Annotated in this window: 104 protein-coding genes (2 of these 104 only partly in view); 24 read left to right on the plus strand and 80 right to left on the minus strand. The window is 73.6% G+C overall.

The window, feature by feature from the left end; genetic code table 11:
* The 5 genes in view from carB to pyrR are tightly spaced (each overlapping or abutting the next) and all read right to left on the minus strand, a layout consistent with a single transcriptional unit that may run on beyond the window.
* Positions 1-2779: the 5' portion of a carbamoyl-phosphate synthase large subunit gene (gene carB / locus ACLQ20_RS22475; RefSeq protein WP_425857610.1), read on the minus strand. It extends 623 nt beyond the left edge of the window; 2779 of the gene's 3402 nt are visible here — the first part of the coding sequence; it begins with the start codon at positions 2777-2779; its stop codon lies beyond the left edge, outside the window.
* Positions 2772-3935: a glutamine-hydrolyzing carbamoyl-phosphate synthase small subunit gene (carA, locus tag ACLQ20_RS22480; protein WP_327027752.1), complete on the minus strand. Its 1164-nt coding sequence runs from the start codon at positions 3933-3935 to the stop codon at positions 2772-2774. Before carA ends, carB begins: the two co-directional genes overlap by 8 nt.
* Positions 3932-5209 carry a dihydroorotase gene (locus tag ACLQ20_RS22485; protein ID WP_151456800.1) on the minus strand — a complete coding sequence of 426 codons (1278 nt, stop codon included), beginning with the start codon at positions 5207-5209 and terminating at the stop codon, positions 3932-3934. Before ACLQ20_RS22485 ends, carA begins: the two co-directional genes overlap by 4 nt.
* Positions 5206-6132 carry an aspartate carbamoyltransferase catalytic subunit gene (locus tag ACLQ20_RS22490; protein WP_121395245.1) on the minus strand — a complete coding sequence of 309 codons (927 nt, stop codon included), beginning with the start codon at positions 6130-6132 and terminating at the stop codon, positions 5206-5208. Before ACLQ20_RS22490 ends, ACLQ20_RS22485 begins: the two co-directional genes overlap by 4 nt.
* Positions 6129-6713, minus strand: coding sequence for a bifunctional pyr operon transcriptional regulator/uracil phosphoribosyltransferase PyrR (gene pyrR, locus ACLQ20_RS22495; RefSeq protein WP_151456799.1), 585 nt, complete (start codon positions 6711-6713; stop codon positions 6129-6131). The genes ACLQ20_RS22490 and pyrR overlap by 4 nt, the downstream gene beginning before the upstream one ends.
* A gap of 284 nt (positions 6714-6997) precedes the next feature.
* Between pyrR and ACLQ20_RS22500 the strand changes: the two genes are divergently transcribed.
* Complete coding sequence (locus tag ACLQ20_RS22500) at positions 6998-7486, plus strand: transcriptional regulator BldD (RefSeq protein ID WP_013285505.1); 489 nt, start codon at positions 6998-7000, stop codon at positions 7484-7486.
* 121 nt (positions 7487-7607) lie between these two features.
* Here ACLQ20_RS22500 and nusB read toward each other — a convergent pair whose 3' ends face one another.
* From nusB to ACLQ20_RS22525, 5 genes are all read right to left on the minus strand, one after another.
* Positions 7608-8018, minus strand: a complete 411-nt coding sequence (gene nusB, locus ACLQ20_RS22505; protein WP_172896683.1) for a transcription antitermination factor NusB — start codon at positions 8016-8018, stop codon at positions 7608-7610.
* A gap of 23 nt (positions 8019-8041) precedes the next feature.
* On the minus strand, positions 8042-8599 hold the full coding sequence (gene efp / locus ACLQ20_RS22510; protein WP_132240163.1) for an elongation factor P: 558 nt from the start codon (positions 8597-8599) through the stop codon (positions 8042-8044).
* Positions 8600-9201: 602 nt separating this feature from the next.
* Complete coding sequence (aroQ, locus tag ACLQ20_RS22515) at positions 9202-9633, minus strand: type II 3-dehydroquinate dehydratase (RefSeq protein WP_358120830.1); 432 nt, start codon at positions 9631-9633, stop codon at positions 9202-9204.
* The gene (aroB, locus tag ACLQ20_RS22520; protein WP_358120827.1) at positions 9630-10706 is read right to left on the minus strand and encodes a 3-dehydroquinate synthase; all 1077 of its coding nucleotides are present in this window, start codon (positions 10704-10706) and stop codon (positions 9630-9632) included. The genes aroQ and aroB overlap by 4 nt, the downstream gene beginning before the upstream one ends.
* A gap of 106 nt (positions 10707-10812) precedes the next feature.
* The gene (locus tag ACLQ20_RS22525; protein ID WP_425857613.1) at positions 10813-11778 is read right to left on the minus strand and encodes a helix-turn-helix transcriptional regulator; all 966 of its coding nucleotides are present in this window, start codon (positions 11776-11778) and stop codon (positions 10813-10815) included.
* 80 nt (positions 11779-11858) lie between these two features.
* Here ACLQ20_RS22525 and ACLQ20_RS22530 point away from each other — a divergent pair, with 80 nt between their 5' ends.
* Positions 11859-12587: an alpha/beta fold hydrolase gene (locus ACLQ20_RS22530; protein ID WP_425857615.1), complete on the plus strand. Its 729-nt coding sequence runs from the start codon at positions 11859-11861 to the stop codon at positions 12585-12587.
* Positions 12588-12627: 40 nt separating this feature from the next.
* On the opposite strand, the gene ACLQ20_RS22535 is transcribed toward ACLQ20_RS22530, so the two are convergent.
* The 22 genes from ACLQ20_RS22535 to ACLQ20_RS22640 form a co-directional block, all read right to left on the minus strand.
* Entirely contained in the window at positions 12628-13131 is a 504-nt protein-coding gene (locus tag ACLQ20_RS22535) for a shikimate kinase (RefSeq protein WP_151457205.1), read from the minus strand.
* Positions 13132-13177: 46 nt separating this feature from the next.
* Positions 13178-14356, minus strand: a complete 1179-nt coding sequence (aroC, locus tag ACLQ20_RS22540) for a chorismate synthase (protein WP_151457203.1) — start codon at positions 14354-14356, stop codon at positions 13178-13180.
* Positions 14357-14554: 198 nt separating this feature from the next.
* Positions 14555-15475: a glycosyltransferase family 2 protein gene (locus ACLQ20_RS22545; protein ID WP_151457204.1), complete on the minus strand. Its 921-nt coding sequence runs from the start codon at positions 15473-15475 to the stop codon at positions 14555-14557.
* Positions 15472-16086: a glycosyltransferase gene (locus tag ACLQ20_RS22550; RefSeq protein WP_151457206.1), complete on the minus strand. Its 615-nt coding sequence runs from the start codon at positions 16084-16086 to the stop codon at positions 15472-15474. Before ACLQ20_RS22550 ends, ACLQ20_RS22545 begins: the two co-directional genes overlap by 4 nt.
* Positions 16087-16160: 74 nt before the next feature.
* A complete protein-coding gene (locus tag ACLQ20_RS22555; RefSeq protein ID WP_121395268.1) occupies positions 16161-16643 on the minus strand; it encodes a UDP-N-acetylglucosamine--LPS N-acetylglucosamine transferase in 483 nt (160 codons plus the stop codon).
* Between the two features lie 226 nt (positions 16644-16869).
* Positions 16870-18129, minus strand: coding sequence for a hypothetical protein (locus tag ACLQ20_RS22560; RefSeq protein WP_425857618.1), 1260 nt, complete (start codon positions 18127-18129; stop codon positions 16870-16872).
* The gene (locus ACLQ20_RS22565; protein ID WP_151457568.1) at positions 18126-19028 is read right to left on the minus strand and encodes a sulfotransferase domain-containing protein; all 903 of its coding nucleotides are present in this window, start codon (positions 19026-19028) and stop codon (positions 18126-18128) included. The genes ACLQ20_RS22560 and ACLQ20_RS22565 overlap by 4 nt, the downstream gene beginning before the upstream one ends.
* A gap of 7 nt (positions 19029-19035) precedes the next feature.
* Entirely contained in the window at positions 19036-20661 is a 1626-nt protein-coding gene (locus tag ACLQ20_RS22570; protein WP_425857620.1) for a lipopolysaccharide biosynthesis protein, read from the minus strand.
* Entirely contained in the window at positions 20658-21896 is a 1239-nt protein-coding gene (locus ACLQ20_RS22575; RefSeq protein WP_425857772.1) for an O-antigen ligase family protein, read from the minus strand. The genes ACLQ20_RS22570 and ACLQ20_RS22575 overlap by 4 nt, the downstream gene beginning before the upstream one ends.
* Positions 21897-22013: 117 nt before the next feature.
* Positions 22014-23636 (minus strand): lipopolysaccharide biosynthesis protein, encoded by a 1623-nt coding sequence (locus ACLQ20_RS22580; RefSeq protein WP_151456035.1) that lies wholly within the window; start codon positions 23634-23636, stop codon positions 22014-22016.
* Complete coding sequence (locus tag ACLQ20_RS22585; protein ID WP_151456034.1) at positions 23629-24180, minus strand: acyltransferase; 552 nt, start codon at positions 24178-24180, stop codon at positions 23629-23631. Before ACLQ20_RS22585 ends, ACLQ20_RS22580 begins: the two co-directional genes overlap by 8 nt.
* 94 nt (positions 24181-24274) lie before the next feature.
* Positions 24275-26203: a hypothetical protein gene (locus tag ACLQ20_RS22590; protein WP_151456033.1), complete on the minus strand. Its 1929-nt coding sequence runs from the start codon at positions 26201-26203 to the stop codon at positions 24275-24277.
* A 221-nt stretch (positions 26204-26424) separates the two neighbouring features.
* Positions 26425-28125, minus strand: coding sequence for a DUF7594 domain-containing protein (locus ACLQ20_RS22595; RefSeq protein ID WP_425857623.1), 1701 nt, complete (start codon positions 28123-28125; stop codon positions 26425-26427).
* A 154-nt stretch (positions 28126-28279) separates the two neighbouring features.
* Positions 28280-29107, minus strand: a complete 828-nt coding sequence (locus ACLQ20_RS22600; protein ID WP_425857624.1) for a shikimate dehydrogenase — start codon at positions 29105-29107, stop codon at positions 28280-28282.
* Positions 29107-30315 carry an endolytic transglycosylase MltG gene (gene mltG, locus ACLQ20_RS22605; protein WP_151456030.1) on the minus strand — a complete coding sequence of 403 codons (1209 nt, stop codon included), beginning with the start codon at positions 30313-30315 and terminating at the stop codon, positions 29107-29109. The genes ACLQ20_RS22600 and mltG overlap by 1 nt, the downstream gene beginning before the upstream one ends.
* Positions 30312-30773 carry a Holliday junction resolvase RuvX gene (gene ruvX, locus ACLQ20_RS22610; protein ID WP_151456029.1) on the minus strand — a complete coding sequence of 154 codons (462 nt, stop codon included), beginning with the start codon at positions 30771-30773 and terminating at the stop codon, positions 30312-30314. Before ruvX ends, mltG begins: the two co-directional genes overlap by 4 nt.
* Positions 30774-30846: 73 nt before the next feature.
* Positions 30847-33525, minus strand: coding sequence for an alanine--tRNA ligase (gene alaS, locus ACLQ20_RS22615; RefSeq protein ID WP_425857626.1), 2679 nt, complete (start codon positions 33523-33525; stop codon positions 30847-30849).
* The gene (locus ACLQ20_RS22620) at positions 33522-33827 is read right to left on the minus strand and encodes a hypothetical protein (RefSeq protein WP_132240143.1); all 306 of its coding nucleotides are present in this window, start codon (positions 33825-33827) and stop codon (positions 33522-33524) included. The genes alaS and ACLQ20_RS22620 overlap by 4 nt, the downstream gene beginning before the upstream one ends.
* 28 nt (positions 33828-33855) lie before the next feature.
* Positions 33856-34317, minus strand: coding sequence for a DUF948 domain-containing protein (locus ACLQ20_RS22625; protein WP_089000990.1), 462 nt, complete (start codon positions 34315-34317; stop codon positions 33856-33858).
* 149 nt (positions 34318-34466) lie between these two features.
* Positions 34467-35090, minus strand: a complete 624-nt coding sequence (locus ACLQ20_RS22630; RefSeq protein WP_327031190.1) for a hypothetical protein — start codon at positions 35088-35090, stop codon at positions 34467-34469.
* A gap of 2924 nt (positions 35091-38014) precedes the next feature.
* Positions 38015-39520, minus strand: coding sequence for a replication-associated recombination protein A (locus ACLQ20_RS22635; protein WP_425857628.1), 1506 nt, complete (start codon positions 39518-39520; stop codon positions 38015-38017).
* A 76-nt stretch (positions 39521-39596) separates the two neighbouring features.
* Positions 39597-39818: a hypothetical protein gene (locus tag ACLQ20_RS22640; protein WP_089000992.1), complete on the minus strand. Its 222-nt coding sequence runs from the start codon at positions 39816-39818 to the stop codon at positions 39597-39599.
* A 165-nt stretch (positions 39819-39983) separates the two neighbouring features.
* On the opposite strand from ACLQ20_RS22640, the gene ACLQ20_RS22645 reads away from it, so the two are divergent.
* The gene (locus tag ACLQ20_RS22645) at positions 39984-40724 is read left to right on the plus strand and encodes a GNAT family N-acetyltransferase (protein ID WP_151457337.1); all 741 of its coding nucleotides are present in this window, start codon (positions 39984-39986) and stop codon (positions 40722-40724) included.
* 112 nt (positions 40725-40836) lie between these two features.
* Here the strand turns inward: ACLQ20_RS22645 and ACLQ20_RS22650 are convergent, their stop codons facing one another.
* The 5 genes from ACLQ20_RS22650 to ACLQ20_RS22670 form a co-directional block, all read right to left on the minus strand.
* Positions 40837-42186, minus strand: coding sequence for an MFS transporter (locus ACLQ20_RS22650; RefSeq protein WP_425857630.1), 1350 nt, complete (start codon positions 42184-42186; stop codon positions 40837-40839).
* Positions 42183-42809 (minus strand): winged helix-turn-helix domain-containing protein, encoded by a 627-nt coding sequence (locus ACLQ20_RS22655; RefSeq protein ID WP_151457339.1) that lies wholly within the window; start codon positions 42807-42809, stop codon positions 42183-42185. The genes ACLQ20_RS22650 and ACLQ20_RS22655 overlap by 4 nt, the downstream gene beginning before the upstream one ends.
* Positions 42810-42914: 105 nt before the next feature.
* Positions 42915-43727: an SDR family oxidoreductase gene (locus tag ACLQ20_RS22660; protein ID WP_425857631.1), complete on the minus strand. Its 813-nt coding sequence runs from the start codon at positions 43725-43727 to the stop codon at positions 42915-42917.
* 150 nt (positions 43728-43877) lie between these two features.
* Positions 43878-45683, minus strand: coding sequence for an aspartate--tRNA ligase (gene aspS / locus ACLQ20_RS22665; protein WP_358120784.1), 1806 nt, complete (start codon positions 45681-45683; stop codon positions 43878-43880).
* A gap of 121 nt (positions 45684-45804) precedes the next feature.
* The gene (locus ACLQ20_RS22670) at positions 45805-46575 is read right to left on the minus strand and encodes a hypothetical protein (protein WP_151456402.1); all 771 of its coding nucleotides are present in this window, start codon (positions 46573-46575) and stop codon (positions 45805-45807) included.
* A gap of 197 nt (positions 46576-46772) precedes the next feature.
* Between ACLQ20_RS22670 and ACLQ20_RS22675 the strand changes: the two genes are divergently transcribed.
* Entirely contained in the window at positions 46773-47444 is a 672-nt protein-coding gene (locus ACLQ20_RS22675) for a hypothetical protein (protein ID WP_327027720.1), read from the plus strand.
* 33 nt (positions 47445-47477) lie between these two features.
* Here ACLQ20_RS22675 and ACLQ20_RS22680 read toward each other — a convergent pair whose 3' ends face one another.
* The 3 genes from ACLQ20_RS22680 to ACLQ20_RS22690 form a co-directional block, all read right to left on the minus strand.
* Positions 47478-49085, minus strand: a complete 1608-nt coding sequence (locus ACLQ20_RS22680; protein WP_425857632.1) for an MFS transporter — start codon at positions 49083-49085, stop codon at positions 47478-47480.
* A gap of 103 nt (positions 49086-49188) precedes the next feature.
* Positions 49189-50238, minus strand: a complete 1050-nt coding sequence (locus ACLQ20_RS22685; protein ID WP_358120776.1) for a S1 family peptidase — start codon at positions 50236-50238, stop codon at positions 49189-49191.
* A 321-nt stretch (positions 50239-50559) separates the two neighbouring features.
* Entirely contained in the window at positions 50560-51036 is a 477-nt protein-coding gene (locus ACLQ20_RS22690) for a winged helix-turn-helix transcriptional regulator (RefSeq protein ID WP_151457541.1), read from the minus strand.
* Between the two features lie 56 nt (positions 51037-51092).
* On the opposite strand from ACLQ20_RS22690, the gene ACLQ20_RS22695 reads away from it, so the two are divergent.
* Positions 51093-51614: a PaaI family thioesterase gene (locus tag ACLQ20_RS22695; RefSeq protein ID WP_327027717.1), complete on the plus strand. Its 522-nt coding sequence runs from the start codon at positions 51093-51095 to the stop codon at positions 51612-51614.
* Between the two features lie 103 nt (positions 51615-51717).
* Here the strand turns inward: ACLQ20_RS22695 and ACLQ20_RS22700 are convergent, their stop codons facing one another.
* The 3 genes from ACLQ20_RS22700 to ACLQ20_RS22710 form a co-directional block, all read right to left on the minus strand.
* Positions 51718-52650 carry an acyl-ACP desaturase gene (locus ACLQ20_RS22700; RefSeq protein WP_425857635.1) on the minus strand — a complete coding sequence of 311 codons (933 nt, stop codon included), beginning with the start codon at positions 52648-52650 and terminating at the stop codon, positions 51718-51720.
* A gap of 69 nt (positions 52651-52719) precedes the next feature.
* A complete protein-coding gene (gene hisS / locus ACLQ20_RS22705) occupies positions 52720-54048 on the minus strand; it encodes a histidine--tRNA ligase (protein ID WP_358120772.1) in 1329 nt (442 codons plus the stop codon).
* Between the two features lie 88 nt (positions 54049-54136).
* Complete coding sequence (locus tag ACLQ20_RS22710) at positions 54137-54853, minus strand: MBL fold metallo-hydrolase (RefSeq protein ID WP_425857637.1); 717 nt, start codon at positions 54851-54853, stop codon at positions 54137-54139.
* A gap of 323 nt (positions 54854-55176) precedes the next feature.
* Here ACLQ20_RS22710 and ACLQ20_RS22715 point away from each other — a divergent pair, with 323 nt between their 5' ends.
* Together ACLQ20_RS22715 and ACLQ20_RS22720 are read left to right on the plus strand one after the other, a co-directional pair.
* A complete protein-coding gene (locus tag ACLQ20_RS22715) occupies positions 55177-56064 on the plus strand; it encodes a peptidylprolyl isomerase (protein ID WP_425857639.1) in 888 nt (295 codons plus the stop codon).
* Positions 56065-56129: 65 nt separating this feature from the next.
* The gene (locus ACLQ20_RS22720) at positions 56130-56969 is read left to right on the plus strand and encodes a peptidylprolyl isomerase (protein WP_151456491.1); all 840 of its coding nucleotides are present in this window, start codon (positions 56130-56132) and stop codon (positions 56967-56969) included.
* Between the two features lie 130 nt (positions 56970-57099).
* On the opposite strand, the gene ACLQ20_RS22725 is transcribed toward ACLQ20_RS22720, so the two are convergent.
* The 8 genes from ACLQ20_RS22725 to ruvC form a co-directional block, all read right to left on the minus strand.
* Positions 57100-59613, minus strand: a complete 2514-nt coding sequence (locus ACLQ20_RS22725) for a RelA/SpoT family protein (protein ID WP_151456490.1) — start codon at positions 59611-59613, stop codon at positions 57100-57102.
* Between the two features lie 170 nt (positions 59614-59783).
* Positions 59784-60350, minus strand: coding sequence for an adenine phosphoribosyltransferase (locus ACLQ20_RS22730; RefSeq protein ID WP_151456489.1), 567 nt, complete (start codon positions 60348-60350; stop codon positions 59784-59786).
* A gap of 101 nt (positions 60351-60451) precedes the next feature.
* Positions 60452-61645: a protein translocase subunit SecF gene (gene secF, locus ACLQ20_RS22735; protein ID WP_151456488.1), complete on the minus strand. Its 1194-nt coding sequence runs from the start codon at positions 61643-61645 to the stop codon at positions 60452-60454.
* A 1-nt stretch (position 61646) separates the two neighbouring features.
* Positions 61647-63578, minus strand: a complete 1932-nt coding sequence (gene secD, locus ACLQ20_RS22740) for a protein translocase subunit SecD (RefSeq protein WP_425857643.1) — start codon at positions 63576-63578, stop codon at positions 61647-61649.
* A 257-nt stretch (positions 63579-63835) separates the two neighbouring features.
* Complete coding sequence (gene yajC, locus ACLQ20_RS22745; protein ID WP_192581554.1) at positions 63836-64180, minus strand: preprotein translocase subunit YajC; 345 nt, start codon at positions 64178-64180, stop codon at positions 63836-63838.
* A 138-nt stretch (positions 64181-64318) separates the two neighbouring features.
* Complete coding sequence (ruvB, locus tag ACLQ20_RS22750) at positions 64319-65389, minus strand: Holliday junction branch migration DNA helicase RuvB (RefSeq protein ID WP_425857645.1); 1071 nt, start codon at positions 65387-65389, stop codon at positions 64319-64321.
* Positions 65386-65988 carry a Holliday junction branch migration protein RuvA gene (ruvA, locus tag ACLQ20_RS22755; protein ID WP_151456909.1) on the minus strand — a complete coding sequence of 201 codons (603 nt, stop codon included), beginning with the start codon at positions 65986-65988 and terminating at the stop codon, positions 65386-65388. Before ruvA ends, ruvB begins: the two co-directional genes overlap by 4 nt.
* Entirely contained in the window at positions 65985-66512 is a 528-nt protein-coding gene (gene ruvC, locus ACLQ20_RS22760) for a crossover junction endodeoxyribonuclease RuvC (protein ID WP_132240119.1), read from the minus strand. The genes ruvA and ruvC overlap by 4 nt, the downstream gene beginning before the upstream one ends.
* A 210-nt stretch (positions 66513-66722) precedes the next feature.
* Between ruvC and ACLQ20_RS22765 the strand changes: the two genes are divergently transcribed.
* Both ACLQ20_RS22765 and ACLQ20_RS22770 read left to right on the plus strand, forming a co-directional pair.
* Positions 66723-67505, plus strand: coding sequence for a 3-hydroxybutyrate dehydrogenase (locus ACLQ20_RS22765; protein WP_425857647.1), 783 nt, complete (start codon positions 66723-66725; stop codon positions 67503-67505).
* 14 nt (positions 67506-67519) lie between these two features.
* Positions 67520-69439, plus strand: coding sequence for a helix-turn-helix domain-containing protein (locus ACLQ20_RS22770; protein WP_151456913.1), 1920 nt, complete (start codon positions 67520-67522; stop codon positions 69437-69439).
* A 42-nt stretch (positions 69440-69481) separates the two neighbouring features.
* Here the strand turns inward: ACLQ20_RS22770 and ACLQ20_RS22775 are convergent, their stop codons facing one another.
* A complete protein-coding gene (locus ACLQ20_RS22775; RefSeq protein WP_151456911.1) occupies positions 69482-70090 on the minus strand; it encodes a TetR/AcrR family transcriptional regulator in 609 nt (202 codons plus the stop codon).
* An 11-nt stretch (positions 70091-70101) separates the two neighbouring features.
* Positions 70102-71670, minus strand: a complete 1569-nt coding sequence (locus ACLQ20_RS22780; RefSeq protein WP_151456912.1) for an MFS transporter — start codon at positions 71668-71670, stop codon at positions 70102-70104.
* A gap of 976 nt (positions 71671-72646) precedes the next feature.
* On the opposite strand from ACLQ20_RS22780, the gene ACLQ20_RS22785 reads away from it, so the two are divergent.
* A complete protein-coding gene (locus ACLQ20_RS22785) occupies positions 72647-73237 on the plus strand; it encodes a hypothetical protein (RefSeq protein ID WP_425857648.1) in 591 nt (196 codons plus the stop codon).
* 106 nt (positions 73238-73343) lie between these two features.
* On the opposite strand, the gene ACLQ20_RS22790 is transcribed toward ACLQ20_RS22785, so the two are convergent.
* The 7 genes from ACLQ20_RS22790 to ACLQ20_RS22820 all read right to left on the minus strand — a co-directional run bounded on the left by ACLQ20_RS22790 (position 73344) and on the right by ACLQ20_RS22820 (position 79325).
* A complete protein-coding gene (locus ACLQ20_RS22790; protein ID WP_425857649.1) occupies positions 73344-73784 on the minus strand; it encodes an ankyrin repeat domain-containing protein in 441 nt (146 codons plus the stop codon).
* 165 nt (positions 73785-73949) lie between these two features.
* Positions 73950-74633 (minus strand): transcriptional regulator, encoded by a 684-nt coding sequence (locus ACLQ20_RS22795; protein ID WP_425857650.1) that lies wholly within the window; start codon positions 74631-74633, stop codon positions 73950-73952.
* A 49-nt stretch (positions 74634-74682) separates the two neighbouring features.
* Positions 74683-75699: a branched-chain amino acid ABC transporter permease gene (locus ACLQ20_RS22800; RefSeq protein ID WP_121395353.1), complete on the minus strand. Its 1017-nt coding sequence runs from the start codon at positions 75697-75699 to the stop codon at positions 74683-74685.
* Complete coding sequence (locus ACLQ20_RS22805; protein ID WP_151455604.1) at positions 75696-76577, minus strand: branched-chain amino acid ABC transporter permease; 882 nt, start codon at positions 76575-76577, stop codon at positions 75696-75698. Before ACLQ20_RS22805 ends, ACLQ20_RS22800 begins: the two co-directional genes overlap by 4 nt.
* Positions 76578-76584: 7 nt before the next feature.
* Complete coding sequence (locus ACLQ20_RS22810) at positions 76585-77844, minus strand: ABC transporter substrate-binding protein (protein WP_425857651.1); 1260 nt, start codon at positions 77842-77844, stop codon at positions 76585-76587.
* A gap of 40 nt (positions 77845-77884) precedes the next feature.
* Positions 77885-78577, minus strand: coding sequence for an ABC transporter ATP-binding protein (locus ACLQ20_RS22815; RefSeq protein ID WP_327027698.1), 693 nt, complete (start codon positions 78575-78577; stop codon positions 77885-77887).
* On the minus strand, positions 78564-79325 hold the full coding sequence (locus tag ACLQ20_RS22820) for an ABC transporter ATP-binding protein (protein WP_151455607.1): 762 nt from the start codon (positions 79323-79325) through the stop codon (positions 78564-78566). The genes ACLQ20_RS22815 and ACLQ20_RS22820 overlap by 14 nt, the downstream gene beginning before the upstream one ends.
* 310 nt (positions 79326-79635) lie before the next feature.
* Between ACLQ20_RS22820 and ACLQ20_RS22825 the strand changes: the two genes are divergently transcribed.
* Positions 79636-80496 (plus strand): SPFH domain-containing protein, encoded by an 861-nt coding sequence (locus ACLQ20_RS22825; protein WP_151455608.1) that lies wholly within the window; start codon positions 79636-79638, stop codon positions 80494-80496.
* Positions 80497-80538: 42 nt separating this feature from the next.
* Here ACLQ20_RS22825 and ACLQ20_RS22830 read toward each other — a convergent pair whose 3' ends face one another.
* From ACLQ20_RS22830 to ACLQ20_RS22850, 5 genes are all read right to left on the minus strand, one after another.
* Complete coding sequence (locus ACLQ20_RS22830) at positions 80539-81576, minus strand: aminotransferase class V-fold PLP-dependent enzyme (RefSeq protein ID WP_425857652.1); 1038 nt, start codon at positions 81574-81576, stop codon at positions 80539-80541.
* Between the two features lie 10 nt (positions 81577-81586).
* A complete protein-coding gene (locus ACLQ20_RS22835; protein WP_425857653.1) occupies positions 81587-82558 on the minus strand; it encodes a hypothetical protein in 972 nt (323 codons plus the stop codon).
* Between the two features lie 41 nt (positions 82559-82599).
* Positions 82600-83841, minus strand: coding sequence for an RNA polymerase sigma factor (locus ACLQ20_RS22840; RefSeq protein ID WP_425857654.1), 1242 nt, complete (start codon positions 83839-83841; stop codon positions 82600-82602).
* 68 nt (positions 83842-83909) lie between these two features.
* Positions 83910-84281, minus strand: a complete 372-nt coding sequence (locus ACLQ20_RS22845) for a YciI family protein (RefSeq protein WP_151455611.1) — start codon at positions 84279-84281, stop codon at positions 83910-83912.
* A 42-nt stretch (positions 84282-84323) separates the two neighbouring features.
* On the minus strand, positions 84324-84959 hold the full coding sequence (locus tag ACLQ20_RS22850) for a DUF998 domain-containing protein (protein ID WP_151455612.1): 636 nt from the start codon (positions 84957-84959) through the stop codon (positions 84324-84326).
* A 150-nt stretch (positions 84960-85109) separates the two neighbouring features.
* On the opposite strand from ACLQ20_RS22850, the gene ACLQ20_RS22855 reads away from it, so the two are divergent.
* Positions 85110-85535: a hypothetical protein gene (locus ACLQ20_RS22855; RefSeq protein WP_425857655.1), complete on the plus strand. Its 426-nt coding sequence runs from the start codon at positions 85110-85112 to the stop codon at positions 85533-85535.
* A gap of 45 nt (positions 85536-85580) precedes the next feature.
* On the opposite strand, the gene dnaE is transcribed toward ACLQ20_RS22855, so the two are convergent.
* Positions 85581-89111, minus strand: a complete 3531-nt coding sequence (gene dnaE / locus ACLQ20_RS22860) for a DNA polymerase III subunit alpha (protein ID WP_425857656.1) — start codon at positions 89109-89111, stop codon at positions 85581-85583.
* A gap of 269 nt (positions 89112-89380) precedes the next feature.
* Between dnaE and ACLQ20_RS22865 the strand changes: the two genes are divergently transcribed.
* The 3 genes from ACLQ20_RS22865 to ACLQ20_RS22875 all read left to right on the plus strand — a co-directional run bounded on the left by ACLQ20_RS22865 (position 89381) and on the right by ACLQ20_RS22875 (position 91550).
* Positions 89381-89944, plus strand: coding sequence for an RNA polymerase sigma factor (locus ACLQ20_RS22865; protein ID WP_151455615.1), 564 nt, complete (start codon positions 89381-89383; stop codon positions 89942-89944).
* Positions 89941-90567 carry a hypothetical protein gene (locus ACLQ20_RS22870; RefSeq protein WP_425857657.1) on the plus strand — a complete coding sequence of 209 codons (627 nt, stop codon included), beginning with the start codon at positions 89941-89943 and terminating at the stop codon, positions 90565-90567. Before ACLQ20_RS22865 ends, ACLQ20_RS22870 begins: the two co-directional genes overlap by 4 nt.
* Positions 90568-90701: 134 nt before the next feature.
* Positions 90702-91550 (plus strand): NmrA/HSCARG family protein, encoded by an 849-nt coding sequence (locus tag ACLQ20_RS22875; protein ID WP_425857658.1) that lies wholly within the window; start codon positions 90702-90704, stop codon positions 91548-91550.
* Here the strand turns inward: ACLQ20_RS22875 and ACLQ20_RS22880 are convergent.
* Positions 91547-92962, minus strand: coding sequence for a serine/threonine-protein kinase (locus ACLQ20_RS22880; protein WP_425857659.1), 1416 nt, complete (start codon positions 92960-92962; stop codon positions 91547-91549). The two genes, ACLQ20_RS22875 and ACLQ20_RS22880, sit on opposite strands and share 4 nt — an antisense overlap.
* A gap of 221 nt (positions 92963-93183) precedes the next feature.
* Between ACLQ20_RS22880 and ACLQ20_RS22885 the strand changes: the two genes are divergently transcribed.
* The 7 genes from ACLQ20_RS22885 (at position 93184) to ACLQ20_RS22915 (ending at position 99402) form a co-directional block, all read left to right on the plus strand.
* Positions 93184-93819: a hypothetical protein gene (locus tag ACLQ20_RS22885; RefSeq protein ID WP_425857660.1), complete on the plus strand. Its 636-nt coding sequence runs from the start codon at positions 93184-93186 to the stop codon at positions 93817-93819.
* A 132-nt stretch (positions 93820-93951) separates the two neighbouring features.
* Positions 93952-94293, plus strand: a complete 342-nt coding sequence (locus tag ACLQ20_RS22890; protein ID WP_089001033.1) for a PadR family transcriptional regulator — start codon at positions 93952-93954, stop codon at positions 94291-94293.
* The gene (locus tag ACLQ20_RS22895; protein WP_425857661.1) at positions 94290-95240 is read left to right on the plus strand and encodes a permease prefix domain 1-containing protein; all 951 of its coding nucleotides are present in this window, start codon (positions 94290-94292) and stop codon (positions 95238-95240) included. The genes ACLQ20_RS22890 and ACLQ20_RS22895 overlap by 4 nt, the downstream gene beginning before the upstream one ends.
* A 126-nt stretch (positions 95241-95366) precedes the next feature.
* Positions 95367-96653, plus strand: a complete 1287-nt coding sequence (locus ACLQ20_RS22900; protein ID WP_425857662.1) for a sensor histidine kinase — start codon at positions 95367-95369, stop codon at positions 96651-96653.
* Between the two features lie 14 nt (positions 96654-96667).
* On the plus strand, positions 96668-97369 hold the full coding sequence (locus ACLQ20_RS22905; protein WP_151456192.1) for a response regulator: 702 nt from the start codon (positions 96668-96670) through the stop codon (positions 97367-97369).
* An 81-nt stretch (positions 97370-97450) separates the two neighbouring features.
* Entirely contained in the window at positions 97451-98344 is an 894-nt protein-coding gene (locus ACLQ20_RS22910) for an ABC transporter ATP-binding protein (protein WP_327027687.1), read from the plus strand.
* The gene (locus ACLQ20_RS22915; protein ID WP_151456183.1) at positions 98341-99402 is read left to right on the plus strand and encodes an ABC transporter permease; all 1062 of its coding nucleotides are present in this window, start codon (positions 98341-98343) and stop codon (positions 99400-99402) included. The genes ACLQ20_RS22910 and ACLQ20_RS22915 overlap by 4 nt, the downstream gene beginning before the upstream one ends.
* A gap of 15 nt (positions 99403-99417) precedes the next feature.
* Here the strand turns inward: ACLQ20_RS22915 and ACLQ20_RS22920 are convergent, their stop codons facing one another.
* The 5 genes from ACLQ20_RS22920 to ACLQ20_RS22940 form a co-directional block, all read right to left on the minus strand.
* Positions 99418-99624, minus strand: coding sequence for a hypothetical protein (locus tag ACLQ20_RS22920; RefSeq protein ID WP_151456184.1), 207 nt, complete (start codon positions 99622-99624; stop codon positions 99418-99420).
* Between the two features lie 20 nt (positions 99625-99644).
* Complete coding sequence (locus tag ACLQ20_RS22925) at positions 99645-100607, minus strand: phosphotransferase family protein (protein ID WP_327027685.1); 963 nt, start codon at positions 100605-100607, stop codon at positions 99645-99647.
* Positions 100608-100954: 347 nt separating this feature from the next.
* The gene (locus tag ACLQ20_RS22930) at positions 100955-101704 is read right to left on the minus strand and encodes a YebC/PmpR family DNA-binding transcriptional regulator (protein WP_151456186.1); all 750 of its coding nucleotides are present in this window, start codon (positions 101702-101704) and stop codon (positions 100955-100957) included.
* Positions 101705-101939: 235 nt separating this feature from the next.
* Positions 101940-102236: a hypothetical protein gene (locus ACLQ20_RS22935; RefSeq protein WP_151456187.1), complete on the minus strand. Its 297-nt coding sequence runs from the start codon at positions 102234-102236 to the stop codon at positions 101940-101942.
* A gap of 2 nt (positions 102237-102238) precedes the next feature.
* Positions 102239-102898, minus strand: a complete 660-nt coding sequence (locus ACLQ20_RS22940; RefSeq protein WP_151456188.1) for an NADPH-dependent FMN reductase — start codon at positions 102896-102898, stop codon at positions 102239-102241.
* Positions 102899-103002: 104 nt separating this feature from the next.
* Between ACLQ20_RS22940 and ACLQ20_RS22945 the strand changes: the two genes are divergently transcribed.
* Positions 103003-103854: a helix-turn-helix transcriptional regulator gene (locus ACLQ20_RS22945; protein ID WP_425857663.1), complete on the plus strand. Its 852-nt coding sequence runs from the start codon at positions 103003-103005 to the stop codon at positions 103852-103854.
* Positions 103855-103894: 40 nt separating this feature from the next.
* Here the strand turns inward: ACLQ20_RS22945 and pdxT are convergent, their stop codons facing one another.
* From pdxT to pgsA, 6 genes are all read right to left on the minus strand, one after another.
* Positions 103895-104503 (minus strand): pyridoxal 5'-phosphate synthase glutaminase subunit PdxT, encoded by a 609-nt coding sequence (pdxT, locus tag ACLQ20_RS22950; RefSeq protein ID WP_358122321.1) that lies wholly within the window; start codon positions 104501-104503, stop codon positions 103895-103897.
* A 98-nt stretch (positions 104504-104601) separates the two neighbouring features.
* A complete protein-coding gene (gene pdxS, locus ACLQ20_RS22955; RefSeq protein WP_151456191.1) occupies positions 104602-105519 on the minus strand; it encodes a pyridoxal 5'-phosphate synthase lyase subunit PdxS in 918 nt (305 codons plus the stop codon).
* A 458-nt stretch (positions 105520-105977) separates the two neighbouring features.
* Positions 105978-106472 carry a hypothetical protein gene (locus tag ACLQ20_RS22960; RefSeq protein ID WP_192581594.1) on the minus strand — a complete coding sequence of 165 codons (495 nt, stop codon included), beginning with the start codon at positions 106470-106472 and terminating at the stop codon, positions 105978-105980.
* Between the two features lie 12 nt (positions 106473-106484).
* The gene (locus ACLQ20_RS22965) at positions 106485-107645 is read right to left on the minus strand and encodes a glycosyltransferase family 4 protein (protein WP_327027680.1); all 1161 of its coding nucleotides are present in this window, start codon (positions 107643-107645) and stop codon (positions 106485-106487) included.
* A 15-nt stretch (positions 107646-107660) separates the two neighbouring features.
* Positions 107661-108593 carry a phosphatidylinositol mannoside acyltransferase gene (locus ACLQ20_RS22970; RefSeq protein WP_327027679.1) on the minus strand — a complete coding sequence of 311 codons (933 nt, stop codon included), beginning with the start codon at positions 108591-108593 and terminating at the stop codon, positions 107661-107663.
* 43 nt (positions 108594-108636) lie between these two features.
* Entirely contained in the window at positions 108637-109269 is a 633-nt protein-coding gene (gene pgsA / locus ACLQ20_RS22975) for a phosphatidylinositol phosphate synthase (RefSeq protein ID WP_327027678.1), read from the minus strand.
* 252 nt (positions 109270-109521) lie between these two features.
* On the opposite strand from pgsA, the gene ACLQ20_RS22980 reads away from it, so the two are divergent.
* Complete coding sequence (locus ACLQ20_RS22980) at positions 109522-111684, plus strand: elongation factor G-like protein EF-G2 (RefSeq protein WP_358122318.1); 2163 nt, start codon at positions 109522-109524, stop codon at positions 111682-111684.
* A gap of 24 nt (positions 111685-111708) precedes the next feature.
* Here ACLQ20_RS22980 and ACLQ20_RS22985 read toward each other — a convergent pair whose 3' ends face one another.
* Both ACLQ20_RS22985 and ACLQ20_RS22990 read right to left on the minus strand, forming a co-directional pair.
* Positions 111709-112767: an aldo/keto reductase gene (locus ACLQ20_RS22985; protein ID WP_327027676.1), complete on the minus strand. Its 1059-nt coding sequence runs from the start codon at positions 112765-112767 to the stop codon at positions 111709-111711.
* A gap of 193 nt (positions 112768-112960) precedes the next feature.
* Positions 112961-113345, minus strand: the 3' portion of a protein-coding gene (locus tag ACLQ20_RS22990) for an HIT family protein (RefSeq protein ID WP_192581600.1). It continues 128 nt past the right edge of the window; only the last 385 of its 513 coding nucleotides appear in the window; its start codon lies beyond the right edge, outside the window — the gene reads right to left on this strand; its stop codon occupies positions 112961-112963.

Below are 113345 nucleotides of genomic sequence, written 5' to 3' on the forward strand. Positions count from 1 at the left end.
AACCGCCGTCCCCGGTCGCCGGGAGCAGCCCTTCGGCGCGCAGCTCGGCGATGGTGGCACCCAGCGCGATCCGGGCCGCCGCCTTCGCCAGCGGCACCGCCGTCGCCTTGGAGACGAAGGGCACCGTCCGGGACGCGCGGGGGTTCGCCTCCAGCACGTAGAGCACGTCGTCCTTAAGCGCGTACTGCACGTTGAGCAGGCCCCGCACGCCGACGCCCCGGGCGATCGCCTCGGTGTAGCGGCGCACCTGGGCGACGTGCGAGCCCGCCAGGGTGATCGGCGGCAGCGCGCAGGACGAGTCGCCGGAGTGGATGCCGGCCTCCTCGATGTGCTCCATCACCCCGCCGAGGTAGACCTCCCCGTCCGCGTCGCAGAGCGCGTCCACGTCGATCTCGATGGCGTCGTCGAGGAAGCGGTCGACCAGCACCGGGTGGTCCGGCGAGATCTCGGTGGCCCGCCCGATGTAGTCACGCAGCGTGGCGTCGTCGTAGACGATCTCCATGCCCCGCCCGCCCAGCACGTACGACGGCCGGACCAGCACCGGGTAGCCGATCTCGTCGGCGATCGCCTTCGCCTCGTCGTACGAGGTCGCCATGCCGTGCGCCGGCGCGCGCAGCCCGGCCCGGGCCAGCACCGCCCCGAACGCGCCCCGCTCCTCGGCCAGGTGGATCGACTCCGGCGAGGTGCCGACGACCGGCACGCCCGCGTCCTTCAGGCGCTGCGCCAGGCCCAGCGGGGTCTGCCCGCCGAGCTGGACGATCACCCCGACCACGCCCGGTCCGCCGGCCGCCCTGCCGGAGGAGTCCTCGGCGTGCCAGACCTCCAGCACGTCCTCGAAGGTCAGCGGCTCGAAGTAGAGCCGGTCGGCGGTGTCGTAGTCGGTGGAGACGGTCTCCGGGTTGCAGTTGACCATCACGGTCTCGAAACCGGCACCCGTGGCGGAACCCGCGCCTGCGGCGCCCGGGGCGGCAGTGCCGACCGGCGCGCTCCGCAACGCCTGTACCGCGTGCACGCACGAGTAGTCGAACTCGATGCCCTGGCCGATCCGGTTCGGCCCGGAACCCAGGATCATCACCTTCGGCCGGGCCGACGGCACGACCTCCGTCTCCTGGTCGTACGTCGAGTAGTGGTAGGGCGTGGTCGCCTCGAACTCGGCGGCGCAGGTGTCCACCGTCTTGTAGACCGGGCGGACGTCGAGGCGGTGCCGCAGCGTCCGTACGCCGTCCTCGGCGGCCAGCTCCGGACGCAGCGCGGCCAGCTGCCGGTCCGACAGGCCGGCCCGCTTGGCGCGGCGCAGCAGCTCGGCGTCGAGCACCGGGGCGTCCACGATCTCCGCGCGCAGCTCGACGAGGGCGGCGACCTGGTCCAGGAACCAGGGGTCGATCCCGCCGGACGCGGCGGTGACCTCGGCGATCGACGCGCCGAGGCGCAGCGCCCGCTCGACGGTGTAGAGCCGGCCGTCGTGCGGCATCCGCAGCGCGTCGAGGGTGTTCTCCTTCGTCGCGCCGGCCGGGTCGGGCAGCGTCCAGAACCCGCCCGCCTTCGTCTCCAGCGACCGCATCGCCTTGTTCAGCGCCTCGCTGAAGTTGCGGCCCAGGCTCATCGCCTCGCCGACGGACTTCATGGTGGTGGTCAGCTCCGGGTCGGCGCCCGGGAACTTCTCGAACGCGAACCGGGGGATCTTCACCACCACGTAGTCCAGGGTCGGCTCGAACGCCGCCGGGGTCTTCAGGGTGATGTCGTTGGGGATCTCGTCGAGGGTGTAGCCGATGGCCAGCTTCGCGGCGATCTTCGCGATCGGGAAGCCGGTGGCCTTCGAGGCCAGCGCCGACGACCGGGACACCCGGGGGTTCATCTCGATCACCACGATCCGGCCGTCGGCCGGGTTGACGGCGAACTGGATGTTGCAGCCCCCGGTGTCCACCCCGACCTCGCGCAGCACCGCGATGCCCAGGTCGCGCAGCCGCTGGTACTCACGGTCGGTGAGCGTCATGGCCGGGGCGACGGTGACGCTGTCGCCGGTGTGCACGCCCATTGGGTCGACGTTCTCGATCGAGCAGACCACCACGACGTTGTCGTGCCGGTCGCGCATCAGTTCGAGCTCGTACTCCTTCCAGCCGAGCACGCTCTCCTCGATGAGCACCTCGTGCACCGGGCTGGCGGCCAGCCCGTCGCCGGCGATGCGGGCCAGGTCCTCCGGGGTGTGCGCCATGCCGGAGCCGAGGCCGCCCATGGTGAACGACGGCCGGATCACCACCGGCAGGCCCAGCTCGGCGACCGTCGCCTCGACCTCCGCCATCGAGTGGCAGACCCGGGAGCGGGGCACCAGGCCCGCCGGGTCGTCGACACCCAGGCGTACGCCGGCCTTGGCGACGATGTCCTTGAACAGCTGCCGGTCCTCGCCGCGGTTGATCGCCTCGATGTTGGCGCCGATCAGCTCCACGCCGTACTTGTCGAGCACGCCGGCCTCGTGCAGGGCGACCGCGGTGTTCAGCGCGGTCTGCCCGCCGAGGGTGGGCAGGATCGCGTCGGGGCGCTCCTTGGCGATCACCAGCTCGACGAACTCCGGGGTGATCGGCTCGACGTACGTGGCGTCGGCGAACTCGGGGTCCGTCATGATCGTCGCCGGGTTCGAGTTGACCAGGCTGACCCGGATCCCCTCGCTGCGCAGCACCCGGCAGGCCTGGGTGCCGGAGTAGTCGAACTCGCAGGCCTGCCCGATCACGATCGGCCCGGAGCCGATCACCAGGATGTGCTTGAGATCGGTCCGCTTAGGCATGTGTGCGCCCCTCGCTCTGGGTCCGGCCCTCGATGAGCTCGGCGAAGCGGTCGAAGAGGTAGTCCGCGTCGTGCGGGCCGGCCGCCGCCTCCGGGTGGTACTGGACGGTGAAGGCGGGCACGTCCTTCGCCCGCAGCCCCTCGACCACGTTGTCATTGAGGCAGACGTGTGACACCTGGACGCCACCGAACTCGGTCTCGATCACCTGGTCGGGGACGACCGCCCCGGCCACGGCGCCCGGCACCTGGACGGCGAAGCCGTGGTTGTGGCTGGTCACCTCGACCTTGCCGGTGACCCGGTCGAGCACCGGCTGGTTGATGCCCCGGTGGCCGTAGCCGAGCTTGTAGGTGCCGAAGCCGAGCGCCCGGCCGAGGATCTGGCTGCCGAAGCAGATGCCGAACAGCGGCACCCGCCGGCGCAGCACCTCCCGCGCCAGGGCCACCGGCGCGTCGGCGGTGGCCGGGTCGCCCGGGCCGGGCGAGAAGAAGACCGCGTCCGCGCCGGTGGCGAGCAGGTCGTCGATGGTGGAGCCGGCCGGGAGCACGTGCGTGGTGACGCCCCGCGCGGCGAGCCGGCGCGGGACGTTGCGCTTGATGCCCAGGTCCAGCGCGGCGACCGTGAACCGGTGCTCGCCCTCGGCCGCCACCACGTACGGCTTCTCGGTGGTGACCTCGGCGGAGAGGTCCGCGCCGACCATCTCCGGGGCCTGCCGCACCCGGGCCAGCAGCGCCCGCGGGTCGGTCTCGACGCTGGAGATGCCGACCCGCATGGCGCCGCGCTCGCGCAGGTGCCGGGTCAGCGCCCGGGTGTCCACGCCGCTGATGCCGACCACGCCCTCGGCGGTCAGCCGCTCCTCCAGCCCGCCGGTGGCGCGCCAGTTAGAGCCGATCCGGGCCGGGTCGCGGACCACGTAGCCGGCGACCCAGATGCGGCCCGACTCGTCGTCCTCGCCGTTGACGCCGGTGTTGCCGATGTGCGGGGCGGTCTGCACCACCACCTGACGGTGGTAGGACGGGTCGGTCAACGTCTCCTGGTAGCCGGTCATGCCGGTGTTGAAGACCGCCTCGCCGAAGGTCTCCCCGACGCTGCCGTACGCCTCACCGTGGAACGTGCGCCCGTCCTCCAGCACGAGGATCGCGGGCCTCCGCTTCGTCATAGAACAGCCTTTCCGTCCAGGACCGTCGGCTCGCCGCGCAGGAAGGTCGCCACGATGCGACCCGGCAGCGTCATGCGGGCGTACGGGGTGTTGCGGCTACGGCTGGCCAGCTCCGCCGGCTCGATGGTGCGGCGGGCGGCCGGGTCGACCAGGGTCAGGTTCGCCGGCACGCCGGGCGCCGGGTCGAGGCCGTGCCCCTCCAGCCCGGCGATCCGGGCCGGGGTGCGCGACATCCGCTCGGCGATCAGGTCCCACTGCGGGCCGAGCACGTCGAGGGCGATCGACAGCGCCGTCTCCAGGCCGAGCATGCCCGGCCGGGCGTACGCCCACTCGCACTCCTTGTCCTCCACCGCGTGCGGGGCGTGGTCGGTGGCGACGATGTCGATCACGCCCTCGAGCAGGGCCGCCCGCAGCGCGGCGACGTCGGCCGCGGTGCGCAGCGGCGGGTTGACCTTGTAGACCGGGTCGTAGGTCTCGGCCCGGGAGTCGGTGAGCAGCAGGTGGTGCGGGGTGACCTCGGCGGTGACCCGGACGCCCCGGGCCTTGGCCTGGCGCAGCACCTCCACGCTGCCGGCGGTGGAGACGTGGCACACGTGCAGGCGGCTGCCGACGTGCTCGGCGAGCAGCACGTCCCGGGCGATGATCGCCTCCTCGGCGACCGCCGGCCAGCCGGTCAGGCCGAGCCGGGTCGAGACCTCGCCCTCGTGCATCTGCGCGCCCTCGGTGAGCCGGGGCTCCTCGGCGTGCTGGGCGATGATCCCGTCGAACGCCTTCACGTACTCCAGCGCCCGGCGCATCAGCCTCGGGTCGGCGACGCAGTGCCCGTCGTCGGAGAAGATCCGTACCCGGGCCGCCGAGTCGGCCATCGCGCCCAGCTCGGCGAGGTGCTCGCCGGCCAGGCCGACGGTGACCGCCCCGATCGGCTGCACGTCCACCAGCCCGGCCTCCCGGCCGAGGCGCCAGACCTGCTCGACCACGCCGGCGGTGTCGGCCACCGGCGAGGTGTTGGCCATCGCGCAGACCGCGGTGTAGCCACCGAGCGCCGCCGCCCGGGACCCGGACTCGACGGTCTCGGCGTCCTCCCGGCCGGGCTCGCGCAGGTGGGTGTGCAGGTCGACGAGGCCGGGCAGCGCGACCAGCCCGGTGCCGTCGACGACGGTCGCCTCCGGCGCGTCCAGCCCGGCGCCGACGGCCGCGACGACGCCGTCGCGGATGAGCACGTCGGTCGGCGCGGCGCCGACGACGCTGACGTTGGAGATCAGGTACGAGCTCACCGGTTGTTCCCCCCGAGCAGCAGATAGAGGACGGCCATCCGCACGGAGACCCCGTTGGCGACCTGTTCGACGATGGTGGAGCGGGGCGAGTCGGCCACCTCGGGCGTGATCTCCATCCCCCGGTTCATCGGTCCGGGGTGCATGACGATCGCGTGCTCGGGCAGCCGGCGCATCCGCGGGCCGTCCAGGCCGTAGCGGCGGGCGTACTCGCGGGCGGACGGGAAGTAGGAGGCGTTCATCCGCTCGCGCTGCACCCGCAGCATCATCACCACGTCCGACTGCGGCAGCACCGCGTCGAGGTCGTAGGAGACGTCGGTGCCGGGCGCGAGCGCCTGCGCGATGTGGACGGGGATCAGCGTCGGCGGCCCGACCAGGGTCACCTTGGCGCCGAGCGTGGACAGCAGCAGGACGTTCGAGCGGGCCACCCGGCTGTGCAGGACGTCCCCGACCACCGCGACCGACAGGCCGGCCAGCCGCCCCAGCCGGGAGCGCATCGTGTACGCGTCGAGCAGCGCCTGGGTCGGGTGCTCGTGGGTGCCGTCGCCGGCGTTGACCACCGAGCCGTCGACCCAGTCGGCGAGCCGGTGCGGGGCGCCGGAGGCGGGGTGCCGGACGACCACGGCGTCGGCCCCCATCGCCTGGAGGGTCAGCGCGGTGTCCTTCAGGCTCTCGCCCTTGGTCACGCTGGAGCCCTTGGCCGAAAAGTTGATCACGTCGGCGCTGAGCCGCTTCGCCGCCGCCTCGAAGGAGATCCGGGTGCGGGTGGAGTCCTCGTAGAAGAGGTTCACCACGGTGCGCCCGCGCAGCGCGGGGAGCTTCTTCACCTCCCGGCCGGCGACCGTGGCCATCTCGGCGGCCGTGTCCAGGATCTCGGTGGCGGTGGCGGCGTCCAGGTCGGCACCGGAGAGCAGGTGCCTGATCATGAGGGGGTCCCCCCGTACAACCTGACCTCGTCGGTGCCGTCGGTCTCCGCGAGGGTGACCTTCACGCTCTCCGCCAGGGACGTCGGGATGTTCTTGCCGACGTAGTCGGCGCGGATCGGCAGCTCGCGGTGGCCGCGGTCGACCAGGACGGCGAGCTGGACGGACGCCGGCCGCCCGACGTCGTTGAGCGCGTCGAGCGCGGCCCGCACCGTGCGGCCGGAGAAGAGCACGTCGTCGACGAGGACGACCCGCTTGCCGTCGATGCCGCCGGGCGGCACCTGGGTCGGCCCGACCGCGCGGGTGGCGTGCCGGCGCAGGTCGTCGCGGTAGAGGGTGATGTCGAGCACGCCGACCGGAACGGTCACGTCCTCGAAGGTGCTGATCCGGGCGGCGAGCCGCTTCGCGAGCGGGGCGCCCCGGGTGGGGATGCCCAGCAGCACCGTGTTCGCGGCGCCCTGGGTCTTCTCCAGGATCTGGTGGGCGATGCGGTCGACCACGCGCTGGACGTCGGCGCTGGCGAGGATCACCTTCACCGAGGGTTGTCGCGGCGGCGACGGCTGGGCAGCAGGTGGGTAGGCCACGGCGGACCTCCTTCCCCGCCTCACGGGACGGGTCGTTAAAGGACGTCGGATGCCGGTACCGGGACGCGAGCGGCCCGGACCGGGGCTTCCCGCCACGTTACCAGTGGTCACCGCACTGACCGTCGCCGGCCACTGACCCCCTGGTCAGCCCGGCGAAATGGGGACAACTCCCCCGGTGATCCCAACGGTAAGGTCACGACCACTTGACCAGTTGTACCAATCCCCGTACCGTCACGCTCCGTAGCGACCCCTGGGAGAACCCCGAGCAGCACTGGGAGTGTTTAATGCCCTCTGAATACGCCAAGTCTCTGGGCGCCCGCCTGCGCTCCATCCGTCAGCAGCAGGGCCTGTCCCTGCAGGGCGTGGAGGAGAAGTCGAACGGGCGGTGGAAGGCGGTGGTGGTCGGCTCCTACGAGCGCGGCGACCGCGCCGTCACGGTGTCGCGCCTGGCCGAGCTTGCCGACTTCTACCGTGTTCCCGTCTCGGAGCTGCTGCCCGACGGCAGCGGGGTTCGCCACGAGCCCACCAGCAAGATCGTCCTGGACCTGGAGCGGCTCTACGACGAGGCCTCCGAGGACCTCGCCTACGTCGCCCGGTACGCGCGTGCCATCCAGCAGCAGCGCGGTGACTACAACGGCCGCGTGCTCTCCATCCGCGCCGACGACCTGCGCGCGCTCGCGATCGTGTACGACGCCTCGCCGTCCGGCCTGATCGAGCGGCTCACCGAGCACGGCGTGCTGGTCGCCGACCCGCGGGCGTTCTTCGCCAGCTGACCAGGAACGCGAGAGGGGCCCGTGCCGTCCGGCACGGGCCCCTCTCGTTCGTCGTTCGTGTCGCGTCCCGCCTGTTGAGCACACCGACTGTGACGCACGTCCGGGTGTGACGTGCGCCGCGTCAGCGGGTGGCGTACTCGGCGATGCGGCCGAGGATGCCGTTGAGGAAGCGCGGCGAGTCGTCGGTCGACATCTGCCGGGCCAGCTCGACGGCCTCGCTGATGGCCACCGCGTCGTCGATCTCGTCGACGTAGAGCAGCTCGTAGACCGCGATCCGGGCGAGGTTGCGGTCGACCGCCGGCATCCGGTCCAGCGTCCACCCCTCGGCGTAGCTGGCGATCACCTCGTCGATCCGGTCGAGGTGGGCGGCGACGCCCTCGACGAGGCTCACCGCGTATCCCAGGTGCTCGGGTCGGGGCTTCTCGATCCGCTCGATGTAGCCGGCGAGCACCTCGACCGGCGGGCGGTCCCGCAGGTCGGCCTCGAAGAGCACGTCCAGCGCCCGCTTACGCGCCTTGCGGCGCGCAGGCATCTGCTGCTTGGGACCCTCGGCCATCAGGCGCGGCCGAGGTAACGGCCGTCGCGGGTGTCGACCTTGATCTTCTCGCCGGTGGTGATGAAGAGCGGCACCTGGACCGTCGCGTCGGTCTCGACGGTGGCCGGCTTGTTGCCGCCGGTCGACCGGTCGCCCTGCAGGCCCGGCTCGGTGTAGGTGACTTCCAGCACGACGCTGGTCGGGAGCTCGATGTAGAGCGGGACACCCTCGTGGGTGGCCACGGTCGCCTCAGCCTCGGGCAGCAGGTAGTTCGCCGCGTCACCGACGGTGGCACCCGGCACGTTGATCTGGTCGAACGTCTCCAGGTCCATGAAGACGTAGTCCTCGCCGTCGGCGTAGAGGTACTGCATGGTGCGCTTGTCCACGGTCGCGGTCTCGACCTTGGTGCCCGCGTTGAAGGTCTTGTCGACCACCTTGCCGGACAGCACGTTCTTCAGCGTGGTACGCACGAACGCACCACCCTTACCGGGCTTGACGTGCTGGAACTCGACGACGGCCCAAAGCTCTCCGTCGAGGTTGAGTACCAGGCCGTTCTTCAGGTCGTTGGTGGTGGCCATTTCCTGCCTTGATCATCAATTGGCGGACAGACCTGGCAAGTCTACTAGTTGCGTCGAACGCCGCTGTCCGCCGCTTCCCGCCGCCCTTCCACCTCCCTTCCGCCACTCTCCCGCCGCCCGCTCGCCGCCCGCTCGCGACGCCTTCCGCCGCGCCCCACCGTCACCGCGCCGGCCCAGCCACCTTGCGGGGTTACCGGCGACAACCCACGTCGGCGCTCACATTCCGTAATCCGCCACGCTCCCCAGCAGAACCCCTCCACGCTCCCTTTGCTCTGCACCCATGGAGGCACCAGTTACGCATGGTCACTTTGTCGCCTCCGGCAACGATTCGCCGTCGACAAGAAATCCCAGCTCAGAGCGGTGGTGCGAATTCGGATGCAGAGCAAAGCGTCGGAGGGGCAGGGAGCACGAGCCGCAGCGGCGGTAACCGGCAGTAACGAAGGTAGATGTCACTCACCGTCACGACGGCTGGAGCGCAGAGCGCGCCACCGGCACTCATCTCGCCGCTCCCGCACGCGACGGGCGGGACGGGCGGGACGGGCAGTGCGGGACGGGCAGTGCGGGCGAGCGGGACGGGCGGGAGCGGGGAGGGCAACCGGGGGTCAGCGGATCTGGGCGGCCAGGTGGTGCAGGGCCAGGCGGTAGCCGTCGACGCCGAGGCCGCAGATCACCCCGGTCGCCACCGCCGACACCACGGAGTGGTGCCGGAACTCCTCGCGGGCGTGGATGTTGGAGATGTGCACCTCGACCAGCGGCCCGCGCAGCATGGCGCAGGCGTCCCGGACCGCGTACGAGTAGTGCGACCAGGCGGCGGGGTTGAGGACCACTGCGGCGCCCTCGTCGGCGGCGGCGTGCAGCCAGCCCAGCAGCTCGTGCTCGGCGTCGGTCTGCCGGACCGTCACGTCCAGGCCCAGCTCCCGCCCGGTCGACTCGCAGAGCGCCACCAGGTCCGCGTAGCTGGTCGCCCCGTAGACGTCCGGCTGCCGGGTGCCGAGCCGGCCCAGGTTCGGGCCGTTCAGCACGTGGACCTTCACGCGGCCACCTCGCGGTAGGCCGCCTCCAGCAGCTCGTCGTCCGGGCCCTCCAGGATCGCCGGCCGGGCCAGCCCGTCCAGTACGACGAAACGCAGCTGGTTGCCCCGGGCCTTCTTGTCCACCCGCATCGTGGCGAGCAGTCCGGGCCAGGCCTGCGCGGGATATCTGGTGGGCAGGCCGAGCGCCGCCATGGCCGTCCGGTGCCGCTCGGCGGTGGGGGCGTCCAGCCGCCCGGCCAGTCGGGCCAACTCACCGGCGTAGACGACGCCGACCGACACCGCGTGGCCGTGCCGCCAGCGGTAGTCCTCCGCCTTCTCGATGGCGTGGGCCAGGGTGTGACCGTAGTTGAGCACCTCCCGCACGCCCGACTCGCGCAGGTCGCCCGAGACCACGTCGGACTTCACCCGGATCGCCCGCTCGATCAGCTCGCGGGTCACCGGGCCGGTCGGGTCGGTGGCCGCCGCCCGGTCCCGCTCCACCAGGTCGAGGATCACCGGGTCGGCGATGAAGCCGCACTTGACCACCTCGGCCAGACCGGCGGCGAGGTCGGCCTGCGGGAGGCTGTCCAGCGTCGTCAGGTCGGCGAGGACGCCGACCGGCGGGTGGAACGCCCCGACCAGGTTCTTGCCGGCGGCGGTGTTGATCCCGGTCTTGCCGCCCACCGCCGCGTCGACCATGCCCAACAGCGAGGTCGCCACCGGAACCCAGCGCACCCCCCGCAGCCAGCAGGCCGCGACGAAGCCGGCCAGGTCGGTCACCGCGCCGCCACCGACGCCCACCACCGCGTCGGTACGGGTGAAACCCGCCTCGCCCAGCCGGTCCCAGCAGGTCGCCGCCACGTCGATGCGCTTGCCCGCCTCGGCGTCCGGCACCTCGATCAGCAGCGGTGCGACGCCGGCGGCGCGCAGCCGCCCGCCGATCGCGTCCGCCAGTTCCTTCAGTGGGTGCGCGTGCAGCACGGCCACCCGGGTCGCGTCCGGCAGCAGCCCGGGCAGCGCGTCGAGCAGGTCGCGTCCCACCAGCACGTCGTACGGGCGCTCGCCGCCGACCGGGATCCGGGTCACCTCGTCCATCGCCGGCAGCCTAGTCCAGCCGCCCGATCCGAGGGGGGAACTGTCCACTTCGTGGCCACCGTTCCCGCGCCGGGGCGGGACCGCGCGGGCCGCCCCCGGGGCGGGATCACCCGGGCACCCGGGCCGCCCACGCGGCCAGCCCTCGAGCGTGCGCGGCGACCTCGGCGCGCAGGGCCTCGGGGCGTACGACGGTGAACGGCCAGCCCAGCCCAGCGAGCAGCTGGGCCATCCCGGCCAGGCTCTCCGCGCGGGCGCGCAGTAGTACTCCGCCGTCGGTCGCGCTCAGCTCGGCCACGCTGGGCGGCAGGCGGCGTCGCGCGGCGGCCAGGTCGGCCTCGAGCAGCACCTCGACGTCGTGGGCGTACGGGACGCGGGCCAGCGAGCGGGTCACCTGGGCGACCGGGTCGAAGCCGGCGGGCACGGTGAAGGTCTCCTCCCCCGGCAGCACCTCCCCGATCCGGTCCAGCCGGAACGTGCGCACCTCCCCGCGCAGGTGATCGTGGCCCGTGACGTACCAGCGGCCGGAGTGGAAGACCAGCCCGTACGGGTCGAGCTCCCGGCGGGTCACCGTGCCGGAAGAGGAACGGTGCTCCAGCCGTACCCGGCGCCGGTGCCGAGCGGCGGCGCCGAGGGTGAGCAGCGTCCCGGTCGCCGGCCGGGGCTGCGGCGCCGATCGCCGCAGGGTGAAGCCGAGGTGCTCCTGCACCGCCGCGAGGCGGTCACTGAGCGTGGGCGGGAGCACCCTGCGGATCTTGGCCAACGCGGTCGCGGTCGCCGGTTCTTCGGTGCCCAGCCCGAGCCGCTCGGCGGCGACCAGACCGAGCAGCACGGCGACGGCCTCGTCGTCGGTGAGCATCAGCGGCGGCAGCTTGTAGCCGGGGCGCAGCCGGTAGCCGCCGTGGCGGCCCCGCTCGGCAGCGACCGGGATGCCCAGCTCGGCCAGGGTCGCGGCGTAGCGGCGCACCGTGCGCCCGTCCACCCCCAGCCGGCGGGCCAGCTCCGCCCCGGTGAGCCGGTGGTGGCTCTGGAGCAGTTCGAGCATGCCGAGCACCCGGGCGGCGGGATGCGACACGGACCACTCCTTCAAAGCGGGCGGAAAGCGTCCGGATTCGATCGTACGGTGGTCGCGGACGACGAGAGAGGGAGGCCGCGATGGCGACGTTCGTGCTGGTGCCGGGGTTCTGGCTGGGCGGTTGGGCGTGGCGCGACGTGACCGCGACGCTGCGCGGGCAGGGCCACGAGGTGCACCCGGTGACGCTGACCGGGGTGGCCGAGCGCGCCCACCTCGCCGGCCCGGAGGTCGGCCTGGAGACACACACGACCGACATCGTCCGGTTGATCGAGGTGGAGGAGCTGCACGACGTCGTGCTGGTGGGCCACTCCGGCGGCGGGCTGCCGGTGACCCAGGCGGCGGACCGCCTCGGCGAGCGGATCGCCCGGGTGGTCTACGTGGAGAGCGGGCCGATGCCCGACGGCATGTCGCAGTTCGACAGCAACCCGCCCGAGGAGCAGGAGCGGCTGCGCGCCGAGATCGGCGACGGGCACCTGCTGCCGCCGCCCGCGTTCGACCCGGCCCAGGACCCGCAGAACCTGGCCGGGCTGGCCCCGGCCGCACTTGCGCTGCTGCGGCGGCGGGCCACCGCCCACCCGCTGCGCGCCGCCACCGACCCGGTCCGCCGCACCGGTGGGCGCGCGGTGCCGACGGCCCTGGTGGCGAGCACCTTCCCGCTCGCGGTGGTCGAGGACATGATCGCCCAGGGCCACCCGTTCTTCGCCGGGCTGGCCGGCGGCCGGCTGTACGCGCTGCCCACCGGCCACTGGCCACTGCTCAGCGAGCCGAAGGGCCTGGCCGACGTGCTCGACGACATCGCCCGCGAGTGACACGGCCGCCGGGGTCCCGGGGCCCGCGGCGGTGCGGGGCTCAGCGCTTGAGGAGCGCGGCGATCTCCGCGGCGATCTCCGCCGGGGACCGCCCGTCGGTGACGACCGTCGCGGTGGCCACCTCGGCGTAGAGCGGGCGGCGCTGGTCCAGCAGGTACTTCAGCGTCGCCCGGGGGTTGATCGCCAGTAGGGGGCGGCCCCCGCCGAGCCCGACCCGCTTCACCGCGTCGGACAGCTCGACGGAGAGGTGGACCACGGGGTGCCCGACCAGGGCCGCGCGGTTCTCCTCGGCGAGGATCGCGCCGCCGCCGAGGGCGAGCACGCCCCCGCACGAGGCAAGCCCCGCCGCCACGGCCGCCCGTTCGAGGGTACGGAAGTGGTCCTCACCCTCGTCGATGAAGATCTCGGAGATCGGCTTGCCGGCCAGCCGCACGATGTCCAAATCGGTGTCGCGGAACTCCACGCCGAGCAGCTCGGCCAGCGCCAGCCCGACGGTGGTCTTGCCCGAGCCGGGCGCCCCCACCAGCACGCAGACCGGCGCCATCAGCGGCACCGCCGAACCGCCGCGCGCCCCGCCCGCCGAACCGCGCTCACCGGATCACCAGGGCGTCGAGGTAGCTGGCCAGGTTGCGGCGGATCTCGGCGACCGAGTCGCCGCCGAACTTCTCGGTGGCGGCCTCCGCCAGCACCAGCGCCACCATCGCCTCGGCGACGACGGCGGCGGCGGGCACGGCGCAGACGTCCGAGCGCTGGTTGATCGCGGTGGCCGGCTCGCCCGTGGTGACGTCCACCGTCGCCAGTGCCCGGTTCAGCGACGAGATCGGCTTCATCGCGGCCTTCACCCGCAGCGGCTCGCCGGTGGTGATGCCGCCCTCCAGCCCGCCGGCCCGGTCGGTGACCCGGCGTACGCCGGTGGCGGTGGGGATGATCTCGTCGTGCGCCTCGGAGCCACGCGAGCGCGCCTGCCGCCAGCCGTCGCCGATCTCCACGCCCTTGATGGCCTGGATCGACATGAGGGCGGTCGCGAGCCGGGCGTCGAGCTTGCGGTCCCACTGCACGTGGCTGCCCAGGCCCGGCGGCACCCCGTACGCCAGCACCTCGACCACGCCACCCAGGGTGTCGGCGGCCTTCTTCGCGGCGTCGACCTCGGCGACCATCCGGGCGCTGGCCTCCGGGTCGAGGCAGCGCAGCGGGTCCGCGTCGATGCGGTCGGCGTCGGCGGGCGTGGGGCGCAGCCCGGGCTTGGCGGCGACCGGGCCCAGCTCCACCACGTGCGAGACGACCTCGATGCCGAGGGCCTGCCGGAGCAGCGCCTTGGCGACCGTGCCGACGGCGACCCGGGCGGCGGTCTCCCGCGCGCTGGCCCGCTCCAGGATCGGCCGGGCGTCGGTGTGGCCGTACTTCTGCATGCCGGCCAGGTCGGCGTGCCCCGGGCGGGGGCGGGTGAGCGGCGCGTTGCGGGCCTGGCTGGCCAGTTCCTCCGCGTCGACCGGGTCGGCGGCCATCACGGTGCGCCACTTGGGCCACTCGGAGTTGCCGACGCGGATCGCGACCGGGCTGCCGAGGGTCGCCCCGTGCCGCAGCCCGCCGATGACCTCCACCTCGTCCTGCTCGAACGACATCCGCGCACCCCGGCCGTAGCCGAGCCGGCGCCGGGCCAGCTCACCGGCGATGTCCCCGGTGGTCACCTCGACGCCGGCGGGCACGCCCTCGAGCATCGCGACGAGGGCGGGACCGTGCGATTCCCCTGCAGTCAACCAGCGCAACACAGCGGTCAGTCTGTCACGCCCGGTGGCCGCCGCCGTGCGGTGCCCGCCGCGTCCCGCCCTGCGGACGCGGCACGGCCAACCGACGGCCCCGCCGCGACCGCCGGGTGGCCCGCCGCCCGGGCACACCCGCCGGTAGGACCCGCGCGGCCCCGGAGGCCGCGAGGTCCGTGCCCAGGGGCGATCCCGGGCGGCGCGGGCTCAGATGCCCCGGCCGCGTTTGTGCAGGGTACGCAGCACCGCGTCGGCGCGGACCATCCGCCCGGCGACGGCGAGGGCCAGGTACGCCCTCGGCTCGCGCGGGTTGCGCCGGATGGTGTGCCGGGCCCAGCGCATCGCGCCCCGCCGGTCGCCGGACGCGGCACGGGCGAAGGCGATCTGCCCGGTGACCCGCGCCTCGCCGGCCGGCTGGGTGCCGAATTCCGGGTAGCGCTCCAGCAGCCACTGCAACGCCTCGGAGATGGTGTCCCAGCGCTGCGCGAAGTAGGACCGCTTGTGCCAGCGCACCAGCACGTACGGCGTGCGCAGGTTGACCAGCGGCGCGCTGCGGGCGGCCCGCAGCAGGAACTCGTAGTCCTCCGCGTAGCTGCCCGGGATCTCCTCGTCGACCAGCCCGAACCCGTCGCGCAGCGCGGCGGCGCGGATCAGGAAGGTCGACGGGTGCAGCTCCGTCATCCGGTCCCGCAGCAGGTCGGCCAGGGTGACCGAGTCCTTCGGCAGTGCCCGGTCGACGGTGTGCCCGTCGTAGCTGACCCGGATGCCGCAGCTGACGAACTCCGCGTCGGGGTGGGCGGCGAGCGCCTCGACCTGGGCCCGCAGCTTGCCGGGCAGCCACTCGTCGTCGTCGTCGCAGAACGCGACGAGCTCGCCGGTGGCCGCCAGGACGCCCGAGTTGCGGGCGCCGGCCAGGCCGGGGGCGCGCTCGTTGCGGATGACCCGGACCAGCCGGTCCGGGCGGGACAGCTCGGCCAGCGAGGCGTCCGGCTCGGACTGGTCGTAGACCACCACCACCTCGATCGGGCCGGGGTGGTCCTGGTCGAGGATGGCGCGTACGGCGGCCCGGAGCAGCTCCGGGCGGTCCCGGGTGGGCACCACCGCGCTCACGCTCGGGTGTTCGGTCATCGCCGCTCTCCGTTCCGGGCCGGCCGTGCCCACGGCCGCCACCTCGTCCGCTGCCGTCGTCCGGTCGACGCGGCCACCAGGTCCTCCACGATCCGTCCCACCTGCTCGACCGCCGCGCGGCGCGCCCGGGACGCGTCCGGGTCGGCCGCGACGGCGAACCGCGACGGGTCGGCGAGGCCTGCGGTGAGCGCCTCGAACAGCGCCTCCCGGGTCTCGGCCAGCGCCACCATGCCGGCCGCGCCCAGGCGACGGGCGAACAACTGCTGGTGGTCGTCGACGTGTTCGCCCCGGGTCGGATCCCGTGGGACGACGATCGGCAGGTGACCGTGCCGGCGGGCCTCCAGGATGGTGGCCGGGCCGCCGTGGCAGACCACGAGGTCGGCCTCGGCCATCGCCGTCTGCAGCTCGTCGTGACCGAGGAAGGGCATCGCCCCGGGCACCCCGGGGGCCCGGGTGTGTCCGTGCTGGACGGTCAGCCCGACGTCCTCGGCGACGGCGGGATGCCACTCCTCCAGCCAGCCGACCAGGCGGTCGAACGGGTGCTTGTCGGTGCCGACGGCGACCAGCAGCCGGGCCTGCGCGAGGCTGCCGGAGTCGCGCGGCCGGGGCACCCGGGTGGCGGGCGCGGGCCGGGGACGGCCGGGGGCGACGCGGTGGACGGGGGTGGTTCCGGTGCTCTCGGCGCTCACAGCAGGGTCCCCACGACGGTGGCCTCCGGGTACTGGCGGCGCTGCTCGTCCCACTGCACGAGCATCGCGGAGAGGAACGGCCGGCAGAGCCGGGCGGTCAGGGTCGGGGTGTCGATGCGGTCGTACACCTCGATGTAGACGGTCGGCACGCGCCGGAGCCGGGCCAGCACCACGAACGGGACGGCCACCCCGGCGCCGGTGGTCACCACCGCGGCGACCCGGCGCGACCGCAGCACCCGCCAGGCGAGTACGGCGTTGCGCAGCAGGTTCGGCACGTTGCGGGTGGTCGGGTGGTGCGCCGGGACGAGTTCCTCGCCGGCCAGCAGCGAGAGCGCCTCGGGTGTGTCGAAGGTGACCCAGCACCGCCGCCAGCGTTCGTACCACGGGCGCAGGGCGAGCAGTTGGGCCAGGTGGCCGCCGCTGGAGCCCACCAGGAGCAGGACTCCGGGCTCGCCGGCATCCTCGGTCGTCGTTTCCACGCGACTCCCCACAAGTTCGCTTGGATGTTCGGTGGTCGCCACGCGACAGCAGATCACACGTCCCCCGGCTGGTGAAATAGGGCGACCGGGCGACAGATCGATCTCCGCGGGTGGCGGATCGGGTGCGCCGCGGCGACCATCGGTATCGACGGCCGTCACGACCTGGAGTTTCTTCGTCACTATCCGGAGTCGACGGTGGCCCGCAGACTCCGGCGTTTTCGGTGGATCAGCCGCTATGTCGTTTCTCGATGACGTCCAGCAGGGCGGGATGCAGCGCCGCGTTCCAGCCCGCGCCCGCGTCGGCGAGGCGCCAGGTGCGCAGCCACATCTCCAGCAGGTAGGCGTCGGCCACCAGCCGCCGGGCCGCCGGCCCGAGCCCGAGGTCGGTGCCGTACCGGTCGAGGTGGGCGTCGACGGCCCGCGCCGCCGCCGCGGCCGGCTCGCCCCGCAGCACCAGGGCCCGCTGGAACGCGTCGTGCGCCAGGTCGAAGCCGAGCGGCACGTCCGGACCGCTGTGCTCCCAGTCCCAGGCGACGAGGCGGCCGGCGTGCACGCCGAGGTTCCAGGGCACCCAGTCGCCGTGCCAGTGCCCGAACTCGACGGTCGTGTCGCCGTGCCGGCCGGTCAGGGCGGCGACGGCGGCGACCGCCCGGGCCCTGTCCGGCGTGCCGGCGGCGGCGCGCCCGGCCTCGGCGGCGAGCCGGGCCAGGAACGCCGACCCGGCCACGGGGCGCGGTGGCGCCGGCGGGCGGCCCCGGCGGGCCACGGCCAGCAGGGCCGCGATCCGCGGCGGTTCGCCGGTCGACACGCCCCGCACGGCCGGTGGCAGCGGCTCGACCAGCGCGACGACCTGCCCGGCGGCCGTCGTCTCGGTCAGCAGCCGGGGCGCCGCCGGATGGTCGGGCACGCCGGTCAGCGCCGGCAACTCCCGCAGGGCCGCCGCCTCGGCGGTCACCAGCGCCCGGGTCGCCCCGTTCCAGCCGATCTTCGCGTAGCCGAGGGCCCGGCCGTCCGGGCCGAACAGTTGCAGGGTGGGCTTGTGGTTCGGGTCCGGCGGGCGGACCCCGCAGGCCGCGTACACCGCCGGTCTCCCGAGCGCGGCGCCCAGCCGCCCGGCCAGCAGCGCCTCGTCGGCCGCGACGCCCTCGGGCAGCGACACCGTCAGCCGGGGGAACGGGGCCAGGTCGACCGCGCCGACCCGCGCCAGCGTGCCGAGCCCGGCCCGCACGGCCCGCACCTTCGGCGGGCGCAACGCGTTGTACGCCAGCAGCGAGGCGGCCGTGGCCCGGGGCGCGCCGAGCGGCAGCAGGAAGCGGGCCCGGGCGAGCGACGGGACGACGGCGTACCGGGCGACGGCGCGGTGCCCGGGCGGCGGCGGGGCGCCCACGGTCAGGGCGATCCGCTCGTCGCCGAACACCGCCCGGGTGACCCAGCCCAGCCCGTCGGTGCGCGAGCGCGGGTCGGCGGCGGTGGCCCGCGCCGTCACGGGGCCTGGTCCGGCCAGTCGAGCTCCAGCCCCAACCGCTGCCGCAACGCGTCGTTGTACGGGCGGTAGTACTCGGTCAGCTCGGCGCGCACCGCCGGCTCCAGCGGCGACGAGCGGCGGTCGTTGTAGACCTTGAAGTCGGGCAGGTCGTGCGGGGGCAGGCCGAGGAAGTCCAGCGTCCGGCGGTAGGTGGACCGGGCGTCGCGGTAGAGGTCCTCGCTGGGCAGGAAGAGGATCTGCTGCCGGTCGAAGCGCTCCAGCCACGGCTCCAGGTGCTCCAGGTAGCGGCCCCGGGCCCGGTAGGTGTACCAGTCGTACGGCTCGCTGAAGTACTCCGGCTCGGCGATCAGCCGCTCCCGCTCCCCCGCCGTACGCTCCTGCTCGGCCGCCAACGCGGCGGCGAAGTCGAGCGGCTCGATGCCGTGCGTGCGCCGCTCCTTCCAGTGCGAGTACGCCCGCTCCACCGGGTCGCGCAGCAGCACGATCAGCCGCACCGACGGCATCAGCGCCGCGACCCGCTGCGCCGCGAGGGGGTGGAACATGTACAGCGGCGCCGCCTCGCCGACGCGTACCGGCCCGCCGTGGCGCTTCTCCAGCGCCTCCCGGTGGCGCTGGGTGGGAAAGTGCGAGCGGTACCAGGCCTCGCCCCGACGCCAGTGCTCCTCGAAGTAGTGCGAGGACTTGGTGTTCCAGGCCGGGAAGAGCCGGGGCACCAGCGGGTGCTGGATCAGGTAGTTCCACAGCGAGGTGGTGCCGCCCCGCTTGGTGCCGATGATGAGGAAGTCCGGCAGCGGTCGCCGGTCGCTGGTCCGTACCCCGTAGTCGACGAGCGACTCCCGCACCCGCTCCGTCACCTGGGTCGGTACGAGCTGCTTCACCCGGTCTCGGATGGACGGCACGACGACCTCACCTGCCCTTCGATTCCTCCGGGGCGCGCCCGGTGGCGGCCGGGGCCGCCTCCTGCCGCCCACGAACCTGCACCATGGTCACCCGGATGCGGTGCCGCACCCGGGGCAACGTCAACAAGCCGACGCAGCCGGCGGCCAGCACGCCCAGGGCCACGGCCAGGCCGCCGATCCCCCGGCCGCCGGCCAGCACCCCGACCGTCGCCGCGGCCCCGACCCCGGCGACGGTGGCCGCCCCGGCCCGCAGCATCGCCGCGTCGACCAGCGGCTGGCCGACCACGGCCCGGGCGCAGCCGACCGCCGTGAGGTTCTCGGTGGCGATGCCGAGCGCCCAGGCCAGCGCCGCCCCCGTCGCGCCGTGCGCCGGGATCAGCCACAGGCCGAGGGAGACCGTGACCAGCAGCCCGGCCAGCGTGGCGGCCAGGTGCAGCCCGCTGCGCCCGCCCATCAGCAGCAGGCTCTGCACGTTGCCGACCCCGGTGTTGACCAGCATGGCCAGCGCCAGCACGGTCATCGCGGGGGCGCCGGCGGTGAACTCGGGCCCGAAGAGCTGGAGGAAGGCCAGCCCGAAGACGGCGAGCAGCAGGTAGACCGGCCAGGACAGCACCAGCCCCCACGTGGTCAACTGCCGGTGCACGGCCGCCGCCGCGGCCCGGTCCCCGCGCCCGAGCAGCCGGGACAGCTGCGGTGACACCGCCACCCGCAGCCCCTGCATGGCCAGTTGGCCGGCGAGGATGTAGCGCCCGACGGCGCCGAACACGCCGGCGTCGGCCGGCCCGGCGAGCACCGACGTGAGCAGCACGCCCACCCACATGTTGCCGGCGTCGATGGCGGCCGACGCGGCCCTGGGCAGCGCGAAGCGCCAGAACGCCGACCAGTCGTCCGGCGCGGGCCGCAGCGCCGCGCCCCGACCGACGCCGAGCGGGCCGGCCACCAGCGTCAGGCAGGCCAGCAGGGCGAGCGCCGCCGGCACCAGCCAGCCGGTCATGCCGGCCAGCAGGCCACCGCCGGCCAGGGCCGCCGCGCCGACCAGCACGGGCCGGGCCACCGGCAGCAGGAAGAACTGCACCCCGACGTACGCCCGGATCGGGCGCACGCAGCGCAGCGCGGCGAGCAGCAGCGTCATCGCCACCACCACCGGCACCGCGGCGAAGCTGGCCGTCAGCAGGGCCGCGCCGTCGACGCCGGAGCCGCCGAGCAGGCGCGGGGCGAGCGCGTCGGCGGCGAGCACCCCGCCCACGGCGACGGCGACCGCGACCAGCAGCGGCGGGACCAGCGCCACCGGGAGCACCCGGGCGGCGTCGCCGCGCGCACCGAGGCGCCGGCGGGGCAGCGCCCACATCAGCCCGGTCTCCGCGCCGAGGGTGCACACGGCGGTGGCGACGGTGACCACACCGATCGCGGCGAAGAACGCCCCGGAGCCGACCGTGCCGTAGCCGCGGGTGATGACCACCGCGAGCAGGAAGCCGAAGAGGCCGCTGGTGGCCGCGCCGACCAGCCCGGCCACGCCGCTGCGGACGCTGCGGCGGGTCTCCGTGTCGTCGCCGGTCGGCGCTCCGCCCGGCCCCGACGCGGCGGGTGCGGAGGCCGGGTGGGGGCCGGACGGCGGGCGGGTGGCGGCGGTCATGCGGGCACCGCTTTCGGGCGCGGGATGCGGGGGCGGTGCAGTCGTGCCGCCGTCTCCCGCTCGGTGAGCGCCATCGCGAAGGCGACCGCGAAGAAGGCGACCGCGAGGTTCTGGTTGGCCATGCCGTAGAAGGGGATCTGCACCAGGCAGACCACCGGCACCACGGCCAGCCACTGCCCGGCGGCGGACGTGGCCCGGGCGCAGATCAGCGCGGCGACCACGAACCACGCGAGGAAGCACAGCAGCGCGGGGACGCCGTGGCTGAACAGCACCATCCACAACTGCCCCTGGGTGCCGATCGGCGCCTCGGCGCTGACGGTGTCGACGTTCACCGGCGCGCCGTAGCCGAGCCAGGGCGACTCCCGTACCCGCCGGATCACCTCCACGTAGAGGGAGAGCCGGTCGGTGTTGGTGTCGCTGGACTCGACCCGGTTGCCGATCAGCTGGGTGACCGGGATGAACAGGGTGACGAGGCCACCGGTGACCACCACCCCGACGATCGACGCGGCCACCCGGACGTTACCGCGCAGGGCGGCCCGGACGCCGAGCACCGCCAGCCCGGCGCCGAGGCTGAGGAACATCGCCCGGTTGAGCGTGAGGAAGGCCGGCGCCAACGACAGCGGCAGCGACGCCAGCAGCGCCCAGCGCAGCACGCCGCGCCGGCGCAGCATGGTGAAGGCCACCACGCAGGGCAGCGTCATCGCGTACGCGCTGCCGTAGTTGTTGGTGTACGCGAACGGCGCGGCCGGCCGGTAGATCGGGTTCAACGACCGGGCGCTGTACTCCGCGGTGGTGAGGTGGACCATGTCCTGGATGAACGGGGTGTTGGCCACCCCGCCCGGAAGCAGCACCTCCATCGGGGTGGTCAGCGCGAACCGGGGCGCCAGCACGCCCAGCCAGCCCAGCGCGACCAGCCCGAACCAGAAGGCGCAGAGCGGAACGAGGACGGCGACCTGGTCGGGGCGCTCCCGGGCGATCGCGTAGACGTAGACGCCCACCACGAGCGCGGTGAGGTAGAAGGCGAGCCGCAGGGCGAACGTCAGCACGGAGGCCGGTGTCTGCAACTGGGTGGCGCTGACCACCACGATGGCAAGGAACAGCAGCCAGATCCCGGCGGCCGGGGGCAGCGGCACCCGGCCCCGGATGAACAGCAGTGCGAACAGCAGCGCCCCGAGCAGGGGCCACCCGAGGTAGAACGCGCCGGCCAGCCACCACACGGGCACCAGGCCGAACATCAACGCCAGCGGCCAGAGCGGCAACCGTGGCGGGGGCGGCGGCTGCGGCAGCGGCGCGGCGGCGCCCGGGCCGCCGCCCGGCTCGGTCGTGGCCGGCGCGCGGGTGACCGGCACGGATCAGCCCCGGCCGCAGCGCGTCAACACGAAGCCGAGCGGGGTGACCCCGGCGGCGCGCAGCCGCTCCACGAGGCGGCGCAGGTCGCCCTGCCGGGTCCGGTCCTGTTCGACCACCACGACCGCCGTGCCCTGCCGGGCGACGGCCACCCCGCGCTCGTCGGACTCCGCCGGCGGGGCGTTGAACAGCACCAGGCTGTGGTCGGCGCCCTGCCGCCAGATGCCGAACCGGACGCTGCCCGCGCCCACGGTCACCGGGTCGGTGCTCGACGCCTTGCCGTTCTCGCCGGCCGCCGTCGAGGTGACCCGGGGCAGGGTCAGCGTGGCGTCCGGGTCGGTGGACGGGCGGGCGCCGATGGGGTGCGGCGACGGGCGACGGGCCGCGGCCGGCTCCGTGGTGCCGCCGCTCTTGCCGTCCGTCGTCGAGCCGGCCGGCCGGGGCTTCGGGACGAGCGGGCGGGACGGGTCCGCCGCGGCGGGCAGCCGCTCCCGGTCGGCGAGCACGGTGCTGCGCAGCCGGTCGGCGCGCCCGCTGTCGTCGGCGACGAAGACCTCCCGGCCGACGGCCGCCAGCGCCACCGCCAGCCCGGCGGTGATGGCCGTGGGGTCCTCCTCGCGGGCGGTCAGCAGCGACACCCGGGCGGGCTGGCGCACCCGCTCGGCGATGGCCATCGCCACGTACCGGATGTCGGCGTCGACCGCCTCCTTGCCGCCGCGCCACCGGCGGCTGCGGACCGTGCCGAGCAGCGGGAGCCCGGTGGCGTCCCGGCCGTCGTCGACCGACCGGATCCGCCGGTCCATCGACTCCCAGGCGTACGCCAGCACCACGCCGAGCAGCGTCCCGCCGAGCAGGCCGGCGAGCAGGTAGAGCGGGCCGTTGCCGGCGGTGGAGGCCAGGGCCCGCTCGGCGCTCTGGGTGACCCAGCCGGGGTTGACGTCGACGGCGGCGATCTCGGTGCGGGCGGCGTTGAGCTGGGTGAGCTGGTTGTTGATGCCGGTCAGCTCGGTCACCGCGGCGTCGACGGTGCCCTCGCGGGCGTTGTTGACCCGCTTCTGGAGGGCGGCCTGCTGGGCGGCGACCTTGGCGATGCTCTCGTCGTACGAGCGCAGCATCTCCTCGCGCTGCTTCTCGTACATCGTGCGGCGCACGTCGAGGTAGGCCTGGGCGGCGAGGTTGACGCCCTCGACCGCCTGCTCCGCGGTGGGGGCCTGGTAGACGAAGCGCAGGATCTGCCCGCCGGTGGGCACCTCGACCTCGAGGGCGTCGCGCACCTCGCGCGGGTCCAGGTCTCCCGAGTCGGCCAGCCGCTGCACCACGTCGGTGCCCGTGGCGATGCCGCTCTCCACGTTCATGTTCACCGCCCGGTCGGCGGCGGCGCCGCTGGGCGTGAACGCGTCGGTGACGACGGGACGCACCGCCACGACCGCGCTGGCGGACACGGCGGCCGGTACGAGCACCACGTAGCCGATCGCGGCGAGCAGGCCGATCGCGGCGACGGCCCCGACGAGCCGGATCCGGTGCAGCGGGACGCGCAGCAGGTCGGTCAGCGTGACGGTGCGGCCCGGTGTGCCGCCACCGCTGGCGGGGACGTCCGTGGCCCAGGTACCGGGGGAAGCGTCAGTCATTGAACTTCTTCACCGTCTGTTGTGGATTTCCAGCGACCACGACCCGCGGCGGCACGTCCGTACGGACCACCGTGGCGGCGCCCACGACACTGTCCCGGCCGATCCGGACGCCCTTCATCACCAGGGCGTGCGCCCCGATCCACACGTTGTCCTCGATCATGATCGGGGCGCGGGTGGCCGGGACGGGCGGGTCGTGCCGCTGCTCGGGGGGCAGGTTGTGGAAGTCGTTGTCCAGCAGCTCGCAGTCCGAGAGCAGGCACCGGTCGCCGATGGTGACCGACGTCCAGGTGCCGATCCAGGTGGCGTTCAACAGGCAGTCGGCGCCGACCCGCACCTCGCCGGGACCGGCGAAGCGGACCAGCTTGTTGATCCGGGTGCGGTCACCGATGCTCACCCGTACGCCCCGGCGCAGCCGGATCCGGCCGCGGATCTCCACGCCCCGCCCCAGCGTCAGCCGGGGATAGCGCAGCGTGTACCAGCTGCGCTTGACCGCGAAGACGACCCGTACCGCGAGCCCTCTGCGGTTGCCACCCGCGCCGACCAACGACCCTCCCCACGTCGTGCGGGCCGGCGACGGCTGATCCGTCGCCGGCCCAACGTGAACAATCTACCGATGTTCCGTTACGAACAGTCGACCGTCACTGCACGGAGAAGAAGGTCGACGGCGTTGACCACGTCACGCCGGCGGTCGCCGGGACCACCGTCGCCGTCGTTCCGTCGACCGCCGGGGCGGCCGTCGGGTCGAACGGCACGCTGCGCAGCGTTCCGTCGGTGGCACCGTACACGACCCGGCCGGCAACCCAGGCCATGCCCCGCACGGCCGACCAGGTGACTCCGGTGGTGGGCAGCGTGAACTCGGTGGCGCCGAGGTAGTTGCCGTCGATCTCGAAGTAGCGGTAGTAGAGGCCGCTGGCGCCCGAGCGGGTGTAGTAGAGGCGCCCGTCGAGGTAGAACGCGCCGGTCATCAGCGCCGGGTTGAACCAGTCGTTGTAGCCGGACGCCTCCCACGGGGCGCCGATCGCGCCGCCGTTGAACAGCGAGATGTCGATCCGGCTGCCCGTGGGGGTGCCGGCGACGGTGTGCGACCAGTAGATCCGGTCGTCCACCCGCCAGGTCGCGCCGGCCGCCGTGTAGTTGGGCTGGCTGACCGTCGTCGGGGTGCCCAGGCTGGCCCCGTCGAACGGCACCTTGGCCAGCTCGCCCGCGCCGGTGCCGACGTAGAGGTTGCCGGTGGTCGCGGTCGGCGCGTTCTTCGGGGTGATGGTGCGCCCGCCGGTCAGCGGGAACATCCCGAGCCGGCCGTGGTACTCGTTGCCCATGCCGTCGGAGTTGTGGCCGAAGTAGAGGCCGTCGCTGCCGCGCCAGAGCACCGGCACGGAAGAGCCCCAGTTGCTGGTGCCGGCCGGCATCGACGCGCTGCCGCTGCGGCGGGGGTTCCAGTTGACCGGCATGCCGGTGGCCGGGGTGACCGCGGCGATGCCGAGCCGGTCGATCGCGCCCTTGCCGGCGGTGTCGCTGGCGTTCGGGTTGTTCAGCCAGCGGAAGTGCCCACCGAGGTAGATGACGTTGTCGGCGACCTCGACGGAGGTGATGGTGTCGTTGCCGGTGTAGTCCACCCAGGTGCCGAGCTGCCCGGTGCCCCGGGCGGCGGTCTCGAAGCGCACCAGCGCGTCGCAGTACGCGGCCGGCCAGCCCGAGCCGCCGTTGGTGCCGACGACGAACCAGCTGCCGTCGCCGCCGAACTTGACGTCCTGCACGTAGTGCACGAAGGTCGCCGGCGACGCGCAGGGCGGCACGAACTTCTCAGTGCTCCAGTCGAGCACCGCCGGGGTGCCGGTGAGGTCGACCAGCGCCATCTGGTTGCGCGGCAGGTCGTTGACGAGCGTGAAGTTGCCGCCGACGGCCAGGGTGCCGCCGTCCGGGGCGACGTCGATCGTCCACACGTACGAGGTGGTCCCGTGGCGCCCGACGGTCGCGTCGACGTTGAAGGTCGGGTCGATCGCGCCGGTCGTGGCGTTGAGCCGGCCGAGCCCGGCGTGCGCGGTGCCGTTGAGCCAGTTGAACGCCCCGGCCACGTAGAGCCAGTTGCCGTGCAGCGCCAGGTCGCGGACGGTGCCGCCGTCGGAGCGGCCGACCCAGCTGTCGACGATCGCGCCCGTGGCGGGGTTGAGCGCCACCAGGTTCTTACGCGAGACGCCGTTGACGTTCTTGAAGGTGCCGCCGACGATCAGCGTGCCGCCGGGCCCGGCGACAAGCGTGTTGACCGCGCCGTCCAGCACCGGCAGGAAGCTGGTCGAGATCGTGCCGGTGGCCCGGTCGTACGCGAAGAGGTAACGCTGGGTGGTCCACGCCGCGCTGGCGGTCTGCCGGATCTGGGTGAAGCTGCCGCCGACGAACACCGTGGAGCCGACCTGCGCGAAGGCGCGGGTCTCGCCGTCCCTGGCGTGCGGTGTGGCGTCGGCCGGGTTGGCCGAGACCAGGGTCGCCGGTTCGGGCGCCGGCACCAGGGCGGCGGAGGTCCCGGTGGGGACGGCCAGCACGGCGGCGGCGGTCACGAGTGCGACCACCCCCGCCCGGGTGCGGAGTCCGGCGGATCGCCGAGAGAGCGGGATGTCGGGCACGCTACGCCTCCATGTCGGGAGAGAACCCGCGTAGCGTGCCTGGTCGACCCAGGCCGGCGATATCCGCCGATTGGGCGGTCACTGCATCAGCAACATGACACCGCACACAGGGAGTCGGATGTCCGACTCGCCCGTATCACTCTGGGTCGAAGTGTGAACGCGCCGTGTCAGCGGGCGCCCCCGGTGGGCTGCCGCAGGTAGCTGTCGCGGCCGGCGCGGGCGAACCCCGCCACCGACGCGGCGTCGTGGTTCATGGTCATGTCACAGGTGTCCGACCGGCGGGTCATCCCCGGGGAGTTGAAGTAGATCGCCGCCTTGATCTTCGGGTGCGCCTTCAGCGCCGCCGGGAACTCCTCGAACCAGCGCCGCTTCGCGTCCGGGTCGGCCGCGTCGAAGTTGGTGCCGAACTCGGCGAGCATCCGCGGCTTGCCGACCCCGAGACGGTTCTCGTCCAGCCAACGGTAGAAGCCGCCGATGGTGGTGGCCGGGCTCTTCCAGACCTTGCTGCCGTTGCAGACGTGGAAGTTGTAGGGGTCGTAGCCCACCCAGTCGACGTACCGGTCACCGGGATAGAGGCCGGCGTAGCGGTCGTAGTGGCCCGACCAGCCCATCATCGTCCACACCCACACCGCGTTGTCGGCGCCCGCCTTGGCGAACCGGTCGTGCACGTGCCGCCAGGCGCGGACGAAGTCGGCGTCGCTGCCCTTGGCCGGCTCGTCCTCCGGCTCGTGGTCGAAGCCCATGAACACCGGCACGCCGGTGTCGCGGATCCGGCCGGCGACCGCGTCGATGGTGGTGTCGTACCGGCCACTGTAGACGTCCTGCCAGGTCAGCACCGTGCCGGAGGAGAAGATCCGCGACTCCCAGGCGAAGAACATCAGCCGACCCTCGCGCATCTGCTGCCGCTGGTAGGCGTCGGGGAAGGCGCCGTTGCTGCCGGCGTTGGAGAAGTCGTGGTAGCGGTGCACGAGGTCGAACTTGCGCCCGACCTGCGCCTCGACATCGGTGACCGCGGCGCCGTGGTCCCAGCCGTCACCGGCGTTCGACGGGGAGTACATCCCCCACCAGGCGCCGCAGGAGGGCACCAGCCTGCTCGACACCGCGCCGCAGCGGTCCGTACCGGCCGACGGGCTCGCCGACGGGCTCGGGGTGGCGCGGGTGGGGCTGGCGCTGGGCGTCGGCCGCGGCGCGGGGCTCGGCGCGACCGTCCGGCTCGGCGACGGCGCGGCGCTGGTCACCACGGGCGTGGGCCGGGCGCCGACGTCGTAGCGGATCTCCAGGCGCGGGCGCAGGTCGGGGTTGCGGTTCTCCGTCGACGCCCAGTAGATCCTGGTCTCCAGCCCCGTCTGCGCGAGCGAGACCGTCCAGGTGCCGTTGCCCTTCACCAGGGCCGAGACGTCCCACTCGTTGAAGCCCTTCGCCACCCCGGAGACGGTGTCGAGGACCGCCCCCGGCAGCGCCGGCGTCGGCCGCGCCGCGCGGGCGTCCACAGCGGAGGCGTGCGCGGTCACGGTCGCCGGGAACTCCTGCCACGCGTGCACCCGCAGGGTGGCCCGCACGTTGACCGCCGCCGCCGGCAGGGTGGTCACGGCGAACTGGACGACGGCCTCCCGGCCGCCCCGGGGGTTGCCGTCGCAGCGGACCGCGCAGGTCGCCAGCGTCGTCTTCGCCCCGTTGTCGCCGTCCTGCGACACCATCGTCGCCGTGGTGTCGGCGGTCGCCGGGATCGACAGGTCGTCGGCGGCCAGCAGCGGCATCGTGGTGGCCACGATGCCGGCCACCACGGTGGCGCCGGCCACGCCGAGGACGACGGCCTTGCGCCGAGGGCCGGGGTGCCGGGTGAGGCGGTGCAGTCCGTGCCTGCTCAAGGAGTACTCCCTGTGTGTCGGACGGTGACGGTCAGCAGCGTAACCACGGCCACGGCGTGACGTGGGGACGACAGCCGGACCTAAGCGCGTCTTAACCGTCGCCTAAGGATGCCCTGGACGACCACAGGGGACACTCCCGCCCCCGCGCCGGCGGTCAGGCGGCGCGGGCGGCGGCCAGCGCGGCGGCCATCGCCGCCCGGGGCGCGGCGACGCCCGTGAAGTGCTCGAACTGGCCCACCGCCTGGGCCAGGAGCAGGTCGAGGCCGGAGACGATCCGGCAGCCGGCCGCCTCGGCCGACGCGGCCAGCGGCGTCGGCCACGGGTCGTAGAGCGCGTCGAAGAGCACCGTGCCGGGCCGCCAGTCCGCCGCGACGGCCAGCGGGTCGGCGACTCCCTTCGGCACGGTCGAGATCACCACGTCGGCGCCGAGGTGGGTCGCCGCGTCGTCGTCCCAGGCCGCCGCGCGCATCGGCACGTCGACGGCGCGGGCCACCGGGCGCAGCTCCTCGACCGCCGCCGGGCGGCGGGCCACCACGGTCACCGCGCGGGCGCCGAGCCGCCCCGCCGCGGCCACCGCCGCGCGGGCGGTGCCGCCCGCGCCCAGCACCGTCACCGTCGCGCCAGAACGCACCCCGGCGTCGGTGAGCACCTCGACCATGCCGACGACGTCGGTGTTGTCGGCGTACCAGGAGCCGTCCGGTCGGCGTACCAGCGTGTTGGCGGCGCCGGCGGCGGCGGCCACCGGCGAGACCTCGGCGGCCACCGCGAGCGCCGCCTCCTTGCCCGGCATGGTCACCGACAGCCCGGCCCACTCCGGGCCCAGGCCGGCGACCACGTCCGGCAGCTCCGCCGCCGCGCACTCGATCCGGGTGTACGACCACCCGGTCAACCCCGCCGCCGCGTAGCCGGCGTTGTGGATCACCGGCGAGAGGGAGTGCGCGATCGGCGTGCCGAGCACCCCCGCCCGCCGTGCGGCCGTCATCAGATGACGCCGTTCTCCCGGGCCTTCGCCTCGTTCTTCAGCTGCTCGTCGTAGGTCTCGGCGAACTCCGTGGTCCCCTTCTTGTCGACCGCCACGAACCAGAGCCACTTCCCCACGGGCGGGTCCATGGCTCCCGCCATGGCTTCCTTGCCCGGGTTGTTGATCGGTGTGGGGATCATTCCCCGCAGCTTGCGGCTGTACGGGTTCTTCGTGTCGAGGAGTTCTTCCTTGGTCATCTCGGCGGAGGTCTTGGTCTTCTGCCCGGTCAGCTCCAGGTAGTAGTTGACCGTGACGTCCATCTCCAGGCAGTTGCACGGGAACTCGCCGTAGGCCCGGTTGTAGGCGACCCGGGCGACCTTGCCCAGGTCCTCCTTGCGGCCTGCCTCGGCCTGCGCCAGCGACGCCACGATCAGCGCCTCGTACGGGCTGATCTTGCGCTCCTTCTGCACCCGGTCGGCGAACTCCATCTCACCGGCCACGCTGAGGAAGTTCTCCACCATCAGCTCGATGATGGTCTCGGCGGTCGCCTTCGGCGGGATCTCGTAGGTGTCCGGGTAGAGGAAGCCCTCGATCGACGGCTTGACCTTCTTGTTGTCGGTGCGCTTGAACCACCAGTCCGGCACGCCCCGCGCGAGCGGATCCTTCGCCGCCGCCTCGAAGTCCTTCACCGGGATCTTGGTTTCCTTGGAGAGCAACTGGTAGATGTTCTTCGCCGTCCGGCCCTCCGGGATGGTGACCCCGTTGACGATCCGGTTCTTCGAGTCGAGCATCGCGGTGACCGCGCTCTCGCCGCTCATCTGCTTGCGCAGCTTGTACGTGCCCGGCTGGATGTTCTTGCTGCGGGCGTTGCCCTCGGCGGCCTCGATGAACGCTTTGGCGCTCTTCACCACGTCGGCGGCGACCAGCGCGTTGGCCATGTCGGCGATCAGCGCGCCCTGCTTGATCTCGACCGTCACCTCACCGGTGCCCGCGCCGTCGTAGTCGGGGGTCACGAAGTAGCTCTGGACGCGGTCGAAGCCGTAGAAGGCACCGCCGCCGATGCCGCCCAGCAGGACGATGGCGAGCAGCAGGGCCAGGACCGTCTTGCCCCGCCCGCCACCGCCGCCGGAGCCGTCCTTGCCCTTGCGCTTGCGCACCGCGCCGCGCCGGTGCTTGCCCTTCTCCCCCCGGTCCTGCTCGTCGAACCCGAGGTCAAGATCGTCCATCATCGCGTCCGCCTCCGCTGCGCGTCCAGCCAGCTCTGCAGAATCTCCACCGCGGCAGCCTGGTCGACCACCGCTCGTTGCCGTTTTCCTCGGACCCCACGCTCGGCAAGCCTACGAGACGCCACGACCGTGGACATCCTCTCGTCGGTGAGCGCCACCGGAACGGGCGCTATTACATCAGCCAGTCGGCCAGCGTACGCCTTCACGTGTACGGCGGCGGGACCGTGCTTGCCGGCGAGATTGACCGGAAGGCCGACGACTATCTCCACCGCCTCGTGCTCGGCCACCAGCGCGGCGAGCGCGACGATGTCGGCCGGCACCGCGTCCGGGGCGGCGGTGAGGTCGCGGGCGAGGGTCACCAGCGGGGTGGCCAGCACGCCGTGCGGATCCGAGCGGGAGACCCCCACCCGGACCTGCCCGACGTCCACCCCGAGCCGGACACCCCGGGACAACTCACTCACGGTCGGTGACTCCCCCTGAAACGGCGAACCAGGGCGGACCACGCGGGTCCGCCCTGGCCGCTACGAGCACGTATCACGCGTCGGCGATCGCCTTCTCGACCGTGCGGAGCAGGTTCGGCGCCTCGGCGGCCGGCAGGCCGCCGCCCTGGGCCAGGTCGGGGCTGCCGCCGCCGCGCCCGGAGAAGGCCGCCTTGACCAGGTCCGACGCGGCCAGGCCCCGGCTGCGCGCCGCCGGGTTCACCGCGACGACCAGCGACGCCTTGCCGTTGGCCCGGGCCGCCACCGCGACGACCGCCGGCCGCGCCGGGTCGATCTTGCCCCGGACCTCCTGGGCGAGGGTACGCACGTCGTTGCCGGCCGCGCCCTCCGGCGCCTCGGTGCCCACGTACGCGACCCCGCCCACGTCCTTGGCCTGCGCCGCGAGCGCCGCCGCGCCACCGAGCACCAGCTGGGCCCGCAGCTTCTCCAGCTCCTTCTCGGCGTCGCGCAGCTGCGTCACGGTCTGCTCGACCCGGTCGGCGACCTGGTCGTTGGGCACCCGGTACAGCTCGGCGAGGCGGGAGACCAGCAGGTGCTCCCGGGCCAGGAAGTTGAAGGCGTCCATGCCGACCAGGGCCTCGACGCGGCGCACCCCGGAGCCGATCGACGACTCGTTGAGGATCTTCACCAGGCCGAGCTGGCCGGAACGGGAGACGTGGGTGCCGCCGCACAGCTCGCGGGCGTAGTCGCCGACCTCGACGACCCGCACCTCCTCGCCGTACTTCTCGCCGAAGAGCGCCATCGCGCCGATGCGCCGCGCCTCCTCCAGCGAGGTGATGAAGGCGTGCACCTCCAGGTCGGCCAGGAGCACCTCGTTGACCTGCTGCTCGACGTCACGCAGCACGCTCGGTGCCACCCCCGTGGGGGTGTTGAAGTCGAAGCGCAGCCGACCCGGGGCGTTCAGCGAACCGGCCTGGGTGGCGGACTCGCCGAGGAAGTTGCGCATCGTCTGGTGCACCAGGTGCGTCGCCGTGTGCGACCGGGAGATCGCCCGCCGGCGGGTGATGTCGATCTCGGCGTAGCCGGTCTCCCCCGCCCGCACCTCGCCCCGCAGCACCCGGGCGCGGTGCACGATCAGGCCGGGCACCGGCTGCTGCACGTCGAGCACCTCGACCTGGCCGCCACCGACGGTGATCATGCCGAGGTCGGGCTGCTGCCCGCCGCCCTCGGCGTAGAACGGGGTGGCGTCGAGCACCAGCTCGATCGTGTCGCCCTCGACCGCCGCCTGGCGGGGGCCGTCGACGCCGAGCACCGCCCGCACCGTCGACTCCCGGGACACCTCGCCATAGCCGGTGAACCGCACCGGGCCGCCCGAGTCGAGCACCGACCGGTACGCCGACAGGTCGGTGTGCCCGGTCTTGCGCGCCTGGGCGTCGGCCTTGGCGCGCGCCCGCTGGTCGGCCATCAGCCGGCGGAAGCCCTCCGCGTCGACCGCCAGGCCCTGCTCGGCCGCGATCTCCAGCGTCAGGTCGATCGGGAAGCCGTACGTGTCGTGCAGCTGGAACGCCTTCTCACCCGACAGCGCCGGCTTGCCGGCGGTGCGGGTCTCCGCGATGGCCGTGTCCAGGATCGTGGTGCCGGCCCGCAGGGTGGACAGGAAGGCGTCCTCCTCCGCGTACGCGTAGTCGGCGATCCGGTCGAAGTCGGCGGCCAGCTCCGGGTACGACGGGGCCATGCAGTCCCGGGCCACCGGCAGCAGCTCGGGCAGCGCCCGCTCCTGCCAGCCCAGCAGCCGCACCGACCGGATCGCCCGGCGCATGATGCGGCGCAGCACGTAGCCGCGCCCCTCGTTGCTCGGGGTGACCCCGTCGCCGATCAGCATCAGCGCCGTACGCACGTGGTCGGCGATCACCCGCAGCCGCACGTCGTCCGGGTGCGACTCGCTGGCGACGTGGCCGGAGTGTGCGCCGTAGCGCTTGCCGGTCAGCTCGGCGGCCCGGTCGAGGATCGGCCGGACCTCGTCGATCTCGTAGAGGTTGTCGACGCCCTGGAGGATGGAGGCCATCCGCTCCAGGCCCATGCCGGTGTCGATGTTCTTCGCCGGCAGGTCACCGAGGATCGGGTAGTCCTCCTTGCCGGTGCCCGGGCCGCGCTCGAACTGCATGAAGACGAGGTTCCAGAACTCCATGTAGCGGTCCTCGTCGACCGCCGGGCCACCCTCGCGGCCGTACTCCGGGCCTCGGTCGTAGAACAGCTCGGAGCACGGGCCGCACGGGCCGGGGATGCCCATCGACCAGAAGTTGTCCGCCTTGCCCCGGCGCACGATCCGCTCGGTCGGCACCCCGACCGAGCGCCAGATCTCGAACGCCTCGTCGTCGTCGAGGTAGACCGTCGGCCAGATCCGCTCCGGGTCCAGGCCGAACCCGCCCTGCTCCTGGGACTTGGTGACCAGGTCCCAGGCGAGCGGGATCGCCCCGTCCTTGAAGTAGTCACCGAAGGAGAAGTTGCCGTTCATCTGGAAGAACGTGCCGTGCCGGCTGGTCTTGCCGACCTCGTCGATGTCGGGCGTACGGATGCACTTCTGCACGCTGACCGCCCGCCGGTACGGCGGGGTCTGCTGCCCGAGGAAGTAGGGCACGAACTGCACCATGCCGGCGTTGACGAACAGCAGGTTCGGATCGCTGATGGCGGGCAGCGGAGCGGACGGCACCACGGTGTGGCCGTTCGCCTCGAAGTGGGCGAGGTACCGCCGCTTGATCTCCGCCGTCTTCATCGCTGGTGTTCCTCCGGAAAGATCTCTCGGTCGCCGATGCGCGGGTCCTCCCGCAGCTCGGCGAACTGGTCGTCGAACGCCTCGCCCTGGGCGAACGCCTCGTGGATCTCCTGCTCGCGCTCGGCCATCGCGATCCGGACGTCCTCCACGAAGCTACGCAGCGACTCCGCCAGCCCGCCAGCGGATTCGGTCACCGTGCTGGCGATGCCGGCCGGGGTGTACGCCTGTGCGGTGCGGGTGGCCTTGCGGACCACCACCACGCCGACGGCCAGCCCGATGCCGAGCCAGAACAACCGCCTCATCTCCGAAGCTCCTCCTGGTCGTGCCGGATCAGCGGTTGCCGCGCTTGGCGGCCCGCCGCTGCTGCTTGATGGTGTCGCGCACCTCGCGCTCGGTCTCGGCGTGCCGCCGGGCGGAGGCGGCCTTGCGTACGCCGTAGCCGAAGGCGGCCACCTTGACCAACGGGTTGGCGGCGGCGGCGGAGACGACAGTCGCCAGGTTCGCGACGTTGGCGGTGACGTTCTGCGCGTGGCTGGTCATGGTGTCGACCTTGGCGAGCTGGAGGTTGACCCCGTCGAGGGAGGTCTGCACCTGCTCCAGGGCGGTGTTGACGTTCTTCACCGTGGTGTTCACGTCGCCCAGCAGCGGCGCGGTCCGGTCGTTCAGGTCGTTGATCATCCGGGTGGTGGCGTCCACGGTGTGCCGCAGCCGCAGGATGGGCAGCGTCAGGATCAGCACCAGCATCGCGAACGCGATCGCCGCGATCAGCGCCGCGACCTCGAAAAAGCCCACGCCTGTCCTCCTCAAGCAGAGTTCCGGGAGCCCGACGCCCCCGGAACGCGCGACCGTCCTGCCCACACCGCCGTCCGGCACCCGCGAGGGGCCGGCGGGGGCTGGCGGTCCGCCAGCCCCAGACCCTACCGTCCGTGATGGAAACCGGCTCAGGACGGTGAGGGTGTCGGCGTCGCGAGCGGATCCTCGCTGACCGTCGGGAAGGGATCCTCCCCGGTGAGTGACGGGTCGGTGGTGGGCTGGGGCCGGGTCCGCTCGTCGTCGATCGCGTTGCGGACCTTCACCGACACCAACGAGCCGGAGCACTGCTCCGCAGCGGTCGCCGGTTCGGGCGACGGCACGACCGCCGGTTCCCCGTCCACCGGCGGCGGCACGCAGGCGGGCTCGCGTACCCACAGGTCGAGGGTCAACTCGTCCCGGCGCCAGCACGTGTAGCTCCCCTTCGCGGGTTGCTCGGGGCAGCGGCTCACCTTCCACGGCTGCCAGCCGTCGTCGGTCAGCGCCCGCTCGTAGACCTGTGCCGTCTCCGCCGGCGGCCGCTCGGAGGTGGCCGTGCGTTCGCGGAGCCGGCAGTCGAGCAGGCACCATCGGCTGCCGCTGACGTCGTCGACGGTCTGCGCCGCCGCCCAGCCCGGCACGTCCAGCTCGTCGAGGGTGTCGAAGACCGGATCGCGGCTGAGCGTACGGATGCCGAAGTAGAGCGGGACCGCGCCGAGCAGCACCACGCTGACCAGGGCGAGGATACCCATCCGCAGCCGCCGCCGCTCACGCATCCGGCGGCGCAGCTCGGACCGCGCGCCGCGCAGCCCGCCGGGGCCGGCCGCGTCGTCGTCCGGCGACTCCGGCTCCGCGGGTCGGCGCAGCGCCGGTCCGTCCGCCGGCTCGACGGGTGGTACGACAGCCGCGGCGGCCCGCGCCACCACCGGCTCGCCCGCGGCCCCCGGCGGTGGCACCGGCGCAACTCCGGACGGCTCGGGCCGCCCCGGCTCGCGGTGCGGCGGGATCGCCCGACCGGCGGCGCGGTCCTCGGGCCCGGGGCGGGGCGCCGGGGCGGCCGCCCGGGCGACGCCGGACGGAGCGCCGGGGCCGGGTCGGGGGCCCGCGCCGGACGTCGGCTCGGGCCGGTCCCGCCCGACGGCCGGCGGCCGGGCGGCACCGGAACCCGCGCCGGGCCGGACCGGGCCCGGCGCAGTGGCGGCCGGGCCGGAGGAGGTCTGTTCGGCTCCCCCCGGTACGGCCGGGTGTGTCCCCGGACCGGCGGGACCCGACGGGCCGGGCCCGGGCCGGCGCGGGCCGGGCGGCGCGCTCAGATTCGCGGCGGCCGGGGACGGCCCGGCGACGGACGCCGCGCCGGCGGCCCCGGAGGGCGGTGCGACGGGCCGCGCGGCACCCGCCGGGCCGGCGTCGGGACGCGCGGCGCCCCGGACGGGACCCGCCAGGCCAGGGTCGGGACGCGCGGCGCCCCGCGCCGGACCCGCCAAGCCAGGATCGGGACGCGCGGCGCCCAGGGCAGGACCCGCCAGGCCAGGATCGGGACGCGCGGCGCCCAGGGCAGGACCCGCCAGGCCAGGATCGGGACGCGCGGCACCTCGCGCGGGACCTGCCAGGCCAGGGTCGGGACGCGCGGGACCCGCCACGCCGGCGTCGGGACGCGCGGCACCCCGCGCGGGACCCGCCAGGCCAGGATCGGGACGCGCGGCACCCCCCGCCTGACCCACCAGGCCAGGATCGGGACGCGCGGCACCCCGCGCGGGTCCGGCCGGGGGCAGGTCGGAGTGGGTCCGGCCGGCCGGGGTCGGGGCGCCGGGCGGCGGCGGTGCACCGGCCGGCGTGGGGCGGGCGGCGCCCCGGGCCGGCGGCCCGGGGTGTGGGGTGTCGGCGGGCCGGGGCGGCTCGGCGGCGGGTCGGGCCCGGCCCCTCGGCCGTCCGGGCTCGGTGGCGTCGGTGGGTCGCGGCGGCTGCGCGCCGGGCCGCGCCCGGCCTGCCGGGACGTTGCCGGTCTCGGCGCCGCGCGGCTCCGGCCCGGGCGGCACCGGCGAGGGCCCGCCCGCAGCGGGCGGCACCGACCGCTTGACCGTCGGCAGGGCGGGGTCGGTGTGGTGTGCCCGGCCGGCCTGCCGCAGCCAGTCGGCGGGGCGCTCCGGTCGGCCGGCCCGGGAATCACCGGGCCGGCGCCGCCCCGCTTCCCCGTCGGCCGGGCGCGGCGGGTTCTCCGCCTCGTCCGGGGCCGCGGGGCCGCCCGGGGGCGGGACCACCCCGGCGTCCGCACGGCGCGCGGGGGGCTGACCGCCCGTGGCGCGTCCGGCCCGGCCGGAGGTCTCGTCGTCGCCGGCCGCACGCCGGCCCCGACCCGCGACCTCGACGTCGTCGGGTACGGCGCGTCGGCCGCGCGGGGCGGAACCGTGCGGCGGCTGCACCCCGACGCCGGGAGGCGCGGCGGGCGCACCGGGCACGGGCGGGGCGTTGCCGGAGCGCGGTACCGGCGGGGCGTCGCCGGAGCCGGGCACCGGCGGGGCATTGCCGGAGCGCGGTACCGGCGGGGCACTGCCCGGGCGGGGTGCCGGCGGCGCGTCCTCCTCGGCGGCGCGGCGTCGGCCGGCCGGCGCACCTGGGTGTCGGCCCCGGTCGGTGCCGTCGCCGTCGGGCATTGGCGGGGCGGCCGTCGGCACGGATCCGGTGCCGTCCGTCGGGACGGGAACGCCGGCGTCGACCGGGCCCCGCCGCATCCGGCCGGACCGGGGGTCACGTCCGTCGGCGGGGGTGCCGCGCAGCTCGCCGGTCGGCGGACCGGCGGGCGGCTGGGGGGTGCCGGGGGCCGGGACGCCGACCCGGGCGGCGCCCACGGCACCGCCGGGCCGCCCGGGGGCGGCCGGTGGCGGCGTACCGCCCGGCACCGCCGCGCGGCCGTCGGGGCGCCGACCGGCCGGGTGCGGCGTGTCCGGGTGTGGGGGCACCGGCGCACCGGGACGCGGTCCGGTCGGCGTGCCGGCGTGAGCGCCGGGGGGCGGCCCGACCTGCGGGCCGGCGACCGGACCGGGCTGCGGCCCGGTCCGCGGCTCGGCCTGCGGAGCCGACGGGAAGCCGCCCTGCGGATGCGGTGCGGAACCCCGCTGGGGGCCGGCCGGCGGGGTCGCCTGCGGGCCCGTCGCGGTGCCGGCCGGTGCGCCCGCCGGCGGAATCGCCTGCGGACCCGTCGGGGTGCCCGGAACGGGGCGTGGCCGCCGGTCCGGGCCGTCCGGGCCCGGTTGCGGACGACCGGCCGCCGGGGGCCGGCGGACGGGCTGGTGCGGGGGGACGGCCTCGGGGGCGGCGGGGCCGGCCGGCCGGGGTGGTTCCGGCGCACCGGGCCAGGGTCCGTCCACCGGGCGGGAGCGCGGCGGCTCGGCCTCGGCGCGGCGCACCGGGGGTGCGGCGGCCGGACCGGGGCCACGGTGGGGCGGCAGCCCGGCGGGGCCGGGAGCCGTCGGGTCACCCGGACGGGGACCGGGAGGCGAGGCGGGTTCCAGCCCGCCCGGCCCCAGCTCGGTGCGCTGCTGCTTGGCCGAGCGCAGGTCGTCGATCCAGCCGAACTCCTCGCCGCTGATCGGCTCCTCGGGCTCGGCCTCGGCCTTGCCCCGCCCCCAGCGGCGCCCCTTGGCGCGGGAGTCGCGCCGCTCTTCGGGGCCGTCCTCCGGTCGCTCCGAACCACGCGATTTCACTACTGACCCTCCCCGGCGGTGTCACTGCCGCCCTCTCGCGCCGCGTCGGCGCCGCCCGTGTCCGTCTGCTGGCGGCCGTTGTCCGCCGAACCGCTCCCGACCCCCGCTGCCGAGGGCGCGGCCGGCGCGGGCAGCCCCCGGACGATACGGCGCAGCAGCGGCAGCCGGGTGGCGACCGAGCGCTCGGCGCCGTGCTGGCTGGGCCGGTAGTAGTCGGTGCCGGCGAGGTCGTCGGGGGCGTACTGCTGGGTGACCACGCCGCGCTGGTCGTCGTGCGGGTAGCGGTAGCCGGTCCCGTGGCCCAGCCCCTTGGCGCCCGAGTAGTGCGCGTCGCGCAGCCCGCGCGGCACCGGCCCGCCCCGGCCGGCCCGCACGTCGGCGATGGCCGCACCGATCGCGGCGGTCGCCGAGTTGGACTTCGGCGCGGTGGCCAGGTGGATCACCGCCTGGGCGAGGTTGAGCTGCACCTCGGGCAGCCCGACGTACTCCACGGCGTGGGCGGTGGCGGTGGCCACGCTCAGCGCGGACGGGTCGGCCATGCCGACGTCCTCGCTGGCGAAGATGACCAGGCGACGGGCGATGAACCGGGCGTCCTCGCCGGCGACCAGCATCCGGGCCAGCCAGTGCAGCGCGGCGTCCACGTCGGAGCCGCGCATGCTCTTGATGAAGGCGCTGGTGACGTCGTAGTGGGCGTCGCCGGCCCGGTCGTAGCGCACGGCCGCCACGTCGACCGCCTGCTCGGCGGTGGCGAGGTCGATCCGCCCGGCGCCGAGGGCCGTGGCGGAGCCCGCCGCCGCCTCCAGCGCCGTCAGCGCCTTGCGTACGTCGCCGGACGCGAGGCGTACGAGATGGTCCTCCGCCTCGGTTTCGAGGGTGAGCGCGCCGCCGAGGCCGCGCTCGTCGGCGACCGCGCGGCGCAGCAGGTCGCGCACCGCCGCGTCGTCGAGCGGCTGGAGGGTGAGCAGCACGCACCGCGACAGCAGGGGCGAGATGACCGAGAAGTACGGGTTCTCGGTGGTCGCCGCGAGCAGCGTGACCGTGCGGTCCTCGACGGCGGCGAGCAGCGAATCCTGCTGGGTCTTGCTGAACCGGTGCACCTCGTCGATGAAGAGCACCGTCTGCGGGCCGCCGGAGCGGCGCTGGCGGCGGGCGGTCTCGATCACCGCGCGCACGTCCTTGACCCCGGCGGTGAGGGCCGACATGGCGACGAACCGGCGGTCCGTGGCCCGCGCCACCAGGTGCGCGATGGTCGTCTTGCCGCTGCCGGGCGGGCCCCAGAGGATGACCGACATCGGCGCCGTGGCCGAGACGAGCTGGCGCAGCGGGGCGCCGGGCGCGAGCAGGTGATCCTGACCGACCAGCTCGTCGATGCTGCGCGGGCGCATCCGGACGGGCAGCGGCGAGTCCTCCCCCACCGCGGTGAACCCGTCCACACCGACGGAACCCGCGGGCGTGGGGGGCGCTCCGGCGGGTTCACCGAGGGAGAAGAGGGCGTCGGACTCCATCAGGGGAACAGTACAAGGCCCGGCCGACGGCGCCGGAAGCGCGCCGTCGGGCCGGGCCCTTGATGATCGATTACGGTCAGCCGCGGCCGGGACGACGGCCCCGGTACCAGCGGCCGCCACCGCCGCCGCCACCGCCGCGCGGGCCCCGGCCGACGCCGGCCAGGTACAGGGAGAGCAGCAGCAGGCCGATCAGTACGAGGGTGTTCCAGTTGAACAGGTCCGGGGCACCGAAGTTGGTGTCCAGCAGGTCGATGAGCAGGGCGAAGCCGAAAACGACCGCCGCGAGAATGGCGAGCATGACGTTCCTCCGGTGGGGGTTCCCAGTGGGTCGGCGCGGGATGTACCCAATCGGTCCGCTCGCCAATCTCCACCGTGGAGCAGCCCCGTCTCCGGTCAGCTTCGGCGGCGGCCGGAGACCGGGGTCCGCCGGCAGGAGGCCGGAGACGGTCCTAGGCTTGCTGACATGATCATCGCCGACCAGGTCATGGAGGGGCGGGACGCCATCCTGGCGGCCGCCGGTCACCACCCGTACGTCCGGCACGCGCTCGCCCGCGACGAGGTGCCGCGCGGCTGGCGGCGCGACGACGCGGTGGGCTGGCTGCTGCCGGCGGAGCACGGCCCGCGCGGCGGCGCGATCGGCGCCCCCGGGCCGGCGGTCGAGGTCTTCGCCGACCAGGTCGCGCGGGGCGCGCTCCGGCCGGGCCAGTGGCTGCACCTGCCGCGGCTCGACCCGGCGGCGCTGCCCGGCCGGCTGGCGGTGGCCCGGCACGACGAGTGGGACTTCCTCTGGAGTGCCGCCGCGCCGCCGCGCCAGCCCGACGAGGAGCGGGTGGTCCGGCTCACCGGGGCCGACCATCCCGCGCTGACCGCCCTGATCGACGAGGCGTTCCCGAGCACCACCTCGCGACCGGGCGACCCGAGGATCGTCGACTGGTACGGCATCCGCGACGGCGACCGGATCGTCGCCTGCGGCGCCGACCGCAGCCGGGGCGACATCGGCTTCCTCGCCGGACTGGCCGTCGCCCCCGACCGGCGGGGGCGGGGGCTGGGCGCGGCGCTGACCGCCGCCATGACCCGGGCCCTGCTCGCCCGCCACGACACCGTGGCGCTCGGCGTCTACAGCGTCAACGTCGGGGCGATCCGGCTCTACCGGCGGCTCGGCTTCACCGGCGCCCTGGCCCGCAGCTCGGTGCACCTGGCCTGAGACGTGCGGCACGGCCCCGGTCGGCGCGGGGACCGTCGCTCGCGCATCGTTGCGGCCCCGGCATGGTCCCGGCCCGCACCGCCGGGGCGACCGCCCGCCGCCCCGGCGGAAGTCAGGCGGACGCTTCCCGACCGCCGTCGGCGTTCCCGCTCGTCATGGCCATGTCAGCGGCGCGATCCGCGGGCCGCACCGGATCGGCGGCGCCGTGCCTGACCGGGCCAGACCGCCTCCGCCGCTCGGCCCGCCAGGCGGGCAGGTAGAGCGGGGCGGCGACGGCCAGCACCACGGCACCGACGAACATCGCGAGGCTGATGCTGGTGCGGTCGGCCAAGGCGGTCAGGACGACGGCGCCGAGCGCTCCGGCCGGCTGGCCCATCATCGAGTTCAGCGAGATGACACTGGTCCGGTAGGGACCGTCGACCTGACGGTGCAGCAGCCCCATGTGCAGCGGGTTCGACGCGCCGTGCACGGCGTAGCAGGCCAGGAAGGCGATCAGCACCCCGACCGGGCCGGCGAAGAGGCCCATCCCGACGACCGTGACGCCTTGCAGGACACGCAGCAGCGCGGCACTGGGTGCGGCGCCCAGCCGGCGCAGCATCAGCGGGGTCAGCGCGGCGCCGGCCGCGTTCGCCAGCCAGGCCACCGAGGTGGCCGGGCCGAGCAGCGCCGCCGCCCGGTCGGCATCGCCGACGACCTCCGCGAGGCGGACCGGCAGCAGCGACTCGAAGGTGACCATGCCGAAGCCCCAGAACAGCTCCACGGCCACCAGGGCCAGCAGCACCCGGGAGCGGCGCAGCAGCCCGAACGCCTGCCCCACCATCCGGGGCGCCTCGGTGATCGAGGCGCGCAGCGCGCCGGCGCCCTTGGCCGAGCGGGTCTCCACCAGCAGGATCAGCAGCGCGACCAGCGCCACCGTCTGAAGGGCGATGGCAGCGAGCACCGGCAGGGTCAGCGCGCTCACCGGCCCGATCGGGCCGAGTGCGACCAGGCCGCCGCTCAGCAGCGCGCCGGCACCGATGGCGATGCCGATCACGGTGCCGGCGTGGCCGAGACCGGGCTCGTACTCGGCATCCGGGTCGGCGGCGAGGGTGGCGTCGACGTACCAGGACTCCAGCGGGCCGCTGTCCAGCGCCCGGTAGACGCCCTGCAGGGCCCAGGAGAGGAAGAAGAGCCAGAACGAGTCGGCCACCGCGAAGACGGCGAGCGAGATCACGCAGGTCACCCAGGCGGTGACCAGCACGGGCTTGCGGCCGAGCGCGTCGGCGAACCCGCCGGTGGGCAGTTCCAGCGCGAGGACGATCAGACCCTGCGCGGTGGCGACCAGGCCGATCTGGGAGAGCGAAAGGCCGCGTTCCTGCATCAGCAGGATCATCACGGGGATGAGCAGGCCGGAGGGGAGCCAGCGCAGGCCGTAGAGCGCGAGGTAGCGACGCCGGATCTGGCGTACGGAGAGGGTGCTCATCGGTCCTCCTCGGACAACGGGTCTGCGAGCCGCATGTCCGCCAGCATCGGGAAGGCGGCGAGGTAGATCTGCACCTGCTCCGCACCCGGCTCGGCCGGGTCCGCCTCGCTGTGGAACCGCTCCAGGACCCGCCACAGCTCGGCCGTGAGCGCCGCGAGCCGGTCCGGAGGGACGGTCATGAAGACGTCGCCCATGCCGAGGGCGTCACGCCAGGCCGGCGAGTACCCGTGGCGGACGGCGAACCAGTGCTCGGCGTGCTGGACGAAGTAACGGACCTGGTCGCCTTCGATCCACTCGATGGCCGCCCGGGCGTCCGGGTCGTCGTCGAAGTCGCTGGGCTCCCAGTTGGTGACGTCGTGCGCGGCACGCCAGAACCGCTGCCGCCCGGTGCCGAGGTCCGGGTCCTCCACGACGAGGCCGACCTCGGCGAGCTGACGCAGGTGGTAGCTGGTGGCCCCGGTGTTGGTGCCGAGCAACTCGGCGAGGCGGGTGGCGGTCGACGGGCCCTTGATCCGTAGCGCGCCGAGCAGCCGCATCCGCAGCGGGTGTGCCAGCACCCGCACCTGCCGGTGGTCGATCCGGACCTCGCGAGCCGGTTCACGGGCGGCCGAAGGATTCTCCATTCCTGCACAATATCTGTGCACACTTTCTGTGCACAAGAGTTGTGCACAGAAAGTGTGCGTCGACGACGGCGACCGCACCCGGCACGGGCAGGGCTCCCGGGCGGGTCAGCGGGTGAGTAGTTCGCGCACCCCGCGCAGGCGGGTGCGGAGCAGCCCGGCGGCGCGGGTGGAGTCGAGGCGCACCTCCGCGGGACGGAGCACGCCGGCAGCGGCGCCGGTGGTGGTCTTCATGCCGGCCGGGTCGATGCCGGAGTGCGCGGCGACCAGCAGGCCCAGTTCCGCGCGGCTGACCGCGTCCGGACCGGCCACGTTGAGCGGGCCGGCACAGTCGGTACGGAGAAGCTCCAGCACGGCGGCGGCCAGGTCGGTGACGTCGACCGGACAGCGCAGTTCGTCGGTGAACAGGCTCGCCCGGCCGGCGAGCGCGTCGTGGCAGAGCTGGATCTGCTTGCTCCCCTCCCCGACGATCAGCGAGGTACGCACCAGCGCCGCGCCCGGGTCGAGGACGCGGACGGCAGTCTCGGCCGCGGCCTTGGCCGCCCCGTACGGGAAGATCGGGCTGGGCGGCTCGTCGTCGGCGTACGGCTCCGGGCGGCCGGCGTGCACGGCGTCGCTGGACACGTGCACGAGCCGCGCCCCCGCCTCGGCGGCGGCGTACGCGACGTGGGCGGCCCCGTCGGCGGTCACCGCCCAGTCGCCGTACCGGTAGGGGGTGCCGACCACGGCTTCGGGGCGGACCCGGGCGACCAGCTCGCGCACGGCGGCCCGGTCCGTCACGTCGAGCCGGCGCGTCTCGACGCCCGGCACCTCGACCCGACCCGAGTGGTACGTCCCCACCACCGACCAGCCGGCACCCACCGCCTGCCGGCACACCTGGGCGCCCAGAAACCCACTGCCCCCCACCACGAGCAGCCTCATGTCCCGCCCCCCTCCTTCTTCCCTCCCCCGGACGATCAAGAGGTTTGCGTCATCTCCTCGAGCAGATCATGACGCAAACCTCTTGATCGACACACGAGGGCGAGCCGGGGCGGAGGCCCCGGCTCGCCCTCGGAGGGAAGGTGGGCGGGGTCAGGTGGGGTCGGCTACCGGGGCGGCCGGGCCGGCCGTGCCGGTGTGCGGGGCGGCCTGCGGCTTCGGCTTGGCGTCGATGCCGGCCTCGGTGCGCTGCTGGCCGGTGATCGGCGTGGGCGCGCCGGTCAGCGGGTCGAAGCCGCCCCGGGTCTTCGGGAAGGCGATGACCTCGCGGATCGAGTCCGCCCCGGCGAGCAGCATGCAGACCCGGTCCCAGCCGAAGGCGATGCCGCCGTGCGGCGGAGCGCCGTACTTGAACGCCTCCAGCAGGAAGCCGAACTTGTCCTGCGCCTCCTCGGGGGTGATGCCGAGCAGCTCGAAGACCCGCTTCTGCACGTCACCCCGGTGGATACGGATCGAGCCGCCACCGATCTCGTTGCCGTTGCAGACGATGTCGTACGCGTACGCCAGCGCCCGGTCCGGCGCCTCCTCGAACCGGTCGACCCACTCGGCGTTCGGCGAGGTGAACGGGTGGTGCACGGCCGTCCAGCCGCCCTCGTCCGTGCGCTCGAACATGGGCGCGTCGACCACCCAGCAGAACGCCCAGGCGCTCTCGTCGACCAGGCCGGCCCGCTTGGCGATCTCGATCCGGGCCGCGCCGAGCAGCTCCTGCGCCTCGCGGGTGTTCGTGCTGGCGGCGAAGAAGACCGCGTCGCCCGGCTTCGCGCCGACCGCGTCGGCGAGCCCGCCCAGGTGCTCGGCGGAGAGGTTCTTCGCCACCGGCCCGCGCGCCTCGCCGGTCTCGGCGTCGAGCACCACGTACGCGAGGCCGCGCGCGCCGCGCGCCTTGGCCCAGTCCTGCCAGCCGTCGAGTTCCTTGCGGCTCTGCGACGCGCCGCCGGGCATGACGACCGCGCCGACGTAGCCGCCCGCGTCGATCGCGCCGGCGAAGACCCGGAACTCGGTGCCGCGCAGGTAGTCGGTCAGCTCGGTCAGCTCGACGCCGTAGCGCAGGTCGGGCTTGTCGGAACCGTAGCGGGCCATCGCGTCGTGCCAGGTGATGCGCGGGATCGGCCGGGAGATCTCGTGGCCGGCCAGGTCCTTCCAGAGCGCCGAGACGATCGCCTCGCCGAGGTCGATGACGTCGTCCTCGGTGACGAAGGACATCTCGATGTCGAGCTGGGTGAACTCCGGCTGCCGGTCGGCGCGGAAGTCCTCGTCGCGGTAGCAGCGGGCGATCTGGTAGTACCGCTCCATGCCGCCGACCATCAGCAGCTGCTTGAACAGCTGCGGCGACTGCGGCAGCGCGTACCAGCTGCCGGGCTGAAGGCGCACCGGCACCAGGAAGTCGCGGGCGCCCTCCGGGGTGGACCGGGTCAGCGTCGGCGTCTCGATCTCCAGGAAGTCCCGCTCGTGCAGCACCGTGCGGGCGAGCTGGTTGGCGCGCGAGCGCAGCCGCATCGCCTTCGCCGGGCCGCTGCGGCGCAGGTCGAGGTAGCGGTAGCGCAGCCGGATGTCGTCGCCGGCCTCGACCTGGTCGTCGACGGGCAGGGGCAGCGGCGCCGCCTCGGAGAGCACCTCCAGCTCGGCGGCGGTCACCTCGATCTCGCCGGTCGGCAGCTCCGGGTTCTCGTTGCCCTCGGGGCGGCGGGTCACCTCGCCGGTCACGCGGACGCAGAACTCGTTGCGCAGCGCGTGCGCGTCCTCCTCGCGGAACACCACCTGGACCACGCCGGACCCGTCGCGCAGGTCGACGAAGATCACGCCGCCGTGGTCGCGCCGGCGGGCCACCCACCCGGCGAGCGTCACCGTGGTGCCGGCGTCCGTCGCGCGCAGGCTGCCGGCGTCATGGGTACGGATCACGACTCGCGTCTCCTCATCTGCGGTACAGCGTTACCCCTGGCATTCTGTCAGCCCTCCCCCGCCCCCCGTTGCGGGGTGAGGGGGAGGCGGGGTTCGGCCGGCGACGCAGATCCGTCCCCCGCTACAGCCCGATGTCCCAGGCGTGCGCGGTCAGCACCACCGTCCCGTCGTCGTTGACGTCGGTGACCTGCACCAGCGCCATCTTCCAGGTGTCGCCGCGCTCCCGGGCGTCGCTCAGGGAGGTCCGGACGCACAACACCACGCCCTTGCGGGCGGGAACGTTGATGTCCGTGCCGATGGCACCCTTCGCGATCCGGTCGTCGCAGTCGGCGGCGCTGAGCGTCGCGGCGTCGACCTGGGCGCCCCTCGCCCTGCTGGCCAGGTTGAAGTACGACGAGTCGCCGCCGCAGCGGGCGGTGAACCGGAGCTCCTCGCCGTTGCTGACCCGCACCTCGGGCTTGTCCAGGTCGATATCCAGGTCGCTGCCGCAACTGGCCCGCAGCGTGAGGCGCTCGTCGACGTACTTCTCCTTGACCGGGGCCCGCGGGTCGAGGGTGGGTTCGGCGCTCCCGCTGAGGCTCGGCTCCGGTGGCGGCGGTTCCGCCCCGGTCGTCGCCGGCGCCGGCGCGGTCGACGTTCCCGCCGGCTCGCCGGAGCCCGGCCGCTCGTCCACCCGGCCCGCGCCGGCCGCCCGGGCGATGTCCCGGGCGTCGTTGGCCTGGTCGAGCGCCCGCAGCGACAGCACCGTGGCGAGCAGGCCGAGCAGGACGGCCAGTGCGGCGGCCCCGACGGCAACCTGGGGCCAGCGGCTGCCACCGCGCGGCTTCGGCGCGGCCGAGCCGCCCGGGCCGGGAGGCGGCGGCAGCGGGGCGCCCTGCTGGTCCGAGGTCATCTCGTGGCTCCTCACGTCGGGTGGCCGTACAGCCGCCGCCCATGCCTGTTGCCGGGGCAACCGCCGGGCACGGGGCGCATTTATCCCAGAAATCGAGCAAGATCGCTGTCAGCAACCCGTCACCCGTTGGGGACGCGGCGTCACCGCCGAGCCGGGATAATGAACCGCCCCCATCGATCTTGTGCAGGTGAGCCCCCATGACCGAGCCGTCGACCGGCACGGACTCCCCCCGCCGCCGACGCGGTCTGACGCCCGGCGAGAAGACCGGTGCGGCGATCGGCCTGGCCAGCCTGCTCGTCGCCGTACTCGCCTGGCAGTGGCCCCGGCAGAGTCAGGACCCGCGGCCCACCCCGCCGCCGACCCCGTCCCGGGTGACCGCGAGCGCCACCGCGCCGGCCAGCACCCCGGCCACCCCCGGCAGCGTCGCCCCCGACCGGACGTACCTCGACGCGCTGACGCCCGAGACCGGCGCCGGCTACCTGCGACCGCTGCCGCGCGCGCTCGCCGGCCGGGCCGACCTGCCGCAGCCGGTCGTGCTCTCCTGCCCGAGCAACGACGGCGCGGACCGCGCCCGCTCGGTCAGCTACCCGCTGAAGCGCCGCTACCTCGACTTCTCGGCCACCTTCCGGGCCTGGTACCCGCCGGGCCAGGATCCGGAGTCCCCCGTGCGGATCAGCGCCGTCGTGACCATCAAGCAGCCCGACGACACCCTGACCCGGCAGCCCCGACCGGGCCGCACGACCACCATGTCCCGACCGGCGGAGTCGCTGACCTTCTCCGTGGAGGGGGCCGACCTGCTGACACTGACCGTGGAGTGCGACCTCGGCGAGGGCCTCGCCGTCCTCACCGACGCCGGGTTCACCCGCTGACAGGAGTGCCGGGCGGAAGGACCCACGACGAGGTCAGTCACCCGCGTCGGCCGGCAGGAGGTGGTTCACCACGATCTTCCCGACGGTGAGCGCCCGGGCCCGTTCCTCGATCCCCCGGTCGGCGCCGGTGAGCCGGCCCCCGTGCTGGCGCAGGTGCTCCTCCCATGACGGCACCTGGTAGACCTCGACGAAGCCGTCCTTGCGTTCGCCCGGGCGGAACAGGCCCCAGCGCATCGCCCCCGTACGCCGTCGGGACCTGCCCACCAGGCGCATCGCCGCGACGAACTCCGCCTGCCGCTCCGGCGGCACCGTGTAGGAGACGGTCACCAGCACCGGCCCGCCGCGTGGGTCCGCGGGCAGCGTCAGGTGCGGCTCCGGCCACCAGACGGCCGGGTCCCGGTCGAGGCCACGGGTCTCGCGCAGCGGCCAGAGCGGTACGGTCACCGCGCCGACCGCCATCGTCCCGGCCGCCGCGGCGAGCGCCACCACGAGGCTGGTCAGCTCGCCGAGGGCACCCCAGGCGACCGCGCCGAGCGCCTGCCCGCCGGCGAAGACCATCTGGTAGACGGAGAGGCCGCGGGCGCGTACCCAGCCGGGCAGGAAGAGCTGCATGGCGGCGTTGACGCTGGACAGCACCGTCATCCAGGCCATGCCGGCGGGCACCAGGGCCAGGGCGACCGGCACCGGGCCCGGCGCCAGGGCGAGCACCGCCAGGACGGCGGCGTAGACCAGGCCGGCCAGCAGCAGGAGCCGGTTGGTGGTGAGCGCCAACCGGATCCGGGGCAGTACGAGGGCGCCGGCCACCGCACCGACGCCGAGCGCGGCGAGCAGCACGCCGTACCCGCCCGCGCCCAGGTGCAGGCGGCGGCTGGCGACCAGGGGCAGCAGGGCCCACAGTGCGCTGCCCGGCACCACGAACAGTGCGGCGCGCAGCAGGATCCGGCGGACCACCGGCGAGTGCCGCACGTACCGGCCGCCGGCGCGCAACGCGGCGGTGAACCGCTCCGGCAGGTCGTCGGCGCCGGCCCGTTCCGGCCGCCAGCGCAGCAGCGCCAGCGCGAAGACGGTGAACGACACCGCGTTGACGGCGAAGACGGTGGCGACGCCGGCCCGGGCGACCAGCACCCCGGCCACCGCCGGGCCGACCGCGCGGGCCAGGTTCACGCTGATCGACCCGAGCGCCGAGGCCGAGACGAGCTGGGAGCGGGGCACCAGTTCGGGGATGACCGCCTGCCAGGCCGGCAGGGTCAGCGCCTGCCCGACGCCGAGGGCGAACGTCAGGGTGAGCAGCAGCGCCGGCGGCATCCGGTCGGCGGCGGTGAGGCCGGTCAGCAGTACGCCGACGGTGGCCAGGAAGAACTGCACCCCGATCAGCAGCCGTCGGCGGTCGAGGGTGTCCGCCAGCGCGCCGGCAGGCAGGGCGAGCAGCAGCACGGGCAGCATGCTGGCGGTCTGCACCAGCGCCACCAGGGTCGAGGCGTTGGCTTCCTCGACGAGCAGCCACTGGGCGCCGACGGTCTGCATCCAGGTGCCCACGTTGCTGGCCAGGACCGCCAGCCAGAGGCTGCGGAACGCGGCGAGCCGCAGCGGGGCCCAGGCGGACGTGACGGCGTCGGCGGGCGGGGTCGGGGAGGCGCTCACCGACCGGAACGTACCCCGGCCCGCCCGCTTGAGTCCGGCGAACCGCTCCGGGCACACGGACGGGCCGCCGGGATCACCCGGCGGCCCGTTGCGGTGCGATCGATCAGAAGATGCTGACGCCGTAGCGGCTCAGCGCCTCGCCGACCGGCTGGAAGTAGGTCGTGCCGCCGGTGCGGCAGTTGCCGCTACCACCGGAGGTCAGGCCCAGGGCGATGGTGCCGCTGAACAGCGAGCCGCCGCTGTCGCCCGGCTCGGCGCAGACGTTGGTGCGGATGAGGCCGGAGACCGAGCCCTCGGCGTAGTTCACCGTGGCGTTGAGCGCGGAGACCGAGCCGCTGCGCAGGCCGGTGGTGCTGCCGGAGCGCTGCACCGACTGGCCGACGTAGGCGTTGCCGGCGGCGGTGATGTCCCGGAAGCTGCCGTTGTAGAGGGAGACGTTGCCGGCGGCGTTGGCGGAGTTGTTGTGCCGCACGATGCCGTAGTCGTTGCCGGGGAAGCTGGTGCCGGTGCGGCTGCCCAGCAGGCTGGTCTGGGCGGAGTTGCTGTACCAGCTGGCCGAGATGTTGGTGCAGTGCCCGGCGGTCAGGAAGTAGTAGGTGCTGCCGCTGCGGACGTTGAAGCCGAGCGAGCAGCGACCGCCGCCACCGGCGTAGATGGCCTGGCCGCCGGAGATCCGGGTGCCGAGCACGCCGGCCTCGGCCTCGATCCGGATCGCGCCGTTCATCCGCTCGGCGGCGGCCTTGACGCGCTCCAGCTTGGCGCCGGTGACGGTGCTGTCGACGGAGACGACGACCTGGTTGGTGGCCGGGTCGGTCCACCACGCGGTGCCGGGGATCTTGGCGGAGCGGTCCAGCTCCGAGGTGGCCCGGGCCAGCTCGCTGGCGCCGCGCTTGACGATCTTCGGGGTGGCGCCGGCGGCACTGACCTGCCGGGCGGCGAGCGCGTCGGTCACGGTGACGACCATCTTGCCGTTGGCGTCGGCGTACGTGCCGGCGGACCGGTCGCCGAGGCGCTCGGCCAGGCCGGCGGCGGCGTCGGGCGAAGCGAACGAGGGTGCGGCCTGGGCGGGCGCGCCGATCAGCGAGCCGGCGACCATGGCGCCGGCCGCGGCGACGACGGCGGCACGACGGAGCGAGGACCTCGTGGGTCGCATGCAACAACCTCCAGAAGGGGTGACAGACCCGCGCCGGGGCGACACGAGCCGGGAGCAGCCCTGCCGATCTGGGGGTACCGGCCGAGCACACTGAAGTATTCACATACTTGAGTTCGTATGCAAGACCCGGCTTTGTCCTTTTCGCCCCAGCTGCCACGGTCATCGGCCCGAAACATCGTGGACACAGGCGTACGTCTATACGCTTCGCCTACCGTCCCACCATCCGGTACGCGCGACCCGGCGGCCCCCATGACGTCACCATGCTGATCGGCGCCGACGGCACCCGTCGCGGCCCTGGCCGATCCGCCCACCGACGGACGGTCAGCCGGCGCGGCGGCGCGCTCCGGGCCCCGGCCGCGGCACCACGTCGCGCGGCCGGTCGACCTCGTGCCCGCGCTCGCAGCGCAGCTCGACGCGGACCTCCGCGCCGCAGTCGCGGTGCGCGACCGTCAGCGGCGAGCCCTCCGGGTCGGCCAGGTAGCGGTCCCCCCAGCCGAGGACGGCGACCAGCACCGGCCACAGGTCGAGCCCCATCCCGGTCAGCCGGTACTCGTGGCGCTCCCGACTGCCGGGCTCCCGGTAGGGCTCGCGCCGCAGGACGCCGCGCTCCACCAGCATCGCCAGCCGGCTGGCCAGCACCTGCCGGGGCACGCCGGTGCGCACCCGCATGTCGTCGAAGCGGCGGACGCCGTTGAAGACCTCGCGCAGGACCACGAGGGTCCACCGCTCGCCGAGGATCTCCATCGCGCGGGCGATGGTGCAGTTCTCCACCGACCAGTCCAGTGCCGCGGGTCTCATGCGCTCCAGGCTAGGTCTGATTGACAGACTCAGCAACGCGCTGCGAGGCTGGGTCCATGACACAGACGCAGGATCCGGCGCGCAGCCGTACCTTCTCGTGGTCCGACCCGGGCATCAACGCCGCGCACGTCGGCCGGCGCGGCGGCCTGGAACTGCTCCGCGCGATGATCGCCGGCGAGCTGGCGGCGCCGCCCATCATGCACCTGGTCGACATGTCCCGGATGGAGGCCGACGAGGGGTGGGTGGCCGTCGAACTCGTCCCGCAGGAGTTCCACTACAACCCGCTGGGCACCGTGCACGGCGGGGTCATCTCCACCCTGCTGGACACCGCCGCGGCGTGCGCGGTGCACACCACCCTGCCGGCCGGGGTCGGCTACACCTCGTTGGACCTGAACGTGAAGTTTCTGCGCCCGGTCACCGTCGCGAGCGGCACGCTGCGCTGCGAGGGCACCGTCCTGCAGAGCGGTCGCCGCACGGCCCTGGCGGAGGCGAAGCTGCTCGACGCGAAGTCGCGCCTAATCGCCCACGCCACCTCCACCTGCCTCCTCTTCCCCCTGGACCCCCCGCCCACCGAGTAGTCGATCATGCAGTTGTGGTGCCGGGACACTGGCGGTTCGCGGCTTCCATCCCCCGCCACAACTGCATGATCGACGAGGCGAGGGCGGCGGGGACGGGGACGGGTCAGCGGGCGGCCAGGCGGGCGGCCCGGGCGTCGCGCTTCTCCTCGAAGCGGGCGGCGGCGCGGTCCAGGTCGTCGAGGTGCGTCGCGATCTGGTCGCGGGCGGTCTCGCCGTCGGCGTCGAGCCCCGTCACGTTGAAGACGTCCCACTGGCGCAGCACCGGCGCCACCACCTCGTCGCGGTGCTGGCGCAGGTCGTAGATGCCGGCCAGGGCGATCGCCACGGACTTGCGGGCGAAGCCGTCGATGCCGTTGCCGGGCATCTGGAAGTCGGCCACCACGTCGGCGACCGCCCGCATCGCCTGGCTCGGCGCCAGCTCGAAGGCGGCGGCCAGCAGGTTGCGGTAGAAGACCATGTGCAGGTTCTCGTCGGCAGCGACCCGGGCCAGCAGCGCCTCGCAGGCCGGGTCGCCGGTGACCCGACCCGTGTTGCGGTGCGAGATCCGGGTGGCCAGCTCCTGGAACGAGACGTACGCCAGGGAGTGCAGCACCTCGTCGTCGTGGACGTTGGCGTAGCCGGCGGACATGTGCGTCATGCGGGCCCGCTCCAGCGCCACCGGGTCCACCGCCCGGGTGACGGTGAGGTAGTCGCGGATGGCGGTGCCGTGCCGACCCTCCTCGGCGGTCCACCGGTGCACCCACGTGCCCCAGGCGCCGTCGCGGCCGAACAGGGTGGCGATCTCGTGGTGGTACGAGGGCAGGTTGTCCTCGGTCAGCAGGTTGACGATCAGCGCGGTACGGGCCACGTCGGGGATCGTCGAGTCGCTCTCCGCCCACGCCTCGCCGCCCAGCGGCCCGTCGAAGGTGCGCCCCTCGCTCCACGGCACGTACTCGTGCGGGAACCACTCCTTGGCGACGGCCAGGTGCCGGTCGAGGTTCTTCTCGACGACGGGTGCCAGTTCGAGGAGCAGGGCGGTCTGGCTGAGTGCGGTCACGACGATCTCCCTACGGTGGCGTAACTTACGCCACCGTAGGTCCGATCGCGCGTACGCGCCAGTAATGTCTCAGCTGACCAGCGGCCTGAGGTCCGCCCGGGGCGGCGTCCACTCCCCCGCCGCGGCGGCGGTCTGCTCGCCGGAACGGATGTCCTTCACCTCGTCGGCCGCGCCGTCCACCCCGGGGAACCAGACGTACGGGATGCCCCGCCGCTCGGCGTAGCGGATCTGCTTGCCGAACTTCGCCGCGCTCGGCGACACCTCGGTCGGCACGCCCCGCGAGCGCAGCGCCTCGGCCACCCGGTTGCTGGCGGCGCGCTGCTCCTCGCTGGTCACCGCGACCAGGACGCAGGTCGGCACGTCCCGCGACACCGACAGCGCGCCGGCGCCGAAGAGCAGCCCCAGCAGCCGGGTCACCCCGATCGAGATGCCGACGCCCGGGAAGCGGGTGGCGCCGGCGCTGGCCAGGTTGTCGTACCGGCCGCCGGAGCAGATCGAGCCGAACCGCTCATAGCCGATCAGCTGGGTCTCGTAGACCGTGCCCGTGTAGTAGTCCAGGCCCCGGGCGATGCGCAGGTCGGCCACGCAGAGCCCCGGCGAGTGCGCGGCGGCCGTCTCCACCACCCGGACCAGCTCCTCGACCCCCTCGTCGAGCATCGGGTCGCTGACGCCCAGCGCGCGGACGGCGTCGGCGAAGGAGGCGTCCGGGGCGGAGATCTCCGCCAGCGACAGGACCGCCTTGGCCTGCGCCTCGCTCGCCCCGGCCGTCTGCGCCAGCAACTCGGCCACCCTCGCCGGACCGATCTTGTCGAGCTTGTCCACCGCGCGCAGGGCCGCCTCCGGGTCGGTCAGCCCGATGCCCCGGTAGAAGCCCTCGCAGATCTTGCGGTTGTTGACCTGGATGCGCACCGGCGGGATCGGCAGCGAGCGCAGCGCGTCGCCGATCACCAGCGGCATCTCCGCCTCGTGGTGCGGGGCGAGGGTGTCGCGGTCGACGATGTCGATGTCGGCCTGGAGGAACTCGCGGTAGCGCCCCTCCTGCGGCCGCTCGCCCCGCCACACCTTCTGGATCTGGTAGCGGCGGAACGGGAACTGGAGCTTGCCGGCGTTCTCCAGCACGTAGCGGGCGAACGGCACGGTCAGGTCGAAGTGCAGGCCGAGCGCGTCGTCGCCGGTCGGGCCGTCGGCATCGGCCTGGAGCCGACGGATCAGGTAGACCTCCTTGGAGGTCTCCCCCTTGCGCAACAGCTGGTCCAGCGGCTCCACCGCGCGGGTCTCCAGCGGGGCGAAGCCGTACAGCTCGAAGGTGTCGCGGATCTTGTCGAGGACGTACTGCTCGATCATCCGCTGCGCGGGCGTCCACTCCGGGAAGCCGGAGATGGGCGTGGGCTTGCTCATGATGGCTCCGTTCACAGTCCCGCGCGCCGGCGCGGGCAAAGGCTCGGTGCGGCCTTCGCCGGCCGCGTGACAAAGCTCGTGCGGCCGGTCAGAGGCCGCGGGCGGGGGCCGCCGGTCGCGCGCCGCCACCCGCCACCTCGACGAGGTACGGGTTGGTCGCGCGCTCGCGGCCGATGGTGGTCGCGGGGCCGTGGCCGGGCAGCACGACGGTGTCGTCGGCCAGCGGGAGGATCTTGCCCCGGAGGCTGGTGACCATCCTCGTCATGCTGCCGCCCGGCAGGTCGGTGCGGCCGATGGAGCCGGCGAACAGCACGTCGCCCGAGAGGCAGAGCTGCTCCGCCTCCCACGACGAGCCGGCGGCCGGCAGTCGGAAGAGCACCGACCCGCCGGTATGGCCCGGGGCGTGGTCGACGGTGATCTCCAACCCGGCGAGGGCGAGCGTGGCGCCGTCGGTCAGCTCGGCGACGTCCTCCGGCTCGGTGTACGGCAGCCGCCCCCCGAAGAGCGCCCTGAGATCCGCCGACAGCCCCTTGGCCGGGTCGGCGAGCATCTCCCGGTCGCCGGGGTGCACGTACGCGGTGATGCCGCGCGCGCCGCAGACCGGCGCCACCGAGAACGTGTGGTCGAGGTGGCCGTGGGTGAGCAGGACGGCGGCCGGGTGCAGCCGATGCTCGGCCAGCAGGGCGTCGAGCCGGTCGAGCACCCCGATGCCGGGGTCGACCACCACGCACTGCTCCCCCGGCGCGGCGGCGACCACGTAGCAGTTGGTGCCGAAGGCGTCCGCGGGAAAGCCGGCCACGAGCACGTCCGCTCCCCTTCCGTCGAGTGGGTTGCCTGTCAGCAGCCTATCGGGCGGGGCGAGGAGGTTCTGCGCGTGCGTCCGGGGCGTTCCGGGTGGCGCCGATCGTGCCCGTTTCGGGCATCGCGTCCGGCGACGATCGCGTGCGTCCCGTGGGCTCCGCCGGGCGCAGTGACGCGTCCCGATAAACCCGGCCCGGACCTCGTACACCACTTTCCCAGTCGGTAGCCGTACACTCTGGCGGGCGTGTGGCGTGGCGCACCCGCCGCCGAACGGGCGCAGGACGCCCGACCACCGGTGACGACCAGGGTAGAGGAAGGGGAGCACGGGTGGCTTCCAGCAGGGACCGGCAGCGCAAACTGGCGCGTGCCAAGCTCGACCGGCAACTCGCCCGCCGGGCCTCGGCCGTCAAGCGTCGTCGGCAGATCCAGGCCGGCGTCGGCGTCGCCGTCGTCCTCGCGCTGATCGTGGGCGGCTCGGCGTGGGCGCTGGGCGCCTTCGACGACGAGCCGAAGGAGAACACGGCCGCCGAGGACGTCTGCCTGTGGACGCCGCAGGACGCCACCGCGAACACCAACCTCAAGGACGTCGGCACCCCGGCCACCGAGGGACTGCCCACCGACGGCGTACGTCCGATGACGGTCACCACCAACCAGGGTGCGCCGATCACCGTCGAGCTGGACCTGGCCGGCGCCCCGTGCGCGGCGGCGAGCATCGCCCACCTGTCCAGCCGGTCGTTCTACGACAACACCAAGTGCCACGAGATCACCGCCGAGGGCGCGGTGCGCTGCGGCGACCCGAGCGGCACCGGGCTCGGCGGCCCCACCTACTCGTTCTACGACGAGAACGTGCCCACCGCGCCGTCACCGTCGGCCAGCCCCTCCGCCGGCCAGCCCGCGACGTACCCGAAGGGCACGGTCGCGATGATCGCCAACCCGCCGGGCGCCAACGGCAGCCAGTTCCTGATGTTCTTCAAGGACTTCACCACGGCCGACCCGAAGTATCCGATCATCGGCCGGGTCACCGGTGGGATCGACGTGGTGGCGAAGATCGGTGCCAAGCCGACCGTGGACAATGGGACGGGGGCCAAGGTCAAGCCCAAGGACGACGACGTGGTCGTGCAGAGCCTGACCGTCGGCGAGCCCGTGGCGCAGGCGACCTCGGCACCGACGCCGCCCGCTTCGGGCGCTCCGGCGGCCAGCCCGAGCGCCGGCTGACCCGGCCGCCCCACCAATCGCAGCGGCACCGACCGCGCCACCCGACAGCCCAGGAGGATCCAGGCGTGACGTCCACCAGAGAGCGGCAGCGCGCGGCGGCGCGCGCCCGGCTCGAGAAGGAGATGGCCGAGCGCGCGGCCAGGGCCCGCAAGCGCCGGCAGACCCAGGCGATCGTGGGGGCCGCCTCGGTCCTGGTCCTCGTCGTCGCCGGCACGGTCTGGCTCGTCACCACCCTCGGCGGAGACGACGACAAGACCGACACCGCAGGCCCGGGTGCCGGCAACGTGCAGTGCGCCTGGACCGAGATCCCCACCGACCAGCGGTCCCCGCAGATCAAGGACGTCGGGGTGCCGGCCGTGCAGCAGTCGGCCACGGGCACCCAGACGATGACGATCGACACCAACCTGGGCCCGATCACCGCCACGATCGACCGGTCGGCGGTGCCCTGCACCGCGGGCAGCTTCACCCACCTGGCGGAGAAGAACTTCTTCGACAACAGCAAGTGCCACCGGCTGGTGACCGAGGGCATCAAGGTGCTCCAGTGCGGTGACCCCGGCGCGACGGGCAAGGGCTGGCGCGAGACCGACGGCACCGGCGGCCCGAGCTACCGGCTCGCTGAGGAGAACCTGCCCACCGACAAGCGGCCCCCGTACCCGGAGGGCGTGATCGCGATGGCCAACTCGGGCCAGCCGGGCAGCACGGGCAGCCAGTTCTTCATCGTCTACGGCGACTCGCCGCTGGACCCGAACTACACCGTCCTGGGCACCATCACCGGCGGCATGGACCTCGTGAAGCAGGTCGCGGCGGCGGGCGACGACAAGGCGTTCGCGAAGCAGGCCGGTGGCGGCCACCCGAAGAAGGAAGTCACCATCAACAAGCTCACCATGAGCGCCCCCCAGGGCTGACCCGCACCCCAGCCGTACGACGAGCGCCCGCCGGCCCCGCCGGCGGGCGCTCGTCCGTCCCACCCGCACACCAGCGCCCCGGCTCGGTCGGTGCCGGGCCGGGGCGCGGGTGTGCGAGGGGTTGGCGGGGTCAGGCGCCGGAGGTGACGCGGTACGCGTCGAAGACGCCGTCCACCTTGCGGACCGCCGCCAGCAGGTGGCCCAGGTGCTTCGGGTCCGCCATCTCGAAGCTGAACCGGCTCACCGCCACCCGGTCGCGGGTGGTGGTGACCGTCGCGGAGAGGATGTTCACCCGCTCCTCGGAGAGCACCCGGGTCACGTCGGCAAGCAGCTTGTGCCGGTCCAGCGCCTCGACCTGGATGGCGACCAGGAACGTGGACGCCGAGGTGAGCTTCCAACTCACCTCGACCACCCGCTCGGCCTGCGCCCGCAGGTCCTCGGCGTTGGCGCAGTCGTCGCGGTGCACGCTCACGCCGCCGGAGCGGGTGACGAAGCCGAAGACCGAGTCCGGCGGCACCGGCGTGCAGCAGCGCGCCAGCTTGATCCACACGTCGCTGACCCCGCGTACGACCACGCCCGGGTCGGCGCTGCTCTGCCGGCTGCGGGGCGGACGGGTGGCGACGGCGGTCTCGGCGATGTCCTCCGCCGCGCCCTCCTCGCCGCCGTACGCGGCCATCAGCTTCTGCACCACCGACTGGGCGGAGACCTGGCTGTCGCCGACCGCGGCGTAGAGGGAGGCCACGTCGGCCAGGTGCAGGTCCCGGGCGATCGCCATCAGCGCGTCGGAGGTGAGCATCCGCTGCAACGGCATGCCCTGCTTGCGCATCGCCTTGACGATCGCGTCCTTGCCGGCCTCGATCGCCTCCTCGCGCCGCTCCTTGTTGAAGTACTGCCGGATCTTCGTGCGGGCGCGCGGGCTCTTGACGAAGCCCAGCCAGTCCTGCGTCGGGCCGGCCGTGTCGGACTTCGACGTGAAGATCTCGATCACGTCGCCGTTGGACAGCGTCGATTCGAGGGGCACCAGCTTGCCGTTGACCCGCGCCCCGATGCACTTGTGGCCCACCTCGGTGTGCACCGCGTACGCGAAGTCCACCGGCGTGGAGCCGGTCGGCAGCGGGATGACGTCACCCTTCGGGGTGAAGACGTACACCTCCTGGCTGGACAGGTCGAAGCGCAGCGCGTCGAGGAACTCGCTCGGGTCGGCCGCCTCCCGCTGCCAGTCCAGCAGTTGGCGCAGCCAGGTCATCTCGTCGATGTGCGCGGGCGGGCCGACGATCTGGGTGCCCTTGTGCTCCTTGTACTTCCAGTGCGCGGCGATGCCGAACTCGGCGGTGCGGTGCATCGCGTACGTGCGGATCTGCATCTCCACCGGCTTGCCGGTGGGCCCGATGACCGTCGTGTGCAGCGACTGGTACATGTTGAACTTGGGCATGGCGATGTAGTCCTTGAACCGGCCCGGCACCGGCTGCCAGTTGGCGTGGATCACGCCCAGCGCCGCGTAGCAGTCGCGCACCGTGTCGACCAGGATCCGCACCCCGACCAGGTCGTAGATGTCGTTGAAGTCGCGACCCCGCACGATCATCTTCTGGTAGATCGAGTAGAGGTGCTTCGGCCGCCCGGTGGTCTCCGCCTTGATCTTGGCGGCCTTCAGGTCGGTCTGCACCTTCTGGGTGACCTGGCGCAGCAGCGCCTCGCGCTGCGGCTGGTGCTCCCCGATGAGGCGGTTGATCTCCTCGTAGCGCTTCGGGAAGAGCGTGCCGAAGGCCAGGTCCTCCAGCTCCCACTTGATCGTGTTCATACCCAGCCGGTGGGCCAGCGGGGCCAGGATCTCCAGCGTCTCCTTCGCCTTCTGCTCCTGCTTCGGGCGGGGCAGGAAGGTGAGGGTACGCATGTTGTGCAGCCGGTCGGCCAGCTTGATCACCAGCACCCGCGGGTCCTTGGCCATCGCGACGACCATCTTGCGGATCGTCTCGGCCTTGGCCGCGTCGCCCAGCTTGACCTTGTCGAGCTTGGTCACCCCGTCGACCAGCAGCGCCACTTCGCCGCCGAAGTCGGCCCGCATCTGGTCGAGGGTGTATTCCGTGTCCTCGATCGTGTCGTGCAGGAGCGCGGCGACCAGGGTGGTGGTGTCCATGCCCAGGTTGGCCAGGATCGTGGCGACCGCGAGCGGGTGGGTGATGTAGGGGTCGCCCGACTTGCGGTACTGCCCGGAGTGCCAGCGGGCCGCCGTGTCGAAGGCGCGCTGGAGCAGCCGCGCGTCCGCCTTGGGGTGGGCGTCCCGGTGGGTCGAGATCAGCGGCTCCAGCACCTCGCTGACCTGCGAGGACTGCCAGGGCGCGTTGAACCGGGCCAGCCGCGCCCGGACCCGGCGGCCGGTGGGCGCGGTGGAGAGCGCAAAACCGGCGCTCGGCATGTGGTCGCCGACGACGTCGGCGGGGAACGGAAGCAGGACCCCCTCGGTCGCCGCGCCCGCGCCGCCGGCCGTGGCCGCCGGCGTGTCGGGGCGTACGGGCTCGGCCGGGACGGTTACGCCGGGGCCCGCCTCCGGGGCCTGCGCGTCACCGTTGGTTGCGGTCGCCGAGCCGTCCGCGTCGCCTGTCGGGTACACCGTGCCCTCCACCGGAGGGGCGACATCGTGGGACACCGGCCTCCTCACCGCTCGCCGGGAAGTCACCGACCGTGCGCCGGCCGGCCTGGTCTCGCGCCGCCCGGACGGGTCCCGCCCGGTCAGCAAAGGGCAATGCTACCCGCACGCACGGTGCCCCGCCGCTCCGCCGGACGGTCCCCACCGGGTCCGCCCGACGGTCGGCGGGGTCAAACGGTCAACAGGGCATGCACCGGACGCGGGGCCAGCCGCTCCCGGCCGCCGAGGAAGGCGAGCTCCAGCAGGACGGTGAAGCCGGCCACGGTCCCGCCGGCCCGCTCCACCAGGTCCAGCGTCGCCTCGGCGGTGCCGCCGGTGGCCAGCACGTCGTCGACCACCAGCACCCGGTGCCCGGCCGTGAAGGCGTCCTCGTGCACCTCCAGCGTGGCCTCGCCGTACTCCAGGGCGTAGGAGGCCGAGTAGGCCGGACGGGGCAGCTTGCCGGCCTTGCGCACCGGCACGACGCCGACCCCGGTCGCGTACGCGATGGCGGCAGCGACCACGAACCCGCGCGCCTCGATGCCGACGACGACGTCGAACGACTCCCGCCCGTGGTACGCGACGATCCCGTCGATCACCTGACGGAACGTGTCGCCGTCGGCGAACAGCGGCATCAGGTCCTTGAACATGACGCCGGGCTTCGGGAAGTCGGGCACGTCGAGCACCCGGCTGGCGACCAGCGCGGCGGTGGCCGGGCCGCTGTCTCCCCGTACCCCGGTGCTGTGGGTCTCCGTCACGGCAGTTCCGCTCCCCTTCACGACGACGGCGTCCTGCATGCTGCTCGCACAGCATGAAGGACGCCGTCGGATCGGTTCCTACCGGGTCAGCCCGGCCCGGCTCAGCGCCGCTTGCCGCCACCCGGCCGGTTGCCACCGCCGCCGGCGGGTCGGCCGCTCCGGGCGCCGGTCGGCCGCTTCCCGGCCGGTCGGGCGCCCACCCGCGGCGCCGCGCCGGCCAGCGCGGCCGACTCCGGGTCGACCGGCTCGTCGTCGGAGTCGTCGGTACGCGGGGCGGTGCCCTTGCCGGTGACCTCGCCACGGGCGATCGCGCCCCGGCGGGCCAGCACCCGCTTGTTGTGCGCCTGGATGCGCGGGTCGTAGTTCTTGAGCAGCACCAGCAGCGGCGTGGCCAGCAGGATCGAGGTCAGGAACGCCACCGCCATACCGACGAAGAGCACCAGGCCGAGGTCCTTCAGGGTGCCCGCGCCGAGCAGGCCGGCACCGATGAAGAGCAGACCACCGACCGGCAGCAGCGCGACCACCGACGTGTTCAGCGACCGCATGAGGCTCTGGTTGATCGCCAGGTTGGCCGCCTCGCCGTACGTCTGGTTGTTGTTCGCGGTGATGCCGCGCGTGTTCTCCTGCACCTTGTCGAAGACCACCACCACGTCGTAGAGCGCGAAGCCCAGAATCGTGAGGAAGCCGATGACCGTCGACGGGGTGACCTCGAAGCCGACAAGCGAGTAGATACCGGCGGTGAGGATCAGGTTCATGATCAGCGAGGAGACCGCGGCGACCGCCATCCGCCACTCGAAGCGCAGGATCAGGTAGATCATCACCACCGCGATGAAGATGACCAGACCGAGCAGCGCCCGGGAGGTGACCTGGCTGCCCCACGCCTCGCTGACCTGGTTGCCGCTGATGGTGGCGGCGTCGATGCCGAACTCGTCGGCGATCTCGTCCTTGACGGCGTTGGCCTGCTCGGTGTCGAGCTGGGTGGTCCGCACCTCGTAGAAGTCGCCCCCGGTGCCGCCGACCTTCTGGGTGGTGACGACCTTGGCGTCGCCGCCGGCCGCGGCCAGGGCGTCCTGGACCTTCAGCTCGGTCTGCTCCAGGGTGCCGACGCTCGCCGGGATCTGGAAAGAGTTGCCGCCGGCGAACTCGATGCCGAGGCTGAAGCCGCGCAGCCCGAAGCTGAGCAGCGACAGCAGGATCAGCACGAGCGCGACGCCGAACCAGAGCTTGCGCCGGCCGATGATGTCGAGGCCGGCCTCGCCGCGGTAGAGGCGGCTCGCGAGACCACTCTTTGCCATCTCAGGCCTCCTTCACGCGCGGGTTGCGGGGCTTGGCCGGCTCGGCCGTCCGCGGCGGGAGCGCCCGGCCGAGACCGCTGACCCGCGGGGACAGGAACGCGGAGGTGCGGGCGAACATCGTCATGATCGGGTGCCGGAAGAGGAAGACCACGACCAGGTCCAGCACCGTGGCCAGGCCGAGGGCGAAGGCGAAGCCCTTCACCGTGCCGACCGAGACCACGTAGAGCACCACCGCCGACATCAGCGTGATCGCGTTGGCCGAGATGATCGTGCGGCGGGCCCGGATCCAGGCACGCGGCACCGCGCTGCGCGGGCTGCGCCCCTCCCGGATCTCGTCCTTGAGCCGCTCGAAGTAGATGACGAACGAGTCCGCCGCCACACCTAGTGACACGATCATGCCGGCGATGCCGGCGAGGGTGAGGGTGAACCCGATCTGCCGGCCGAGCACCACCAGCGCGCCGAAGACCAGCAGCGCCGACAGGACCAGGCTCAGGAAGATGACGGAGCCGAGCAGGCGGTAGTAGAAGAACGAGTAGATGATGACCAGCAGCATGCCGATGCCCGCCGCGAGCAGACCGGCCCGCAGGTGGCTGGCGCCCAGGGTGGCGGTGACGTTCTGCTGCTCCTGCGCCTCGAAGGTCACCGGCAGCGCGCCGTAGCGCAGCTGGCCGGCCAGGGCGCTGGCGTCGCGCTGGTTGAAGTTGCCGGTGATCTGCGAGTTGCCCGTCAGCACGCCCTGGATCTCGGGCGAGGAGACGATCTCGTTGTCGAGCACGACGGCGACGCGGCACTTGCCGTCCTGGCCGAGGGCGGTGGCGTCGCAGGCCTGGCCCTCGTTGTTGAACGCCTCGCGGGTCAGGTTGGTCCACTTGTCCTGGCCGGGGCCGGAGAAGTCGAGGCTGACGACCCACTGGCTGGTCTGGTCCAGCACCGCGCTGGCGCCCTCGACGTCGGTGCCCAGCACCTTCGCCTGGTCGAGCAGGTACTTCGCGGCGCCGTCCTCGCAGGCCACCGCCTGCTGGTTGGCGGCCGAGATCGACGCCGGCGGGCGCTTGTCGAGCTGGGCGCAGCTGATCTGCGGCACGTTGAACTGCATCGTCGCCGGCAGCACCGCGACCTCGCGCGGGTCGAGAGCCGCGAACGGCTTGAGCTTCTCCGCCAGCGACGGGTCGGCGGTCAGGTCGGCCGGGGCCTGGAGGCCGCTGGCGGCCGCCCAGGCGGCGGCGCCGACCTTCTGCTCGACGGCCTTGCGCTGGTCCTCGATGCTCTGCGGCACGGGCTCGGCGCTGGCGCTCGGCGTCGGGGTGGCGGCGCCGGCCGAGGGGGTGGCGCTCGGCGCGGCCGACGCGCTGGCGCTCGGGGCCGGGGCCATGCCGCCCTGGCCGCCGCTGGGCGACGCGGTCGCCTTCGGCGCGGCGCTGCCCGACGGGGCGGCGCTGCCCGAAGGCTTCGCGCTGCCCGACGGGGCCGGGGCCGCGCTGCCCGAGGGGGCCGGGGTGGCGGCGGGCGGCGGGGCGGTGGCCGCGCCGCTGCCGTCGGCGGCCTTGAGCACCTTGCGGAAGCGCAGCTCGGCGGCGCTGCCCACCTCGGTCAGGTCGCGGTTCTCACCGGGCAGGGAGATCACGATGTTGCGGTTGCCCTCGGTGACCACCTCGGCCTCGGCGACGCCGAAGGCGTTGACGCGGCTCTCGATGATCTGGCGGGCCTCTTCGAGGTTCTCCGCCGTCGGGGCCTGGCCACCGATGCTGTTGGTCGCCTCCAGCGTCAGCCGGGTGCCGCCGACGAGGTCCAGGCCGAGCTTGGGCTCGAGCCTGTCCTTCAAGCCGCCGCTGGCGCCGCCCGCGAAGAACACCAAAAGATAGAGGACGACGAAGATGAGCCCGAGCACGGCCAGTTGCCGTCCGGGCCGCATCTGTCCCTGAGGTGGTGCCACGGCTGTCCTGTCTCCCTGTACGGTCGCGCCGCTGGTGCGGCGGGTGTCGGCCGGTCCGGCCGGCGGGTCCGACGGGCCGGCGTCGGAGGGCGGCATCCGGCTCCGGGCTCGGCGCGGGGGCGCCGGGCGGAACGGGACGAGCCGACTTCCGGCGTCGGGCCCAACTATCCAGTTTTCACGTCGCCTCCGCTGCCCCGTCGGGGAAAGTCGTCACCGGAGTCCGGCGACCACCACCCCGCGCGGGGCGGGAGCGACCGTCACTCCTTGACGACGTCCGCGTCCTCGGCGACCGGCTCGTCGGCCGGGCGCTCCGCCTGGCTGACGACCCGGGCGATGGCCGGACGGGCGTAGCGGGTCTGCACACCGGGCGCGACCTCGAGCAGGACGGTGTCGTCGTCCACGCCGGTGACCGTGCCGTAGAGGCCACCGATGGTGACCACCTCGTCGCCGGGCGCGAGGGCGGACTGCATGGACTCCGCCTCACGGCGGCGCTTCTGCTGGGGGCGGATCATCATGAAGTACATGACGCCGAAGAGCAGAGCGATCATGAGGATCGGCGTCAGGCTGCCGGCACCCCCGCCGCCCTCTGCTGCGTAAAGCACGGTGAAAGACCTTCCCATTGGCCCCCGGCCCGGCGCGGGCGCGCCGGAGCGGAAGCGGATTCTCACGTCCTGTACAGACCGGCGCGAGTCTAATCCCTGCACCTGGGAACGCCGAATGCGGCACAGATCACGTTCACATCACGGCTGATCGGCATCCGTCGAGAACAGATCGGGCGCCACAGGAGCATTCGCGCCAAATGTACCATTCGGCGGCGTACGGCCCAGATGCCGCCAGGCGGCCTCCGTGGCGACCCGGCCGCGCGGCGTACGGGCCAGCAGGCCGGCCCGGACCAGGAACGGCTCGCAGACCTCCTCCACCGTATCCGGCTGCTCACCCACCGCCACGGCCAGCGTGGACAGGCCGACCGGCCCGCCCCGGAACGAGTCGACGAGCGCGGTCAGCACCGCCCGGTCCAGCCGGTCCAGGCCCAGTGCGTCGACGTCGTACACCATGAGGGCGGCCCGGGCGGTCTCCAGGGTGACCACCCCGTCGGCCCGGACCTCGGCGAAGTCGCGGACCCGGCGCAGCAGCCGGTTGGCGATGCGGGGCGTGCCCCGGGAGCGGCCGGCGACCTCGGCGGCGCCGTCGTCGGTGATCGGCACGCCGAGGATCCGGGCCGAACGGCGCAGCAGCACCTCCAGGTCGGCCGGCGAGTAGAAGTCGAGGTGCGCGACGAAGCCGAACCGGTCGCGCATCGGCCCGGTGAGCAGGCCGGAGCGGGTGGTCGCGCCGACCAGGGTGAACGGCTCGACGTCCAGCGGGATCGCCGTCGCGCCCGGACCCTTGCCGACGATCACGTCGACCCGGAAGTCCTCCATCGCGCTGTAGAGCAACTCCTCGGCCGGCTTGGCGATCCGGTGGATCTCGTCGATGAAGAGCACGTCGCCCTCGGCGAGGCTGGTCAGGATCGCCGCCAGGTCGCCGGAGCGCTCGATCGCCGGGCCGCTGGTCACCCGGATGCCCGAGCCCAGCTCGGCGGCGACGATGTTGGCCAGGGTCGTCTTACCCAAGCCGGGCGGGCCCGACAGGAGGATGTGGTCGGGCGGGGAGCCGCGCCGCATCGCGCCCTGGAGCAGCAGGTCGAGCTGGTCGCGGACCCGGTGCTGGGCGATGAACTCCTCCAGCCGCTTCGGCCGGACCGTGGCCTCCGCGTCGAGGTCGGCATCGTGCACGTAGGCGGAGACCAGCCCGCCGTCGGAGCCCGTCACCGGGTGCGGCCCAGCAGCCGGATGGCCTGCTTGAGCAGGACCGGCACCGGCGGCACGTCACCGTCGATGGTCTCCGCGACGGCGGCCACCGCCTGGTCGGCCTGCCCGGCCGTCCAGCCGAGCCCGACCAGCGCCTGCCGGACCTGCTCGGGCCAGGCGCCGCCGGTGACCCCGGCCGCGCCGTCGGCGCCGACCGGCACCGGGCCGACGCGATCGCGCAGCTCCAGGACCAGGCGCTCCGCGCCCTTCTTGCCGATGCCGGGCACCCGGGTCAGCGCGGCGGTGTCGGCGTTGGCGATCGCCTTGCGCACCGCGTCGGGGGTGTGCACGGCGAGCACCGCCTGGGCCAGCCGGGGGCCCACGCCGCTGGCGGTCTGGAGCAGCTCGAACAACTGCTTGGCGTCGTCGTCGGCGAAGCCGTAGAGGGTGAGCGAATCCTCCCGGACGACCAGGCTGGTGGCCAGCCGGGCGGGCTGGCCGATGCGCAGGTCGGCGAGGGTGCCCGGGGCGCACTGCACCGCCAGGCCCACCCCGCCGACCTCCACCACGGCGTGATCCGGACCGGTCGCGGTCACCACCCCGCGCACGCTGGCGATCATCTGGCTCCTCCTCGTCGTACCCGGTCGGCCGCGGCGGCCAGCTTGGAACGCGTCCCGCCGCGCCACACGTGACAGATGGCCAGGGCCAGGGCGTCGGCGGCGTCCGCCGGCCTCGGCGGCTCGGCCAGCCGCAGCAGCCGGGTGACCATCGCGGTCATCTGCGCCTTGTCGGCCTGGCCGGAACCGGTCACGGCCGCCTTCACCTCACTGGGCGTGTAGGTCTGCACGGGCAGCCCGGCGCGGGCGCCGGCGAGCACGGCGATCCCGCTGGCCTGGGCGGTGCCCATCACGGTGCGGACGTTGTGCTGGCTGAAGACCCGCTCGACGGCGACGCTGTCGGGCCGGTGCTCGGCGACCAGATCGGTGAGCGAACGGTCCAGGTGCAGCAGGCGCAGCGCCAGATCGTCGTCCGGATCGGTGTGGACGACGTAGTAGGCGATCAGCGTGCAGGGGCGCCCCGGCACACCCTCGACCACGCCGACCCCGCACCGGGTCAGCCCCGGGTCGACGCCCAGCACCCGCACGCCGCCTCCTCCCCCAGCCGCCAGCGAGACCCCAGCCGCCAGCAGTACGTGTGTTCGACACCCTACCGAGCCGGGCGACACCCCGCCGCCGGGGACACGCCGGGCGCGCCGACACGCCGCCGGGGCGCGCGGCGGCCACACATGCCGGGCGATGAGTATGTGTCGCCGGCCCATGTGCGCCCGGACACACAGCTCGTAACTTCATGCGCCATGACGGCAGAACCCGTGGCGGTCCCCCACGTCGTACACGTCGACCTCGCTGGTCGTACCGCCCTGGTGACCGGGGGCGGGAGCGGCATCGGCCGGGCCTGCGCCCTGCGGCTGGGCGCCGCCGGCGCGGAGGTCCTGGTGGTGGACCGCAACATCGAGGCGGCCAAGGCGGTGGCGGCGGAGGCCGGCGGGCGGGCCGAGGGCGTGGACCTGGCCGACCCGGACGCGGTGGACCGCCTCGACGCCGACGTGGACATCGTGGTGAACAACGCGGGCCTGCAGCACGTGGCGCCGGTGCAGGAGTTTCCTGCGGAGCGCTTCGGCCACCTGCACCGGGTGATGGTCGAGGCACCGTTCCTGATCATCCGCCGGGCGCTGCCGCACATGTACGCCAGGGGCTGGGGGCGGATCGTGAACATCTCCTCGGTGCACGGGCTGCGCGCCTCGCCGTACAAGTCGGCGTACGTCTCCGCCAAGCACGCGCTGGAGGGGCTGTCGAAGGTGGTCGCGCTGGAGGGCGCCCCGCACGGCGTGACCGCCAACTGCATCAACCCGGCGTACGTGCGCACCGCGCTGGTGGAGAGCCAGATCGCCGACCAGGCCGCCAGCCACGGCATCCCCGAGAGCGAGGTGGTCGAGAAGATCATGTTGGCGCGGGCGGCGATCAAGCGGCTGATCGAGCCGGAGGAGGTGTCCGAACTCGTGGCGTACCTCTGCTCGCCGCCGGCGGCGTTCATCACGGGCGCGTCCATCGCGCTCGACGGGGGCTGGACGGCGAACTAGTGGCAAGCCGCACAATGTCGGTCATGTCGTCACCGGTGGAGTTCCTGGAGCTGCTCGCCCGCGAGGCCGCCGCGGTGGAGTTCGAGGGGCCGCTCATCGCCGCGCGCGCCGCCGGGCTGCCGCCCGCGCGGCTCGCCGAGCTGGAGCAGGCCAAGACGGTGGCGCTGCGGGTCCGCGCGCTGCTGGAACGCCGCCGCCGCCGGGAGGTCGAGCTCTCCGGGCTGTACGACACGGTCAGCGACCTGGCCGGGCTGCGCGACCTGGACGACGTGCTGCGCGCGATCGTGCACCGGGCGCGCAACCTGCTCGGCGCGGACGTGGCCTACATGACCCTCGACGACGAGGAGCGCGGCGACACGTACATGCGGGTCACCGACGGTTCGGTTTCCGCCCGCTTCCAGCAGCTGCGCCTGCCGATGGGCGCGGGCCTCGGCGGCCTGGTGGCCCAGTCCGGCGCCCCGTACGTCACCGCGAACTACCCGGAGGACGACCGCTTCCACCACACCGGCGAGATCGACGCCGGCGTGGGCGAGGAGGGCCTGGTGGCCATCCTCGGGGTGCCGCTGCGGCTCGGCTCGACCTCGATCGGGGTGCTCTACGCGGCCAACCGCTCGGCCCGGCCGTTCGTCCGGGAGGAGGTGGCGCTGCTGGTCTCCCTCGCCGCGCACGCGGCGGTGGCGATCGACACCGCGCGGCTGCTCGCGGAGACGCAGGCGGCGCTGGAGGAGCTGTCGACGGCCAACACCACCATCCGGGCGCACAGCAGCTCCGTGGAGCGGGCGGCGGCGGCGCACGACCGGATGACCGCGCTGGTGCTGCGCGGGGGCGGCGTGGAGGACGTCGCCGCGGCGGTCACCGACGTGCTCGGCGGGGCGCTGCTGGCGCTCGACGCGGAGGGCCGGCTGCTGGCCCGGGTCGGCGAGATCGAGGAGCCGGACCGGGCGGACATGGTGGAGGCGGTGGCCGCGTCGCGTACGGAGGGCCGCAGCGTGCGCCGGGGCCGGCTCTGGTATGCCGCCGTGGTGGCCGGGGCGGAGAACATGGGCGCGCTGGTGCTGCGCCCCGACGACGAGCTGGTCGACGCCGACCAGCGGATCCTGGAGCGGGCGTCGCTGGTGACGGCGCTGCTGCTGCTGTTCCGGCGTACCGTCGCCGAGGCGGAGGGGCGGGTCCGGGGCGAGCTGCTCGACGACTTGATCGCCCGGCCGCTGCGGGACACGGACGCGCTGCGCAGCCGGGCCCGCCGGCTCGGGGTGGACCTGGATGCCCCGCACGTGCTCGTGGCGGTCGGCGACGACGCCATCGCCGCCACCGGCTCGGCCCGGCAGCGGGTGCTCTCCTGGGCCACCACGTACGCCTCGACCCGGGGCGGGCTGGCCGCCGCCCGCGACGGGCGGGTGGTGCTGATGCTGCCCGGGCAGGACGCGGGCGGCAGCGCCCGGGCGGTGGCCCGGGACCTGTCCCGGGTGACCGGCCGGCCGGTGACCGCCGGGTCGAGCGGCCCGTCGACGGGGCCGGCGTCGCTGGCCGCGACGTTCGCCGAGGCGGAGCGGTGCCTGACCGCGCTGGGTGCGTTGGGCCGCTCGGGGCAGGGGGCGAGCACGGCGGAGCTGGGCTTCGTCGGGCTGCTGCTGGGCGCGGTCGGCGACGGGGGCGACAAGGACGTCAACCGGTTCCTGACCGCCACCGTCGGGCCGGTCGTCGACTACGACGCCCGGCGGGGCACCGCGCTGGTGCGGACCCTGGAGGCGTACTTCGGGGTGGGCGGCAGCCTCGCCCGGGCCGCCGAGCTGCTGCACGTGCACGTCAACACGGTCACCCAGCGGCTGGAGCGGGTCGGGCAGCTGCTCGGCGCGGACTGGCAGAAGCCGGAGCGGGCGCTGGAGGTGCAGCTGGCCCTGCGCCTGCACCGCCTGCGTACGCCCGCCGCCTGACGGCCGTCCGAGCCCCCGCCGCCCTGACCGCCGGCCTCACGGTCAGCGGGCGCGGATGCCGTCCAGGACGCCGTCGACGATGCGCTGCGGCAGGGTCGCCTCGTCGAGGTCGGGGTGCCAGCGCATGACGCGCTGCACCAGCATCGGGCCGGTCAGCATCGCCATGACCACCTCGACGTCGAGGTCCGCGCGCAGCTCGCCGGAGCGCATCCCGCGCCGCAGCACCTCGCGCATCATCTCCCGCCGCGGCTCGATGATGTTCTGGTAGAGCTGGTACTGCTCGGGGCTGCGGTTGACCTCCGGCACCAGGCAGGGCATGATCCGCGCCGCCCGCGGGTCGATGTGGTTGCCGACCGCGCCGACCAGCAGGATCAGGTCGTCACGGACCGATTGGCCGGCGGGCTCCGGCGGGGTGCCCTTGAGCGTACGCAGGGCGTCGCGCAGCAGCGCGTCCTTGCCCGGCCAGCGACGGTAGATGGTGGCCTTGCCGACCCCGGCGCGGGCGGCGATCGCCTCGATCGAGATCGCCTCGATCGTGCTGCCGTCGGCGAGCAGGTCGAGGGCGGCCTCGACGATCGCCTCGTCCGCGCGGACGCTCCTCGGCCGCCCGGGCGGCCGAGGAGCGTCGGCGGTGGAAGTCATGTCGGACATTGTTCCCGAAGCTAGGCGGTCCCGGCCAACTCGGGTTCCCCCACCGGTGCCGGCCTCCCCGCCGCCTCGGCGGAGCGGCCGGGCATCCAGCGCAGCACCACGAGGATGCCGAGCGCGGCGATCGCGGCGGCGAGACCCGCCGCCCAGTGCATCGCGGCCAGGAAGGCGTCGTCGGCGACCGCGATCAGCTGCGGCGCCGCCGGCCCGAGCTGACCCGCTGCGGCGTACGCGCCGGAGATGGACTCGCCGGCCGCCTCGCGCGCCCCGGCGGGCAGGTCCCGCAGGGCGGGGTCGACGTCGGCGCGGTAGACCGCGGAGAGCACCGACCCGAGCACCGCCACGCCGAGCGCGCCGGCCACCTGCCGGACCGTGTTGCTGACCGCCGAGCCGACGCCGGCCTTCTCCCGGGGCAGCGCGGACATGATGGACTCCGTGGCCGGCGGCATGATGTTGGCCATCCCGGTGCCCTGGAGGAAGAAGACGACAAGCACCACCCAGATCGGGGTGGTCGCGTCGACGAACGCGAACGCGCCGAGCGCGACCACGGTCAGCGCCAGCCCGACCGCCGCGACGGCCTTGCCGCCGTACCGGCGGACCATCGCCGCGCTGGCCGGGGCGAAGATGAGCTGGGCCGCCGCGAAGGGCAGGAAGAGCAGGCCGGTCTCCAGCGGGCTGTAGCCGCGCACCAGTTGCAGGTAGAACGAGGTGAAGAACATGACGCCCATCGCGGCGAAGAAGATCAGCCCGACGATGGCCACCGGCGCGGCGAAGCGCGGCACCCGGAACAGCCGCACGTCCAGCGACGGGTGGTCGCTGCGCCGCTCGTACGCGACGAACCAGGCCAGCACCGCCAGGCCGCCGAGGATCGCGACCCAGACCAGCGGGCGGCCGAAGCCGTGCTCGCCGCCGTCGATGATGCCGTAGGTCAACGCGACGAGCCCCACCACCGACAGCAGCACGCCGACGACGTCGACGCGGCCCGGATCCGGGTCCCGCGACTCCGGCACGAGCAGCGCCACCAGCACCACGCCGAGCACCACCACCGGCACGTTGATCAGGAAGACCGAGCCCCACCAGTAGTGCTCCAGCAGCGCACCGCCGAGGATCGGGCCGATGGCCACGGCCAGGCCGACCGCGCCGGCCCAGACGCCGATCGCCCGGCCCCGCTCCCGGGGATCGAAGACGTTGGAGATGATCGAGAGCGTGACCGGCATGATGGCCGCGCCACCCACGCCCATCAGCGCGCGGGCCGCGACGAGTTGCGCGGGGCTCTGCGCGTACGCTGACAGCAGCGACGCCAGCCCGAAGAGCACCAGGCCGATCAGCAGGAAGCGCTTACGCCCGGCGCGGTCACCGAGCACGCCGAAGGTGAACAGCAGACCGGCGAAGACCAGCGTGTAGGAGTTGATCGACCACTCCAGCTCGGCCTGACTCGCGCCGAGGCCGTGCACCGGGTCGGCGAGAGTCCGCAGCGCGACGTTGAGGATCGTGTTGTCCAGGACGACCACGAGCAGGCTGATCACCAGCACCCCGAGGATCGCCCACCTCCTCGGGTGTCCCGTGTGCTCGTGCGGTGGCATCTTCGCGTTCTCCCCCCGGACCCCGTTTCGATACGGGCCAGACTCGTAATTCGGCGGTGTCAGCGTAGGCGGGCGATTATCGATACGGAACCGGTTCGTATCTTATGTGGCGGCGGTCACTCGTGTCCTCTTTCCGGGTGCTGCTTCGGCGGGCTCGGGGGTGGGTTGGGGGCTGGGGCCTTGGGTGTTTGGGGCTTTGGGTGTTTGGGGCCTTGGGTCGTTACGGGCGTGGCGGTGCGTCGTGGTGGGGGTGTGGCCCGCCGTGCCCGGCTCCGGGCGGTCAGGCTTGATCCCTGCGCCGGGCACGGCGCGTCGGTGCCTACTCTCGCGTCCGTCCGTCCGGCTCCTCCCGGAGATCTTGGTGAGAAACTGCCCCTCCAGGGGCCGTCTTCTACCAAGATCTCCAGCGGACCGGGTGACCCGTGGACCCGGTGGACCCGTTTGTGAACCGGTGTCCGGGTTCGTTTGTGCTGTCCGGTGCGGCTTGGGCGGGTGGGTCGTCGGTGGGTGGCGTGATGGTGCCGGGTGTGCGGTTCGTGGGTGTGACCGGGGGCATCGTGGGGGCGGAATCGTGGCGGGGGCGGGGTCGTTACACCCCGCGTACGACCGAGTAAGGCCACGCCGCCGAGGTCACGCCGCCCCGATGGGATGGCGGGCCCGGGGCCCCCGGAATGATGGCGGGCCGGCGGTGGTTACACATGGTCCGGCCGACGTGAGGGCGTCCCCCGCCCCGCACGACAGCCCCGCCCCGCTCTTCGGCCCGCACGGGTTGAACATCCGGCTGGTACGGCCGATCTGATCTTTTCTCTGGTCTTTCCTCTGGCTTGATCGTCGGAGATTCCCTCCAGGTTTCGCCGGAGCCTCCTTGAGTTCGCATGAGCCTTCTTGAGTTCGCATGAGCGCCGACGGTGCTTGCACCCGCGTGAAGCCGATCCCCCCTCGGTGTGGGTGCCAACCCCCGAATGGAGCGTTTCTGATGAACACGATCATTCGTAAGAGCGTTCTCGGTGTCGCTGGTCTCGCGTTCGCCGGTGGCGTGTTCGCCGGTCCCGCGACCGCGCAGGCGGCCCCGTCGGTGGAGTCGACGCCGGTGGCAGTCGTGCAGGCCGACAAGCCGTCGGTCGACAAGGCCAAGCTGATCCCGCACGGTGTGCAGGGCGCCCAGTCGCACGTCGACCTGTCCGACGAGCAGGTCGCCAACGTCAAGGCCATCATCGCCGCGACGAAGAAGGCCGGCATGGACGAGCGCGCCGCCGTGGTGTCGATCGCGACGGCGTTGCAGGAGTCGAAGCTGGAGAACCTGGGTCATCTGGGTGACCGCAACGACCATGACTCGCAGGGCCTGTTCCAGCAGCGCCCGTCCAGTGGGTGGGGCACGGTGGAGCAGATCACCGATCCGGAGTACTCGACGACGGCGTTCCTGAAGGGTCTGAAGCAGGTCGACGGGTGGCAGGACATGCCGCTGACGAAGGCCGCGCAGACCGTGCAGGTGTCGGCGTACCCCGACCACTACGCCCAGTGGGAGCAGCAGGCCGCCGACCTGGTCGCCGAGCACTGGAACAGCTGACACAGACTTTCCACCACAAGGGGGATCGTTGGCCGGCACCCGAACACGGGGTGCCGGCCAGCGGCACGTCCACCGCCGGCCATCGGCGAAAGGGCCAGGTCGTGTTTCAGATGTCAGCGTCGGTATGAGCAGCGCGCTTCGCGCCTGCGGCCAGGAGTAGGCCGGCCGCCTGTGAATGATCGCCGCGTAGCGCCCAATCCAGTGGTGAGTAGCCGGTTCCTTGGCCTTCGCGCAGATTCGGGTCTGCACCGTGGACGAGGAGTAGGTGTACGACGGTGTTGTATCCCCAGGCCGCGGCAGCGCATAGGGGCGTTCCCTCCATGTCACCTCCGCTCTCGGTGTCGGGTACCGCGCCGGCTGCCAGGAGTACCCGCACGAGTTCAGCCGAGCCGTTGACGGATGCCTGATACAGCGGAAGGGTGCGGTCACGGTCGGGAACGTTGGGGTCCGCACCGGCGCGAAGGAGACCGCTCACGGCTGCGGCGTCTTCGCGTCGCACTGCCTCCATCAGTCGCTTCGTGCGCTTCTTCCGCTGTCGCAGGTTCACGTGCCCAGCGTAGGTAGTGCGCCCAGGCACCGCGATCAACGAGTGGCCCTGAACCGGCTTATGAAACGCACGCTGGGCGTCAGGCGGACGGCGGCCGAAAGCCGCGGGCGGACTGGTGGGAAGCCAGAGCGGACGCTCCTACCGTTCGTTACCCCCACGTTTCCGTCAGGGCAGGCAGGAGCGGCGCGGCACAGGCGGGGACGGCGGCGCGGCGCATGCGGTGACGGCGGCGGGCAGCGTGGACAGTCGGGTCGCCGGTGCGCCGAGCGGCTCGATCCAGCCCGGGCCGGCGCCGTACACCCGGATCGCCGGGAAGTCGCGGGCGAAGCGCACCAGGCGGTACGCGCGGCCGGTGACCGGCGTCTGCGCCCAGAGCACGACGGTGCGCGGGCGGACCCGACGGGCGGCGCTGGCGAGCGCCGTCCACGGCAGTGCCGGCCCGAGCAGCAGGCTCCCCCGGGACCGCTCGCGCAGCGCGGCGGCCAGCGCGTGCAGGCCGAGGCAGTGCGTCTCCTGCTCCGCGCCGGCCAGCAGCACGCCGCCGGTGGGCAGCGGGCGACCCGGTACGCGCCGGAACACGTCCAGGCCGACGCGGACGCCCTCGGCGAGGGCGTGCTCGACGGCGACCTCGATGGCGGTGTGCCCGGGCAGCGCGGCCAGCATCGGCACGCAGACCTGTTCCCACAGCGCCGCCGTGCCCCACTCGTCGGCCACCTCTACGACGAGCGCGGCGACCCGGTTGGCGTCGAGGTCCTCGGCGGCCAGCGACAACTGCTTGCGCGCGGTCTCGACGGCCCCGACCGGCATGGGATCTGTCAGCACCAGACGTACCCCCGGGTAGACGTTCACTACCCGGGGGTACGTCGGGAGGGCCGCGGATGGATGCGCCCGGGTGCGACTACCGGCGGCGGGATGCCGCCCAGCGCGTCGCCAGGGCGGCGGCGCTGCCCCAGATGCCGCGCCGGAACACCAGGACGACGAGGACGAAGATCCCGCCGGTGACCAGGCCGATCGCCTCGAACCCGGAGAACGACAGCCAGTCCTCCAGGCGGACCAGGATGCCCGCGCCGAGCACCCCGCCCCAGAGCGTGCCGATGCCGCCGAGCACCACCACGATGACCGCCTTGCCGGAGGTGGTCCAGTGCAGCACGTCGAGGGAGACGAAGCGGTGGCCGACGGCGAACAGCCCGCCGCCGAGCCCGGCGATGAAGCCCGACAGCACGAACGCGGTCAGCTTGTAGCGGTGCACGGGGTAGCCGAGCGCGCGGGCGCGGGCCGGGTTGTCGCGGATGCCGACCAGCACCCGCCCGAAGGGCGAGTGCACGATCCGCCAGGCGGCGGCCAGCCCGAGCAGCACGATCGGCAGGATCGCGTAGTAGAAGTAGTAGTCGTCGGTCAGGTCCAGCCCGAACAACTCGCGGGGCACGCCCTGGAGGCCGTTCTCGCCGCGGGTGACCGAGCGCCACTCGTTGGCGACGTAGTAGACCATCTGCGCGAACGCCAGGGTGACCATGGCGAAGTAGATGCCCGTCCGCTTCACCGCCAGGTAGCCGATCGGCACGGCGAGCACGGCCGCCGCGAGCGCCCCGGCCAGCACGGCCGCCGGGAACGGCAGGCCGAGGTGGATGGCCGTCAACCCGGTGACGTACGCGGAGGCGCCCCAGAAGGCCGCGTGCCCGAAGGACATCAGCCCGGTGAAGCCGAGCAGCAGGTCCACGGCGACGGCGAACAACGCCCAGCAGAGGATGTCCACCGCCACCGCCGGGTAGAGCCCGTTGGGCAGCCAGAACGCCACCAGCAGCCCGACGGCGAGCAGCGCGTACCGGACCCAGCCGGGGGCCCGGGTCACGGCGACCAGCCCGGACCTCGGCGCCGGGCGACCGGCGTCGGTCTCGGTGTCGACGGTGCTCGTCATGCCGGTGCCTCCTCACGGCCGAACAGCCCGGCCGGGCGCCAGAGCAGCACGACGGCCATCACGATGAAGACGATCGTCTGCGACACGATCGGGAAGTCGGACAGGTACGCCTCGCCCCACGCCTGCACCAGGCCGATGCCGAAGCCGGCGGCGACGGACCCGAAGATCGAGCCCAGCCCGCCGATCACCACCACCGCGAAGACCACGATGATCAGGTCGGCGCCCATCAGCGGGTTCACGGCCCGCATCGGCGCGGCCAGCACCCCGGCCAGCCCGGCGAGGCCGATGCCGAAGCCGAAGACCGGGGTGACCCAGCGCCCGACGTCGATGCCGAACGCCCGGGTCAGCTCGGGCCGCTCGGTCGACGCCCGGACCACCATGCCGATCCGGGTGCGGGTGAGCACCCACCAGACGACGGCGCAGACGGCGAGCGCGAAGCCGAGGATGAAGACGCGGTAGGTGGGGAAGTCGAAGAGCCCGAAGTCGACCGACCCGCTCAGCGCGGACGGGGTCTCGTACGGGCTGGACTGCACGCCGTAGCGGAGCTTCACCAGGTCCTGGAGGATGAGCGTCAGGCCGAAGGTGAGCAGGAAGTTGTAGAGCGGGTCGAGCCGGGTGAGCCGGTGGATGAAGGCCCGTTCCAGGGCCATGCCGACCAGGGCCAGCCCCACCGGCATGATCACCAACGCCGCCCAGAACGGCACGCCCGCCTCGGTGAGCAGGACGTACGCGCCGAACGCGCCGAACATGTAGAACGCCCCGTGGGCGAAGTTCACGACCCGCAGCATCCCGAAGATGACCGCGAGCCCGAGGGCGAGCAGGGCGTAGAACGCCCCGCTCACCAACCCGTTGAACGTGTTCTGCAGGAAGCTGGTCATGCCCTGGTCACATCTTGCAGTCCGCCGACGGGGCGCGGAACGCCTCGGCGGCGGGGATGGTCTTGAGAACCTTGACGTAGTCCCACGGCTCACTGACCTCGGACTGCGGCTTCACCTGAGCGAGGTAGGCGTCGTGGATGACCCGGTGGTCCTCGGCGCGGAACTTGCCGTTGCGCAGGAAGACGTCGTTGACCTCCTTGCCCTCCAGCTCCTTGACGATCGCGTCGGCGTCGTCGGTGCCGGCGGCCTGCGCGGCCTCCAGGTACTGCGTCGCGGCGGAGTAGTTGGCCGCGTGCGCGAAGGACGGCCGGGTGCCGGTCTCCTTCTGGAACCGGTCGGCGAACTCGCGGTTCTGCTGGTCGGAGTTCCAGTACCAGGCGTCGGTGTAGGTGGTACCGGCGAGCGCGGCCGGGGTGAGCGAGTGGATGTCGGTGATGAACATCAGGCCGACCGCCAGCCCGACGCCCTTGTCGCGCAGCTTGAACTCGTTGTACTGCTTGACCACGTTGACCAGCTCCGCGCCGGCCTGCATGGTGCCGAGCACCTGCGGCTTCGGGTTGAGCGTCGGCGCCTTGAGCAGGAAGGTGGAGAAGTCGCCGCTGGTGTTCGGGAACGGCGCCCCGTCCTTGCCGACGACCTGCCCGCCGGCGGCGGTGATGGCGGTGGTGAAGCTCTTCTCCATGTCCTGGCCGAAGGCGTAGTTCGGGTAGAGGATGTACCAGTTCTTGCCGACCTGCTCGGTGGTGACCTTGCCCGTTCCGTTGGCCAGCATGTAGGTGTCGTACGCGTAGTGGAACGTGTACTTGTTGCAGCTCTTGCCGGTCAGGTCGGTGGTCGCGGCGCCGATGTTGAAGTAGAGCTTCTTCTTCTCCTTCGCCACGTCGGCCACCCGCAGCGCCGCCGACGAGGTGGGCACGTCGAGGATCAGGTCGACGCCCTGGCGGTCGTACATCTCCTGGGCCTTGCTGTTGGCGATGTCCGGCTTGTTCTGGTGGTCGGCGGTCTCCACGGTGATGTCGCCGGTCACCGCCTTGTCGCCGTGCTTCGCCTTGAAGTCGGCGATGGCCATCTCCACGGCCTTGACCGAGTTCTTGCCGGACAGCTCGGAGTACGCGCCGGACTGGTCGTTCAGCACGCCCAGCACGATCTTGCCCCCGGTCAGCTTCTGGTCGCCGCCCGACTGGGGACCACCGCCGCCGCAGCCCGCGACCAGCACCATCACCGCCGCCGAAGCGGCGGCCACACCCACCGTCCTACGCATGCCCATCCCTCCACCCCGCGCGCCGCGCGGGTCGTCGAATCGGAATTCAGATGCCGAGGTACGACAGCAGCTCCCGTTCCCGGGAGCGCACCTCGGAGTTGTCCATCGCCTCCACGACGCGTCCCTCGGCCAGCAGGTAGTGCCGGTCGGCGACGCCGGTGGCGAAGTGCAGGTTCTGTTCGACCAGCAACACGGTCACCCCGTGCCGTTTGGCCTCGCGCAGGAGGTCACCGACCTGCTGCACGAGCAGCGGCGAGAGCCCCTCGGTCGGTTCGTCGCAGAGCAGCAGCCGGGCGCCCATCCGCAGCACCCGGGCCAGCGCGAGCATCTGCTGCTCGCCGCCGGAGAGCATGGTGGCGGCCGAGTCCCGCCGCTGGTGCAGGGCGGGGAACGCCTCGTACACGCGCTCCAGCGACCACGGGTCGGGCCCGACGGTCGGCGGCAGGGTGAGGTTCTCCGTCACGCTCAGCGTGGCGTAGCTGCCCCGGTCGTCGGGGACCCAGCCGAGCCCGAGCCGCGCCCGCCGGTACGCGGGCAGCCTCCCGACGTCCCGCCCGTCCAGCTCGATCCGGCCGCGCTGGCCGGCGTGCAGGCCCATCACACAGCGCAGCAGGGTGGACTTGCCGGCGCCGTTGCGCCCGACGAGGGTGACCACCTCGCCGGCGGCGACGTCCAGGCTGACCTCCCGCAGCACCTGCGCCTCGCCGTACCAGGCGGACAGGTTCTCAATGCGCAGCATCGGCGGCTCCCAGGTAGGCGGTGATCACGCGCTCGTCGGCGCGCACCTGCTCGTACGGGCCCTCGACGAGGACCTTGCCGGCCTGCAGGACGGTGACGGTGTCGGCGAGCCGCCCGACGACGCTCATGTTGTGCTCGACCAGCACCACCGTCCGGCCCCGCCGGACCCGTGAGACCAGCTCGACGGTGCGGTCGACGTCCTCCAGGCCCATCCCGGCGGTCGGCTCGTCGAGCAGCAGCACCTTCGGGTCCAGGGCGAGGGCGATGGCCAGCTCCAGCGCCCGCTTGCGCCCGTACGCCAGCGCCTCGGCGGGGGCCTCGGACAGCTCGGCCAGCCCGACCATGTCGAGCAGCTCGCCGGCCCGGTCGGTGTAGCGGCGCATCAGCTTCGCCGAGCGCCAGAACCGCCAGCCCAGCCCGCTCGGGCTCTGCAGCGCCAACTCGACGTGCTCCCGCGCGGAGAGCTGCGGGAAGAGGCTGGTGATCTGGAACGACCGGGCCACGCCGAGCCGGGCGACCCGCTCGGGGGGCAGCCCGGTCACGTCGCGGCCGGCCAGCTCGATGCGCCCGCCGCTGGGCCGCAGGAAGCCGGTGAGCAGGTTGAACAGGGTGGTCTTCCCGGCGCCGTTCGGGCCGACGAGCGCGTGGACGCTGTCCGCCGCGATGTCGAGGTCGACCCCGTCGACCGCCCGGAAACCCCGGAAGTCACGGGTCAGCCCGCGGGCCGACAGGAGCGCTTGCCCGGCCATCGCCTACTCCTTCGTAGGTCCGGCGACGACCGAATCGGTGACCGGGGTCACATGGCCGTCGTGTGCTGGAAACCTACGGCGATGCTGCGATGTCGAACTATGTCGATGGCAGCCACATTCCGGGACGCCCGACCGTGCGGGAACTCCACCCCGCCGCCCGGCCACCACGCCCGCCGGCATCGACGGCGGTGACTGTCGAGCCACGGCGTACCACGTCATGTGGGCGCGCCACGGCCGCGCCCCACCTGCGCTTCGCCTTGACCGGTGCTCCTAGGGTGATGGCCCCCACCCGCGAAAGGTGCCGAGCGAAATGCCCTTCGGCTTCACTGTTGCGATCATCTTCGCCGTCGGCCTGGCGATCTCCGGCCTGCTGGCGCTCGCCGCCTCGAAGGCGTCGACGAAGGGGACCGCCACCCTGGCTGCGGTCGCCTGCCTCGTCGGCGCGGTCGTGTTCACCATCGGTTCCAGCGCCCACTCCGTGCCGATCCGTTCGGTCGGCATCGTCACCAGCTTCGGCAAGCCGACGGGGAAGGTCACCGGCTCCGGCCTGAAGTGGGTGGCACCCTGGCAGAAGGTCGGCGAGTGGGACGCCGGCCGGCAGAAGTACGACCACATCGGCGGCGACCACTGCGTCCGGGTCCGCACCGGCACCCTCGCCGACGCCTGCGTCGAGGTGCTCGTCGAGTGGCAGGTCAAGCCGGAGAACGCGCCCAAGCAGTTCATGGACTACAAGGGCGACTTCGACAGCTTCCGGGGCCAGCGGGTGGGCGTGCAGCTCGACAGCGCCGTCAACGACGCCTTCGCCACCTACAACCCGCTGGAGAAGATCGACTCGAACACCGGCAGCCTGAACGTGGACCTGAAGCCCTTCGCCGAGAGCATCAAGACCAGCGCCGAGTCGCGGCTCGCCAGCGACGTCGACATCCTGTCGGTGACGATCACCCGGGTCAACCACGACGACAAGACCGAGGGCAACATCAAGGCCTTCCAGGACAAGCTCGCCCAGACCCGCAACCTGGAGCAGGACCGGAAGAACGCCGCCATCCAGAAGCAGATCACCGAGACCAACGCGAAGGTCGACAAGGTGTCGCGGTGCCTGGAGATCGCCGAGCGCAACGGCAGCAACCCCGGCCTCTGCATCAACCCCGGAATCGTCACCGGCGCCAAGTGACGGTCGGCCGGCGTCGACCCCGCCCTTGGCCGCGCCCCGGCTTCAGCCGGTGAGCGCGTCCAGGGCGAGGTCGACGTCGGCCGCCGTGGAATAGACGTGGAAGGACGCCCGCACCCGGCCGGCACGGACCGCCGCCCGGACGCCGGCCCGCTCCAGCCGCTCCGCCGCGCCCGGCACCTCCACCGCGACGATCGCGCTCTCCCCCGGCGGCCGGCCCAGCCCGGCGAGGAACCGGTTGGCCAGGGCGACGTCGTGCGCGCGCACGGCCGGCACGCCGATCTCGGCGAGCAGTTCCAGTGCGGGGGCCGTGCCGACCCAGCTGAACCACGCCGGCGAGATGTCGAACCGGCGCGCGTCGCCGGCCAGGCGCAGCGGCGGGCCGTAGTAGGAGGCGTGCGGGTCGTCCCCCGCGTACCAGCCGGCGGCGTCGGGGCGCAGCCGCTCCCGCAGCGCGGGCGCCAGGTAGGCGAACGCGGAGCCGCGCGGGGCCATCAGCCACTTGTACGCGCCGACCGCGACCAGGTCGGCGAGGCTCGCGTCGAACGGCAGCCAGCCGCACGCCTGGGTGGCGTCGACCGCGACGAACGCGCCGTGCGCCCGGGCCGCCGCGACCACCTCGGCGTACGGGGCGATCGCGCCGTCGGCCGACTGCACCAGGCTGAACGCGACCAGGTCGGTGTCGGCGTCGATCGCGTCGACGAGCCCGGCCAGCGGCACGGTGCGCACCCGCACGCCCCGCTCGACCTGCACCAGCCACGGGAAGAGGTTGGAGGTGAACTCGACCTCCGGCACCACGACGGTCGCGCCGGCGGGCAGGGCCGCGGCGACCGGGGCCAGCAGCTGCGAGACCGTGCTGCCGACCGTGACGTCGGCGACCGGCACCCCGACCAGGCCGGCGAAGGCGGCCCGCGACCGCTCGGTGGCCTGGCCCCAGCCCTCCCACGACGTGCGCCCGGCCCGCCAGTCGGTCAACGCCTCCTGCACCGCGTCCCACACCGGATCGGGCGGGAGCCCGAAGCTGGCGGTGTTCAGCCAACCCGGCTGCGGCTGCCACAACTTCTGCGCCTCTGCGATCTCCACCTCACCGACGCTAGCCACCCGCGCCGCGTACCGGGATGGCCAATCCCGCGCTCGCGGCCCCGGGTGCTGGTTCAGGTCGCCGCGCGCAGGGCGCGCAGACCCGTCGCACCTCGTCGCGCCCCCGGTCGAGGTCCCAGGCGGCGATCTCGTGCAGCGGGTGGCGCTCGCGCAGGAGCCGGACCAGTTCCAGGCCGACGAGGTAGCCGCAGCGGCGCGGCAGGTCGCCCCGGTGGGCGCTGTCGCGCATGAGGAACCAGGCGGCGTACCGGTCGAGGTCGGTGGCGTCCACGTCGGCGGCGATCCGGTGCAGGATCTCCGGCCAGCGGCGCCGGCAGTCGGCGAGCCACCGCCGGTGGGTGGCGCCCATCCAGAGGTACTCGTCGTCCGGCCGTCGCGGGTCCAGCTCGGCCGTCACCTGGGTGGCCAGCCCCTCGGTGAGCAGCGCGTGGGCGACCCCGTGCTCCGGCCAGTCCCGGATGCGGGCCAGCCGGTCGTGCACCACGTGCGCCACCTCGTGCCGGACCAGCAGCTCGTCGTGCTCCGGCTCGCCGAGCCGCTCGACGGCGAGGAACAGGGCGAAGCGGCCCCGGAACTCGTCCGCCCAGCCGTTGGCCTGTTCCAGCCCGACCAGCAGGACGCAGTCGAGCGGATCCCCGTCGCCGGGCCAGCCCATCGCCCGACCCACCCCGGCGACGGTGGCGGGGAGCAACGCGGCGAGCCGCTCCGCGCGCGCGGCGAACACCGCCTCCCGCCCGTGCAGCCGCTCCAGGACACCTTCGAGGTCGTCCACCCCGGACCAGTCGCCCCGGCGGTCCAGCGCCGCGTACAGGTCGCGGTGGGGTGCCAGGTAGTGCGTCCGCCACAGCTCCGCCCACCGCTGCCGGGGGACGTGCGCGGCGCGGCTCGCGTACGCCAGGAAGTCCGGCACCAGGTCGCGGACCCGCAGCGGGCTCGCGACGGCCTCCCCGGCGGGCACGGTCATGCCCGCGATCATGCCGCATCCGCCGCGGCCCCGCTCGATCGTCAGTCGAGGCGGTCGGCGCGGTGGAGCAGGTACCGCCGCTCGACCTGGTTCGCCGTCAGGGCGGCCGCCTCGCGGTACCGCGTCGCCGCGCCTTGCGCGTCGCCGGTCGTCTCGAGCAGGTGGGCGCGCACCGCGCGTTCCCGTTGCCGGGTCAGCGGTTCCCGGTCGAGCCCGAAGCGCCGGTTGAGGTCGTCGAGCAGGGCCAGCCCCCGGGCCGGCCCGTACGCCCGGGCCACCGCGACCACCCGGCTCAGCCGTACCGGCGCGGTGGGGTGCAGTCGTTCGAGCCACAGGTAGAGCGCCGCGATCTGCGGCCAGTCGGTGTTCTCCGGCGACCCGGCGTCGGCGTGCACGGCCGCGATCGCCGCCTGCAACTGGTAGGGGCCCACCTCACGCCGGTTCCAGACGCTGTCGATCAGCGCGGTGCCCTCCCGGATGAGGTCGGGGTTCCACCGGGTCCGGTCCTGCTCGTCCAGCGGCACCAGCTCGTCGTCACGACCGGTGCGGGCCGCGCGCCGCGACTCGGTGAGCAGCATCAGCGCGAGCAGGCCGGCGGCCTCGGCGTCGTCAGGCAGGCTGGCGTGGAGCATCCGGGCCAGCCGGATCGCCTCGCGGGTCAGGTCCACGCGGGCGAGTTCGGCCCCGGCGGAGGCCGTGTAGCCCTCGTTGAAGATCAGGTAGAGAACCCGCGTCACCGCGGTCACCCGGTCGTGCCGGTCGGCGTCGGTCGGCGGGGTGAAGCGGGCGCCGGCACGGGCAAGTTGCTGTTTGGCGCGGCTGATCCGGGTGCCCATGGTGCCCTCGGTCGTCCCGTGGGCGTGTGCGATCTCGGCGGTCGTCAGACCCCCCACCGCGCGCAGCGTGAGCGCCACCTGGGAGCTGCTGCTCAGCGCCGGGTGGCAGCAGAGCAGCAGCAGGGTGAGGCTGTCGTCGGTCTCCGGCGGAGGGGAGGCCAGCCGGGCGGGTTCCCGCATGGCCAGTTCGGCTGTTCCGGCTTCCCGCTCGCGTCGGCGCCGGGCCCCCTCGGAGCGGAGCAGGTCGACCATCCGCCGGTAGCCGATCCGGATCAGCCAGCTGCGCGGGTTCTCCGGCACGCCGTCGACCGGCCACGCCCGGCTCGCGGCGAGCAGTGCCTCCTGCACCGCGTCCTCGGCCACGTCGAAGTGACCGAAGCGCCGCACCAGCGCGCCGAGCACCTGCGGCGCCTCGGTACGCAGCAGGTGCTCGACGTCCGTGGGCAAGCCGGCGGCCCCCTTCGTACCCGCGCCCGGGCCTCCGCCCGCAACGGGTGCGGGCCGGCGCGGATGGGTCATGCCGTGAAGTCCTCGCCCATGATCGGCCGGATCTCGATGGGCTCACCCAGCGCCTCGACGATCCGCGAGGCGATCTCGACGGCCCGTTCCCGACTCGCCACGTCGATCACGGCGAAGCTGGCCAGGACCTCCTTCAGCTCGGCGAACGGCCCGTCGGTGGCGACCACACCGGCCGGGGTCGGGCGTACGGTGGCGCTGACCACGGGGTGGCCGAGGCCCTCGCTGCCGACGAGCTCGCCGGTCTCGGTCAGCTCCCGCTCGAACCTCTGGTATGCGGCGAACGCGGCCATCGCCTCCTCGGACGGGACGTCGGCGGTCGCGCCGTCCCAGGCGGCGGCCGGCGTGTAACTGAGCAGCAGGTATTTCACGGGTTCTCTTCCTGGTCGGGCCTGGATCGACGGTACGTGGGGTCAGGCGGGACGGCGCAGGGACAGGGCGAGGACTGTCGTCCAGGTGAAGGCGACGAGTCCGTTCACGGCGATCTGGATGCTCATCCGGTCCGGCGACATGGGCAGCAGCAGGACGAGCGCGGCGAGGCCGCTCAGCACGGCCGGCAGCACGGCTCGGCGGCGCCCGCACCGCACGGCCAGCACGGTGGCGGCGACGGCCAGCGCGGTGAAGGCGACGGTGGCCGAGGCCGAGTGCGCGACGCTGTGCCAGGACATCCGGTCGACCGGCCCGTCGGGGGTGCCGGCCGGGAAGCCGTTCTCCGGGTCCATGGTGAACAGGCCGGCGGCGACCAGGCCGGCGCCGAAGGTCCCGACGAGGATCGGCAGCGCGCGCCGGCCGACCCCTTCGGTGAGGGTGCGGCTGATCCCGGCTGCCAGCGCCAGCCCGCCGAGGCCGGCGAGGACGAACGTCGTGATCTGGATCCAGCCGAGGCTGCCGGTGGCGAGCTGGCTGATCGGGTGCCGGGTGATGTCGAAGCCCTCCCGGGTCAGCATCTGGGCGGTGGCCGAGGCGAAGAAGACCGGTCCGGCGAGGGCGCCGGCGAGCAACAGGCGGGCGGGTGAGCGGCGGACGGCGGGGGCGGCGAGGGTGGCCATGGGTTCCTCCCTGGTGGGTTCCTGCCGCTACCTCGTGGCCGGCCCAGGGATCTCGACACGGCCAGGCGGTGATCGGGGTCACATCAGGCGCGTGTCGAGACCTGCCGGCCGCCTCCGAGGTACCGGCAACGACCCATCAAGGAGGACGAGATGTCTGAAACCCCTAAGCCGAGCGCCGCCCTGACGGCCCTGGACCGCCTGGTCGGCACCTGGACGGTCACCGGCGGCGCCGAGGGAACCGTGACGTACGAATGGATGGAGGGCCGGTTCTTCCTGCTCCAGCGCGTCGCGCTCACCCAGTTCGGCCAGCCCGTCACCGGCCTGGAGGTGATCGGCAACCTGCGCCCGTTCGGCGAGCCGGTGAGCGCGGACGTGGTGTCGCGGTTCTACGACTCGACCGGCAACACCCTCGACTACGTCTACGAGCTGACCGGCGACAAGCTGACGATCTGGGGCGGCGCGAAGGGCAGCCCGGCGTACTACGAGGGCACGTTCAGCGCCGACGACACCACGGTCACCGGCGAGTGGGTCTACCCCGGCGGGGGCGGCTACCCGTCGACCATGACCCGGGTCTGACCCCGGCCCACCCCGCCGGCCAGGCTGGCCGGCGGGGTGGCGGCGTCAGCTGACGTTGGCGGGGCCGAGGACGCTCTTCAGGTCGCCCATCAGCGCGGTGGTGGCCGCCACCCGGAACGGCCCCAGCCGCAGGGTGGTGGTCCGGCCGCCGTTGAGCAGCTTGACGTGCACCTCGGTGTCGCCCGGATGCAGCACCAGGGTCTCCTTGAGCCGCTCCACCAGCGGCGGGGTGCACCGGTGCACCGGGATGGTCAGGGTGATCGGCTTGCTCCCCGGGGTGCTGCTGACGTCCGGCATGGACATGTCCATCGCCATGATCCGGGGCGTGTCGTCGCGCCGGTCCACCCGCCCCTTGACCACCACGATGGCGTCCTCGGCGATGTACTGCCCGATCACCTCGTAGGTGTTGGGGAAGAAGAGGGCCTCCACGCCGCCGGCGAGGTCCTCCAGGGTGGCCGACGCCCAGGCCCGGCCCTGCTTGGTGACGCGCCGCTGCACCCCGGAGAGGATGCCGGCGAGGGTGACCACGGCCCCGTCCGGGACGGTGCCCTCCTCGGACAGGGAGGCGATGGTGCAGTCCGCCGCCGCGCCGAGGACGTGCTCCAGGCCGAAGAGCGGGTGGTCGGAGACGTAGAGGCCGAGCATCTCGCGTTCGAAGGCGAGCTTGTCGCGCTTGTCCCACTCCCCGTCGCCGATGACCGGCATCACCGTGGTGCTGTTGGTCTCCGCGTCGCCGAACCCGGCGCCGAAGAGGTCGTACTGGCCGACGGCCTCCTTGCGCTTGACGTCGGCGTACGCGTCGATCGCCTCCGCGTGCACCGTGAGCAGCGCCTTGCGGGAGTGCCCGAGCACGTCGAACGCCCCGGCCTTGATCAGCGATTCGATGGTCTTCTTGTTGCAGACCACGGCGTCGACCTTCGACAGGAAGTCGTAGAAGTCGGCGTACTCGCCCTTCTCGTCCCGGCAGCGCATGATCGCGGCGACGACGTTGGCGCCGACGTTGCGCACCGCGCCGAGGCCGAACCGGATCTCCTTGCCGACCGGCGTGAACGGCCCCGCGGAGGTGTTCACGTCCGGCGGCAGCACCTGGATGCGCATCCGGCGGCACTCCGAGAGGTAGAGCGCCATCTTGTCCTTGTCGTCGCCGACGGACGTGAGCAGCGCGGCCATGTACTCGGCCGGATAGTGCGCCTTCAGGTACGCGGTCCAGTACGACACCAGCCCGTACGCCGCCGAGTGCGCCTTGTTGAAGGCGTAGCCGGCGAACGGGACCAGCACGTCCCAGACCTTCTGGATCGCCTCGTCCGAGTAGCCCCGCTCCCGGCAGCCGTCCCGGAAGGGGATGAACTCCTTGTCGAGGATCTCCTTCTTCTTCTTGCCCATCGCGCGGCGCAGCAGGTCGGCCTGGCCGAGGGTGTAGCCGGCGAGGATCTGCGCGGCGCGCTGCACCTGCTCCTGGTAGACGATCAGGCCGTAGGTGGGCGCGAGGATCTCGCGCAGCGGTTCCTCCAGCTCCGGGTGGATCGGGGTGATCTCCTGGAGGTTGTTCTTGCGCAGCGCGTAGTTGGTGTGCGAATCGACGCCCATCGGGCCGGGCCGGTAGAGCGCGAGGACGGCGGAGATGTCCTCGAAGTTGTCCGGCTTCATCATCCGCAGCAGGGAGCGCATCGGCCCGCCGTCGAGCTGGAACACGCCCAGGGTGTCGCCCCGGGCCAGCAGCTCGTACGCGGGCCTGTCGTCCAGCGGCAACGCCAGCAGGTCCAGCTCCCTGCCGTGGTTGAGCTGGATGTTCTTCACCGCGTCGTCGATGATCGTCAGGTTGCGCAGGCCGAGGAAGTCCATCTTCAACAGCCCGAGCGACTCGCACGTCGGGTAGTCGAACTGGGTGATGATGACCCCGTCGGAGTCCCGGCGCATCAGCGGGATGTGGTCGATGATCGGCTCGGCGGACATGATGACGCCGGCGGCGTGCACGCCGGTCTGCCGGATCAGCCCCTCGATGCCCCGGGCGGTGTCGATGACCTTCTTGACGTCCTGTTCGGCCTCGTACATGCCCCGGAGCTCGCCGGCCTCGGCGTAGCGGGGGTGCTTGGGGTCGAAGATGCCCTCCAGGGGGATGTCCTTGCCCATCACCGCCGGGGGCATCGCCTTGGTGATCCGGTCGCCCACCGCGTACGGGTAGCCGAGCACCCGGGCCGAGTCCTTGATCGCGGCCTTCGCCTTGATCGTGCCGAAGGTGGCGATCTGGGCGACCTTGTCCTCGCCCCACTTGTCGGTGACGTACTTGATCACCTCGCCGCGCCGGCGCTCGTCGAAGTCGATGTCGACATCCGGCATGGAGACGCGCTCGGGGTTGAGGAACCGCTCGAAGATCAGGCCGTGCTGGATCGGGTCGAGGTCGGTGATGCCCAGCGCGTACGCGACCAGCGAGCCGGCGGCCGAGCCACGGCCCGGGCCCACGGCGATGCCCTGGTTCTTGGCCCACTGGATGAAGTCGGCGACCACGAGGAAGTACGACGGGAAGCCCATCTGGATGATGACGCCCAGCTCGTACTCGGCCTGCGTGACGTGCCCGTCGGGGATGCCGCCGGGGTAGCGCCGCTCCAGCCCGGCGAAGGTCTCCTTGCGGAACCAGGACTCCTCGGTCTCCCCCTCCGGGACCGGGAAGCGCGGCATCAGGTTGTGGAACTCGAACATCCCCGCGGGGTCGACCTTCTCGGCCACCAGCAGGGTGTTCCGGCAGCCCTCCAGCCAGAAATCGGAGTTGTCGACGGCGCGCATCTCGTCGGCGGACTTGATGTAGTAGCCGCTGCCGTCGAACCGGAACCGGTTCGGGTCGGCGACGTTCGCCGCCGTCTGCACGCAGAGCAGCACGTCGTGCGCCTCGGCCTGCGACTCGTGGGTGTAGTGCGAGTCGTTCGTGACCACCGGCGGGATGTCCAGCTTGCGGGAGATGTCGTGCAGCTCCTGGCGGACCCGGCTCTCGATGCTGATGCCGTGGTCCATGACCTCCAGGAAGTAGTTCTCCTTGCCGAAGATCTCCTGGTACCGCGCGGCGGCCTTGAGCGCCTCGTCGTACTGGCCCAGGCGCAGCCGGGTCTGCACCTCGCCGGAAGGGCAGCCGGTGGTGGCCATCAGCCCGTCGGCGTTGGCGGCGAGCAGCTCCGCGTCCATCCGCGGCCACTTGACGAAGAACCCCTCGGTGTACGACCGGCTGGTGAGCTTGAAGAGGTTGTGCAGGCCGGTCTTGTTCTTCGCCCAGATGGTCATGTGGGTGTAGCCGCCGCTGCCGGAGACGTCGTCGCTCTTCTGCTCCGGCCGGCCCCACTTCACCCGCTGCTTGTGGAACCGCGACTCCGGCGCCACGTACGCCTCGATGCCGAGGATCGGGGTGACGCCGGCGGCCATCGCCTGCTTGTAGAAGTCGTTCGCGCCGTGCATGTTGCCGTGGTCGGTCATCGCCACCGCCGGCATGCCCTGCCGCTTGACCTCGGCGAAGAGGTCCTTCAGCCGGGCCGCCCCGTCGAGCATCGAGTACTCCGTGTGCACGTGCAGATGCGCGAACGAATCGCCCATGCGTGGCGCCCCCCGGGTCGGTTCATGGGATGGTCGAGCTCGGACGGCCTACCCTATCGCCGCCGGGAAACGCGGCTCCAGACGCCGCGCGGACAGGGCCGGGCCGGGTGGCGCGCGTCTCTTCCGACGGCCCTGCCCCGCGCGGGCGGCCGACGCTCGGCGGGGCCCACGACGGCCTCCGGCAGTCGGTTCCCGGACTCGGGGCGCCCCGATCGGCGGCGGCGGCCGTAGCCTGGGCGGACGGTATCCGGCGAGCATTGGACGACCTGATGCCCCTCCCGGACGGTGTCGAGGAGCTGGTCGAGTCGGCGGCGCGCGGCGATCCCGCGGCGCTCGACGCGCTGCTGGTCGCGGTCCGCCCGGAGGTGCTGCGGCTCTGTGCCCGCCTGCTGCCGAACCGGGAGGACGCCGAGGAGGCGTGCCAGGACGCGCTGCTCGCGCTGGCCCGGGGCGTCGGCCGGTTCGAGGGCCGCTCGTCGTTCCACACCTGGCTGTACCGGCTGACGGCCAACCGGGCCCGCTCGACGTACCGGGTGCTGCGGCGGCGCTGGCTGGTGGAGGCCGGCGGCGTGCCGCTGCCGGAGCCGGTGGACCCGCGCCGGACGAGCGTGGTCGCCGGCACCCGGCTGGACCTGCTCGACGCGCTCGACGCGCTGCGCCCCGAACTCGCCGAGGCGGTGACCCTGCGCGACGTCCTGGGGCTGGGCTACCGGGAGATCGCCGGCCTGCTCGGCGTGCCCGAGGGCACCGTCAAGTCGCGGATCCACGAGGCCCGCCGGCAGCTGCGGCACCGGCTCTCCGGTGAGCCCGCCGCCGGCGAGGGCCGGCGGTGACGGGCCGCCGCCGGGACGCGCCGCGCGGCTCCGGCGGCGCACGGTTCTCCGCCCCGTGGATCGCCGGGATCGCGGTGGTCGCCCTGACCGTGGCCGTGCCGCTCGCTGGGTGCGGCGGCGGGGACGCTCCCGTCTCGCCGCTGCCCGTGCAGGCGCCGGCCTCCCGCTCCCCCGGCCCGGCCCCGCCCTCCCCGTCGGCCCTCCCACCGTCGGCCTCCCCGCCGTCGCCGAGCACGCCAGGCCGTCCGCCGGGCACCTCGGCCGTCGTCCCGCCGTCCCGCCGGCCCCCGCCGGCTGCGCCCCCGACGACCGCCGCCGGGCGTACGCCGGCCGCGACGCGCTCGCCGGGCGGGCTGCCCGGCACCTGCTTCGGGGCGGTACGCCACGACCTGGTGCTGGCCGAGACCGAGCTGGCGCTGGTGCGCTCGCTCTGCTTCGCGACCGGCGGGATTCTGCGGATCATCGGCATCGGACCGGGTGAGGTCGGCGTGGACCGGGAGGACCTGGTCTCCCGCAGCTACGAGGCGGGAGTGGTCGACATCCGGTTCGTCCGCCCCGGCACGGTGGACGTGCTGATCCCCCAGGGCGGTACGACGCACACGGTCACGGTGGTGGTGCGCTAGCACCGACGGAGGGCGGCGGTGGTGCGCTAGCACCGACGGAGGGCGGCGGTGCGCCGGCGCAGGCGTACGCCCCCCGTCGATGGCAGGCCCCCTTGCCGTCGGGCTGACCAGCCGTTTCCCTAGGCTGGACCGTCATGACGGAGCGGAAGACGATTCTCGTGACCGGTGCCACCGGCAATCAGGGCGGCGCCACGGCCCGCCGGTTGCTCCAGGACGGCTGGCAGGTGCGGGCACTCGTCCGCGATCGGGCCAAGCCGGCCGCGCGCCTCCTCGCGGAGCAGGGCGCCACCCTGGTCGAGGGGGACATGGACGATGCCGGGTCGCTGCGCGCGGCGATGCGCGGTGTGCACGGTGTCTTCAGCGTCCAGGCCCTGGCACACACTCCGGACGGCCTCGCGGCCGAGGTCAGGCAGGGCAGGACGGTCGCCGACGTGGCCGGGGAGACGGGTGTCGCGCACCTGGTCTACAGCTCGGTGGGCGGCGCGGAACGGCGGACCGGCATCGACCACTTCGAGACCAAGGCCGAGATCGAGCGGCACATCCAGGCGTCGGGCCTGCCCGCGACCATCCTGCGCCCGGCGTTCTTCATGAACAATCTCCTCCACTACGCCGACGCTGGGGGAGAACGGGTCCTGAGCCTCGAGGTCCTTCCCGACCGACCGCTGCAGATGATCGCCTCCGACGACGTCGGCCGCATCGCCGCGTACGCCTTCGCGCACCCCGCGGACCACCTCGGCACGCAGATCGAGATCGCCGGGGACGAGCTGACCTTCACCCGGGTCGCCGAGATCTACGAGGCGCTCACCGGCACCCCCACCCGCCTGGAACCGCAGCCGGTCGAGCATCCCATGTACGCCTGGTTCGCCGAGAGCGGATACCAGGCCGACATCGCCGGCCTGCGGAACCGGTTCCCCTGGCTGCTGACGTTCGAGGAGTTCCTGCGCGACCGCCTCGGCCGGGCGGCGGCGTCCGCTCCGCACTAGCCCACCCTCACCCCGGCCAGTAGCGTGTCGACGAAGTCGGCCCGGCTGCCGGCCGGGGGCGTGATCTGCACGTAGACCAGGCCGGCGCGGCCGGGTGCGAGCCCGGCGGCCTCGACGACCTCGGGCCGCCCCCGGTCGCAGGTGAACCGGGCCACCACCCAGTCCACGCCCGCCTGCCGGGTGCGGCGTACGGGCGCGGCGGCACACGCCGCGTGGGGACGCTCGGCGACGAATCCCGCCGGGCTGGTGCGCGCGGCGATGCTGGCGGACAGCCCGACGAAGGCACCCGGCACGGTGGGGTCGGCCGCCCACCGGTGCGGGTCGGGCGACATCACCATGGCCGGTTCGAGTCGGCCGTCGGGCCCGTACCGGCCGGCCCAGCCGGTGCCGGTGGCCCGCCACCCGGGCGGCAGCGCGACGGTGACCAACCCGCTCGTCCAGCTTCCGGCGTCCCGCCGGCCCGTCGTGTCGTCGCCGGCGGTGGACCCGGCCGCCAGGAGGGTCAGGACCCCCAGCGCCAGCGCGGTTAGCCGCCGCCGGGCGACCAGCCGACGCTCCGTGCGCGCCCGCCGGGCCGGATGCCTGACCGTCCCGGCGGGCGGCACGGGGACAGCCGGCACGGCGCGGTGCAGGGCGGCGCGGAAGGCGGTGGCGTCCGGGTACCGGTCCGCGGCCCGGGGCGCGGTGGCCCGCCGCAGGACCGCGGCCACCTCCGGCAGGGCGTCCCCACCCGCCCCGCCCGCCGCCTGGACGACGGCGACGGCACCGGGGGCGGCACCGGGGGCGGGGGCCAGGGCGAGGAGGCGGAGGCCGAGCCGGCCCAGCGCGTACACGTCGGCGCGGGTGTCGACGATGGCGAACGGGTCGTCCTGCTCCGGGGCCATGTAGCCGGGGGTGCCGGCCCGGGCGGTGAGACCGGAGGCGGCGGCGAGGGCCTTGGCCAGCCCGAGGTCGGCGATCAGCACCCGCTCGCCGTACGGGCCGGAGCGGAACAGCACGTTGCCCGGGCTCAGGTCGCGGTGCACCACGCCGTGCCGGTGCAGGACGGCGACGCCGGCGGCGATCTCGGCCAGCAGTTCCAGGGCGGCGGGCGCCGGCATCGCCCCGGCCGCCAGCCGCTCGCGCAGGCTGCCGCCGTCGGCCCAGGTCAGCACCGAGTACGGCCGCCCGTCGGCCAACTCGCCGACCGCGTGGACGCGGACCAGCCGCTCGTCGTCGAGCCGGCGCAGCAGGCGGGCCTCGTCCAGGAAGCGCTCCCGTACGCGCAGGTCGTGGTGCCAGTTCTCGGCCAGCACCTTGATCGCCACCCGGCAGTCGAGCACCGGGTCGTGGGCCAGCCACACCGTCGCGAACGACCCCGTGCCCAGCAGCCGCTCGACCCGGTAGGGCCCGATCCGCCCCGGACTGCTCACCGCACCACCCCCGACACCGGCACCGCCGGTCGCCGTTCCGCCTCGACAGTAGACGGCGGAGCGGGCCGGGGGCAGCCCGCGGGGTCGGCGCGTCGGGCGGGCCGGGCGCACCGGTCGGGGCGTACTGGTCGGGCGCACCGGTCGGGAAACCGACGAACCGATCCGGCCGGACGGGTGACCAACAGGACAAGGACACCCGCACTCCGGAGGAGGAGATCCCCGTGCACCGTCTCTCGTACACCGTCGTCACCGCCCTGCTGGCCACGGCCGGGCTCGTGCCGATCACCACGGCGGCACCGGCCGCCGCCGCGTCGAGGCCGGCCGCCGTCGCCGGGAACCTGTCCGAACGTGCCGACGGCCGCCTCGGCGCGGGTACGGACGGCGCCGCCCGCCCGGCCGCCGCCGATCCCGACGAGGTCCGGCTCATCAGCGTCCGGGGCGCGGGGCCGTTCCGGATCGGGGCCGACCTGGCTCGCCTGTCGGCGGCCGGCCTCATCGACTGGGTGGCTCCCGACTGCGACGGCACGGTCCGTGCCGGCGTCACCGGGGCCTGGGCGGGGAAGATCCTGCTGGCCTTCCGCGACGGGCGGCTGGTGGAGGTGGGCACCGCCACCGCGCCGCCGCGCACGCCCGCCGGCGCGGGGGTGGGCATGTCCTTCGCCGCCCTGGAGGAGATCTACGGCCCGCGGGGCTCGATGATCCGCAACGACGCGGGCGACGCCTCGGCCTATCTGGTGCGCGTCGGTTCCCGGGTGGAGCTGTTCACCGGCCACCCGATCCGGCCGGGGGTCGGCTACCTCCAGGTCGGGCCGGCGTCCGTCGTCGAGCGCGGTTTCCGGGAGGGCCGGTCCTGCTGAGCGGCCGGCGCCCACGGCGGCGGATCCCTCCGAGGGTCCGCCGCCGTCCGTTTCGCCCGAACACACTGATGTTGACGCGCACGATGATGTATCACTGGACGATAGTGTGTGGCACACAGTATGGTGTGACGCATGGTTAGCGATGAGATCCTGCGAACGCATCTCCAGGAGTTGCGCCGGGGCACCGTGGTGGTGGCCAGCCTCGTCGCGCTGCGCCGGCCCGACTACGGTTACGCGTTGCTGCAACGCCTTTCCGACCACGGCTTCCCGGTCGACGCCAACACGCTCTACCCGCTGCTGCGGCGGCTGGAGGAGCAGGGGCTGCTGACCAGCGAGTGGAACACCGAGGAGAGCCGGCCACGCAAGTTCTACCGGACCAGCGAGGAGGGCGAGTCGGTGCTGGGCCGGCTCCTCACCGACCTCGCCACAGTGCAGACCTCCCTGACCGGGCTGATCGAAGGAGCCGATCGATGACCACCCTGACCGACCGATACCTCACCGCGACCCTGCGTTCGGTGCCGGTCGCGCGCCGCGCGGAGATCGACACCGAGCTGCGCGCCTCGATCGCGGACATGGTCGAGGGCCGTACGGCCGGCGGGCAGGACGCCGCCGCCGCCGAGCGGGAGGTGCTCACGGAGCTGGGCGACCCGGACAAGCTCGCCGCCCGCTACGCCGACCGCCGGTTGCAGCTCATCGGACCGGCCTACTACCTGGCCTGGTCGCGGCTGATGAAGTTGCTGCTCAGCTTCATCCCGGCCCTGGTCGGCGTGCTGGCCGGCCTGCTCAGGGTCGCCGACGGCGGCAACGCGGGCGAGGGGATCGGCGCGGGCATCACCACCGCCTTCCAGGTGGCCGTCCAGATCGCCTTCTGGGTGACAGTGGTCTTCGCGGTGCTGGAGCGCACCAAGACCCCCCTGCACCTGCCTGCGTGGAGCGTCGACCAGCTCCCGGAGGACACGATCGACCGGCAGATCACCCTCACCGACATCGCCGCCTCGGTCACCTTCCTGGCGCTGGTCATCGCCTACCTGCCGATGCAGCACTTCCGCTCGTTCGTGCCCACCGACGACGGCGAGAACCTGCCGATCCTCGACCCGGCGCTGTGGAGCTTCTGGCTGCCGTTCCTGATCGCGGTGCTGGTGGCCACGATCGGCCTGGAGTTCGCCAAGTACCGGGTCGGGCGCTGGACCTGGTCGCTGGTCGCGGTCAACGCGGTACTCGGCCTGGCGTTCGCGGCGCCGGTGGTCTGGCTGATGTCGACCGACCGGCTGCTCAACCCCGAGTTCGTGGCCCGCTTCGAGTGGCTCGGCGAGGGCGACAACCTGAACCTGGTGGCGACCGCCGTGATCGCCGGCACGGTGCTGGTGACGCTCTGGGACATCCTCGACAGCGCCGTCAAGACGTGGCGCAACCGCACCTGATCCACCACCGTCACGGCCCGGCGCGCCACGCGTGCCGGGCCGTGACCGTGCCGCCCCGCGACAGGCCGGGCCGCCCCGGCCGGGTGCCGGATCGGCGGCGCCCGGCGGGATGAGATCCTGACCTGGATGAACAGCGACACCGACGAGGACTGGCGACGCCCGGGGCCCACCCCGGAGCAGCGCCGGCTGGACGTCTACATCGGGTTGGCCGCGACCGTCCTGGCGCTGTTCAGCCTGACGCTGACCCGCAGCGCCGGCGCGTTCCTGCTCGGCCCGCCGCCGTCCGGCCCGGAGCAGATCTTCTGGACCGTCGCGGTGACCCTGCCGCTGATCTGGCGACGCCGGTTCCCCGCCGCCGTCACGCTGGTGGTCTCGATCGCGTTCATCGCCGCGCAGGCCCGCTCCGCCCCGGAGACGCAGCTCGCCTCGTGGGCGCTGTTCGCCGCCCTCTACACGCTGGGCGCGTGGGGCCGGGAACGGCGGCTGTCCCGGCGGCTGCGGATCGGCGTCATCGCCACCATGTTCCTGTGGCTCGGGATCTACTACGCGACCACCTACACCACCATCCCCCCGGACGCGTTCGCCCGCGCCGTCGGGCCCGTGCCCCCGTTGCTGGCGGCCATGGTGAACGGGGTGCTGGTCAACGGCCTCTACTTCGGTTTCGCGTACTTCTTCGGGGAGACGGCGTGGCTGGCCGCCCGGCGGCAGCACGAGGTGCAGGCGCGGGCCGAGGAGCTGCGCCGCTCGCAGGCCGAGGTCCGCGAGCACGCGGTGGTGGGCGAGCGGGTCCGCATCGCCCGGGAGCTGCACGACGTGGTCGCCCACCACGTGTCGGTGATGGGGGTGCAGGCGGCCGCCGCCCGCCGGGTGTTCGACAAGGACCCGGTCAAGGCCCGCACGGCGCTGAGCGCGATCGAGGAGACCGCCCGCACGGCCGTCGACGAGCTGCGCCGGATGCTCGGCCTGCTCCGCGCCCGCGACGGCGGCCCGGACCGCCCGGAACAGCCGGGACCGGCCGGTGTCGACCAGATCGCGGCCGTGGTCGAGCGCGCCCGCGAGGCCGGGCTGCGGGCCACCATGGGCGTGTACGGGGACCCGGCGCCGCTGCCGGAGTCGGTCTCGCAGGCCGCGTACCGGGTGGCCCAGGAGGCCGTGACGAACACGCTCAAGCACGCCGAGGGCGCGACCGCGCTCGACGTGCGCATCCGCTACCTGGCACACGAGGTGGAGGTCGACGTGACCGATGACGGACGGGCGACCCGCCCGGCGAACGCCGACGGGCTCGGCCTGGTCGGGATGCGCGAGCGGGTCGCCACCCACGGCGGCGCGCTGGAGGTCGGCCCGCGCGCCGGCGGTGGCTGGCGGGTACGGGCCCGGTTCCCGCTGCCGCTGCCGGTGGGGCGGCCCGCGTGAGCGCCGGGCAGGAGGTGCCCGGGACCGACCGTCCGGTCCGGGTGCTGCTCGCCGACGACCAGCACCTGGTCCGCACCGGTTTCCGGGTCATCCTGGAGGTGGAGGACGACATCGAGGTCGTCGGGGAGGCCGCCGACGGGGAGCGCGCCGCCACCATGACCCGGGCGCTGCGTCCGGACGTCGTGCTGATGGACGTCGAGATGCCCGGGGTCGACGGGCTGGAGGCCACCCGGCGGATCACCGCCGGGGAGGACGGGCCGGGCGGGCCGGCCGTACTGATCCTCACCACGTTCGACCGGGACGACTACCTGTTCGCCGCGCTGCGCGCCGGGGCCAGCGGCTTCCTGCTCAAGAACGGCACCCCGGAGGCCCTGATCGAGGCGATCCGGGTGCTCGCCCGGGGCGACGGCCTGCTCGCCCCGGAACTCACCCGGCGGGTGATCGCCACCTTCGCCCGCCCCGGCGAGCCCGGCCCGCCGGGCGGCCCGAGGACGGCTCCCGAGGCGGCGCTGCGGGACCTCACCCCCCGCGAGCGGGAGGTCCTGGTCCTGGTCGCCGGCGGCGCCAGCAACGCCGAGATCGCCGCCGAGCTGCACCTGGGCGAGGCGACGGTGAAGACCCACGTCAGCCGGGTGCTCGCCAAGCTGGGCCTGCGCGACCGGGTGCAGGCGGTGGTCTTCGCGTACGAGCACGGGGTGGTGCGCCCCGGCGGCTGACCCGGCTCCGCCATGAGGGGGACGTCGTGCTCGATCTCGGGGCGGACGGCGGGGCGCGGCCGGCGATCTAGCGTGGACGCCGTGACCAATGTGCTCCGCCTCGACGGCGTCGACCGCAGCTTCGGCGACCGACGGGTGCTCCAGAACGTGTCCTTCGACGTGGCCGCCGGCCGGATGACCGGCTTCGTGGGCGGCAACGGCGCCGGCAAGACCACCACCATGCGGATCATCCTCGGGGTGCTCGCCCCGGACGCCGGTGAGATCACCTGGCAGGGCGCTCCGCTGAGCCGGCGGGCCCGCCAGCGCTTCGGCTACATGCCGGAGGAACGCGGCCTCTACCCGAAGATGAGCGTCCGGGACCAGGTGGCCTACCTGGGTCGGCTGCACGGGATGACCGCCGCCGCGGCGCAACGCAACACGGACGCGCTGCTGGAGCGGGTCGGGCTCGCCGAGCGCGGCGACGACCTGCTGGAGACGCTGTCGCTGGGCAACCAGCAGCGCGCGCAGATCGCCGCCGCCCTGGTGCACGATCCCGAGGTGCTGGTGCTCGACGAGCCGTTCTCCGGGCTCGACCCGTTGGCCGTGGACACGGTCGTGGCGGTCCTGCGGGAGCGGGCCGCCGCGGGCGCGCCGGTGCTGTTCTCCAGCCATCAGCTGGACGTCGTCGAGCGGCTCTGCGACGACCTGGTGATCATCGGGGGCGGCGTCATCCGGGCCGCCGGCAGCCGCGAGGAGCTGCGCGCGACGTACACCGTGCCCCGGTACGAGCTGGTGGTGGAGACCGACGCCGGCTGGCTGCGGGACCAGCCGGGGGTGACCCTCGTCGACCTGGACGGCGCGCGCGCCGTGTTCGACCTCGCGCCCGGCGCGGACGAGCAGCCGGTGCTGCACGCGGCGCTGGCGCGCGGCCCGGTCCGCGCGTTCCGCCCGGTCAGCCCCTCCCTCACCGAGATCTTCCGAGAGGTCGCCCAGTGAACACGATGCAGGCCACCCGGCTGGTCGCCGGCCGGGAGATCCGGGTCAAGCTGCGCGACCGCACCTTCCTGTTCAGCACCCTGTTCTTCCTGCTGATCGCCGCCGCCGCGACCATCCTGCCGCCGCTGCTCTCCGGCGGCCCGTCGAGCGTGGCGGTGACCGCGTCGGCGGCCGGCCCGCTGCGCGAGGCGGGGCTGGAGGTCCGTACGGTCCCCGACGACCGCGCCGCCGAGCAGGCCGTACGCGACGGCGACGTCGACGCCGCGGTGGTCTCCGGGCCGGCGGTGCTGGCCATGGACGAGGCCCCCGACGACGTGGTGGCGGCGCTGAGCACGCAGCCCGCGGTCCGGCTGCTGGACCCCGACGCGGTGGACCCGATGGTGGCCTTCCTGGTGCCGTTCGCCTTCGCGTTCATCTTCTTCGTCACCTCGCAGACCTTCGGCGTGCAGATCGCGCAGAGCATCGTCGAGGAGAAGCAGACGAGGATCGTGGAGATCCTGGTCGCCGCGGTGCCGGTACGGGCGTTGCTGGCCGGCAAGATGATCGCCGGCACGGTGCTGGCCCTGGGGCAGATCGCCCTGGTCGCCCTCGTCGCCCTGGTCGGTGTGCAGTTCGGCGACAGCGGCGGACTGCTCTCGCTGCTGGCCCCGGCGATCGGCTGGTTCCTGCCGTTCTTCCTGCTCGGCTTCGTGCTGGTCGCGGCCATGTGGGCGGCGGCCGGCGCACTGGTGAACCGCCAGGAGGACATCGCCGGCGTGTCGACGCCGGTGCAGCTCGCGGTCATGCTGCCGTTCTTCGCGGTGATCTTCCTGAACGACAACGCGACGGCCATGCGGGTGCTGTCCTACGTGCCGTTCTCCGCGCCGACGGCCATGCCGTTGCGGCTGTTCACGGGGGACGCGGCCGGCTGGGAGCCGCTGGTGTCCCTGGCCCTGCTGCTGGTCGCGGCCGCCGCAGTCGTGGCCGCCGGGGCCCGGGTGTACGAGGGCTCGCTGCTGCGCACCAACGGCCGCACCTCGGTGCGCACCGCGTGGCGGTCGCGCGAGAAGGTGGGCTGACGGTTCGGCCGGCGGCTACCGCCAGGTGGACCGCTTGCGGCGGCTGTCGGTCGCGGCGGCGGTAACCGGGTCCGTCAGCCCGGCCGGGACCAGCGGGACCAGCCGGCCGGTCGCCCCGTCCGGCTGGCCCGTCAGGACGCCCGGTCGGGGCGCCACCGTGCCGTCGACGGCGAAGAGCGTCCCGTTCGGGAGCCCGGGCTTCGCGCCCCGGTAGGCGGCCATCAGCCAGGTGCGGCCTTGACTCAGCCCAGCGCGTCCATCAGGGCGGTGACATAGGCATCCAGCCGCTCCTCCACGGCTCGCGTCGTCAGCTCTGTCCTACCTGCCTTCCGCCATGGCTGCGTCACCACCTGCACTTCTTCTGAGCACGCCAGCGCGTCCCGCACCTGCCAGTACAGCCGCTCGCTCGCGGCCGCGGCCAGCACCCCGCCGGCCTCCTCGTACGCCTGAGCGAACCGCAGACCCCACGCCGGGCCGTGCAGCAGTGCGAGATTGGTGGAGCAGTGCGCCACATCGAGATCCGCCGGGCCCCAGGAGGTCGCTGCCCAGTCGACGACGCCGGTGATCCGGGCACCTGCCGGCCTTGCGGGTGGCACGTCGAACAGCACGTTGCCGGGTTGGAAGTCCCTGTGCAGGAACCGCCCTTCATAGGGCGGCGCGGGCCTGCGGATCACGTCGATCGCCGCGGCCCATGCCGCCGCGTCGGCGCCCTTCGGAGTCACGACGGTGTCGGCGGTCGTCAACGCCACATACTCCCGGGGCCGCTCGGCGGGTCGCACCGTGTGGATCGCCACGAGTTGACGGGCCAGCAGAGGAACGCGCGTCTCCAATCCCTCATCGTCGAGGACCGTCCGGCCTGCCAGATGTGTCATCAGGAGCGATGGATACTCGCAATGCGCGGCGGTCGGATCAACCGCGAGCAGTCCAGGAGCCGGCACGCCGGTGCCGGTGAGCAGGGACAGAGCGTCGGCCTCCCGGTTCAGCCAGTCCTCGGCGTGTCCCAGGTAGAACGGGTTGACGAAGCTCCGCAGCACCAGGTCGCGGGTGCTTTCGTCCCGCGTGCCGATGGTCAGCCTCCGCATTTCGGCAGTGATGCCGCCGTGCAGCGCCTCGGCCCTGACGATCCGTTCGCCGGCCTCCAGATGTCGGCTCACCCAGGCCAGTGTCAACGGTCGGACAGCCGCCGCCCCATCGTGGTTGGTCACCGTGCCACCTCATCATCGGGAGGGCGGCACGCGCGAAGGTTTTATGCGGGAGAGCTTCGACCGTCGCCGCGCAGCAGGACCATCCACCAGCAGCGTGAACCGGACGCGACATCCACTCCCGGGCGGTCGCCGCGGAGCGGTGTCCGGACGGCACGGCTCCCGCACAACCGGCATCGAGACCGGCGCCGCCGGAAGACGGCTCGGCGTCGGTAGCGGGTTCCCGACCACGGGGCCGACGCGCCGCGACAGCAGCCGGTCCTTCGCCCCGCCGGGAAACGGCTCGGCGACGGTTGCCGGTCCCCCGCCCGCCGTACCCGGCGACGGGGAACCGGGCAGAAGCCCGTCGGTCAGCCGACGGCCTCCATCACCTCGTCGCTGACGTCGAAGTTCGCGTAGACGTTCTGCACGTCGTCGCAGTCCTCCAGGACGTCGATCAGCTTGAAGATCTTGCGGGCGCCCTCCTCGTCGAGGGGGACGTTGACGCTCGGGATCAGCGACGACTCGGCCGACTCGTACTCGATGGCGGCGTCCTGGAGCGCGGTGCGCACGGCGATCAGGTCGGTCGGCTCGGAGACCACCTCGAACGCCTCGCCCAGGTCGTTGACCTCCTCGGCGCCGGCGTCGAGGACCGCCATCATCACGTCGTCCTCGGTCGTGCCGGCCTTGGGGACGAGCACGACGCCCTTGCGGGAGAACATGTACGACACCGAGCCCGCGTCGGCGAGCGAGCCGCCGTTGCGGGTCAGCGCGGTGCGCACCTCGGTGGCCGCGCGGTTGCGGTTGTCGGTGAGGCACTCGATCAGCATCGCCACGCCGTTCGGGCCGTAGCCCTCGTACATGATGGTCTGCCAGTCGGCGCCGCCGGCCTCCAGGCCCGAGCCGCGCTTGACGGCGCGGTCGATGTTGTCGTTGGGGACCGAGTTCTTCTTCGCCTTCTGGATGGCGTCGTAAAGCGTCGGGTTGCCGGCCGGGTCACCGCCGCCGGTGCGCGCGGCGACCTCGACGTTCTTGATCAGCTTGGCGAACATCTTGCCGCGCTTGGCGTCGATGACCGCCTTCTTGTGCTTGGTCGTCGCCCACTTTGAGTGGCCGGACATCTGCTACCTCCGTTGCTACCCGCCGTCTGCATCGACCGACCGCGCACGCCCCCGCTCCCGCCGGCGCACGCGGTGGTGCCGGGCAGCCCTGCGGGAAAGCCGTGGACGGGCAGCTGGCCCCGCCGAATCTCGGCAATCCTACCGACGCCCGGCGGGTCGCTGTCACCGCGCCGCGCGCCGCCGCCCCGCCCCGACCGCCCGCAACGGGACGGACGGGACGAAAACGCGGCTGCGGTCAGGCCCCGAAGCCGTACGAGCCCAGCACCCCGAACCCGGAGGTGGACCGCTGTTCGCACCGGTCCTCCAAGCCGGGCCGGTAGCGGCGGAACGACTCCAGCTCCGGCAACGGGCCCGGCAGCTCGGGCGCCACGGCGATGTCCACGAAGCTCCGCTCGTCGTCCAGTTGGAGCGTCACGAACCGCAGCCCGGCCGGCCGGGTCCGGGCCACCTCCTCGTGGACGGCCCCGAGCAGGCGCAGGTGCTCCGACAGGTGCCCGGCCCGGACCCGGTAGCTGATGATGATCGTCTCCATGCTCACCCCACCCGCTCCGCGCCGGCGTCGGCCGCCACCGGGTCACCGGGGCGCGGCTCGCGCGCCTGGGCGACGATCTCCGTCAGCATCGCCGACAGGGCTTCCGCCCGCTCGGTCGCCGGCGCGATCCGCCCCGGTGCCGTCGGATCGCCCGGATCCGCCTCGGAGAAGTCGAAGTCGGTGAAGACGGTCAGCGAGACCGCGGTGGGCACGACCATCGCCCGCACCTCGGTCAGGATCTGCCGTAGGTGCTCGTTGGCCAGGGTGCCGCCCCGCACGCCGTAGCTGAGTATTCCGGCCGGCTTGCCGTTCCACTCGGCGTGGAGGTAGTCGACGGCGTTCTTCAGCGCGGCCGGCACGGAGTGGTTGTACTCCGGCGTGACGAACACGAACGCGTCACAGGCCCCCACCAGGGCGGACCAGCGGCGGGTGTGCGGGTTCCGGTAGTCGCCGAACATCGCCGGCACCGGCTCGTCGAGCAGCGGCAACTGCTGCTCCGCCAGGTCCAGCACCGTCACGGTCGCCGCACCGGAACGCACCGCGTCGTGCCCCGCCGCGACCTCCGTCGCCCATCCCGCGACCGCCGGACCGCGCCGGCCGGGACGGGTGCTTCCCACGATCAGGCCGATCCGGACCGGCCCTGCTGTCTGTGCGTTCTCCATGCCGACGAGCCTGCGACCGGTCCGGCGGCGTGGGGAGACCGCCGCAAGGGTGGCCCCGACAGGGCCACCCTCCGCCGGCGGAACACTGCCAGGATGGCCGGGTGATGGACGGAGAGTTGGGCGCGTTCCTGCGTAGCCGCCGGGAAGCCGTGCAGCCGGCCCAGGTCGGCCTCGCCGCAGGGTCCCGGCGGCGCACGCCCGGGCTGCGTCGAGCCGAGCTGGCGACGCTCGCACAGGTCAGCGTCGAATACCTGACCCGCCTGGAACAGGGCCGCGACACCCATCCGTCGCCCGAGATCCTCGCCGCGCTCGCCGACGCCCTGTTGCTCGACGACGCCGACCGCGAGCATCTGCGGCAGTTGGCGGCGGCGAACCACGGCCGGAGCCTGTGCCCGGGTGAGCGGCAGACGGTCTCCCGCACGGTTCGGCCGACCGTCGGCGCGGTGCTCGACGCGCTGCGGGACTCCCCCGCGTACGTGCTGAACCGGCTCGGCGACGTGCTGGCCTGGAACGATCCGTTCGACCGGCTGGCCCGCCCGCTGGGCCTGTTCGACGGCCACCGCCCCAACCTGGTGTGGTTCGTGCTTGCCGACGAGCGCGCCCGCGACCACTTCCCCGACTGGGCACAGCTGGCCGACCACCAGATCGCCGAGCTGCACCGGCTGCGCCAGGGTGACCTGGCCGTCGACGACTTCGCCGAGCGGCTCGCCCGTACGGTCGGCGCGCCCTTCACCGAGCGGTGGCAGCGGCGACCGGTGGCCGCGCCGGTCACCGGCGTGCGGGGGCTGCGGCACCCGGAGGTGGGGCTGCTGCGCCTGACCTACGAGACGCTGGAGTTCGCCGACAGTGACCACCAGCGTCTCGTCGTCCACGTTCCCGCCGACGCGGCCACCGCGGCCGGCTTGGACCGGCTGCGGGGCCGCCTGCCCGGGCACCTGCGCTCGGTGGCCGGCTGAGGCGACGGGCCCTCCCAGCCGGAGGATCCGTCGCCGCCACTCAGCGGGACGCCCGGACCATCGCCACGAAGTACGCGTGCACCCGCGCGTCGCCGGTCAGCTCGGGGTGGAACGAGGTGGCCAGCAGGTTGCCCTGCCGCACCGCCACGACCCGCCCGGCGGCCGGGCCCTCGGTCACCGTGCCGAGCACCTCGACGCCGTCGCCGACCCGCTCGACCCACGGCGCCCGGATGAACACCGCGTGGAACGGGCCGCCCTCGATCCCGGTGACCCCCACCGGCGCCTCGAAGGAGTCGACCTGCCGGCCGAACGCGTTGCGCCGCACGGTCATCTCGATGCCGGCGAAGCCGCGCTGGTCGGGCCGGCCGTCGAGGACCTCGGTGGCCAGCATGATCATGCCGGCGCAGGAGCCGTAGACCGGCATGCCGTCGGCGATGCGCTTGTCGATCGGCTCGCGCAGCTCGAAGATGTCGGCGAGCTTGCTGATCGTGGTGGACTCACCGCCGGGGATGACCAGCCCGTCCACCGCGTCCAGCTCCTGCGGGCGGCGTACCGGGCGGGCGTCCGCCCCGGCCTCGGCCAGCGCGGCGACGTGCTCGCGGACGTCGCCCTGGAGGGCGAGCACGCCGATGACGGGTGCGTCGCTCATCTGCCGTTCCTCTCGTGGTGAACGTGGCGGCTCGGTTGCTTGTCAGGAAGGGCACCTTCCTGCGCACCAGGCGACAGGAGGGTGCCCTTCCTGGCAGATCACCAGCCGCGCTCGGCCAGGCGGTGCGGCTGCGGGATCTCGTCGACGTTGATGCCGACCATCGCCTCGCCCAGGCCCCGGGAGACCTTGGCCAGCACGTCCGGGTCGTCGTGGAAGGTGGTGGCCTTGACGATCGCGGCGGCGCGCTGCGCGGGGTTGCCGGACTTGAAGATGCCGGAGCCGACGAAGACGCCCTCGGCGCCGAGCTGCATCATCATCGCGGCGTCGGCCGGGGTGGCGATCCCACCGGCGGTGAAGAGCACCACCGGCAGCTTGCCGCTCTCGGCGACCTCCTTGACCAGCTCGTACGGCGCCTGGAGCTCCTTGGCGGCCACGAACAGCTCGTCGGTCGGCAGCGAGCTCAGCCGGCGGATCTCCTGCCGGATCTTGCGCATGTGGGTCGTGGCGTTGGAGACGTCACCGGTGCCGGCCTCGCCCTTGGAGCGGATCATGGCCGCGCCCTCGGTGATCCGGCGCAGGGCCTCGCCGAGGTTGGTCGCCCCGCAGACGAAGGGGACGGTGAAGGCCCACTTGTCGATGTGGTTCGCGAAGTCGGCCGGGGTCAGCACCTCGGACTCGTCGACGTAGTCGACGCCGAGCGACTGGAGGATCTGGGCCTCCACGAAGTGACCGATCCGGGCCTTGGCCATGACCGGGATGGAGACGGCGTTGATGATGCCGTCGATCATGTCGGGGTCGCTCATCCGGGACACCCCGCCCTGGGCGCGGATGTCGGCGGGCACCCGCTCGAGCGCCATCACCGCGACGGCGCCGGCGTCCTCGGCGATCTTGGCCTGCTCGGCGTTGACCACGTCCATGATCACGCCGCCCTTGAGCATCTCGGCCATGCCGCGCTTGACGCGGGCGGTGCCGGTGACGGGGCTGGCGCTAGCGTTCTGGGCAGTGGTTTCGGGCACGGGTCATCGCTCCTCGAACATGCTCGGGGGGTGGCTGCGGAAATGCTACGACGGTCCCAACGCCGATCCGACAGCCAATCAGGCCCACGGTGGCCTGCACTGTGGCAGCCATCACCGCCCCCGCGTGGTTCCTCCCCACCTGCCCCGCTGCTCCCGGATGCGAAGTCCGTCCCCTCCCCCGCCCGCCCCGCCCGCGAAGCCCCCTGCCGCGAAGCCCGTCCCAGGTGCGCGCCCCGTCCCCGCCGCCGCCTCGTCCCGGGCCCGCTTCCCGGTGATCAGGACGCCATGGACCTCTCAGCGGCCGGATGACGTCCATGGCGTCCTGATCACGACGTCCGGGGCTGCGACGCCCAGCTCCCGGGCCGCCTGGAGGCCGGTCAGCCGCGCGCGGCGCGGGGACGCCCGCACGACGCGGAGACGCGCTGAAGCCAGGTGGCGGCGGCTGCGCGAGGCGAGGGTCAGGTGGCGGGGACGTCAGCCGGGACGGTCAGGGTGGGGTCGTCGATGTCGAAGTAGGTCGGCCAGGGGCGGCGGCGCCCCATCCGCAACAGGCGCACCAGCGGGCGACCCCGCGCCGCGCGGGCGTCGCGGACCAGGTCGGTGTGCACCTGACGGGCCAGGGCGAGCCGCCGGCTGGCGCCGATCACCGCCTCGCAGCCCGGATCCGCCGGGTCCAGCTCCACCGCCCGCAACTGGCGGGTGAGGTCGTTCTCGGCGGCCTCCCGCTCGTCGGGCTCGGCGTCCAGCGCGATCCGCGCCGCCGCGTACAGCTCGACGCCGTAGCGGCGCTCGGCCAGGACCGCGGCGGCGGCCGCCCGGCGCAGCAGGTGGGCCTCCAGGGCGCGGGCCGCCAGCTCCGCCCGCGCGTGCAGCCGGCCGACCCGCCCGGCGGTCCAGACGAGGTACGCCGCCACCAGCCCGACGACCAGGGCCGCGAGCACCACCCACCACATGCCCGACATCGTCTAGTCCAGCCCCACCCATTCGGTGTCCATGACCCGCCCGTCGGTGGCCTCGATCGCCGCCGCGTACACCTCCAGCACCCGCCGGGCGACCACGGGCCAGTCGAAGGTGGCCACCACCTGGTCGCCGCAGGCGGTCAGCGCGGCCCGGGCGCCGGGATCGTCGAGCAGGTCGGTGAGGGCGGTACGCAGCGCGGCCGGGTCCCCGGTCGGGAAGAGCCGGCCGGCCCGGCCGCCGTCGAGCACCCGGCGGAACGCGTCGAGGTCGCTGGCGACGACGGTCGTGCCCGCCGCGAGCGCCTCGGTGAGGATCATGCCGAACGACTCGCCGCCGGTGTTCGGCGCCACGTAGAGGTGCACGCTGCGCAGCATCCGCGCCTTGTCCTCCTCGGAGACCAGCCCGAGGAAGGTCACCCGGTCCCGCAGGTCGGCCGGGAACCGGCCGAACAGGTCGTCGGCATCGCCGGGACCGGCCACCAGCAGCCGCAGGCCGGACCGCTGCCGGGCCAGCTCGACGAAGGCGTCGCGCAGGATCGGGAAGCCCTTGCGGGCCTCGGTGAACCGGCCGAGGAACCCGATCGCCCCGTCGCGGCCCGGCGGGCACTCCCCCGGCCAGCCCGGGAGGGGCTGCGCGTGGCTGAACTTGGCGACGGCCACCCCGTTGGGGATCTCCACCGCCCCGCCGTCCATGTGCTCGACCTGCACCTTGCGCGCCAGGGCGCTCACCGCGATCCGGGCGGTGATCCGCTCCAGCACGATCTGGAGCACGCCCTGCGCGGCGGCCAGGGCCCGCGACCGGGTCATCGCGGTGTGGAAGGTCGCCACCACGGGGCCGCGGGCGGAGAGCACGGCCAGCAGCGACAGGCTCAGGGTCAGCGGCTCGTGCACGTGCAGCACGTCGAACTCGCCCCGGATGATCCACCGCCGCACCCGCGCGGTGGAGACCGGGCCGAAGGCGATGCGGGCCACCGAGCCGTTGTACGGCAGCGGCAGGGCCCGTCCCGCCGGCACCACGTACGCCGGCAGCGGGGAGTCCTCGTCGGCCGGGGCGAGCACGCTCACCTCGTGCCCGAGCCCGATCAGCGCCTCGGCGAGGTCCATGACGTGGTTCTGCACCCCACCGGGCACGTCGAAGGAGTACGGGCACACGATGCCGATGCGCACGTGCAAACGCCTCCCTTACGCCTGTCCGGCGGCCGGGGAGGGCAGGTTCGCGTCGCCGCCCCTGCCATGCTGGTCCAGCCACATCCGCTGCAACATGTGCCAGTCTTCCGGATGCCGGGCGATGCCCGCCGCCAGACCGTCGGCGATCCGCTGGGTCAGCGACCGGACCCGCTGGTCGAGCGGGCCCTCCTCCGGGCCGGGCAGCGGCAGCGGTCCCTCGATCGAGGCGCACGCCGCGTCCGCCTCGTACCACATCGAGGCGACGTAGAGCGGCGCTCCGGTGCGCAGCGCGAGCAGGGCCGGGCCGGGGGGCATCCGGGTGCGGTGGCCGAAGAACTCGACCTCCACGCCCCGCGCGGAGAGGTCCCGGTCGGCCAGCAGGGGCACCACCGTGCCGGCCCGGACCCGGTCGACCAGCACGTCGAAGGCGTTCCGCTCGCCGCCGTGGGTGGGCAGGATCTCCATGCCCAGGCTGCGCCGGAAGGCGAGGAAGCGCTGGTAGACGCCCTCGGGCTTGAGCCGCTCGGCGACGGTGGTGATCGGCCAGCCGGTCGCCGCGACCCAGGCGCCGGCGGCGTCCCAGTTGCCGGCGTGCGGCAGCGCCACCACCGCGCCCCGGCCGGACGCCACGTCGGCGGCGAGCTTCTCCTCGCCGTCGAGCCGGAAACCGGCCAGGATCTCCGCCCGGCTGAGCGCGGGCAGCCGGAACGCCTCCAGCCAGTAGCGGGCGTACGAGCGCAGGCCACGACGGACCAGCTCGTCGAGCTCGGCCTCCGGCAGGTCGGGGCCGACCACCCGGCGAAGGTTCGCGCGCAGTCGGGCCGTACCCCCGCCGCCGCGACGGTGGGCGCGGTCGGCACCCGCCCGGAACGCCGCCGCCGCGACGGACCGGGGCAGCGCGCGGATCACGCGCCACCCGGCGATGTAGCCGAGCTCGGTGAGGTTCACCGGCGCCGGCCCTCCGGCCCCGGCCGACCGGTGGGTGTCGCGCTCACCCCTGCCCGCCCGGGGTGTGCACCCGCTGGGCCTGGCGGTAGACGTGCGCCATCCGCTGGCCGACGGTGAAGATCGAGACGGCGGCCAGCAGCCAGAGCGCGATCTCCAGCGCGGGCTTGACGCCGACGCCGGTGAGCAGCCCGCCGACGCCGACGATGAGCAGCCGCTCGGTGCGCTCGGCGATGCCCACGTTGCAGGTCATGCCGAGCCCCTCGGCGCGGGCCTTGACGTAGGAGACCAGCCCGCCGGCGGCCAGGCAGAGCAGCGCGGCGGCGACACCCGAGTACTGGTGCTGGGTGGCCAGCCAGTACGCCACCGCACCGAAGACGGCGCTGTCGGCGACCCGGTCCATGCTCGAGTCGAGGAACGCCCCGAACTTCGTCGAGCCCCCGCTCATCCGGGCCATCGTCCCGTCGAGCAGGTCGGTGAGCGCGAAGAAGGTGACTATCAGGGCCCCGGCGACCAGATGACCGCGGGCACCGAAGCCGAGTGCGCCGACGAGCACCCCGAGGGTGCCCGCCACGGTGACCGCGTTGGGAGTTACGCCCGCTCGGAGCAGGCGGCGTGCGACCGGCTCGACGACACGGGTCATCCCCGCGCGGGCCGACACTTGGAAGATCTTCGCCATGGCGGTCCCACGATAACGGTCCGCGTAGCAGCAGCGGTACGGCCGGTCAGGCGACCCGCGGGGACGGAGCCTTGTGCCGGCCCCGGATCGGGTGTGAGATCGAGGCAGGGAAGTGAGCCAGCTCACCCACCCGCCCGTTGATTACCCGCAAACCGGCACCACACCGGAGGATGTCGCCGCGGAACCCGACCGGGCCGCTTCCCCGTCGCGCGCGGCGGTCGCCACCAACCACGGCTGAGGGAGGTGCGCCCCATGGCGCAGAAGAGTCAGGAGAAGGGGGCCGCCGGCGGCGTGCCGGTGGTGACCGAGCCCGGCAGGATCCGCAACGTGGTGCTCGTCGGGCACTCCGGAGCCGGCAAGACGACCCTGGTCGAGGCGCTGCTCGCGGCGAGCGGCACGATCGGCCGGGCCGGCAACGTCGCCGACGGCACCACCGTCTGCGACCACGACCCGGCAGCCGTACGCCAGCAGCGCTCGGTGAGCCTGGCCTGCGCGCCGCTGCTGCACGACGGCGTCAAGGTCAACCTGCTCGACACCCCCGGCTACGCCGACTTCGTGGGCGAGCTGCGGGCAGGGCTGCGGGCCGCCGACGCGGCGCTGTTCGTGGTCTCCGCCGTCGACGGGATGGACGCCGCCACCGCCGCCCTCTGGGAGGAGTGCGCGGCGGTCGACATGCCCCGGGCGGTCGCCGTGGCCCGGCTGGACCACCCGCGCGCCGACTTCGACGAGGCCGTGGCGCTGTGCCAGCGGGTCTTCGGCGACAACGTGCTCCCGCTCTACCTGCCGATGCTCGGCGACGACGGGATCTCCACCGTCGGCCTGCTCGGCCTGATCACCCGCCGGGTCTTCGACTACACCGCCGGGCTGCCGGCCGAGGTACGCGAGCCGGACCCGGAGCACCTGCCCGCCATCGTCGAGTCCCGCAACGAGCTGATCGAGGGGATCATCGCCGAGAGCGAGGACGAGACCCTGATGGACCGCTACCTCGACGGGGAGGAGATCGGCACCGACGTGCTCGTCGACGACCTGGAGAAGGCGGTCGCCCGCGGCCACTTCTACCCGGTGGTGCCGGTCTGCGCCGAGACCGGCGTCGGCCTGGACGCGCTGCTGGAGGTGCTCACCGCCGGCTTCCCCTCGCCGCTGGAGCACGAGCTGCCGGCGGTCGCCGGGGTGGACGGCTCCCCCCGGCCGCCGCTGACCTGCGACCCGGACGGCCCGCTGGTCGCCGAGGTGGTCAAGACGACCGTGGACCGGCACGTCGGCCGGGTCTCCCTGGTCCGGGTCTTCTCCGGCACCCTGCGTCCCGAGCAGACCGTGCACGTCTCCGGGCACGGCATGGCCGAGCGCGGCCACCCCGACCACGACGCCGACGAGCGGGTCGGCCACATCTACACGCCGCTGGGCGCGAGCCTGCGCGAGGTGGGCGCCTGCGTGGCCGGCGACATCTGCGCGATCACCAAGTCGGGCAGCGCGGAGACCGGCGACACCGTCTCCGCCAAGGACGACCCGCTGCTGATCGCCCCCTGGGAGATGCCCGAGCCGCTGCTGCCGGTGGCCGTCGTGGCCCGCAGCCGCGCCGACGAGGACGCCCTCGCGCGGAACCTGGCCCGCCTGGTCGCCGGCGACCCCACCATGCGGCTGGAGCGCAACCCGGAGACCCACCAGCTGGTGCTCTGGTGCATGGGCGAGGCGCACGCCGACGTGGTGCTGGAGCGCCTGCGCGCCGGCGGGGTGGAGCTGGACACCGAGCCCGTCCGGGTCGCGCTGCGCGAGACGCTGACCGTCGGGGCGTCGGGGCACGGCCGGCACGTCAAGCAGTCCGGCGGCCACGGCCAGTACGCCGTCTGCGACATCGAGGTCGAGCCGCTGCCGCCCGGCGCCGGATTCGAGTTCGTCGACCGGGTGGTCGGCGGGGCGGTGCCGCACAACTACGTCCCCTCCGTCGAGAAGGGCGTCCGCGCCCAGATGGAGCGCGGCCTGGTCGCCGGCCACCCGGTGGTGGACCTGCGGGTGACCCTCGTCGACGGCAAGGCGCACAGCGTCGACTCCTCCGACGCGGCCTTCCAGACCGCCGGGGCGCTCGCCCTGCGCGACGCCGCCGGGAAGGGGCAGCCGGCGCTGTTGGAGCCGATCGACGAGGTGGCGGTCCGGGTGCCCGACTCTTCGGTGGGCGCGGTGATGGGCGACCTGTCCGGCCGGCGCGGCCGGGTGCTCGGCACCGAGGCCGACCCCGAGGCCGAGGGGCGCACCGTGGTCCGCGCCGAGGTACCCGCCACGGAGCTGCTCCGCTACGCGGTCGAGCTGCGCTCCATGACGTCGGGCACCGGCACGTTCCGCCGCCACTTCGTCCGCTACGACCCGATGCCCACCCACCTGGCCGACCAGCTCCGCAAGGAACACCCCACCCACCCCTGAGCACCGGCCCCGGGCCGGACCGGGTCAGGGGCGGGCGGTGGGGAGACCCGGGGTCGGCCGGTGGGGACGGTCCGCGTCGCGCAAGGCGGCCGAGCGCAGCGCGGCCAGTTGGCGCTCCACCTCGGCGAACTGGTCGGCCGGCAGCGGACCCCGGCGCAGGGCTCCGGCGTTCTCCTCCACCTGGCCCACCGTGCGGCAGCCGGGGATCGGGACGGTGCGGTCGCTGCGCGCCCAGAGCCACCCGAGCGCGCCCTGGGCGAGGGTACGCCCGTCAGCGGTCAACGCCGCCCGCACGGCGGTGACGCGGCGCAGCCACTCCGGCGCCGGCCGGCCGCCCCGGAACCACTCCAGCCAACCGGGGGCGACCCCGCGTACGTCGTCGCGGGGCAGCGTGGAGCCGGCCGTGTACTTGCCGGAGAGCAGGCCCATGCCCAGCGGTCCCCGGTTGACGCTGGCGAGGTCGTACTTGTCGCAGACGGCGAGCAGTTCGGGGGCGTCCCGGAGCACCGACAGCGTGTGCTGCACGGCGGTGGCGTGCCGGGCGTCGCGCCCGAACGCGGCGGCCCGGTCGGGGCGGTCGGTGCTCCAGCCGTACGCCCGGATCAGCCCTTCGGCGACCAGGTCCTCCAGGGTGCCGACGAGTGCCTCGGCCCGCGGCACCGGCAGGTCCGCCAGGTGCAGCTGGTAGAGGTCGATCCGGTCGGTGCCCAACCGGCGCAGCGAGTGTGCGACGGCCCGCCGCAGGTACGCCGGGGAGGGGTCCTCGCCGGTGGCCTGGCGGGTGGCCTCGTCGAAGGTCCAGCCCCACTTGGTGGCGATCACGGCCTCGTCGCGCCGGCCGGCGAGGGCCCGGCCGAGCACCCGCTCGCCGTGCCCGGCCCCGTAGGTGTCGGCGGTGTCGAAGAGCGTCACGCCGAGGTCGAGCGCGTGCCGGATCGCGCGGACCGACTCGTCGTCGTCGACGGCGCCCCAGCCCAGCGGCTGGCTGCCCTCGGCCCAGGGGCCGCCGATCGCCCAGCACCCCATGCCGAGGGCGCTGACCTCGATGCCGCTGCGGCCCAACGTCCGCGTCGTCACTGCCATCGCCAGATCGTGCCACCTCGCGCCCGGCCGGGGGCGGGAAGTTTGCCGACGACACGACCGCCCGCAGCCGCCGACCGGCCCGGACTCTTCTCGGGGGGTGTCGATCGGTGCGGCAGCGAGGCTGGCGGGCGGGGAGGGGCCCGCAGGCGGAGCCGCGCACCGTCACGGACCGCCGGGAAGAGCGAGGGTCGGTCTAGGTCGGCCAGGCCCGGGTGAACAGGTCGCGGGTGTCGGTGAGCAGTTGCGGCAGGACCTTCGTCTGTCCGATCACGGGCATGAAGTTGGCGTCGCCGCCCCAGCGGGGCACCACGTGCTGGTGCAGGTGCGCGGCGATGCCGGCGCCGGCCACGCCGCCCTGGTTCATGCCCAGGTTGAACCCGTGCGCGTTGCTCACCTTGCGCACCACCCGCATGGCGGTCTGGGTGAACGCCGCCAGTTCGGTGGTCTCTGCCAGGTCCAGCTCGGTGTAGTCGGCCACGTGCCGGTAGGGGCAGACCAGCAGGTGCCCGGGGTTGTAGGGATAGAGGTTGAGCACCGCGAACACGTGCTCGCCCCGGGCCACCACCAGGCTCTCCTGG

This window comes from Micromonospora sp. DT46 (assembly GCF_049841735.1).
Lineage (GTDB): Bacteria > Actinomycetota > Actinomycetes > Mycobacteriales > Micromonosporaceae > Micromonospora > Micromonospora reichwaldensis.

Bases quoted from the DNA above. Each gene is read 5' to 3' on its own strand.
- carA (WP_327027752.1), bottom strand. From the start codon at position 3,935: ATGACGAAGCGGAGGCCCGCGATCCTCGTGCTGGAGGACGGGCGCACG.
- ACLQ20_RS22490 (WP_121395245.1), bottom strand. From the start codon at position 6,132: ATGATCAGGCACCTGCTCTCCGGTGCCGACCTGGACGCCGCCACCGCC.
- ACLQ20_RS22500 (WP_013285505.1), top strand. From the start codon at position 6,998: ATGCCCTCTGAATACGCCAAGTCTCTGGGCGCCCGCCTGCGCTCCATC.
- nusB (WP_172896683.1), bottom strand. From the start codon at position 8,018: ATGCCTGCGCGCCGCAAGGCGCGTAAGCGGGCGCTGGACGTGCTCTTC.
- efp (WP_132240163.1), bottom strand. From the start codon at position 8,599: ATGGCCACCACCAACGACCTGAAGAACGGCCTGGTACTCAACCTCGAC.
- aroB (WP_358120827.1), bottom strand. From the start codon at position 10,706: ATGGACGAGGTGACCCGGATCCCGGTCGGCGGCGAGCGCCCGTACGAC.
- ACLQ20_RS22530 (WP_425857615.1), top strand. From the start codon at position 11,859: ATGGCGACGTTCGTGCTGGTGCCGGGGTTCTGGCTGGGCGGTTGGGCG.
- ACLQ20_RS22535 (WP_151457205.1), bottom strand. From the start codon at position 13,131: ATGGCGCCGGTCTGCGTGCTGGTGGGGGCGCCCGGCTCGGGCAAGACC.
- ACLQ20_RS22545 (WP_151457204.1), bottom strand. From the start codon at position 15,475: ATGACCGAACACCCGAGCGTGAGCGCGGTGGTGCCCACCCGGGACCGC.
- ACLQ20_RS22570 (WP_425857620.1), bottom strand. From the start codon at position 20,661: ATGACCGCCGCCACCCGCCCGCCGTCCGGCCCCCACCCGGCCTCCGCA.
- ACLQ20_RS22575 (WP_425857772.1), bottom strand. From the start codon at position 21,896: ATGTTCGGCCTGGTGCCCGTGTGGTGGCTGGCCGGCGCGTTCTACCTC.
- ACLQ20_RS22580 (WP_151456035.1), bottom strand. From the start codon at position 23,636: ATGACTGACGCTTCCCCCGGTACCTGGGCCACGGACGTCCCCGCCAGC.
- ACLQ20_RS22600 (WP_425857624.1), bottom strand. From the start codon at position 29,107: ATGACGGCCGCACGGCGGGCGGGGGTGCTCGGCACGCCGATCGCGCAC.
- mltG (WP_151456030.1), bottom strand. From the start codon at position 30,315: ATGATGGACGATCTTGACCTCGGGTTCGACGAGCAGGACCGGGGGGAG.
- alaS (WP_425857626.1), bottom strand. From the start codon at position 33,525: ATGAAGACGGCGGAGATCAAGCGGCGGTACCTCGCCCACTTCGAGGCG.
- ACLQ20_RS22620 (WP_132240143.1), bottom strand. From the start codon at position 33,827: ATGAGGCGGTTGTTCTGGCTCGGCATCGGGCTGGCCGTCGGCGTGGTG.
- ACLQ20_RS22630 (WP_327031190.1), bottom strand. From the start codon at position 35,090: ATGCGTGAGCGGCGGCGGCTGCGGATGGGTATCCTCGCCCTGGTCAGC.
- ACLQ20_RS22635 (WP_425857628.1), bottom strand. From the start codon at position 39,520: ATGGAGTCCGACGCCCTCTTCTCCCTCGGTGAACCCGCCGGAGCGCCC.
- ACLQ20_RS22640 (WP_089000992.1), bottom strand. From the start codon at position 39,818: ATGCTCGCCATTCTCGCGGCGGTCGTTTTCGGCTTCGCCCTGCTCATC.
- ACLQ20_RS22645 (WP_151457337.1), top strand. From the start codon at position 39,984: ATGATCATCGCCGACCAGGTCATGGAGGGGCGGGACGCCATCCTGGCG.
- ACLQ20_RS22650 (WP_425857630.1), bottom strand. From the start codon at position 42,186: ATGAGCACCCTCTCCGTACGCCAGATCCGGCGTCGCTACCTCGCGCTC.
- ACLQ20_RS22655 (WP_151457339.1), bottom strand. From the start codon at position 42,809: ATGGAGAATCCTTCGGCCGCCCGTGAACCGGCTCGCGAGGTCCGGATC.
- ACLQ20_RS22660 (WP_425857631.1), bottom strand. From the start codon at position 43,727: ATGAGGCTGCTCGTGGTGGGGGGCAGTGGGTTTCTGGGCGCCCAGGTG.
- ACLQ20_RS22670 (WP_151456402.1), bottom strand. From the start codon at position 46,575: ATGACCTCGGACCAGCAGGGCGCCCCGCTGCCGCCGCCTCCCGGCCCG.
- ACLQ20_RS22675 (WP_327027720.1), top strand. From the start codon at position 46,773: ATGACCGAGCCGTCGACCGGCACGGACTCCCCCCGCCGCCGACGCGGT.
- ACLQ20_RS22685 (WP_358120776.1), bottom strand. From the start codon at position 50,238: ATGCGACCCACGAGGTCCTCGCTCCGTCGTGCCGCCGTCGTCGCCGCG.
- ACLQ20_RS22690 (WP_151457541.1), bottom strand. From the start codon at position 51,036: ATGAGACCCGCGGCACTGGACTGGTCGGTGGAGAACTGCACCATCGCC.
- ACLQ20_RS22695 (WP_327027717.1), top strand. From the start codon at position 51,093: ATGACACAGACGCAGGATCCGGCGCGCAGCCGTACCTTCTCGTGGTCC.
- hisS (WP_358120772.1), bottom strand. From the start codon at position 54,048: ATGAGCAAGCCCACGCCCATCTCCGGCTTCCCGGAGTGGACGCCCGCG.
- secF (WP_151456488.1), bottom strand. From the start codon at position 61,645: ATGGCAAAGAGTGGTCTCGCGAGCCGCCTCTACCGCGGCGAGGCCGGC.
- ruvA (WP_151456909.1), bottom strand. From the start codon at position 65,988: ATGATCGCCAGCGTGCGCGGGGTGGTGACCGCGACCGGTCCGGATCAC.
- ACLQ20_RS22765 (WP_425857647.1), top strand. From the start codon at position 66,723: ATGACGGCAGAACCCGTGGCGGTCCCCCACGTCGTACACGTCGACCTC.
- ACLQ20_RS22770 (WP_151456913.1), top strand. From the start codon at position 67,520: ATGTCGGTCATGTCGTCACCGGTGGAGTTCCTGGAGCTGCTCGCCCGC.
- ACLQ20_RS22775 (WP_151456911.1), bottom strand. From the start codon at position 70,090: ATGTCCGACATGACTTCCACCGCCGACGCTCCTCGGCCGCCCGGGCGG.
- ACLQ20_RS22780 (WP_151456912.1), bottom strand. From the start codon at position 71,670: ATGCCACCGCACGAGCACACGGGACACCCGAGGAGGTGGGCGATCCTC.
- ACLQ20_RS22785 (WP_425857648.1), top strand. From the start codon at position 72,647: ATGAACACGATCATTCGTAAGAGCGTTCTCGGTGTCGCTGGTCTCGCG.
- ACLQ20_RS22800 (WP_121395353.1), bottom strand. From the start codon at position 75,699: ATGACGAGCACCGTCGACACCGAGACCGACGCCGGTCGCCCGGCGCCG.
- ACLQ20_RS22805 (WP_151455604.1), bottom strand. From the start codon at position 76,577: ATGACCAGCTTCCTGCAGAACACGTTCAACGGGTTGGTGAGCGGGGCG.
- ACLQ20_RS22810 (WP_425857651.1), bottom strand. From the start codon at position 77,844: ATGGGCATGCGTAGGACGGTGGGTGTGGCCGCCGCTTCGGCGGCGGTG.
- ACLQ20_RS22815 (WP_327027698.1), bottom strand. From the start codon at position 78,577: ATGCTGCGCATTGAGAACCTGTCCGCCTGGTACGGCGAGGCGCAGGTG.
- ACLQ20_RS22820 (WP_151455607.1), bottom strand. From the start codon at position 79,325: ATGGCCGGGCAAGCGCTCCTGTCGGCCCGCGGGCTGACCCGTGACTTC.
- ACLQ20_RS22825 (WP_151455608.1), top strand. From the start codon at position 79,636: ATGCCCTTCGGCTTCACTGTTGCGATCATCTTCGCCGTCGGCCTGGCG.
- ACLQ20_RS22835 (WP_425857653.1), bottom strand. From the start codon at position 82,558: ATGACCGTGCCCGCCGGGGAGGCCGTCGCGAGCCCGCTGCGGGTCCGC.
- ACLQ20_RS22850 (WP_151455612.1), bottom strand. From the start codon at position 84,959: ATGGCCACCCTCGCCGCCCCCGCCGTCCGCCGCTCACCCGCCCGCCTG.
- ACLQ20_RS22855 (WP_425857655.1), top strand. From the start codon at position 85,110: ATGTCTGAAACCCCTAAGCCGAGCGCCGCCCTGACGGCCCTGGACCGC.
- dnaE (WP_425857656.1), bottom strand. From the start codon at position 89,111: ATGGGCGATTCGTTCGCGCATCTGCACGTGCACACGGAGTACTCGATG.
- ACLQ20_RS22865 (WP_151455615.1), top strand. From the start codon at position 89,381: ATGCCCCTCCCGGACGGTGTCGAGGAGCTGGTCGAGTCGGCGGCGCGC.
- ACLQ20_RS22875 (WP_425857658.1), top strand. From the start codon at position 90,702: ATGACGGAGCGGAAGACGATTCTCGTGACCGGTGCCACCGGCAATCAG.
- ACLQ20_RS22890 (WP_089001033.1), top strand. From the start codon at position 93,952: ATGGTTAGCGATGAGATCCTGCGAACGCATCTCCAGGAGTTGCGCCGG.
- ACLQ20_RS22895 (WP_425857661.1), top strand. From the start codon at position 94,290: ATGACCACCCTGACCGACCGATACCTCACCGCGACCCTGCGTTCGGTG.
- ACLQ20_RS22900 (WP_425857662.1), top strand. From the start codon at position 95,367: ATGAACAGCGACACCGACGAGGACTGGCGACGCCCGGGGCCCACCCCG.
- ACLQ20_RS22920 (WP_151456184.1), bottom strand. From the start codon at position 99,624: ATGGCCGCCTACCGGGGCGCGAAGCCCGGGCTCCCGAACGGGACGCTC.
- ACLQ20_RS22930 (WP_151456186.1), bottom strand. From the start codon at position 101,704: ATGTCCGGCCACTCAAAGTGGGCGACGACCAAGCACAAGAAGGCGGTC.
- ACLQ20_RS22935 (WP_151456187.1), bottom strand. From the start codon at position 102,236: ATGGAGACGATCATCATCAGCTACCGGGTCCGGGCCGGGCACCTGTCG.
- ACLQ20_RS22940 (WP_151456188.1), bottom strand. From the start codon at position 102,898: ATGGAGAACGCACAGACAGCAGGGCCGGTCCGGATCGGCCTGATCGTG.
- ACLQ20_RS22945 (WP_425857663.1), top strand. From the start codon at position 103,003: ATGGACGGAGAGTTGGGCGCGTTCCTGCGTAGCCGCCGGGAAGCCGTG.
- pdxT (WP_358122321.1), bottom strand. From the start codon at position 104,503: ATGAGCGACGCACCCGTCATCGGCGTGCTCGCCCTCCAGGGCGACGTC.
- ACLQ20_RS22960 (WP_192581594.1), bottom strand. From the start codon at position 106,472: ATGTGGTGGGTGGTGCTCGCGGCCCTGGTCGTCGGGCTGGTGGCGGCG.
- pgsA (WP_327027678.1), bottom strand. From the start codon at position 109,269: ATGGCGAAGATCTTCCAAGTGTCGGCCCGCGCGGGGATGACCCGTGTC.
- ACLQ20_RS22980 (WP_358122318.1), top strand. From the start codon at position 109,522: ATGGCGCAGAAGAGTCAGGAGAAGGGGGCCGCCGGCGGCGTGCCGGTG.
- ACLQ20_RS22985 (WP_327027676.1), bottom strand. From the start codon at position 112,767: ATGGCAGTGACGACGCGGACGTTGGGCCGCAGCGGCATCGAGGTCAGC.